This is a genomic window from Alistipes shahii WAL 8301 (assembly GCF_025145845.1).
Classification (GTDB): Bacteria; Bacteroidota; Bacteroidia; order Bacteroidales; family Rikenellaceae; genus Alistipes; species Alistipes shahii.
The window spans coordinates 2,300,141-2,415,483 of sequence record NZ_CP102253.1 but is presented as its reverse complement, the minus strand read 5'-3'; the positions used below and the strand labels follow the sequence as shown (position 1 = coordinate 2,415,483).

Sequence of the window (115,343 nt, the reverse complement as noted above, 5' to 3'; positions counted from 1 at the left end):
ATTGGTAATAGACAGTAAGATAACGCATAAGCATTACGTTTTGCAACGCTTCCCCGACGGCGGTTTATATTTGTCGCCGAACCTTAAATTTCGCATCATGTTTCGATACGCCCACTTTCTCTCCGGGCTTCTCCCGCCCGCGTCAGAACCGCCGCCGCACAAATGGTCTTTTACGGCATCCGCACCTCCCGACCTGTCCGACCGCCCGATCTTCGGCGCCCGTCGGAACGCTCCGGAGCGCACTCCTCATTCCCGCTTTTCACGCCCGGCATTGTTCTGCGGTTCGGAATCCGGTATTTACTCTCCCCAACCATAAAAAGGGTGTGGCGCCGCGTCTTTATCTTACCAGCAAAGGAAGAGCAAGGTTGTGTTTTCGTAGACGAAAACTGCGCCTTACCCGCTGGCCGGCGTAAAATCCCGCTGGTCTGAACAACCTATATAGCATGAATAATCTATCGAAACTACCTGTCATGGAAACACCGAAGAAAACATATAGCAAACAGGGCGGTCGGCCGAAAGTCGGCATCGGCCGCATCCGCAAATACGTCGTCAGCACACGGCTCAGCCCCGAACGGAAACTCCGCTTTTCAGCCCTCTGCCGCGAGGCAGGGCAACCGTCGGCCGAAGTCCTGCGCCAGTTGATCGACCGAGGAACGGTAAGGGCGCGGATCACCCGCGAACAACTGGATTTCATGGCCCAACTGAAAGGCGTCGCCCGGAATCTGAACCAGCTGACCCGGCTGGCCAATGCCAAAGGTCTGACGGCTGTCAGGGTACGACATGCGGCGATCGTCACGGCCATCGAAAAACTCCTGAAACAGATCTGCGATGATCGGTAAGGTAATATCGGGCTCGTCCTTTTCGGGAACGGTGGGCTACGTGATGAAAGAGGAATCTCGGATATTGGAAGCCGAGGGCGTCATGCCCCCGGAAGTAAAGGACATGGCGCAGGACTTCAAAGACCAGACCCTATTGAACCCGCGGCTGAAAAACAACGTCGGCCATATCTCCTTGTCTTTCTCATCCAAAGACGCCCCGCGGATGACCGACGCCCTGATGACGCAGATCGCAAAGGAGTACATGCAGAAGATGGGTATCACCGATACGCAGTATCTATTGGTGCGCCACCTCGACCAGCCCCATCCGCACTGCCATTTGGTCTACAATCGGGTCGGAAATAACGGGCAGACCATTTCGGACAAGAACATCAAAATCCGAAATGCCAAGGTCTGCCGGGAGCTGACCGAGAAGTACGGATTGTATCTCGCGTCGGGAAAGGACGACGTACGGCGGGAGCGGCTGCGCGAACCCGACAAGACCAAATACGAAATCTACGATGCAATCAAAGGCAGTCTTCCCAAGTGCAAGAACTGGAACGAGTTGGAAGGTAAATTAAAAGAACAGGGCATCAGCGTGCGATACAAGTATTGCGGTTCGACCGACCGCAAACAAGGGGTTTTGTTCTCGAAAAACGGCTTCGAGTTCTCCGGCTCGAAGATCGACCGGGCTTTCAACTTTACGAAACTCGACAACCGGTTCAACCATATTCAACAGCAGACCCAACACCGGGCCACGCTCTTCGGGAACCTCTCGGCGGCAGCAGGTAATTACCGTTCGGCATTTGCAGGGTTGTTCGGCGGTATGGATAGCGGCGGCACGCACGAAGAGCCATCATCGGTAAACCTCGGAAAAGCAGGCGGGATTCCGCTGCCGCCGGCCGGTTCGCCCGTCGGAGTGTCCGCCGCACAGTTGCAGCGCAAGCCGGGAGAAAGCCCCGAAGAGCATATAGCACGAATCACGGCGTTGCTCGATGCCGCGGCCGAAGCGATGGCGATAGCCGCGATGGAGCGCCGACGCAGGCTCGAAGAACAGAAAAGAAGAGCCAAAATAAAACTGTAACCGAATTAAAAAATCTCAAAAACCATGAACAACGAAAATAGGATCGACCTCTCGGTCGAGATGTACGAAGACCTCAAGGAAACGCTTGTTAAAGCCATTAAAAACGCCAAAGCAGGCGGCGCAGGAAACGCAGGTTTGGATAATGTCCAACTGGAACGGATCGAGCGGCTGATAGAGGCCGCGGAATGCTCGCAGGGGCAGGTAGCACAGATGCTCGAACAACTGCGTAAACAGATAACGTTGCCCGGAGTACAAAACGGATGGGAACAGGCGATGGCTGACAAATATAACACGCTGCTGGCACAGTTGACAGGGAGACTGGAGGTGATTGACAAGGAGAACAGGCAGACGCATACATTGATAGAGCAGGTTGGGAAAGCCGTTGAAGCAGCGGCAAAGCCTGAAAACCTGCCTGTGCAGGAACACCGACACACCTATACGCTCGATCTTAAATCCTCGAAAACATTTCTGACGATGTTCGTCATGCTGGGTGGTATTTTCCTGCAAGGCGCATTCATCTACCGAATCTCGGAAAATAATCAGCTGTTAGCCGTGAACGATCTGAAATACCGTTACGTGAAGATGTGCGGGAAAATCGGAGAAAAGGAGCTGACGGAGTTGGAAACCGTATTTTGGGACGAGCAATACACAGCCATACGTGATACTGTCCAAAACCAAGTCGAACGCTATGAAGAAGCCGTAAGGCGGCAGGCTGAACGGTTGGAGCAGGCGACTGTTAAAGAGCGGAAAGCGAAAAGACTGCTCGATGATGTGAAGAAATTGAGGGAGGAATAGGCGCTGACAATTCAGATGTATTAAATGATGGTGCAGAAGATTATCACTAATCCGGGCCTTTTCCTTTCCATCTGAAGCGAAAGATATGTTTTTTGCAGGGATAGGGCAAGGCTATACGAAGCGCCCATACGGGCGGCCTTGCCCCAATCCCCGAAAAAACAGGGGCCCGTCACTAACGATAGGAAAGAGCGATGTGTATGTGAAGCCCCCCCCCTCCGCACAAAAATCCGCCCTGATAGCGTAAAATTTCAATATTTTGAAATCCAGCATATGAAAAAACTGCGAAATTAACTCCTATTATGTTATTAAAATTGCACAAAAAGTATTTAGAATATGTGTAGAACGATGATTTCTATGCTGTCTTTTTGATAATTAGTTATAATTTTACATTCTAAATAGATCATGTATTTTTATTGGTTGATAATATTGTATCCATTATAAAATAGAATTAGAAACTTTGATAGCAGAATGTACCGCATATGATTTTAAATTGATACTTAACGAAAAACTAAAAAACTCAAGAGTATAAGTGCATTTGCCAATGGTTTGGGCGGTTTCCCTTTCTTTGGCATAGACAATAATGGCGCATGGGTAATTTTGATTGAGTGTACTTGTTGCATAGTAATAGTTATGTTTGAGAATTTTAAGAAGATAACGATAGAAGGAGGCTACTTTGAACAGCCAACAACACTTGATTTATTTAAAGACAGACAGAATCTGAGCATCGTATATGGTCGTAATGGTAGCGGGAAAACTACTATTGCTAAAGCTATCCGGCAGTTGGTCGGTAAGGACACCGAACAACCAACAGAGGAGGGGTATGTGTCATATTCGGTTTCTACTGATGCGATTATTCTTGATGACAAGAAAGACTCGGTATTCATTTTTGACGAGGAATTTGTGCGTGAAAATGTAAGAACCAAAGGAAAGGGGCTAGAAACCATCGTGATGATGGGTGAGCAGGTAGACCTAGATACGCAGATAACCAACAAAAACGAAGAAAAGATAGCGATAGAAAAGAAGGTGGCAGAACAGACGACTCGGAGAGTAAATTTTGAAAATGGAAGTGATGCTTCTTCACCTTTATATTTCTATAACAAAATAAGAGATAAGTTGCGTGAAGATGGCGGCTGGGCAGACATAGACCGTAACGTGAAGGGTAATTCGGTGAGGAGCCGTGTGACGGAGGACTTGCTGAAGAAACTTGTTTTGATGGAAGAGCCGAAAGAAACGGAAGAGGCATTAAGGACACAGTTGAATGCTGACCTGACACTATACACCCAAACGGAAGACGCACAAGCGATAGTATGGAATCCCGTAAAATTGAAACTACCTAAAAGTCTGGACGGGGTGAAAGCCCTGTTGGAGAAGAGGGTTGAGAAACCGACACTGAACGAACGTGAGCATAGACTCTTGACCTTCCTGCAAGAACATGCGGAGCATCATTTGCAGGAAACGACACAACGGCTGGCAGAAGAGAAGTGGCCATTTTGTCCACTGTGTCTAAGAAAGACGAGCGATGAGGACTATGAATACATCAGCGAAACACTAAAACGCATACTGAACAAAGAGTCGGAGATATATAGCAAGGCACTGGATGAGGCGATGGATGTATTTGTGGATGTGGAGATGGCTATACCTAAGTTTCCTGACAGGTTGAATGAGAAGGAGAGAGAAGCAGCCCAACGTGCGACGGTGCAATTGAACAAGGACGTGGCTGCTGTGCGCAATAGAATAATTCAGCGGAAAAGGGATATATACGGTGTGATGGAAGAGGCCTTCAATGCGGACAAGGTGGATGGTTATAGCACACATCTGACAAACTATATGGCCGCAATGCAGGAGCTGGAAGTTTGCGTGGCGACATTCAACCGCTCGGTGAATGAGCGAGAGAAACTGAAGAGGAAAGTACTGCATGAGAATGAGTTATTAGCAAAGAAGCGTCTGACTATATTGCTGGATAGCTATAAGCAAGCGAACAAAGCTTATGAAAACTGTCAGAAAGCACTATCGAAATTGGAGAAAGACAAAGAGCGGACGGAGGGTGAGATAAAGGCACTGAAAGCACGGATAGAGCGGACGGACATTGCACAGGACTACATCAATGAGGAACTGCAATACGTGTTCTATAGTGACACGAAAGTGAAGTTGGTAGCAGGAGATGGTTGTTACAAACTGAAGGTAAACGGGCGGAGTGTACCTCCTAAGAAAATCAGTGTAGGTGAGAGAAACGTACTTGGGTTATGCTATTTCTTTGCCAGATTGTTTAGTGACAAGAAAAAGGATGATAAATATAAGGACGAGATTCTAATCATAATTGATGACCCTGTGTCAAGTTTCGACTATGGTAACAGATTAGGTGTGATGTCACTTTTACGTCATCAGTTTGACAATATCAAAAAAGGAAACTCGAATAGCAGAATTTTACTCCTAACTCATGACTTGCGCTCGGCATTTGACATGGTTAAAGTACGTTCGGAACTTAATGGTGGCAAGGGCAATGGTAAGACGTTCTTGGAACTTGTAGACAAGCAGATGAAGGAACGAGTAGTTTCGAATGAGTATAAGAAACTGTTGGAGTATGTATACGATTATGCCAAAACACCAACTGACGATAAAGGTGATTATATGGAAACAAGTATCGGAAACGTGATGAGAAGGGTAGTAGAAGCGTTTTCAAGTTTCTGCTACAACATGAAATTTGAGGAGATGATGTGCCGTGACGGTGTGTTAAAAGCTGTACCTGATGAGAAACGAACGTACTACGAGAACTTTATGTGTCGACTGGCTCTGAACGGGGAGAGCCACATGGAAGAACGAGTGTATGACTTGAACACCATCACGCCGTATTTTACCAAACAAGAGAAGGTGCAGACGGCAAAGAGTCTGTTGCTGTTTTTGAGCTACATAAACGAAGAACATTTATCCTGCTATTTGGCAAAAAAGGAAGATGGAGATGAGGATAGAATGGCAGAGATAAAAAGTTGGGAAACGGAAGAGGCGGTTTGGATGAAGTAGTTTTTGCCCCTATGGAACTTGCAAAATCAAGTAATGTAATTCATTTGTCTGCCGTATCGACTGCAAATAACCGACAACCAATAATATATTACAGATTTTTTAGGAAAATTGGCAAATATTCTGGCTGATAAATATTGGGAATTTTATTATACGGATACAAATCAAATATATACATTCGATTATCCTATTACTATTGAACCTCATGTAAAGGATGCGCCAAACTATTACGAAGGGTTTGGAATGTATGGTGCGGAAATTTCTATGCCGATTAGTAAGAATATCGTTCTTGTAATTTGGGATTCTCAATATTTTCAAGAGGGACTGTCCAATATTTTGTGTCAATAATGGAGCAGAAATATTTATTAATGGTGAGCCTCAAATGAAAGTATATCACGGGTAAGGTATATAAACTCATATGTTTCTAACGTTCTATTTAAGAAACACGACCGCTGTTATTTGCTTAACTCAAAATTTATTACTATCTTTGTATCAGTTGTTTGAGGTTGGAAAGTCATTGCAACAGACTTAAAACAGAACCGTTGCCTTTTCGTTACCTTATCCCATCAAAAAAAATGTAACAGCCTAATTATTTAGACTGTTACATCCTTTCAAAGGAAATCCATCGCTGGTTCCCTCTTTTTCTATCGAATGGCTTACGACTATTTGTTGTTGTAAGCGGCCATCTTCTCGATCAGCATGAGGACCTTGTTCGAGTAGCCCCACTCGTTGTCGTACCACGAAACGACCTTCACGAAAGTGTCCGTCAGCGCGATACCGGCAGCCTTGTCGAAGATCGACGTGCGGGCGTCGCCCAGGAAGTCCGACGAAACGACAGCCTCCTCGGTGTAACCCAGGATGCCCTTCAGTTCGCCTTCCGAAGCCTCCTTCATGGCAGCGCAGATCTCGTCGTACTTGGCGGGCTTGGCCAGGTTTACGGTCAGGTCGACAACCGAAACGTCGAGGGTCGGAACACGCATCGACATACCGGTCAGCTTACCGTTCAGCTCGGGAATCACCTTGCCTACGGCCTTTGCAGCGCCGGTCGACGAGGGGATGATGTTGCCCGAAGCGGCACGGCCGCCGCGCCAGTCCTTCATCGAGGGACCGTCGACAGTCTTCTGCGTTGCGGTGGTCGAGTGAACGGTGGTCATCAGACCGTCGGTGATGCCGAACTTGTCGTGCAGAACCTTGGCGATGGGGGCAAGGCAGTTGGTGGTGCACGATGCGTTCGAAACGATCGTCTGGCCCTTGTAGGTATCGGTGTTCACGCCGCATACGAACATCGGGGTGTCGTCCTTCGAGGGAGCCGACATAACGACGTACTTGGCGCCGGCTGCGATATGAGCCTCGGCCTTCTCCTTGGTGAGGAACAGACCCGTCGACTCTACCACGTACTCGGCGTTAACCTCGTTCCACTTCAGGTTTGCGGGGTCCTTCTCGGCGGTTACGCGGATAGCCTTGCCGTTTACGATCAGCTGGCTCTTCTCCACGTTGAAATCCACCGTACCGTCGAAACGGCCGTGCATCGTGTCGTACTTCAGCATGTAAGCCATGTAGTCCACGGGAACCAGGTCGTTGATGCCCACCACTTCGATGTTGTCGTTCGTGCAAGCGGCACGGAACACCAGACGGCCGATACGACCGAAGCCGTTGATACCGATTTTAATAGTTGCCATAATAATTTGAATTATTTGTTAATAAAAAAATTGCGTTATTTTTTTAACAGCACAAAAGTACATACTTTATATAATTTACGCAAATAAAAAATTAAATTTTTTTACGAACCGCGGACGCATCCGTTTCCCGGCACGCACCCGTCCGCCGGAAACCTCCGCCGTCTTCAGGCGCACAACACCGCGGAAGCCTACTGCGCAGCCAGTTTGGCCCGTTTGGCCATGGCCGAGGCGAAGACGAAATCGTTCAGCTCGCGGTTGTCCGCATGCAGGATGTCGTCCTTCGTCCCCTCCCACCACTTACGGCCGTCGTGGATGTATACAATTTTCTCGCCGATCTCCATCACGGAGTTCATGTCGTGGGTGTTGATGATCGTCGTGATGCCGTACTCCTGGGTGATCTCGTGGATCAGGTTGTCGATGACGATCGAGGTCTGCGGGTCGAGTCCCGAGTTGGGTTCGTCGCAAAACAGGTAGCGGGGATTCATCACGATAGCCCGGGCGATGGCCACGCGCTTGATCATGCCGCCCGACAGTTCGGCCGGATAGAGTTCGTTGGCCCCGTCGAGCCGCACGCGCTGGAGGCAGAAATTCACGCGCTCCATCTTCTCCCGCTCGCTCTGCGAGGTGAAGAGGTCGAGCGGCAGCTTGACGTTCTCCACAACGGTCGAGGAGTCCAGCAGCGCCCCGCCCTGAAAGATCATGCCGATGTCCTTGCGGATACTTTTGCGTTCCCGGAAACCGAGTTTCGAAAAGTTCACCTCGTCGTACCACACGTCGCCCGAATCGGGTTCGTGCAGGCCCACCAGCGTCTTGAGCAGCACGGTCTTTCCCGAACCGCTGCGGCCGATGATGAGGTTCGTTTTTCCGGTCTCGAATTCGACCGAGATGTCGTCGAGCACCACCCGGCCGTCGAACGACTTGACGATATGTTCGGCGCGTATCATATAAGCAGGACTTGTGTCAGGATCAGGTCGAAAAGCAGAATCACCACGCAGCTGGCCACCACGGCGCGCGTCGAAGCCGTGCCGACCTCCAGCGAGTTGCCCCGGGCGTTGTAGCCGTAGAAGGCCGAAATCGAGGTGATGATGTAGGCGAAGAAGACGGTCTTGATCAGCGTGTAGGTGATCGAATAGGGCTTGAAATCCATCAGCAGGCCGTCGACATAGTCGGCGGGGATCATAATGCCCGTCGCGGCGGCGATGAGGTATCCGCCCAGAATGCCGATCAGGATCGAGAGGATCGTCAGAAAGGGGAAGAAGACCATCGCGGCGACGATCTTCGGGAGGATGAGGTACGAGGCGGAGTTGACGCCCATGATTTCGAGCGCGTCGATCTGTTCGGTGATGCGCATGGTTCCGATTTCCGAGGCGATCGACGACCCGACCTTTCCGGCGAGAATCAGCGCCACGACCGCCGACGAAAACTCCAGGATCATCGTCTCGCGCGTGGCGTAACCCACCAGCGAGCGGGGAATGAACGGCGAATCGAGGTTGATGCACATCTGCAACGTGATGACCGCGCCGATGAAGACCGAGATGATGGCCGTCAGGCCGATCGAGTTGACACCGAGCGACTCCATTTCGAAAATGATCCGCCGGCGGTAGATGGCGGCCTTCTCCGGACGGGAAAAGACCTTTCCCATCAGCATGAAATAGCGCCCTATGAGTTCGAAAATCTTCAACATGCTACTGCTTTTCCTCTTCGAAATCGACGTAGTCGCCCACATCCTTCGACACGCGCTTCTCGGGCGTTCCCGGGGTTTTGTGCACCTTCACCTCGCCTTCGCGCTCCTTGCGCGGCTGCTCTGCAAAGGGCGAGCCGAAACCGCCGAATCCCTTCGGTCCGGACTGCTGTCCGAAGCCTTCGCCGAACTGCTGCTCCATCTGCTTGCGGACCTTGTAGATCCGCCAGCGGAAAGCCAGCATCAGCACGACGACCAAAATAACAAGTCCCATAAGAAAATACAAGATAAACAGCGCGATGCCCTTGAGCAGCGCGGGGGCGCCGAGCGCCAGTATGACGATAAGGAGCGTCGTCAGCGGATTGCGCTGCACGAAGCCCGCCAGGGAGTCGATGATTGCCAATATGAAATTCATTCCGATTTCGGTTTACATCTCCACAAAGGTATGGAAAATTATGCGTATTTCAATTAAATGTCGTAAATTTGGCGTCTGGAAACGAAAAACAAATCACAATCCCATATGTTAACTCCCCTCACCGCCATCTCGCCCGTCGACGGGCGTTACCGTAATAAAACGGAGAAATTAGCCGATTATTTTTCGGAGCAGGCCCTCATCCGCTACCGCATCCGCGTCGAAGTGGAATACTTCATCGCCTTGTGCGAACTGCCGCTGCCGCAGCTGACCGGCATCGACCGCTCGAAATTCGCCGCCCTGCGCGCGCTCTACCTCGATTTCTCGGACGCCGACGCCCGGCGCGTGAAGGAGATCGAGTCGGTGACCAACCACGACGTAAAGGCCATCGAGTACATCATCAAGGAGAAAATGGACACCCTCGGGCTGGAGGCCTATAAGGAGTTCGTGCATTTCGGCCTCACGTCGCAGGACATCAACAACACGGCCATTCCGCTCTCGCTCCGGGAGGCGATGACAGGCGTCTACTACCCCGTCGTCGAGGAGGTCCGCGACGCTTTGGCGTCGTTCGCCGAGCAGTGGCGCGAGGTTCCGATGCTGGCGCGCACGCACGGGCAGCCCGCCTCGCCGACCTCGCTGGGCAAAGAGTTTTCGGTATTCGTCGAGCGGCTCGAAAAGCAGTTGTTCATGCTCCACGACATCGCCGTTCCGGCCAAGTTCGGCGGCGCCACGGGCAACTTCAACGCCCACCGCGCGGCCTACCCCGAAATCGACTGGGTGGCTTTCGCCAACCGGTTCGTGAACGAGACGCTGGGGCTGTGCCGCTCGCAGTACACCACGCAGATCGAGCACTACGACAACCTGGCGGCCATCTTCGACAACATGAAGCGCATCGACACCATCCTCATCGACCTCTCGCGGGACATGTGGACCTACATTTCGATGGAGTACTTCAAACAGCAGATCAAGGCCGGGGAGGTCGGATCGAGCGCCATGCCCCACAAGGTCAACCCCATCGACTTCGAGAACGCCGAGGGCAACTTCGGCATCGCCAACGCCGTTTTCGAGCACCTTTCGTCGAAGCTGCCCGTATCGCGTCTTCAGCGCGACCTGACCGACTCGACCGTGCTGCGCAACATCGGCGTGCCGATGGCCCACGCGGTGATCGCCCTGCAATCGCTGCTCAAGGGGCTGAACAAGGTGATCCTCAACCCCGAGGCGCTGGCGCGCGACCTGGAGAACAACTGGGCCGTGGTGGCCGAGGGCATCCAGACCATCCTGCGCCGCGAGGGTTTCCCGAAGCCCTACGAGGCGTTGAAGGCCCTGACGCGGACCAACGCCCACATCACCCGCGAGTCGATCGCGGCATTCATCGAAACGCTCGACGTCGCCGAATCAGTCAAGGAGGAGCTGCGCGCCCTCTCGCCCTCGACCTACACGGGCGTGTTCCGGTAGGCCGGAACCGGCATCGAAAACAAAGGCAGGACCCGAAAGCGTCCTGCCTTTATTCGTCCCGACGGACCGTCACTCCTTGCAGCAACGCACCGTATAGCCGTAAGACCGGTTCATGTCCAGTTCATTATTGATCGAACCGCTGCTCGACAGTTTGCTGCGGAAGAAGAGGTAATAGGATTTGACCGAAGAGGTTTCCGCCGACCAGTAAGCGCCCGAACCGCCGGTCGAGCTGCGCAGCCCCACGATGGCGCCCGAACTGTAATTGCGATAGCCCTGCGCCGGATACCAGGCCGTCTGTCCCCCGTGGGTATAGGTCATACCGTAGTTCGTTCCGTCCCATACCGAAACGCCGTCGATGTACTGACGTCCCGAAATCAAATCCTCCCATGCACCGGTTTCAGGAACCCTGTACCCCGGCGGGCAGGGGTCGTTGAGCGTTTTGGCCTCACCCCACAATGTCGCGTTCGGCGACGCAAGCCAGTTATAGCCGGTTCCGACCTTATCGTTGTAGAACGTCATGGGATTGGCGGCAGCCCCGTCGGTCGTCGTCGCACTCTTGCTGAAAGCCCAGTCCAGCGCCGGATAAGCGGGATTCACCACCGTGCCGTTCTTTGCTTCGAGGAACGCATTGGCCGAAGTTTCCGTTTTCTCGCCCCCGTAGAACGGGTCCTTGCGCCCCCACTGGTAATACATGCCGTAAGCGTCCGTACCGCCTGCGGTCGTACCTGCGGCGCCCAGGTTGCGGTCCATGAAGACCGTCCCGTTCCCGTAGGTCATCGTCTGCGGAGCGTCGGTCACCCAGACATGCCAGCTCCAGACGACCTTTCCGTCCTGCATCAGGGCGACCAGCGCGTTGCCCCTGCCTTCGCCGACCGTGAGGAAAATATCGCCGGAGGTCGTGTCGAGGGCGACTCCCGAAACGAGTCCTTCGGAGTCGGTCCACAGCCAGTCGGCCGTCATGCCGTCCGCCATCTCGATCGCCGGCTCGAATCCGACCCCTTCGCCGGCTCCGTTTCCGCGTACCCGGGCATTGAAAACATACGTTCCGGGCGCCGAAACCACATAGCAGTTGGCCGTCCCCGCAACGCTCAAGTCGTTGACCTGCGCCGCCGAAAGAGTCCCGCCGTCCGTCAGCGCGATTTCCACCCGGCCGTTTCCGGCCTTTACCGACCGAAACAACTCCACCTGCTCGTCGCCCGTGGCTTCGACCGGATTTCCGGAGCCGTCCCCGATCTGCCACGGCGTCACGGCGGCGTCCGTCGTCACGGTCCAGAAACCTTTATCATCGCGCCCCACGACGGGGACAGGCCCCGAAACAGGCATTTTCGCTCCGGCGGCATCTTTCAGCCAGGGAATATCCTTTTCCGCGGCGAGTGTCCAGTAATACGCATCCCCATCGACCGCAATGCCGATCAGCGGCGCTTCCGCCGCCGCATTGCAGGCTACCGTCACTTCGGTCCCGTCGCAGAACGTAAGGCGCACGCCGTCCTCCGTCTCGGCCAGCGACCGCACTTCCGACTGCGACACGGCTCCGGCCAGCGTCTTCAGCGAGACCAGGCCCGCATTCAGGTCTTCGATCTTTTGCAACAGTTCGGCCGAGGGGGGGGGAACAGGTTTGTCTCCATCCGGGTCCGAAGCCCCGGATTCGCTCTTGCAGCCGCCGAGAAGCAGCGCCCAGGAGCAGATCACAAATAATTTTTTCATCATACCTTGTTTTTTAGTTAATGGTTCCATCTGTTCCGTCCGTAAGGGACAGACTTCACGGAGAATACCGCGCAGGCAAAAACAGGCATGACGACCCGGCAAAGCATGGCGACGACTTCCTCATCCAACCGTAAAAAAGTCTGTCCGAAGAGGTTCGCAGCAACAGGAAAAAGAGGGCCGAAGCAAATAAGGACGCACGGAAAAACCGCCGGCGACGACTTCAGGCGCTCCCTTTCTCCGCAGGAGCAAACACCCTATCGCGCAAGGCAGGTCTTCTGACTTGTCCCCCGAGGCGGCGCCTTCCCGGTCCCGGAGGACCAGTGGCTCAAGAATGCCGCAACGAAAAAGCCCTTGCGGGCGGGACTCACAGCAGCGGGAACTGTTGCCGATTCACACGGCATTCCCTTTTAATTCCCCTCCACGGGGAAACCATTGCACGGCAAAGGTACACTTTTATCGGCAGGAAGCAAGCGATCCGGCGGAATATTTCCGCGAAACGCGCCCCGCCGCTCTGCGCAGCGGACCGTTCCGACCACGATGCGTCCCTTTTCCGGCAGACGGCGGCGCAACTTTGGCACGCGCTTTGTACTTATTTCAGTCAGCTGCGGCACAGCAACCGCAGTGAGGTTTCTTCATTTATTTAAGTTTGGGTTAGTAGTTTTAGGAGGGCAACCTCCTGGGGGCAGCAGGCAATCGTGAGATTCCCTGCTGTTTTTTTATCCCCGGAGGGCATCACTAACCGAACAGGTCGTTGAGCACGGCGGCCAGACGATACGACGCCAGGATCAGCTGGCGTTCGGGCAGCAGGTAGGTGTCCGTCACGAACTGCTTGCCGTAGGTCCCGTCGGCCCGCTGCCAGTCGTAGATCACCCGGCAGGCGACGGCCGTTTCGTGCAGCCATTCGCGGGGCGTAGCATCGGCTCCCGCAACGGCGAAGACCTTCCACACGCGAACCGTGTTTCGGGAAGATCGGCCGCAAGGCATCGCTGTCCCCGCCGCTCACCCGCCGCAAAATATCTTTTTCTCCTTCCACGTTACAACGCCGAGAATTTTCCTTTAAAGACACTATCATCAGGCATATGCCACAAATAAAACAACAAAAGGCATAAAACCAAAATTATTCCGGTAAAAATTCCACGACAAGACCCGATATTCCACCAAACGGTCCTCGGCGGACGGCGATTGCAGGTTCGGCACGCGCTTTGTACTTATTCCGGTCAGCTGCGGCACAGCAACCGCAGTGAGGTTTCTTCATTTATTTAAGTTTGGGTTAGTAGTTTTAGGAGGGCGACCTCCGAGGGCAGCAGGCAATCGCGAGATTCCCTGCTGTTTTTTTTGTCCCCGGAGGTCCTCCTACTAACCGAACAATTCGTTGAGCACCGCAGCCAGGCGGTACGAGGCCTTGATCAACTGGCTTTCGGGCAGCAGGTAGGTGTCCAGCACGAACTGCTTGTCGTAGGTCTCGTCGGCCCGCTGCCAGTCGTAGATCACCCGGCACGCGACGGCGGTTTCATGCAGCCATTCGCGGGGCGTACCCTTGGCCATGGCGGCTTTCTCGCGCTTGGAGAAGGTGTCCAGCAACTGTTGATACTCGCTGTAACTCCAGCCGTGGGCCCCGTCCAGCACACCCCAGTCCCACATCGCATGGTAGGACATCTTCCTGCCGTTGAGGTCCGCGCGGCCGCTCTTGCAACCGGCGTATTTGACATGCGAGGGACAGTGCATGTCACCCACGATGTGGATCACATACATCAGGTTCAGCCGCACGAGCGAATCGCTCATATTCCGGTAGTCTTTCAGCCGGTCGACGGCGCGCATCAGTTCGACGACGCAATTGGTCTTCCCCTTGCGCAGGGTGTCGACCAGTTGCATGCCGGCATCCACATAACTCACATGCTCGACGTTTCGAAATTCGGGCGTATCGCGGTACTTGTCCATCCACGATGCGTAGTAAACGATCGAATGGTCGAGGTAGCGGGCGATATTCCTCTTCGCCCGGGGCGTCAGGTTGCATTCGGCGATATACGCAATGGCGTCGTGGCGTGTGCGGTCCCATGCCTGCGACGGCAGCGCCGCGCAGAGCATAAGGCCCAACAAAAACAGTTTCAGGTTTTTCATTGTCTTTCAAATTAACGGGTTAACGATTCGGCGCGGAAGTTATCGAACTGCACGCGGTTCTTGCTTTTGACCGCCGGGGCGAACACCACGCGGGTCGTAGCATCGGCTCCCGTGATCGTGAAAGAGAAACCCTCCCACGCATTGCCGCGCGACAAGGTGAACGAAATGATTCCGCCCGAAGCGCCTTCGATGGTCCCGGCGCCCTTCAGGCTGGCCGTCAGGGTCTTGTTCGTATCGGCCGCACCGGAGAAATACTGGAAGAAATAGGTGGCGTCGAAGCTGACCTTCACGTCGTCCGTACCGGTAATGCCGGTGAATGCCGGGGTGATCAGGTTGCCCAACGCCGACGACGAATTGAGGTGAATATACCCCGGACGGGTGTAAACGCTCTTGTTGGTCGCATCGTAACCCCAGCCGTTGAGCGACACGGTTCCTTCCTTTTCCAGCAGGTCGAGGCGCACCATCGTATCCACCGTACAATAGGTGTTGATCCAGTCGGTGTTGGTCGCCAGCAGGGCACTGCCGCTCCAGGGATCGGCCCAGGAGAAATCGTCCTGGAAGTAGACCGTGGCCGTCGAAGGAAGGATATCGGCCCGGACCGCCGCCGAAGGCTCCGACGAGCGGAACGTCTGCGGAATCTCCACCTTCGAACTGTTGTAGTTCATGTGGTTGGCCACCACGCGGAAATTGAAATAGGGGTAATTGCCGAAATTCTTCCCGGCCAGCCCGCCGATATGTACGCGGGGTTCCCACGTTTTACCCGTAGCGACCACCTGTCCGTTCGGCAGTTCCACGAAATAGGTGTAATCCGTCGCATCGGACACCTCGGCCCAGGAAGCCTCGAAACCATAGGCGCTGTTGGCGGAAACGGTCACGCCGGAAGGCGTCGCGAGCTGGGGCAATCCGCCTCCGGACGACTTTACGTCGCCCTCGACGGGATCGCTCCAGGCGGATTCCTTATAGGTCTTGTCGCCTTCGGCGGGCAGGGCGCGGACCGTCAGGCGGGCCGAAGTCCCGGCGATCAGTCCGGTAAATTCGGCCGACAGCTCCGTCGTCTTGCCGCTGCGCGAGGCGACCACCTCGCCGCAGTTGAGACAGGTGTAGGAATACTCGTACTCCGCGGCCTGCGAGACCTCGGTCCAGGTGAACTTCACGGAACTTTCGGTAGCGGCATCCTGGTCGAACGTCACCGCAGGAACCGCCAGCGGTATCAGGTCTACCGAAGGTTTGTCGTCCGGGCCCGCCTTGACGATCCGCACGTCGTCCAGAAACCAGCGGTTGGCCTTGGTTTCCTCCACCGATTCGAAGACCAGTTGTGTGGCGTCGGTCGCGCCGTAGACGATCAGCGTCTTCTCCTCCCACTGCACCGGCGTTTCGGTCTGCATGACGAGCACCTTCTCCGTCGACACACCGTCGTTGACCGTACCCGGACCGATCACCCGCACCTGCATGGTCGAGGGGTCCCACGTGCCGTTGGCAGCGACGTAAATACAGCATTTAAAAGTCACCTTGAGATCCGCCGCACGGTTTTTCCGGATGTCCAGCGTCGGGCTTACCAGGCCTCCGCCGCAACCCGCCGCATTGGAACCGCGCCCCATCTTGACATAGCCGATACGCAGGTAAACGCGCTCCTTGAGTTTGTTGTCATCGGTCTTCCACCCCGATCCGACGAGGGCGTTATAGGCCTCCTGCCCGTGGCTTGCCGCCGTTATGCCGTTCCAGTAGGTTTCTGCCGTAAGCGGCGTAGGATACGTCCCGATGTAATCGGTTCCGCCGTATACGTCGGTCACCCACGAAAAATCGTCCTCGAAATAGACGTAACCTTCCGGCTTGCCGTCGTCGCCGCCGACCTGGAAAGCAACCTCCTGTCCCTCGCCGAAGTTGCCCTCGTAAAGGCGGAAGTCGTCGATGCGGTAACCGCCTGCGGGGGCTTCGACCTTAAAATCGAACGTGGGATTGTCCTCGCCGACCCAAAACCGCGCCAGGACCTCTTTCCAGTCGCCTGCGCCGTCGATCACTTCGTATTGCAGGGCGATCAGTTCGTCGCCGCCGTTCCCGACGAGCACCCGGAACCGGTCGGGCGTCAGTTCGCCGCCGGGAGCCAGCACGCCCATCTTCAGACGGAAATAGGAGTCGTCACGGGTCGCCACGTCGCGCACGGAAAACGAGGGCGTCACAGTTTCCGGGCCCTCTCCGGGAACCTCCAGCACGATATTGTTACCGCCCGAAGCCTCGTCGTAGCCCGACGAAGGCGTGTCGGCCGACACGAAAGCGTTTACGCCGGAGAATCCCACCGCCGAAGCACCGACGCCTTCCGGTTCCCACGCCGTATAGCCGCCCACGGCGACCGGCTCCGCAACGGCCGAAGCCCCGGCCCCGGTGCGGATGTAGTAGATAAGTTCATCGGAGGAACCCTGCGTCACCTCGATCTGTGCGGTCACGCCGTCCAGCGAATCGAACCGAAGCGTCGTCGAACGCCTGCCCCCGGGATTCACGGCCGCGGTGACCTTCACCGTCTGGTTGCCGTACGCCGCACGGGGCGCGACGGTCAGCCAGTCGGCATCTTCGTCGAGGTTGATCACCCAATAGACATTCGACAGGACATCGAACGTGACATCGCCGCCTTCGTAGGTCATTCCACGCTTGTTGGCGCTGACCGAAGAAGCGCTGAGTGCGAGCGTCTCATCCCCGGTCCGGTCCGTACTGCAGGCCCCGGCGACCAGCGCCGCGAATCCCAACAGCCATATACTGTACTTTTTCATGCTCTTCGTTTTTCAGGTTATTTCGAGGTCTTCACAAAGGCCTTCGGCCGCTTCATCCGTTCCGAATAGACATTGCCGAAACGGTCGGTGACCGTGATTTCGAGTTCCGACACGGGCGACGACGCCGTCACGCTGAACATGTGCGACGAGCAGCACGACGCCCAGTCGGCATTGGCTTCGTATTTGGCCTCCACGCGGGGAATGTCGAAGGTGATCGTGTGCAGCGGGTCGCGGTCGAAGACACGCTTCACCTCAAGCGGCGAGCCATCCTCCCGCACCTCGACCTTCCAGGCCGGATCGTAGTTCCAGACATTGATATAAACAACGTTATCGCCCACTTTTCCATAGTCGTCGCCCTTGTTGTCACGGCTCGCATACTGGGCCAGCAGCGCCTTGTAGGTGCTGTTGTCGAGGTGCTTTTTCACGGTGTTCATGTCGTACGTGCGGAACTGGTATCCGGCAGGTTCGCCGATGCCCTTGTAGCTCCACTTCACGTCGGTCGAATTGACCGTATAGATTCCGTAACCGGCAGGCGACCCGTCGACGCAGATGGCCCGGTCGGAAAAGAAAGTGCTCCACCACCATGTTTCGCAGACGGCGGCCGTGTTGTGTTCGATCACTTTGTCGTTGATGACCATCGTGGAGTTGTGGTGCGTATGCCCCGTTATGAAATGCACCTCGGAGAAATCCCGGACGGCATTCATCAGCGCCCCGGTTCCACCCGTGGCGCTCGGCATCTTGGCCGTGTTGGCGAACGAGGCGTTGTAATTTTCGTAGAGCTGGACATGCAGACAGACCACCAGCGGCGCCGTCTTATCCTCGACGGCAGCCAGGTCTTCGGCCAGCCAGGTCATCTGCGCCAGCGACACGACGCGGTTGTAGTCGCGGCTGCCCAGCACGCCGTCGCTGCCGCCCGTATTGATCCAGTCAATGTCGTCGAGTACCACGTAGTGCACCTTGCCGAGGTTGAACGAATAGTAGTTCGGCCCCAGCGTCCTGCAATAGGAAAGCTGCCCCGGGGCGTCGCCCTGCACATAGGGGTCGTTATCGTGGTTGCCCATCGCGTGGAATACGGGCACGGAATATCCGTTCCGGGAAAGCCACTGCCGGTAGTGCGGAAGCCGGAAATTACGGTCGTACCAATACCTGTCCCAGGTCATGTCGCCCGCCATGAGGCAGAAAACCGGCACGGAGCTGGCATCGGCAAAAGCCTGCGTTTCAGCGATAAACCCGTTTTTGAAATTGCGCAGGTCGTTCTGCTTGTCGGCCAGGTGCAGGTCGGCGCCCACCAGCATGACGTGGTTTTCGGTATCGGCCTCCACCAGCTCGAAGTTATGCTTCTCGCACACCCCGGCCTCGTCGGTCAGTCCGGCCCAGAAGCCCATCATCATATTGTTATCGAGCGCAGCGGGCAGGTAACCCTGGGGAATCGTGATAAAGACATACCCCAGCGTCTTGAGCGACGGAATCCAGTAGTAACCGTTCTCATCGGTGGTGACCGTCTGCAACCCGTCCGACACGCGGACACCCGGCACGCCTTTGTCGCCGCAGAAGACAATGCCCTTGATGTTCATGCCCTCCTTGTCGGGAACTTCCTGGTCGGTCGTAAGGTAGATTTTCACCGTGGCGACATACTGCTCCTGCGCACCGCGAACCACATAAACGTCGTAGCTCTCCCGGGCGATCGCCGCAGGTATCACCACACGGGCCGTCTTGGCCGTAACGCCGCTTACCGGCAGGTCGAACACAGCGGCGTCGGCCCGGAACGAAACCACGTCGCCCGCCTCGAAGCCTACTCCCTGCAGGGTCAGCGTCTGCCCGGCATACACGCTCATAACGGGCGCGAGGTAGAGATTGCGCACTAGCCTCCGGGACTGTTCGAACTCCGGGGAATCGCTCTCCGAGCACCCTGCCGCGAGCAGGAAGCCCGCGAACAGGACGAAGAGCATTTTCAATTTGAATTGACCTATTTTCATCGTTCGGATTTTTAACGGTTTATAAATCGAGGCACGACATGCGTACGACACCGATGCGGCTGGTTCCCGAAGCGGTGTTCTCCGTGTCGCTGGCATTGCGCTGGCGGGTAGCCCGCAGACGGATCGAGAAACTTTCGCGGTCTTTCAGCTCGTCGGGCAGCACGAAGAGGTATTCGGGCGCTGCGATGCTGTTGTGCCAGTTCGAAGCCACGTATTCGTTGCCGATCGGCGTCCAGGTTTTGGCATTGTCCGTATCGGCCCACTCCATCTGGAAGTACATCGGGCCTGCGGTGTTGCTCGAGGCCGTAAACTGGAGTGAAATCTGCCCCGTAAAGCCTTTCGTCGAGAGGTTCGAGAGAATCCAGCAGCAACCGTCCGTATCGGTATTGACCGCAGCGGTATTTTTCCACCACCCCTGCGCCATCACGGCGACATACTGCACCCCTTTGGTGTTGCCGTAGGCCGGGAGCCATGCATTCTTCACCGCATCCCATGTCGCCGCCGTACAACGGGCATGCGCCCACGCCAGGTACATCTGCTGCGTATTTCCCGAAGTCGATCCCAGCACGTCCTCGCCGACCGAATGTTTGAGCTGTCCCTGTCCGACGGACGCCGTCACCGACTGCATGGCGCCTGCATTGTCGGTCCACGGACCGATCTGCATGACGGTCTTCGAAAGGCGGCTTGCGGCCGGGGCCTTGAAGTTGGTGATGTCCGACTCGCGGCGGATGCGCACGCACCAACTCTCGACCGGACGGCGCATCTGGTCGCGGCCGTCGTAAACGTCGCATTTGTAACGCTTGTTGACGATACCCGTGATATCGCCGGCCCCTTCGGGAATCATCGAAAGCGCCCGCTCGGTGAACGACCACGTGGTGTAGAGTTTAGCCGTATTGCCCTTGGCGTCGCGCAGGTAATGGCCGTACTCGATCGTCAGGTCGTTGTAATCCGCCGAAGCCTGATAGGCGGCTCCCTGTTTGATACCGAGGTACGACACCCCTTCGTTGATGTTGACCAGCGTCCCGTAAGGCAATGCGAATTCAACGTTGCGCAGCGTCACCAGCCGGTTCTCATACGCCGGCAGCTTCGTCAGGTCATCAATCACGACCGGTTCGACGGGTGTTCCCGCCACGGCGCTCTGTACGGCCGTCGACGAAAGCCCGGCAATCTTCAATCCGTTGGTATAGGCGTCGCGTTCGATATGCTGTCCGTACATGTGGAGCGTAACGACCTGGTTCAGGTCGCAGGTATTGTCCGCCGCATCGTCGAATTCGATCCACAGGCCTCCGGTCTCGTCCTGGATGAACATCGTGTTGTTCACCTGCTCGCCGCCTCCGGTCGAATAGGCCACCGGATAGTTGCGCGTCGTGCGGTCGCTGATCACGCTGCCCGCGACATAGACGTTGCGCGCGATCTTACCCTCGCCCATCGCCAGCAGGTCGGCGACCGTGATCTTTTCGGCCTCCTCGAAGGCGCTCGACCGGTCGGCCTGCATGATGGCGAACACACACGACACCGAAGTGCCGTAAGCCCGGATACGCACCTGCGCTTCACGCGGCTCGGAGCCCGGATTCGCCGCACAGGTGAAAGTTTGGCTCACAGGCGTGAAGTCGCCGATCGTAACCCACGAGGCATCGGCCGGATCGACCAGTTCGGCCACCCAGTCGATATTCGACTCGACGCCCACGGTGAAGGTCTCGCCCTTGACCGAAACGGTCTTGCCCGACTCCTTGACGTTGACCTTCAGTTTGGGCTCGTCGCCCGCCTGGTTGAACCGGATCGTCGCCACCGAAAGGCCGTCGACCACGATATTCAATGTCCCGTGGCGCTGGTAGGCCGTCGTATTCTTCTCGACCATGGCCGAGAAACGGGCGTCGCCGACACCCTCCGTCGGCCAGTAGGACAGCCATTCGAGGTCCTCTTCGTAGGTGGGTACGAGTTTCCAGCTTCCGTAGTTGGAGTACATCAGAAAATCCTGTGTCCCGCCCGCCGTATTGAACGACACCTCCTGAATCCCGTTTTTGTCGTTATCGAGGATATAGACATATTTCTCCTGCGTCTCGTCCTTTTCGCACGACGTGGCCAGCGCCGCCGAAACCAAGGCGGCCGCCCCGGCGGCAAAGATGCAAAGACGTTTTATCATCGTTTTCATAGTCCAGTCTTTTTCGGTTATTTGATTCCTTTGTCGACGGCAGCCTTACTCCACCAGACGGGGGTCTTCATGTCGTCGGCGCCGCCGTAGTAGGTCCTCAGGCGTTCGACGGCCGCATTGTAATTCTCCTTGTTGGTCTCCATCGTATTGGTCGGATAGACCAGACGCGTCGGCAGGATGTGGTCGTTGAACGTACCGCTGCCGATCGTCAACACCGGATACCCCGTGCGGCGATAATCGGCCCACGCCTCGTAACCGACCCAGAACAGGGCCACGTATTTCTGGTTGATGATCGATTCGAGCGTTCCGTCGTAGGGGACATTCGCCAGGAAATTCTCGATCACCTTGTCGGTGATGTTCAGTCCCGTCGTATCCACCTCTTTCCAGTAATTGATCGAAGCCCGGATGGCGTTCTGGTAACAGGCGGCGGCGTCCCCCGCGATCCATCCGCGCTGGATGGCTTCGGCCTGGATGAACAGCACTTCGTCGTACTTCATCAGCGCGTAAGGTGAAGCATAATCGCCCAGATTGGCTTTGTTGAGGTTTGCGATACCCGTAAAATCGGCCTCCTGCGATTCGATACCGCTTTGGCCGCCTTTCCAACCCTCGGCGCCCGACGGTTGCTGGAACCAGATACCGATGCGCGGATCGCCCGAATGATTCATCATGTCGACGATCTGCTCCGCAGGGCGGCGTCCGGTCGAGGTGGTGAACTGCGTATTCAGCTTCGTGCCCCAGTAGTTGACGAAAGGCTCCACGCTTTCATAAGACATTTTGGCATTGTCGCCGTTGCTTGCAAAAACCGGATACCGGTCCGGATTATTGAAGATTTCGGCGATCTTCGCGGCAACGCCCATGGCCGCATTGCGGTTGCTCAACCGCATGAGCAGGCGCAGGTAGAGCGAATTGTTGAACTTGCGCCATTTCGAGATATCGCCTTTGTAGAGCAGGTCACGCTCGGCGCTGGGTAGTTTCAACGAACTGTCGTAAAGCGAATTGGCATGCTCCAGGTCGGCAAGCAGCGCCCGGTAGACCGCCTCCTGCGAGTCGAACACCGGCTGTTTGATACCCTCGGACGAACCTTTGAAAGCCTGCGAATAGGGAGCGTCGCCGAACAGGTCGGCAATGTTCTGCAGGAACAGCGTCCGCAACGTGAGTGCAATAGCCTCGTAATTGGGGTCTTCTTTCCGGACAGCCAATTGGCGCATGTGGTCGGCATTGGCCGCCTGCATGTAGAGATTGCTCCAGGCCGACGCACCCACCGAATTCTCGATCACATAACGGTGGTAGGTATTGTTGCCCGAGCCGGCGATCGTATACTGGATCAGCTCGCCGTTGAGCTGCCAGGTCCGGTAGAGGAATACCTCGGTCCCCGAATAGAGCAGTTCCTGGATCATGCCCGCAGGGGATATCTTCCACTGTTCCATTTCGTTGGGGTTGGTATTGTATTCTTCGAATTTGGTCATACAGGCGCTTGCCGCCGTGAGCAGCAGGGCCGGGATCAAGATATATTTCAGCATTTTCATAATCGCGTCAGTTTTAGAATCCGAGTTTGAGACTGAATCCGTAGGAACGGGTCATCGGGTAAGCGCCCGTCTCGACGCCGCGGTAGAGCGACGATCCCGAAAGCGAAGCCACCTCCGGATCGAACTGCGGGAAATTCGTGATGCAGAACAGGTTCGTGGCAAAGAACGACAGCGAGACGTTCTGGAACACCTTGGTCTTGGAGCAAAGTTTCTTCGGCAGCGAATATTCGACCCGCAGTTCCTTCATTTTCAAATACGAGGTGTCGAAAACATTGGATTCGGTGTTGCCGCGCGGATAAATGACCGTATTGTAGTAATCGACCGCATCGGTGGTGATGGTGTTGTTCGGCGAATAGACGCCGTCGGCGGAGACGTTGACGCCCGGATGAATCAGGCCGTCGTAACGTCCCTCGAGCGAATTGGTCAGCTTACCCATGTAGGAGAGGATCGAATTGGTCAGCGAGTAGGCTTTGCCGCCATACGAGGCAGCGAACGAAGCGGAAACGGTCAGGCTTTTATAACTCACCGTCGTCGTCAGGCCGGCCTTCCACTGGGGGTAAATACTGCCCAGGTCCTTGAGGTTGGTAGCGTCGAGGATGGGATTTCCGGTCGAGGCATCGACGATATGCTGTCCCGAACAGTCGATCTTATGCCCGTCGGCATCGTAGTAAAAAGCACCTTTGGGCGCTGTTTCGAGCCCGTATCCGTAGATACGCCCCAACTCTCCGCCCGGATAGGCGTAGATGAAGACTTTGCTGCCGATGGTATTGCTCGCATTGAGCTGCCAGACATTGACGCCCGGGGGCAACTCGACCAGTTCATTCCAGTTCTTCGACCAGTTGGCATCGATATTCCAACGCCAGTTTTTGGTTTTCACGAGCTGGAACCGCGCCGAAAGTTCGATACCCTCGTTACGCACGCAGCCGGCGTTGATGACCATCGACGAAGCGCCGGTCGCCCAGTCGGAGGGGACGTTGATGATCTGGTTCGTCGTCTCCGAACTGTAATAAGCAAAGTCGAAAGAGATGCGGTTTTGCAGGAAGTGGCCTTCGAAACCGACCTCCCAGCTCTCGACATTTTCGGGTTTGAGCCGGTAGTTTTTGGTCGATCCGGGCAGTTTGTAAGCCCCGGTGAAAACCGATGAATTGGAGTAGGAACCCAGGAGCTGGTAAGGCTCCGTATCGTTACCCACGTTGGCCCACGAACCGCGAATCTTGAGCATGTCGATCCACTTGGCCTTGTTGCGCAGTTTGAACACCTCGTCGAGCAGCACGCTGGCGCTCACCGAGGGGTAAAAGTAGGAGTTGTAACCGGGAGCCAGCGTACTCGACCAGTCGTTGCGGCCGGTAATATCAAAAAAGAGCATGTCGCGCCAACTGAGCGAAACCAACCCGTAGAACGAATTGATCGACTTGGTTTTACGCAGGTTGTCCACATCGAGTTTCCCGTTGACGTTCTGCAAAATGAACACGTTGGGTTCTTCGAGCATATTGGCCGTCAACCGCACGGAATGATACTTATAGAGCATGTTGTTACCGCCCAGCGACGCGTTGAGCGAAAAATCGCCGAACGTATCGCGGTAGCTCAGCAGAAAGTCGTTGTTGAGTTCGATGTTGCGGATCGTTTGTTCGCGGTACATTCCGTCGAGGTAGGCATGCGTGTACTGCGGTTTCTGCTGCGTACGGAAATCGTTGCTGAAGTCGATGCCCGAACGCACGGTCAGCGACAGTTTCTCGGGAATAATATGCCCCGTCACGCTGGCATTGCCGTAAACACGGTCTTTGGCCTGCGTATTCAGACATTCGTAAACAATGAAATAGGGATTGTCCATCAATCCGTTAATCAGCTTCACCGAAGAATCGCTGCCCGAATAGTAGTCGACCAGCCGGCCGCTGTTCCATTCGTTGTATGCATCGCGGGCCGAAGCGCTCACAGGTTGCCAGAGCAACGTTTTCAGGGGCGACGAATTGCTGTATCCCCCCACGGGCAGGTTGTCCGAATTTTTGCGGTAGTAGCTCAGTTTCAATCCGGCCTCGATGTATTTGTTCCGCTTGCTGATAGCCGAAAGCGTGAAGTTCTGGGTGCTGAAACCCGTATTGGGCACGATCCAGTCGTTGCGCGTATCCTTGACCGACACGCGCAGCGACGAGCCATGGCCGTCGCTGGCGTCCACCGCCAGACTGTTGGTGTAGGTAACGCCCGTCCGGAAGAATCCCTTGTACCAGTCGCATACTTCGTACGGAAGCCGCGTATAGGTCCCCGTCGCCGGATCGAACGAGGCATACATGTAACGCATCTGCCCCTGGATTTTCTCGCCGAACTGGTAACGCGAATGGAATGCATTTACTTTTTTGCCGGTATCCGAATGATCGGCGTCGACCGTGTAGAACGAATATTCGTCGGGATTCAGGCCGTTGGTCATATGCCCCGTATTGATGGTCGTTTTGCGGAAGTCGCCGGCGCCGTATACATTCTGGAAATCGGGCCAGTAACCCGCCTTGTCGAAGGTTACCGAGGTGGTAAAAGTAACCCCGATGCCCTTCTGCTTGCGGCCCGACTTGGTCGTAACGATGATGGCGCCGTTGGCGGCGCGCGATCCGTAAAGCGCCGTTGCAGCCGGGCCTTTCAGCACCGAGATCGACTCCACGTCGTCGGGATTGATGTCACCGGCGCCATTGCCGTAGTCGATCGGGGCGTCGTCCGATTCGTAAGAACCCGACGACGTATTGGAATCCATACCGCTGCCGATGGGCACACCGTCGACCACGAACAGAGCCGTATTGTTGTTATACGAGAGCGAGCCCTCGCCGCGCAGCGTGACACGGACCGATCCGCCGGGTCCTGCGGCCGACTGGTCGAGATTCAGACCGGCAACCTTACCGGCCATACCGCTCAGCCAACTGCCGCTGGCATTGTTGGTGATGTCGTCGGAGCCGATCTTCGAGACGGCATAGCCGAGGCTCTTCTCCTTACGGGTGATACCGAGGGCCGTCACCACCACGTCCTCGATGCTGTTGGCCGCCGCCCGGAGCTGGAAGTCGATACGCGTACGGGCGTTCACCGTCTCCGTCACCGAATCGTAACCCAGATAGGAACAGACAATTTTGCCGTTTGCCGGAACATTCAGCGTATATTCGCCGTTGGCGCCGGTGCTCATACCGAGGGTCGTACCCTCGACGATCAGCGTCGCACCGACGAGCGGCACGCCGTCGGCATCACGCACCGTACCGGTTATTTTCACATTGGGACGGGCCTTGTCGGCCGCCTTGCGCACGAGCACGACCTGTGTTCCCCGCACTGTAGCCGTCACCTCGGGGATCGCCTGCGCGATGACCGCCTCGACGGAGGCGTCGGTCACGCTGAGCGAGACCCGGCGGGCGGGATCGAGATCCGAAATGTTATACACGAAAGTGTAGCGGCTCTGCTTTTCGATGGTTTGCAGCAGCTCTTTTACCGTAATATTCTTGACGTTAAGCGTCAGTTTACCGTCGCGCGAAGAGGAAGGAGGCACTGCAACGGCAGCAGTAGCGACCACCAACGCCAGCAAAACCGGCAGGACACGCCGCAGACCGCAACGGGCACGGTACGCCCGTTTCTGAATGGAAGTTTGAAGTTTCAAGGCAATAAGGTTTTTGAATGCACGAAAAAAGGTTCACACGTTCCGGACAACCGTCGGTTGCGGCCGCCGGAGAAGGCCTAATAATCGAAAGCAGGAATGCGTAAAGGTCTTGTCATAGCGATGAAAGTTTTAGAGTTAGTTTTATATCATATTGATTACCAACATATTACATTTCAGCAACAAATAAGTTATCCCACGTTGTCCCAAAGAGGACATCGTACAAAACGGTCTATCTGCGTGTTATGAAAATTGTTCCCCCGGAGGATTCGTAACGGATCGGAACCACCAGTGCGATGGCATCCAGAATCTCCTCGAGCGGCTCGCTGCGCAGCGAAAGCGTAAGCCGCGCCTCGAGCCCGACATCGTCCGCGATGTCGAACTCGACGTTATAGCGGTGTTCGAGGTTGACGAAAACGGCGTCGAGACGCATCTCATCGAGTTTCTGCGTTTCGAACATCCACTTATTGTAATTATTGGCATCGACAGCCTGGTAGTCGATCTTTTTCGAATTGCGATAGGCGACCAGCCGCTCGTCGGGGCAGAGCGTGACGGGCAACTGCCCGGCACAGGTGGCTTTGACCGAGCCGGAGACAAGTACCAACTCGGCATAGTCCAGGTGCTCGTAACATTTCAGGTCGAAGACCGTCCCCAGCACCTCGACCTCCATCAGCGAAGTCCGGACACGGAACGGTTTCGAAGCATCGCGCACGACGTTGAAGAGCGCCTCGCCTTCGAGCCGTACGGAGCGCAAATTGCCGTCGAACGACTCGGGATAGTAGAGGCGGCTGTCGTAGTTGAGCCAGACCTGCGTACCGTCGGGCAGCACGAAGCGGCCCTTGCTGTCTTCGCCCGTAACCACAAACACCCCGTTTTCGGGTTTCAGGAACAGGCGGGCGCCGAGGGCGCCGAGTCCCAGCACCACCCCGCAGACGGCTGCAACGGCCGCCATACGCCGCCACGATGCAGCCAGACGGGCAATGCGGCCCTTTTTCGGAGCCGCGGCAGACGAAGCCGCCGGCATCGACTGCATCAGCCGCTCGAACGACTGCTCATAGGCAGCGCCGTTCACCGGGCCGAGCTTCGCCGCGTTCCACTCCTCGAGCAGTTGTTCCTCCGCAGCCTCGCCGCCCGCATGCTCGTCCAGCCAGCAGCGGAACTGCTCCTGCACCTCGGCGGGCATGTCGTTGTTCGCGAAATCGGAAACTATGTTCTTGGTCTTTTTAGTCATGGCTTTTTTCCGTGGGGAAGCATCGTGCGGCAAAATGCCGGGGCGCCGCAGTCCGCTGTCATCCTCTTACACATACTAGACGATCCAGCGGCGCAACACCCCTACGCCGAAATGAAAATAAAATTCAGGAAATTTCCTTTTTGATGCTGCCGAGCGCTTTCGTAATCTGGTTTTCAACGCTTTTGGGACTGATATTCAACTCCTCGGCAATTTCACGGTTGTTCTTGCCGCACTCGCGCGACAGGCGGTAGATTTCATACCTCCGGGCAGGCATCTTGCTGACGGCGGCTTCGATCTGGCGCGACAGTTCGGCCGTGTCGATCCGTTCCGTAACGTCGTCGCAAAGAATCTGTCCGTCGACCCGGGCGCTGTTTTCGAACTGCATCCGGATCCGGCTGTGCTTACAGATGTCCAGCACGGCATTGCGCGTCATGCGGAACAGGTAAGCGTTGAGCGACTGAACCTGGGCCAGTTCACGGCGCTGCATCCACAGTTTGGTGAAGATATTCTGCGACACGTCCTGCGCCTCGTGGATATTCTTCAGCATCTTCATGGCGAAGGCCTCCACACGCGGGGCGTATTTCAGGAAGACAAGCCGGAAGGCATCACTGTCCCCGCTGCTCATCCGCCGTAAAATATCTTTCTCATCTTCCATATCAGGATGCTATATATTTTCTTTTATAGCTATTATCATTGAATATCCGTCACAAATAAAACAATAAAAGAAATAAAAACAAAATTATTCCGATGAAAATTCCATTACAAGTCCCGATAATCGACCAAACGGTCTGCGGCGGACGGCGATTGCAGGTTCGGCACGCGCTTTGTACTTATTCCGGTCAGCTGCGGCACAGCAACCGCAGTGAGGTTTCTTCATTTATTTAAGTTTGGGTTAGTAGTTTTAGGAGGGCGACCTCCGGGGACAGCAGGCAATCGCGAGATTCCCTGCTGTTTTTGCATCCGCATGCCGGGCGCGCCGTTTCTGCGTGCGCAGGGTACGAAAAAGCCGCCCGGTGTTCCGATCGGTTCTTTGCAACGCTCCGGCTGCCGATTTCACGGGGCGGCAATGCGCTCCGGCACGAAAACTGTGCGGCGGACGACGAGGGAAAACAGCAAAATCCAACCTACCCACCATGGCAAAACGTAAAAATATCACCACGACGCAGCTGGCGCTGATGACCGCTGCGGCCGTCATCAGCCTGCGCGGGCTCCCGATGATGGCCCAGGAGGAACTGACGATGTTCTTCTACATTTTCTTCGCGACGTTCCTCTTCCTGATTCCCGCGGCCCTCGTGGGCGCCGAACTGGGCAGCGCCTTCGCCGACCGCGGCGGCGGCGTCTACACCTGGGTCAAGGAGGCTTTCAACCGCCACCTGGGCTTCTCGGCGATCTTCCTGCAATGGATTCAGAACGTCGTCTGGTATCCCACCGTACTGGGATTCGCCGCCGCGTCGATCGCCTACATGATCGGCGTTCCGGCACTGGCGCAGAACGGGCTGTACGTCGGGTTGTTCTCGATTGCGATGTACTGGTGCGCGACGCTGGTGACCCTGCGCGGCACGTCGGCCATCTCGGGCATCACCTCGAAGGGATTTCTGATCGGCACGGTGCTCCCGGGCGTCGTCGTGATCGTGATGGCGGTCATCTGGATGGCCGGCGGCAACGAAATCGCCCTGAAGGAGATTCCGGCCGGCGTCTCGCAGATCGTCAACGTCGACGCCGCGCAGCACGTCCACCCGCGTCTCTTCCCCCACATCACGGGCATGAGCGACATCGCGTTCCTGGCGGGCATCCTGCTGCTGTTCGCCGGCGTGGAGGTGCACGCCGTGCACGCTCCGGAACTGGCCAAACCCCAGACGCAGTTCCCGCGGGCGATGTTCCTCGCTGCGCTGATCTCGTTCGGACTGTTCACGCTGGGCGCGCTGGCCGTGGCCATCATCACCCCCTACGACCAGATCAACCTCCAGTCGGGGCTGTTCACCACCTTCCAGATCGCTTTCGAACGTTACCACGTGGGATGGCTCTCGAACGTCATGGGACTGCTCGTGGCCTTCGGTGCGCTGGCGGGCGTGATGTCGTGGATTTCGGGCCCCAGCCGCGGCCTGCTGTGGACGGCCAGGGACGGCGCTCTGCCCTGCTTCCTCCAGAAGACCAACAAGAACGGCGTGCAGCTCAACATACTGATTATCCAGGGCTGCATCGTGACGCTCCTCTCGTCGCTTTACATCGTGATGGACGACGTCAGCGTGGCGTTCTTCCTGTTGAGCGCCCTGACCGTAGGACTCTACCTCATTATGTATATGATGATGTACGCCGCAGGAATCCGCCTGCGCTACACGCAGCCCAAGCTTATCCGCAGCTACCGCGTACCGGGCGGAAACACGGGCATGTGGCTGATCGGAGGCGTGGGGTTCCTCGCCGTGCTGTTCTCGTTCATCGTCACCTTCTTCCCGCCTTCGCAGCTGCCCGTGGGCAGTCCGGCGACGTACACGTGGCTGGTGGTGACCGGCACGGCGGTCTTCCTCGCGATCCCTTTCATCATCAGTTTCGCAATGGACAAACGGAACGCCCGGCGGACGCCGGAGGCTTAAAACTCGACCGTTAGGCCCAGCGTCGGGAGCAGCGTGCCGCTCACCTGTTCGAGGTATTTCATGCGGTAACGCCGTTCCGAAGCCGGAGCCGAGGGGTTCTCGATCTCCCCCGTGGACATCAGCACGTCGGGCTGGCGCAAACGACCGCCCGCAACGTTTTGCAGGTCGATGTAGAGACCCAGCATGCAGCGGCGGAAGTAGAACACCTTGTCGACGCGCACGTCCAGCTGGGCGAAGGCGTCGAGCCGCCCGGCGTTGTATTTCGAATAGTCGTAGTAGGGCCGTCCCTGCGCATCCCACGCCTCGACGAGCGACGAACGCTCCACGTCGTAGGGCGTGTAGGGCGCACCGCCCACGGCGCTCAGCTTCGCACCGAAGCTCCAGTGGCGCGGCAGGTCGTAGGTTCCGCTGACGTTGACCACGAAACGGTTGTCCCACGCCGAGGCGATCCACGGGGCCTGCCGGTCGTTGCGGTACTCCGAGCGGAACACGGTCACCGACCCCACGACGTTCACTCGCCCCGGAATCTGCCAGCGGGCCATCGCCTCGACGCCGTAGGCGCGCCCCTGCGCCGAGGAGACCAGCTTCTCGTTGCCCACCACGCCGTAATCGTTGCCCTTGCACGAGAGCGGAATCCCGTCCGCCACCGACAGCGGCACATCGCCGTAGCGTCTGTAAAATCCCTCGACCGAGACGATCAGCCGGTCGCGCAGCCGCCAGTCGACGCCCGCGCTGAAGACCCCGACGCGCATGTAATCGAGCGATCGGTTGACCAGCGCGTCCTCCTCCTTGAATCCCAACGCCGTGTAGGGCGGCAGCTGGCAGTAAAGCCCCGCGCTGCCGCTCACCGACCAGCCGGGACCTACCGCATAGGAGACCGAAGCCCGGGGCGACAGCTGGCGCCACACCCGCGCCATACGTCCCGAGTAGTCGCACCCGTCGGCGCGCAGGCCCGCCGAGGCGGTGAACCGCTTGTCGGCCGAGGCGTATTCGGCCCCGGCGAACAGCCCCCAGCCGACGATTCCCAGCCGGGTCCGGTAGTCCGACAACTGCGTCCTGTCGGTATAGAGCCGTTGCAGCGTGCGGTTCGTGTAGTCGGAATAATTCACCTCGACGCCCTCGCGGACGGTCCAGCAGCCCAGATAGGTGCGGTTCTCGGCCCGGAGCGTGGTCTTCTGCTCCACGGAGCGCAGCCGGAGCGTCAGGTTGTCCTCCGACGAATCATCGTTGCGCAGGTATTTCAGGTTGCGGTTGTTCAGGTAGTTGTGGCTCAAGGTCACGGTCTGCACGTGGCGGCCCGCATAGTGACGCCACGAAGCCCCCACCGTGAAGGTCTCCTGCCGGATACGGGGCAGGTAGCTCAACAGGTATTCGGCGTCCTCGCCCTTCTCGTCGACGTTGAGACGCATGTTGTCGAATCCCGCAAGGGCCAGCACCGTCAGCTCGTCGCGCTCCGAAAGGCGTGTCTTGACTTTCGCCTGCCCGTCGATGTAGTTGGGCAGGAAGGGCAGCCCCAGCAGTTTGAACAGCAGTTGCAGGTAGGACTGGCGGATGGAAAACAGATAAGTCGTCTTGCCGCCGATGTGCCCGCTGCCGCTCAACCCCACTTCCGAGGCGCCCAACGTCGCTTTGAAGGTCTGCTTTTCGGCATTGCCGTCGCGGAGACTGAAGTCCAGCACGGAACTCAACGCCCCGGCCCGGTCGGCGGGAAAGGCTCCCGTATAAAAACTGATTTCGCGCACGAGGTCGGCGTTGACGATGCTCACCGGACCGCCCGTCGCCCCCTGCGTGGCGAAATGGTTGATGTTCGGGATTTCGATCCCGTCCATGTAGAACTTGTTCTCCGCAGGCCCGCCACCGCGCACGATCAAATCGTTGCGATACCCCACGGGCGAGAAGGCCACGCCGGGATACGAGCGCACGATGCGCGACACGTCGCGGTTCGAGCCGGGGCTTTTCTCGATCTCCCGCAGGCCGATCACCTTCAAACTTACGGGACTCTCCGCCGTGACGCGGAACGGCGACGGACGGACCGTCACGGCCTCCAGCTGCGCGGCATCCTCCTCCAGCTCGACTTCGATAAAGGGCGTGGCGGCCGAGACCATGTATTCGGGCGTCGTGAGGCTCTTGTAGCCCACCGACGAGACCGCCAGCCGCCAGATGCCCGGCTTCACGCGCTCGATGCGGAACCTCCCCAGCGAGTCGGTCGAGGCTCCCTTCTGCTCCTGCCCGGCCAGCACCACGGCGGCATAGGCCACGGGGCGGCGGCTCAAACGGTCGATCACCCGCCCGCTGACGGGATAGGTCCCGCCCTGCGCCCGCACGGCAAACGCCGCGGCCAGGCCGAAAAACAAAACAGCGACTTTCAGGAATTTCATACGGCAAAGATACTCGGTCAGGCGCCTTCCGACGCCGTTTCATCGGTACATTTCGGCAGCAGTTTCAGGTACGAGAGCAGAACCACGTTCATCACGAGGGCGTAGACGATGGCCGGGACGGCCATTTCACCGCTGTCGAAGATCAGCGGCGAGGTGGCGACGGCGATCGCCTGCGCAGCGTTCTGCATCCCGACCTCGATGACGATCGTGCGGCGCACCGCCCGCCGGAGCCGGAACAGGCGGGCCAGCAGCGATCCGCCCGCCATCGCCAGCAGGATCAGCGCACCCGCGGCCAGACCCAGCACGCCAAGATTCTCCAGAATCGTCGAGGCGTACTGCACGAAGAACACCGCCGCCAGCAGCATCAGGGCCGGGAAGGCCACACGTCCCAGCAGCTCGTGCACACGCCGTGCCGCCCGGGGCCGCCAATGCCTGAAAAGCGCCCCGCAGAGCATCGGCAGGAACAGCAGGACGATGTTCTGCACCAGCAGTTTCCCGACCGGAAGTTCGATGGCCGCACCGGCATGCACCGCGACGAAACGCGCGGCGAAACCCATCACCAGCGGAATCGTGAAGAGCGTGATGAGGCTGCTCAAAGCGGTCAGTGTCACCGAAAGGGCCACGTCGCCCTTGGCCAGCATCGAAAAGACGTTCGACGAACTGCCTCCCGGACAGCAGGCGACGAGCAGCAGCCCCAGAAAATAGACGGGCGGCAGGCGGAAGGCCAGCCCCACGCCGAAGGCGATGAGCGGCAGCAGCGCCAATTGGCCCAGCAGCCCCGCGACAACGGCCGCCGGACGGCGGGCCACACCGGCGAAGGCCTGCCGGTCGAGTTCGATGCCGAGCTGAAACATCAGCGCGATCAATACAGGCAGTACGATCCAGACGGTATTCATAAGCGATGTAAAACGGCGATCCCGGGGCGCGGACTTCCCGGCAGCCCGGTTCCATTTTACTGCAAAGGTGGCCCTTTTTTCGGGAATCCGGCCCGTTTTCCGGAAAAAATTGTAATTTTAACCTTTCAATTACGCGAGATACGACGGTTTATGTCCCTGAACACCAAATACGACATCCTCGACAACCGACTGGTCATCCGACGGCTCAACGCCGGGGACCGGCAGTGTTTCGAAGCATGCTACCGATTCTATTACAAGGGATTGTGCAGCTTCGCCTCGCGCTGGGTATCCCTCCCCGTGGCGGAGGACATCGTACAGGACACGATGCTGTACATTTGGGAAAACCGGGACCGCCTGATGGAGGAACTTTCGCTGAAAGGACTTCTGTTTATGATCGTCCGCAACAAGTCGCTGGACCGCATCACCAGCCAGAAGGTCCATTCACGCGTCCACCAGCAGTTGGAAAAGAGATTCGCCGACCAGTTCGACTCCCCGGACTTCTACCTCGGCACGGAACTCGCACGGCTCTACCGCGAGGCGCTCGCCCAACTCCCCGAGCAGACCCGGCGCATCTTCGAGATGAGCCGCTTCCAGGGCATGACCCACCAGCAGATCGCCGCCGAGATGGAGGTGTCGCCCCAGACCGTCAACTACCATATCGGCCAGGCGCTCAAAGTCCTCGGCGTCGCGCTGAAGGACTACCTGCCGCTGATCGCGCTGTTTTTCGAAATGCCCGGGAACAACTGAAACCCCTGCCCCCTGCAACCGACCATATGCAATAAAAACGAAAGCCCGAAAAAAAATCGGGTTTTCGTTTAGTAACTATTTCCCCAAAACCGTATTACTGTTAGAAACCGAACTTATGAAAGAGATCGACGACAACCTGCTGACCGAATTTCTCGAAGGAAAACTCGACGAACCCGCCAACCGCGAGATCGAAAACTGGTACGACGCCTCGGAGGAGAACCGCCGCCGGCTCGAAGCGCTCTACTTCGTGCTCTTCGCCGGAGACCGGCTCCGTGCCGCCGCGTCGGTCAACACCGACCAGGCCTTCAGATCGTTGCAGCGGCGCATCGAACTGCGCCGCACGAAAACAAGGCCCCAATGGCGGCAGATCGCGGCGCGCTACGCCGCCATCCTCGTCGCGGGCGTGATCGTCGCAGGCATGTATCTCTACCAGAACCGGCCGGACGACCGCATCTGCACGGTCAGCGCCGAGCGCAGCGACTGCTCGGTGACGCTGCCCGACGGCTCCGTCATCCGGCTCACCCGCAGTTCGCAGCTCAACTATCCGGCCTCGTTCGACGACGGGAACCGCACGGTGCACCTCACCGGCGAAGCCTTTTTCGAAGTCAGCAAGCGCAACGGCGCGCCGTTCACCGTCACCACGGTCCACGACGCCGAAGTCGTGGTCCGCGGAACCAAATTCAACCTGAAAGCCTACGACGACAGCTCCGACGTCGAAACCGTACTGGTCGAGGGAGCCGTCGATTTCCGCGCCGCGGACCACGTCGTGGCTCTGCACCCGGGGCAGAAAGTCTCCTACAACCCCACGGACAACGACCTGACGCTGCAAACGGTCAACGTGGAGGCGGAGCTGGCCGCGCGGCTGCGCACGTTCCGCCACGTCGACCTGGCGCAAATCGCCGGGGTGATCGAGGATTTCTACGGCATCGGCGTCGCCTTCCGCAGCGAGGCGCTCAAAAACATCCAGTTTACCGGAACGCTCGACTTCAACATGCCGATCGACCATATCCTCGAAGTGCTGACGCTTTCGACGAACACCCGTTTCAACCGCAACGGCGAAAAAATCACCATTCACAAATAATCCAATCTTAACCAAACCTCTATGAAACAAAAGTTACTCCGTATGCGGCATGCCTGGTATCTACTGGCAGCATGCCTGACACTCCTTATTCCGTGGGGGGGGGAAATGCAGGCGGCGCCGTCGCCCCAGCAGACTTCGGTCCGCGTTGAAAACGTAACCAGCCTGAAAGGACTGATTCAGGAGATCGAATCGCAGACCTCCTACCGGATCTCCTACCAGGGCAACCTGGCGGACAACGTCCCCGTAAAAATCGCCAAATCGACGAAATCGGTTTCCCAGCTGCTCGACGAAGCCCTGCGCGGAACCGGCATCACCTACATCATCCGTCAGAACAACATCATCCTGACCCGCGCGGCGGCACTTACGGATACGGTCACGTTTCTGCTGTTCAGTCCTATGTACGGCAGCATCGAGAATTGGAAAAATATAATCGCGATCATTTCCAAACGGACTGGCATACTTTTCTACGATTTTAGCTGAAATGTCATTCAGTGGGAAACTTATCGACTTGCCTGTCTTTTTCCTTACATAGCAAACCCTACCATCCTTCAAATTGCAGAAGCGGAGCAATGCAATATCCGAGAAATTTATTCCTGCACCAAAATAGCTGAACAGAAATAAATCCTTTGCAAGTCCCATATAAAAGCCAGAATCGGAAAGTTCGAGTGCGAGGATTCTTTGCACCTCCTCCTTGGAAATCGACCGTTTCTCTGTATGAATATCAAACTTGTTTATTTTGAATCTATTAAACGGGTATGCGTCCTGCTTGATAACGTCCTGCTCTATGGCTTTATTGAAGACGCTACGGAGCGTTCGAAACAGTTGGCTTATCGTGGTGTCTTTACATCCTCTGGCGTGCAACCACTCTTCATATCTTTTCAGCCACACACAATCAATCTCTCGAAAGGGAATATCGAGTTTATTACGCGTGTAACTCATCAACGAATTAAAGGAGTATTTATAGACCGCCAAATTACCCAGCCTCTCCATCTTCTTCATCTCCGCAAACAACCTGCCGTACATTTCCGCAACAGTTCGCCCTTGGGTCTTTTGTTCAACAGCCTGTGCCAACGATCGAGGGGTATACTCTTTGCGTTCAGCCATCATATCGACAACCAATACGTTGTACTCCGCCATTTTCGAAGCAATCAGTTTGTCAATCACTATTTTATTGGGACAGTTTCGTTTGGGCTTATTCTTCTCGAAATCCCAGAATTGAGGTAAAACCGCTACGCCAAGACTGACGTATTTCTTTTTTCCGTCTTTACAGAGACGAATCATCAACGGATGCGCTCCGTTTGCAAGCGTTTTCGACTTGTAGCATAGAATGCTGACACCTGTTGCCATGCGAGTTTGTGGTTTAACTCTCGGTTTAACTCAACAGCTAAAAACGGTGGTAAACCACGAAAACAGCGCATATAAAAAAAGACAGCTGCATTTCTGCAACTGTCTGATTTTCATTGGTGGGAACATGCGGATTTGAACCGCAGACCTCCTGCTTGTCGAGCAGGCGCTCTAAACCAACTGAGCTATGCTCCCGGCATAAAAAACCATCCTGTTTTGGATGGTCTCTGTCGTGGGAGCTGAGGGATTCGAACCCCCGACCCTCTGCTTGTAAGGCAGACGCTCTGAACCAGCTGAGCTAAGCTCCCCTTTTGCTGAATTGCGAGTGCAAATGTATGATAAATAAATCATTCCTGCAAGTCCTCGCTTCATTTTGGGAAATCTTTTTTCGCTGGCTGCTCGTTCGGTTTACACGCTGGTTTACACATTTGCATAAAGCCAATGCTGGTTAAACAATAGTGAATTAATTGACAATCTTATATTTGAGTGAAAGAGGACAAACATTGCAATAGGGGTATATTTAAGACCCCTTTGCAAAGTCTGTCCTCGTATCAGTTGAGAAAAACGCGCGGGAAATTTTCCCCTCCTCCCTGCTCTCTCCTTTTAAGAGAGTGTATGTTGCTTTGTTATTAGTTGAAAAAGTAAGGACAAACATTCTCAAACGGTCTAATTATAGACCCCTTGTCAAAGTCTGTCCTCGTATCTTTTATATGAACTGCTCTAAATATTTCTCGTTGAAACCCGTGAGTGGGAATTTGAATACGTTCTGTTTGCCCTCTTTTGTCGTATAGTCGAATACGACCGTATCGCTCTTAATATGGGCTTCAAAAAGATTGAGCATACAGTTGGACTTGGGAATATCTACCATGTTAGGTAATATAATGGCGAGACAACCCTCCTCTACGGCTTTTGGATTTAGCAGATAGGAGAATCCTGCCATATAACGACCTCGTTTCTGAAAACAGATGGTCATATCTTTCGTAGGGTCGATGTCGAGTTCAAAGATATAGTGAAACTCTCGTGGTGTGGGGTCATCAGTTCTACGTCCTACGAACAGGCAAACGCCGCTGTCATTATCATAAGATACCCCTTTGGCGATATACGATATTTGTACATCATCGATAGTCTCTGTGCCCGTTTTTCAATCAATACTTGGTGTTTTTCTTTTCATTTTAGCTAAAATTTATATTGTGATTAAATCTTTGATTATGATGTAAATATACGAAAAATTTATGAAATATACAAGTAATATAAAACAATATCTGCCATCGTTCTGATGGCAGATATTTTATACACAAACTTATAATTAGTTTTATAATCCTCTCAATCTATCTTCTTTGGCTTCTTGTTCATGTATGGAACTTGAATATTCGATTGCCAAATTTATTAAACTATCTCCACCTTTTAAGGAAATAATAATTCGAGAACGTATAGTTGTCCAATAAGTATAATAACTTAAACGTCCCATATATACCTCATAACCTTCTTCTTTACAAGTTTTCTCATACGATGGATCAGCCCATTCCCTTGATTGAGCAATAGGTTCTCCATATTTTTCAGAAAGTAAAGATACCAATTCTTTATAATCACTTATACAACCATCTGTCGAAACATTTGTGAAGTAATATTTTGACCGAGTTAGTTTGTCATTAGTTGTAAAAAAGTAAAGGACATCACATAATTTATTCGCTATACTTGAACTGAATGAGTAAACATTGGGATTTATCTCTTGTCCTGTCCATTCGTTTTTGCGTCCTTCCCTATCAATAATTTGCGACATTGAATCTCCCCATCTTGCAATCCTAAAGTCATTTGAACCGTCATCTGCGTTCACCAAAGTAATAAGATACACTAATGGCTTTTCTGGCTGGCTATTGTATCTGACCACCGTAGAAATAATGGCTGTAGTTTGGTCTGTCCAAAATCTCATTACTCCCCTGTCTCCGTCATCTGTTGTATAGTTTTCTTGTTTTTGGAAAGGCTCTCCCAACTTTGCATATAATAATGAATCAGTATATTGTATTAATTCTTTTTCGTCAGTATCAACTGTTTGAGTTGGATCAACAAATATGATAAACATGCGAGGTTTACCTGTATTTCCATCTGTCATATAACAAGTAAATCCATTATATTTCCCTAATTGGAATCCACTAAAAATATTATCGCCAAGAGTTATAAAATTGTTAGGGATTAATGTCTTAACTGAATCCGCAAGTTCAAATTTGTAGTTTTCATATTTAGCATCTATCTCGGATTTTGTTAAATCCCAAGGAGCATTTTTTATAAAATCTAAAACATCAATGCCTTGTTGAGCATAACCGATATAACCACTCAACACACAGATTAGGAGGATAAATTGTTTTTTCATAGTAGAAAGGAGTTATTAAGTAGTTATTTCAAAGATAGCGAAATTTTGCCAATTACTGATACTTATATAGCTTCTTTTAACCACTCAACCTAAAATATAGAAAGGACAAACTTGGACAGAGCGGTATAATATAGACCGTCTTTCCAAGTCTGTCCTTAATTATGCGAATACTTTACCCTTTTATAGGTGTTTGTTTCAACATATTCTGCATCTAAATTATTCTCATATAAAACGAGTTTTGCAAAGGATAGTTCTTTAATTTCAAAGGTCTGCGTATCGCCCGATGCAGTTATTGTTAACGTCTTTCCCGAAATAGAGTAGGTAATAGGGGTTGATTCTTCGGGAGTGGTGGAATTGGTATATGTTGCATAATACGTTCCCTTGCCATCTTCATTGAAAATGTACCCTGTGTAGTAACCATCGTCGGGAAATGTCTTGTCGAAATCATACTGTTCTCCTGCCTCAATTACGTAACCGACAGAATGGGTTAATTGCCATTCTCCGACAATGGACGCTTCATCCTTATCATCGGAACAAGCCGAGAAAGAAACAGCCACAAACATAGCGGCCACAATAATAAACAACTTTTTCATAGTTGTAATAAGTTTTATTTGTCGCTACGCACCACCGCGACGGTTAATTGCTTGATTTAATTAAACAGAAAGCGTGGTGCCGAAAACTTACTTTAGTTGATGAGGTCGTAGGAAACCTTGTAGATAAAATAAACTTTCAAGAGATTAGCAGGACAACGCAACGAATGGCTTAAGGTGCTGGTTTATAATCAATAGCGCATTGATTTGCGTTATACAGAAATTCGTTCGAAGCGGTTTTACGGCCTATTGCTGAATAAGAATCGTTACCAGATCATTACGCGGTACTTGCTTTGAATTTTGTTTGTAACGCATTCTTTTACTGCTACTTGCGTTATTCTTCATCTTGACAAACGGCCCGACAGACATTAATTTTGTAACCAAAAATCGGGTTTATTATGCGAAGCACGTTTCGGGTCTTATTTTACGTGAAGAAAGGCAGCGCCCGCCCCAACGGCGATCTGCCTTTGATGTGCCGTCTTACAGTAGATGGCGAGGTCAAACAATTCAGTTGCAAAATGGACGTTCCTCCGCGTTTATGGGATGTCAAGAACGGCCGGGCGACGGGCAAGAGCGTCGAGGCCATGCAAATCAATCTTGCCGTCGATAAAATCCGCGTCGAGGTGAACCGCCGCTATCAGGAGTTGATGCAGTCGGACGGCTATGTCACGGCCGCCAAACTGCGGGATGCCTACCTCGGTATCGGAGTAAAGCAGGAAACGCTGTTGAAACTCTTCGAACAGCACAATGTCGAATACCGGAAAAAGGTGGGTTTCAGTCGTGAGATCGCCACGTGGAAAAAGTACTGCTGCGTGTGTAAGCGTGTGCGGGAGTTCCTCGCCCATACCTACCACCGGGAGGACATCCCGCTGAAAGAACTGAACCTTACCTTTATCAACGATTTCGAGTATTTCCTGCGCACGGAGAAGAAATGCCGCACAAATACCGTGTGGGGCTACATGATCGTCTTGAAACATATCGTCGCCATTGCCCGCAACGACGGGCGCCTGCCGTTCAACCCGTTTTCGGGCTATATCAACTCTCCCGAAAGCGTGGACAGGGGTTATCTCTCGCAAGAGGAGATCAAGGCCGTGATGAACTATAAAACGGCCAACAAGGCGCATGCCCGCATCCGCGATCTGTTCGTCTTCTCCATCTTCACGGGGCTGGCTTATGCCGACGTGAAAGGGCTGACCACGGACAACCTTCAAACTATGTTCGACGGTAACCTGTGGATCATCACGCGACGTAAGAAAACCAATACCGAAAGCCGTATCCGCCTGCTGGATATTCCCAAACGCATCATCGAGAAATACGCGGATCAGCGGCTCGACAACCATGTCTTTTATATGCCGTGCAACTGCCATTGCAACGACATCCTGCGCGAGATCGGCAAGCAATGCGGCATTAAAAACAAACTCACCTTCCACCTCGCCCGCCATACCTTCGCCACGACTATCACGCTCTCGCAGGGTATGCCTATCGAAACCGTCAGCCGCCTGTTAGGTCATACGAATATCAAGACCACCCAAATTTACGCGAAGATCACCAATGAAAAGATCAGCCGCGACATGTCGGCGCTTACCGAGCGTTTGGGCGACAAATACCGACTGGCGGAGTAACAGCCCTTTGGCCCTTGTGCGCCCTTCGGGATTTATGGAGGATCCCGAAGGGCGCACAGGGGCACGGGCTTGCGGGCCGTCGGTTCTCTTTCATCGGCTCCCCTGCTGACGGACACCACGGCGGCACCGTCGCCCACAGATCGGCCGCTTCGCGCCCGCGCCTTTTTACAAAAGGCATAGCCTATTAGGGCATTTTTCTCTCCGCATTGCTCCGCAACGCTGAAAATGCCCCAATAGGCCAAAGGGGCTGTCGCCCCTCTGGACACCCCGGATGGCGGATATTCGTTCCTCGGTTCAACCGCCGGGACAATTCCGAATCCTTGTCTGACTACAACCGAATTATCAACTACCTAAAATTATACCGCTATGGGCTATGTCGTATTGCATATCGAAAAGGCGGCCGGAACGGATGCCGCCATGTCGGGACACGTCGAGCGGAGAATAACACCCGCCAACGTCATAACGACACTTACCTACCTGAACCAAGAGTTAATCGAATTTCCCAAAGATGTTACCAACCGCACCGAAGCGATCCAGCACCGGCTGGATAACGCCGGACTGGAACGCAAGATCGGAAAGAACCAAGTGAGGGCCCTGCGTGTCATGCTCTCCGGAAGCCCCGAAGATATGAAGCGCATCCGGCAGGCCGGACAGTTGGACGCATGGGCCAAGGATTCCTGCGGCTGGCTGCAAAAGACCTTCGGAAAAGAGAACGTCGTGTCGGCAGTCCTGCATCTGGACGAGAAGACGCCGCATATCCACGCGACCGTCGTGCCGATCACACGGGGCGAACGCAGAAAGGCTAAGCTGGAGCGGGAGAAGAACGCCCAAAGCGGAAAGAGAACCTACCGCACTAAGAAAGACCGCCCGCGCCTATGTGCCGACGATGTGATGGCACGGGACAAACTCAAAGCCTATCAGACCACCTATGCCGAAGCGATGGCCAAATACGGACTGCAACGCGGCATCGACGGTTCGGAAGCCAAACATATATCCACGCAGCAGTATTACCGCGAGGTGTTCGTCCGTAAAAATGAAATGGCCGAACAGATCGAAGCGATGATCGGACAAAAAGAAACGCTGACGGTAGACATTGCCGCACTCCAAGCACAGCAACGAGCCGCACAGACAGACTGCAACGCTATCGACGAACAGCGGCGGAAGAAGAAAGAAGAACTGGCAAAAGCCGAAACGGAGTTGGCGCAGACCCGATGGGAGATCAAGACCGACAAACTCAAAGGCGTGGCCGTGAATGCCACGACGAAAGCCGTAGAAAGGATCGGAGCGTTGTTCCACGACCCCAAGCCCGCGAGGTATGAAAAACAGATTGCAGATTTGCAAGGGGTAATTGCCGACAAGGATAAGTGCATCGGGCAACTGCAACAAGAGATCAAGACCATGCAGGCCGGACACGATAAAGAGGTGGCCAACCTTAAACAGGAAGCACAACAAGTCATAAAAGCCTTGATGCGTGTCGATGAGTTGTGTCCCTATGTAAAGGGGCTGTTGAAATGGGAAAATTACTGCAAGGATGTCGGGTTGGACAAGGAGCGGACCAAAGCGTTGTTTACGATGCAACCTTACAGATATACGGGCGAGCTGCATTCGATAAGGTATAATCATACGTTTCGGGCGAACGATGTCATTCTCCAATTCAAACCCGACAAGGACGGGCCGAGCGGGTTCCAGTTCACCATAAACGGAAAGGACTGCGACGAGTGGTTCAGACAGCAACGAAAGGAGTTTTACGAGCGGATAGGAATTGACATCGAACAAACGGAGCAAAGGCGCGGGATGAAGATGTAACCACGAGCGGGACGGAACCCAAAGGCCGTCCCGTTGTTGTTTTAGGACGGCGTATTCCGTTAAAGCCAGAACATGGGCTATTCGGGCGGCATAAACCCTACGGCACAAAAAGTGCCCGCAACATATTGCGGATTCGAATTTTTTGTGCTACCTTTGGGACAAGCGATCCGCTGTAAAGGCGTGAATCGCGTTGCTGTTTGCGTAAACGTAGGAAATTTACAGTCTGCGGCAACAAGAGAGTCCTTGTCGGGTCGTACCACGCCTTGACGGGGCAGTACATTTAAGGCAACTACACCTGACGGGCGTGGGCCTCTTGTGTTACGAAGTCAGACGGGTTTCCTACGACCTACGCAGCGTAAGTAACGCAAGCCGCATACCTTTCTTGTAAAGGACAGCGGGGTTCTTCAGAGCCGGGTTCACGTTTCGTCATTCTTTTATGGCATCAGTCGGGTCGCATAACTAAAATTGAAAAAGATATGTTACCTTTGCGGATGAAAACGGCGCCATAGCCGTAACATATTCATAAGGTTAGGACAACCTTTATACCAGCGGTAAACTTGCGACTATTATAGCGATATAATAGGTTTTAGGATTGGTGTAAAATTTGTCTGAAACCCTTGTCATGCCTGCGGCTTTGTGCCGTGGGCGGGCACGGGCGTAAGGGCAGTTACCAATCCAAGGCTCGCAAGGCCGACCGTTGGGGCTGTACCTGCGTTCCGTGCTTTTTTATGTGTTTAGGCCGGAACGAGGATTTTAATAACGAACCCTTAATAATACGATGTTACGGCCATATACTCCCAATCGGAAAGAATCACGTTCCGCCGACCCTCGGTCGGTGCGGGGTGGGGCGCCGTCATTCGCTGTAACGAGAACGCTCGCCGTCGATAATAATCCCGCTTTAAAGGCACCTAAATCTGGTAACGGCGGGCCGTTCTCCGAACTGGGTGCGGGACATTGGAATTCTTCATGTCGAAGTTGCGTCACTATTTTTTTCATCGACAGTCCCGCACCCGTTTTTCATCATGCAGGAACCGCTAAAAAAGAGAGTGACAAGGGAAGTGATGTAGCTATCATGTCAAGTAAGTCCGTTGCGGTTCCTGCTTCTTCTGTAACAATGCTTCCGAAATCTCCTGCCTCCATAGGCCCGCGTTTCGGAAGCCGAGGGGCGGACGGAAACGATAAGCCGAAGGATGCTCTTTTTCGTTTATCGTGGTGTGAGGCGTACCAGTCCGTTACCGCCCCTCTTTTTCGATACTTCAATTTTACGATAACGGGTGCGGGATACTCGAATCTTAGCTTCATATTTTCCCACTACTGACTTTACTGTTTCCGCACCTGTTTTTTTACGATATATTTTGTATTCTCACAATAATTTAAGATATTTGTTAAATGCAATGCCGAAACTCGATACGGACTTACATCATCACTGTCACACAACCATCGCCTAACGTATTTGGCATTGTCTTTTTAATAGAAAAAGGGATGACCAACCACGATTAGTTAACAGACAATCGTTATTTTATTGCAATTACAATTCGGTCGTCCCTTTATTTTGTATTCTCGAAGTGCCTATAACCTTTGCGTACGTTTAAGAATTGTTCTATAAACCCATAACTACTGAACCATGCCACAAAAATCCTATACGCTGGGGAATCTGCTTCAAGACTGTTTGGATTGCGACATCCGCAAAAGCGACATCCGGCAATTTTTCGATGATCTGAAAAAGAAGGCGCATTTTGTCTATGCAATCTTGTGCGGTGCTCCGAAATCGGTATTTTGGATTACGCTGGACGATGAAGAAAGCCATCCCGACGAAAAGACATTTTCAGTTGCGGAGTTTAACGACAATTACGAAAACTTCGACAGCCGCATCGATTCTTTCCGGGTTAATTTCAATGCCTATTTTTTTCGCGAGCAATGGGCCACGAAGTTTCCCGAATGGGAATTGATGGAGAACCCTTTCAACGGGGAGGAGCGTTTCTGCGCTACGAGCCGCAAGGAGCTGACGGTAGAAATTTTCGTAACGGAATATCCGCATTTGTTGGCTTACCTGTGCCGTCGGGCGGTTCTGGAAAACGCGCCCTTCGAACTGACGCGCGAAACGATTAAACATTACGGATTCAGCCGCGAAGATGTAAAACTCCTGCGCGATTGTATTGCAAGCAACAACCGACGGATCATCGACGAGTTGCGCGAGGAATACGAGCGGCTGAAAGCCATAGACTGCCTGCAGGTAGTGCCTCCAAAAAGGCGGGGGCGGAAGCCTAAAGCCGAAGTGTCTGCCGAAATCCAGCCCATAGCCAAAAAACCGAGGACGAGGATCAGTCGAAAGAAATTCGTGCCGACACGAAGCGTAAAAAGTTAGGCGTAAACCATCGGAAAACGCAGAGTACTCCTCACCAATTAGCGGAGATGGTTTTCAATATAACAACGAGAATAATTTGCAAATATGATTATCCGTATAACGTCCGTTAATATTTTTAACATAACACGAATAAATCATGCGTAAAATTTATACAAAGACATTTGTGTATTTTGCTGAAATTCAATATATTTATAATGAAATAAACAATCGAAATATCATTATGGACATACTGAACTTCACGTATTATTTTTTAATATATAATTTGATATTTAATTAAAATATATTTTAATAAATCAGTTGATAAATATATCAATCTGACAAACAGACTTTTAAGAAGATTTTACAGGGGTTTTAGTAACGATTTGGAGAATGTGCGAAATTCGCTACTTTGCGTAATCATCTTGTCAAATAACCCTTGTCAAAAACAAAGGTAGGAATTTTCTTTGAACTTGCAAAAATATTCGATTTAAGTGCTAAATACAAAACGAAGGCACGAGGTTATGAGCCTCGTACCTTCTTCCCTTTTATTTCTTGTTACCGTGTTAGATGGCTTTGATGACGAATGGGCAATAAGATTAAAATGGTTTTCTGCAAATTACGAAAAATAATTGATATATAGCCTATTTTCCGGTAATAAAAATGTAGCGACGGTGTTTCACAACTCTGTCGCTACCGCTACAACTAAAACAAGTTTTTAACCTTAATTTTTATCTTCATTACAAATGAATACAAAATAGTTGATATTTGCAAATCATCTGTCCGTTTCCGGTACGAGCCATTCGGGGGCATGAAAAAATGGTATGCCGCATGATAGTGGTCGGAAATGCGCCGGAGCCCGATTCGGATGTGTCGGATGGAAAAAAGGACTCCGTCGTTATACGACGGAGTCCCGGTTTATGAGTGAAACGGATCGGCGGGGTTAGAAATTGCCTTTGTCCTTGCGGTCCCACCACAGACGGGTGCCACCGGTGTCGCCGTCGCCTTTCACTTCGGAAGATTCAGCCTTCAGCAGCTGGATGGCATTGTTCACCTCGACGGTGTTGGAGCTCAGTTCCGTTTCGTTGTACAGCAGGCGGCGCGGGCCGAGCTGCGTGTCGATGATCGAGGGGGCCAGATTTTGCTTCGGACGGAAGAGTTTGGGGTAGCCCGTGCGGCGGTAATCGGCCCACGCTTCGGTCGAGAGCGGGAAGTTGGCGATCCATTTCTGGGTGATGATGCGTTCGAGCTTTTCTTCATTCGAAGCGCCTTCGTCCCACTTCACCGTGATACTGGTGGTCGGATCGGAGTTGTATTCCGGCTTCCACGGGTCCGTATAACCCTCAGGTGAGGAGGTATCGTCGTTGATGTAGCTGCTGATAGCCGCATCGTCGATAGCCGCCCAGTCGGGGGCCGTCAGTTTCTTCTCGGTCCATGCTGCCGCGGCGTCGGACTGTCGGTAGCTCTTCTGGTTGCGGATGGAAACCTCGATACCCTTTTCATAGAGTTCCTTTACGCTCTGCTGCCCGGCGTCGGTCCAGCGAAGTTTGGCTTCGGCGCGCAGGAACCAGCCTTCGGCGGCGAACATGATGGGCTGCGGCGTCGCATATCCGCCGGCCAGAAACGAGTAGTAGACGCGCTGGTTGTCGTTGCCGCCGTTCTTATTGCCCAATTCGCAGCCTACGGGAACTCCGATGTATTGCGCTCCCTTGCGGATCAGGATGTCGCTTTCGTTGTATATGTCCTCGTTGTTCTGGTCTTTCTCGCCTGTCGGTTCGGCGGTCTTCTTGACCAGATGGCGGACGTTGGTGGTGAAATAGAGCGGGCGGCGCGGGTCGTTGTAGCCGTTCATGAACGCTACGATCGACGAACCGATGCCCGAATCCAGCCAGTCCATCATGCGGCGCAGTTCGTTCGAGTAGGACTTGTTGATAAGGATGTCCTTGTCTTCGAGGACTCCGGCCTGAATGGCTTCCTTGGCGTATTTTTCAGCATCGACGGGGTTTACCTTGACGATGCGCAGCGCCATGCGCAGCTTGAGCTGGTTGGCGATCTTCTTCCAGAGCGTGCGGTCGCCGTTGCACCAGCTGTCGAACGATGCGAGACCTGCGGTCTCCGTATCCAGTCCTTCGAGCGCTTTGTCCAGCTGTGCGAATATCGCCTTGTAGATATCTTCCTGTTTGTCGTAGGCGTAGCTGCTGGGGCGTTCGGCCAGTTCGTCCGCTGCGAGGACCGACGAATAGGGAACCGGGCCGTAGGTGTCGGTATACTGGAGCAGGTTATACGCTTCGACGATGCGGGCTACGGCTGCGAAGTCATGCTGTCCGGCGGCGTCGCACTGTTTGATCAGCCGGCGGGTGTTGTTGAATATTTTCTGCATGAAGTTCTCGTGCATGCCGCCGCAGAACCCGCGGGCGAGGTCGTAACGCGCCATCGTCCAGTTGCTGTGCGGCACCTCGAAATAACCGCCGTAGTTGTCGATCGACAACGAGGTCCAGTACTGGAACAGGTTCTGGTGGGTGGGGTAACTGAACGAGAGGGGAGTGGAGAACTGCGCTTCGAACGGCAGTTCTTCGGGGTCGATCTCGTAGGGATTGGTGTTCAGCTCTTCGAAATCTCCCGTACAACTTCCCAACAGTGCGAGGGGAAGCGCCATTGCGGTAACGTTTCTAAGAATATTCTTGAGTTTCATAATGTGTAAACGCTTTTGATTAGAAATTCAGTTTCACGTTCAGACCGAAGCTGCGCGTGGTCGGCAGGTTGAAGACATCGAAGCCTTGCAGGCCGTTGCCCGTACCCATCGACACGTCGGGATCCATCGGGGCGTCTTTGTAGAAGAAGAAAAGGTTGCGGGCGATGAACGCAAGGGTCAGGTTTTTCGACTGGCCGAACAGGTTACGGAAAGTGTAGCCCAGCGAAATCTCGCGCATACGGACGTTGGTCGCGTCGTATACGTAATCCTCGACGTTGTAGACCGAGTTGAAGCTTGTCGCGCCCACCACGTCGTAGTAAGCCTTGACGTTCGAGAATTTGATGCCCTCGCGCATCACGTAGCCGCGGTCGCGCGCCCGGCCCGTGCGTTCCGATACGCCGTATCCGTCGAGTGTGGCCTCGGTCATCGAAACGACCTTGCCGCCGATGCGGAAGTCGATGAGCATGCTCAGTGTCAGATCCTTGTAGCGGAACGTGTTGTTCCAGCCCATGTTCCACTTCGAGTTCATGTTGCCCATGTATTTCAGGTCGGAATTCTGCTCGCCGCCGTTTACGGGGATCTGGTAGTCGGCGCCTTCGGGGGTTTCCGTCACCAGTTTGCCGCTCTCGTCGCGTTTGAGCGTGCGGACGTAGAGGTCGCCATACTGGCCGCCTTCATAGAGGATCACTTTGGCGCCGCCCAAGTTGGAGACCGTTACGCCGTCTTGGATACCGTCGAAAAGCTCGATGATTTTGTTGTCGTTGTACGAGAGATTCAGATCGGTGGACCATGTGAATTCATTGCCGAAGTCTTGGAACCAGCCGGCCGTCAGTTCGAAGCCTTGGTTCTGGACGTTGCCCGCATTGACGAACTGCGATTTGTAACCGCTCTCCCACGGCAGCGTCACCTCGAAGTACTGGTTCTTGGTGTTGGTCTTGTAATAGGTGGCGTTTACGTGCAGACGGTGCTGGAAGAACTCTCCGTCGAAACCGACCTCGAACGAGTGGGTCTTTTCGGGTTTCAGCGTGCGGAACGGCACCGATTCGGGCGGGTTGATGGCGCCTTGGTCGCCGTAGGTATAGCGCGGATTGGTCTTGTAGACGGGGACGTCGTTGCCGACGATGGAGTACGAACCGCGGAATTTGAACAGGTCGATATTCCGGCCCATGTCCACGAAACGGTTGAGCAGAAGGCTGGCGCCCACCGAAGGATAGAAGAACGAGTAGCCGTCGGTGTAAGCGAGGGCCGACGACCAGTCGTTACGGGCCGTCACGTCGAGGAAGAGCGCCTCTTTGAAGCCGAACGTGACAGCTCCGAAGACCGAGTTGAGCCGTTTGCGCTCCAGTCCCATGGTCGTGCCGTTCATGTAGAAATTCGACGGGTTGAAGATGTTGGGATAGTAGGCGCCGCCGTTGCCCGGAGCGACGAACTTGCTCTGCTCGTAGAGCAGGCTCACGTTGTTCGAACGTGTCTGCATCATGCTGGTGCCGAGGGTGGCGTTGAGCGAGAAATCGTCCCACGTATGGTTGTACTGGGCGAGCAGGTCCGCATAGAGCTGTTCGCTGAAGTAGCGGTTGTCGTCCATTTTGCCGTAGGTGTATTTATTGCCGTAGGACGACGCGTAGTGGTTGCGTACGTAGTGTTCGTCGGCGCGCTCGTAGCGCATGCGGCCCGTGAGCGAAAGTCCGTCGATGATCTGGTATTTGATCGATCCGCCGAATTCGTAGCGGTTGCGTTCGACGACGGGGCGTTCGCGGTTGAGCAGCCAGTAGGGGTTGCTGTTGGTCTCGTCGGTGGTAGTCACCCAGTTCTGGACGTTGGCGTTGAGCTCGCCGTTGTAGGTCTCGAAGTTGCTTTTGTAGCCGTTCCAGTCGCCGCCGCGCGGGAAGGTGTAGGTGCCGACGAGCGGGTTGAAGACGAAACCGCCGGCCGGCTGGTTCGAGATGTGCTGGTTCACGTATTTGGCGTTGAAATCGACCTTGATGTGGTCGTTGAAAAGGTCGAAACCGACTTTGGCGTTGAGCGTGTGTTGCGAGTAGTCGTTTTCAGGGGTGATGCCGCCGGATGTTACGTTGCCGTAGGAGAAGTAGGCTCGCAGGTCTTCGGCGCCGCCGTTGATCGAGATCGAGTTGTTGGTCGTCCAGCCCGTACGGAAGAACTTCTCGGCGTAATCGGGAGCCTTCGACGCGAGTTTGTCGCCCCAACTGTATTGGCCGTTCGCCCCGTATGTGTTCTGGAATTCGGGCAGCGAGAGCGGGGTGTCAATGGTCGTGTTGCTCGATACGTTCACCGCCAGACGCCCTGCCATGGCCGATTTGGTCGTGATCATGATGGCGCCGTTGGCGGCTACCGCACCGTAGAGGGCGGCGGCCGACGCGCCTTTCAGCAGGGAGATCGAGGCGATGTCGTCGGGGTTGATCGTAGACATGGCGTCGCCGCCGTCGCGCTGGGCGCCCCAGTTGCTGTTGACCTGTTCGGACGTGATGTTCATCATCAGGGGGACGCCGTCGACGACGACCAGCGGCTGGTTCGAGCCGTTGATCGACTTGTTACCGCGGAAGAGTATTTTCGACGATCCGCCCGCGCCCGTCGAGTTCGGGGTAATCTGCAGACCGGCGGCCTTGCCCTGCAGCGCGTTGATCATATTGACCGACTTGATGTCGGCCACGTCATCGCCGCCGACCGTTTCGGCAGCATAGGAGAGTGTTTTCGACTGACGTTCGATACCCATGGCAGTCACTACGACTGCGTTCAGCTGGTTGGCGGTCGTCGTCATCAGGATGTCCAGTGTCGTCTGACCTGTGTAGGTCACCTCGTAGGGGTCGTATCCTACGTAGGTTACTTGCAGTACGTCGCCGGGCTGCAACCCTTCCAGACGGAATTTGCCGTCCATGTCGGTTGTCGTTCCGCGCGTCGTGTTCTTCACAATCACCGTTGCTCCGAGAAGCGGCCCGGAGTCGTCTTTGATCAGGCCTTCAAGGGTGCTGCCCCCCCCCTCCTGCGCGTAGGAACGCAGAGCGGTAGCCGGCGCAATGAGGCAAAAGGACGTCATCAGAGCAAAGCAGATGAAAAGTGCTCGGTTGGTTAATTTCCTCATAAATAAGTGGGTTTTAGTTGAACAAGAGTAAAGATTCCGGAGTGACGCCGTATCTTTGGTTTGATAGAAAAAGCAGTGTTATAGCGGCATATTTTAATGTTAAAAAGTAGTGTTATGAAATCAAAGATAAATATATTTTAATTAAATGTCAAATTATATATTAAAAAATAAAATAAGCAACAGCCCCACGCCTATATCCCTTGTACAAGGATATGACGCGGTAAGATGTTTGCCCTTTCTCTCTACAGATTAGAATTTCCTACGTTCCATCAACGAGAATAAGCAACACTTTCCGTGTTTGTCGTATGTCCCACAAAGATAGACAAGACAAACTAAAAAGCAAAACATCTTTCCGATTTCTCGGAACTGTTGCAGATTAAAAATAGACTTTACGCCTGCATAACCTCTGTAATTATGAGTTGCAGATAATTCGTGTTTACAATTATCGACCTTATGCCAGCATAAAAACAGAAATTAGAGGTTGCAAAATCTTCTCGGAATTGCAAAGCCCCTAATCTCTGTAATTTGCAGTTTTGCTATGTCGATATGCAAGCCGAGTTTCATTCACCTGCAATCTTCTGTATCACGCCGTCCATGTAGATAGCTTGTCCGCTCGCTAACCTGCCCCACCAATAGCAACCGTATTCGTCGATGATTACTTCTCCCTCTCTTTTCAGTCGTTCAGCTAACCACGAATCAATTAACCACCATTCCATGACATCACCCAAGAACGGATAGATATATTCTTCTGGTAGCAAATTCTTATTCAGCATTTCATCCACGACTGCGGTTTGATTCGTCAGTACGCAGTTCTCCACCAATCGCCGTGCAGTCATAATAGGTGCTGTTGTGTAGCGATATTACGGAGCCATTGATTAGCGAATGTCGTGTGGTCTGCCTGTAAACGACGGTTCAGCAAAATGCCCTCGTTTGTCCATCTAACGCTGTACTGCTCCATACCCATATAATCGTTGCGGTAGTAGTAAGGAATGAACTGCTGTGATTCTTTGTGCAGGGCGATAATCATTTCAGGGTCACGCATGGCATCTCCATTCTGTTGGCCGTAATGAGCCAGCGAAATGTGGGTGTAGTTCTCGGTTCTGTCGATGATTTCGATATGAACAGGCATATACACTCCGTCTGTGTTGTCAATTTTTGTGGTTTGTAGGGCCAATAATCCTCGTAAGATTTCTGCTGCCTTTCTGTCCAATGTTTTCATGGCTTTTTTATTGATTTCACATTTGACAATGGGGAGGGGCTTTAGTTCATGTATCTGTTCGTGGGCAGTATATATCCTACCCAAGAGAAAAGGACAAACATTGTCGAGCGGTATAGAATATAGGCCACTCGAAAATGTCTGTCCTCTGTCTATTCATATATTGCCAGCCTACCCGAACAACGTATGCCTGTTCACCGCGGGCATGGCTTTATATGTTTTTCCTTGCAACTCGCTACCGTTGCGCTCTACGCTTCGATAAACACCATCCCTGCCGATGCTTCCCCATTGCTTGAAAAAGAACAATGCACCTTGTTTGTCTGCCTGCTCTTTTATCGACAATATCCATTCCTCTTTCATCGGTCGTGCGTTGATTGCATGCTCACCTCCCACGATTACCCAATCTATATTCGTCAAGTCGAGTGTACCTAAATCTTCCACTAATGGCTCACACGATAAAAACCGTATCGAAGCAGGCAGATTGCGCAAGCAGTCGATTCTATATTTTACACTCGGAACCTCTACCGACACGCCGAGCCAAGTATTTGTGGGTATCGCCCGTGTTGCGAAATACTCGGCCATCCGCTCGGCTCTTTTCGTAAGAATTTGATATGTGTGCCACGGTGTCGATCTGATAACATCCGTCACCTTATCTATAAATTCAAACGGCACGTCCTTGTGAAAAAGGTCGGCCATCGAGCATACGAAGATGAACGAGGGTTCATGTAATAGTCGTGGCATGTTCAGCGCGTATTCGTGCATCGTTACCGTAAATCCGTTCACATACTTTTTCACTCCATTCTTCTGCATCTGTAACGCAATCGCTTTTGCATAACAGTTGGCACACCCTGCCGATAGTTGCGTACATCCTGTAACGGGATTCCATGTTTCACCAGTCCATTCTATTTTTGTAGACATATTTTAAATATTTTTAGTTATTAATTTCTCTCTGTATAGCTTTTGAGAGGGAGGGGACAAACTTGGTCGAGGGGTATTAAATATAGACCCCTCATCCAAGTCTGTCCTCTGCCTACCTGCCTCTAAAATTCGTATTTCCTCTTGCCGAACTTAAAGGCTCTCGCTCCGCCTTGCTTGCAGTCCTCCAACTCGAAGAACAGACCGATGACCTTGCGATCTACTCGTCCCTCGAACGGGATGCCGTTGTCGGTTATCAGTTGGCGCATGTAAGCGTTCACCTCGTTGGCTGGTACGATGTCGTCCGAGTGGAAACGAGCATAGACGACCTGTTGCATCTTCTCGGAGGTCAGCAATCGGTTCTCCTCGATGCTACCCAATGCGGCCTCGATCTTACGGCGGTCGTAACCGAGGGCTTCGATGCGTTTTGCTCCCAGTATCGTGTGGGCTTTAACCATCGCCTCGAACTCGTCGCCTAACTCGTCGAGCATATAACTCGGCTCGGCATCGGGGTTGGCTGTCTGCAACCTGTCGAGCTGGCTTACCACCTCCCGCCACAATTCCTTGGTGCTTTTCAGCCCTGCCTGCTTACGGTGCAGGCGATCCTCGTCCGTAATAGCGACGTTATACTTGACGATCTTAGCGTGGAACGGTGCGTTCTTATAGGCAGCCTTTACCGTCGAGGGGTATTTGTAGTAGGCTTTTATCTTCTCGTCCTCCCACGCATTGTCCCACATAAACCAGTTACGTTTGCCGTCGCGGGTTACGAAGCGTTTATACTCCATCCCCTCTATGGCCTTCATCAATGCTCCTTTTTCGATTTCGTTGGCGGTAGGGATTGCGGCCACCTTGTTATATATGGCCTCCTTGCTCTCCAACTGCTGAATGAGCGTTTCACGGGATAGGCTCTCCAACTGGTTGCAAGTGTTCGTTACATGGTGGAGTTTTGCCACGCCGTTACGGAAGCGACCGATGGCCTGCACCACCTCGGTCTGCGGGTCGATCATCGAGTACGGTGCATGGAATACGTCCGTCAGTACGATGACGTTCGGCTGGTAGTCCAGCTTGATGTCCACGGCCGAGTAGAAGCGGCTGGTGAAGAAATTGACCTCGGCCAACTCGGTGAGGTTGTCGCTCACGGCTGTAAATCCCTCGCGCTTGAGTTTGCGCACACTCTTTTCCGAGCAGAATACCTTGCACCGTCCTTGTAGTTTGAGGGTCTGAATGAGGCTTAACGTCGTATCCGTCGAGTTGAAGAAGATGCAGACCTTTTCGCCTGCCTTACGATAGCGTTCCAGCAGTTTCCGCAGTACGCATACGGTGTTGTTGGTCACGACTACCGTCAAATCCTTGCAGTAGTCATAGGTGGGAACAATTCGTATCATCTCGAACCCCTGCACCTCGAAACGCGGGTCGGACGGAACGATAGGCGTTGCGGAAACCATCGCTTTGTTCTCGAATTTGAAAAAATCCTCGACAGGCAGGTAGATGTCCCCGCGATAGCCCACGTCTTGTACGGGCTTCTCGCATTCATCGAATAGGAGGAAATACTCCTCGTACACCTCAAGCCCCAACTCGTACATGGCGGGCAGGACTTTCTTGTCGAATCCCTCTGGCGTGGTGATGATTTTTCGATAGCCGTCCTCCTCACCTGCAAGGTAGGCTTTCACGTCCTCGCGTGTCGTACCCTCGTACACAGCAAAGAGGAATGGGTGTTGAGCCTTTTTCCCAATAATCACGGGCACGTTCGGCTCGATAACGATGGAATGTCGCTCTGAATGGATTTCCAGCCATGTAGCACCGCAACCCGTCATCACCTTATTAAGGATGGTATTGGTAGGGATCGCTGGCCTCTGGTTGACAAGGATTTTAGGCATTACGTCTTCAAGATATTGTCCTTCATTGATGTTAATCTCTTTGATTTTCATCTTTTTGTGTATTTATTCTGTTGTGCCTCCACTTGGCGTTCGGCTTACTCCGTAACCTTGTCTGCTGGCCAGCGTGATTTGATTACGAGGGCAAAAGTCTCTCTTTTTTTGGAGAAAACACAGCTAAAAAAGAGAAAGAATAGACAGCGAAAATGCCATCTATTCTTTCTAAAAAATAGTTTGTAAATCAAATTATTTCATCATATCCTCGAACGTATTTCGACCACTTTTACTCAACTCCTCAAGGGCTTCTTTCCCGCTCAATATACGCAATGTAAATCGAGGTTGTTTTCCTTGTTTTAACATATATTTAATGCGTCCAGCAATGAGTTGCTCGTTTTCTACCTCATACTTGGAGATCATGCCGAGATAGAACAGATAATTAGTGATAATACGACACAATCCTGTGCTGGTTGCCCGCGTGTCTTTGGCGGCATCCTTGAACATCGTATAAGTCCCGTATATGATGCGGTCGATTTTTTCATCAGCCTTACGCCCTTTTTCATGGTAAGCATCCAACGCCTTTTGTGCCTCCTCTACCGAGTGTATGTCTTCCAAATGGCTCTCGCAATATTGCAACAACGCACCGCGTAATACCCAATTCTCGAAGTTCGGCAGAGTAAGTGAACGACGATATTTGGGATAGCCCTTGTTAACCGTCAGTATGATTTCATTCGTCCTCTGCGGGCGGATGGGCGTTTGCTTACAGAACAGATAGGTTTTCAATAACTCCTCCCGCATGTGGTCTTGGTAATAATCATTGGGGTTGTCCGCATAATAATCGCCGAGCGTATAATCGCTGTCTTGGTCTTTCAGCCATTCGCACAACAATCCCCATTCGACTAACATCAACGCCCATATAATTGCAATCTCCTCTTGTGGTATCTGCTCCATATATTTGGAGGAGGATTTATCAGAGAATAGCAACCGTTTACAGAAATCCTCGAACATAAGACGATTGTAGATCGTGATAGGTTGGTCTTTACCTGCCAATTCTGCGTTGGCTGTTCGATAGAAATAGGGGGCATCCATGCCGTAATACTTTTTCGTATAGAGCAATGCTCTTTGGAATTGTTCCCATGTAAAAACATGAGGGTAGAAGTTGTTATCCTTATCCATAGTAATTTGTGGTTAGTAGTCCCTAATATACAAAAAATAAAGGACAAACTTGGAAAAGGGGCCTATAATTAACCCCTTTTACCAAGTCTGTCCTATCTCTACCAATAATAGCTAACCACAAGATCAGCAGAATTAGGAGGACAAACATTGACATAGGGGCTTAATCTATACCCCTTGTCGATGTCTGTCCTCTTTCCTGTCTATAATAGATGAACCATTGCAGCGTCTATCTGCGAGTTCTCGAATGAATCCAAATAGATTTGGGTAGTCGATAAATCAGAATGGCCGAGCGATTCGGAAATGATGGCAATATTCACTCCCGAACGCTTCAAAACCGTGGCGAACGTGTGACGGGCGACATAGGTAGTCAGATGTTCGATGCCGACCCGTTGTCCGATTTTGCGTAACCAGCGATTCGTATTCGTCAGCACCTTATGCGTTCGGTCATATCTCTGCTGCTCCGTCCTATGCACACGGCGGTCGAGTATCGGAAAAATATAATCTTCATCCGTCTGTCCTTGTTGCTGGTATTTGGCAATGATATTCCGCATTTCTTCCGTCAGCAGAAAATTGATAGGTTTGCCCGTTTTCTTGCGAACATATTGCACCCGACCGTCCCGTACATTTCCGTATTTCAGCAGGGCGATGTCTGCAAAGTTAATCCCTGCTCCAAAATAGCTGAACACGAAAATATCACGCGCCAATTGTTCGGAGGGATAGCCTTGCGACAAATCGAGTGCAATAACCTTGCGCACGTCCTCTTTCGTGATGGCCCGTTTCTTCGTCCGCGTATCGAATTTGCTGACTTTATAGGCATCGAACGGGTAATAGTCCCGTTTCACCAACTGCAATTCTACCGCCTTGTTGAACACGCTACGCAACGTTCGAAAGAGTTGGCTAATGGTCGTATCACCGCAACCGCTCGTCCGTAACCAATTCTCGTAACGACGCAACCACACGGCGTCAATGTCGCTGAACGGGATTTGCAACCGCTGCCCCGTGAATTTCAGCAACGATGTACGGGAGTATTTGTAAACGCCTGCATTGCCGAGTTTACCGCCGCGTTTCATGTCGTCAATCAGTTTATCGTACAATTCGACCACCGTAGCGCAACGGACTTGGTTATGAAAATGGGACACGAGCGTTTCCACCGTGTATTCACGTTGCTGGGCGGTCATTTCGACAATCAAATCGTTGTATTCCGCTGTTTTTGCGGCTATCAGCCGTTCGATTTGCTCCTTGTTGGGACAATTTCGTTTGGGCTTGCCTTTCTCGAAATCCCAAAACTTTTCTTGCAGGGAAAGGCCGAGCGAAACGTATTTGCGTTTGCGGTCTTTCGTAACTCGGAGCATTAAAGGAAGCGTTCCGTCTTTGAGAGGTTTGTACTTGTAACAAATGACCTCGATGTTTGCTTTCATGCGTCATTTCGGTTGACACATTGGTTAACACAAACGGGCAAAAAACGTGTAAACCGACCACGGAGGTATACAAAAGAAAAACGACCTACATTACTGTAAGTCGTTGATTTTCAGTTGTGGGAGCTGAGGGATTCGAACCCCCGACCCTCTGCTTGTAAGGCAGACGCTCTGAACCAGCTGAGCTAAGCTCCCCTAAAAATGGCTTGGGACTGCAAAGGCAATCTTCCGATCACCCTCCGGACCACCCTTTTACGGACGACCCCTTGCAGGCGTTTTTTGAAAGAACCTTTACGCAACCCTCGCGCATCTGCGCCTGAACAAGGACTTGAACCTAGGACCCCATGATTAACAGTCATGTGCTCTAACCAACTGAGCTATTCAGGCATTTCGAAACGGGTTATCCCGTCGTTTCGGAGTGCAAATATATAGCAATTTTTCATTCCCGCAAAATTATTGCACGATTTTTTCGCAAAAAAAGTATCTTTGCATGTCGCACAAATCATAAAGAAATGATCCCGAATCGCGTTATTTTCCTTATTCTCTTGACACTATGCGCCTTAACGGCCTCGGCGCAGGAACATCTGTCTTTTCGGCCCGATACGTGGGACTTCGGCACGATCCGCGAAACCGACGGCCGCGTCAGCCACACGTTCACGGGTGTCAACCGCGGCGACAGCCCTCTGGTGATCCTCGACGTGGTGACCACCTGCGGCTGCACGGTCCCCGATTTCTCGAAGAAACCGATCCTTCCGGGCGAAAAGACGCAGATCACCGTCACCTACGACCCCGCCAACCGCCCCGGCTCATTCACCAAGGAGCTGTGGGTCTACTCTTCGGAGAAGCGGAAGATCGCCACGCTCACCGTGCAGGGGAGCGTCATCCCGCGGCAGAAAACCGTCGAGGAGCTATACCCCGTCGATGCCGGCGGAGGGCTGCGGCTGGCCTCGACGCTCAACGCCTTCTCCTATATTTATCCGGGGCGGCAGGTGCAGGCGGCGATCGGCTACGCGAACACCTCGAAACGCCCGGTCCGCCTCGAACTGCGGCCCGAAACCACGAGCGGAGCGCTTCGGACCGACTATCCGAAACAGATCGCGCCGGGCGAACGGGGCGAAATCAACTTCGCCTACCTCATCCCCGCCGACAAACCCCGCTATGGGACCGTGCGCGACGCGCTGGAGGTCCTGATCAACGGACGGAGCAACGGCACGACGCTCGTCACCCACGGCATCGGCGTCGACCCGCAGCCCGCGGATGCAACACAAAACGCCCCGAAAGCCGATTTTTCGGAAAATATCCTTAAATTTGGACCGGTCAAACATGCGGGACCAGTCCGGAAAAAGCACTTTACGCTTTCGAACGCGGGCGGCGCGGAGCTGATCGTGCGGGCCGTCGAAGGCGAGGGACACGTGGCCACGACACTCGCCCCGGGGCAGAAAATCGCCCCCGGAGATTCGCTACGCTGCGAAATTCTGCTCGATCCCCGGACGCAGGACTACGGCATCGTGACCGAACACCTCGTGGTGGTGACCAACGACCCCGTGCGGCCCATGCGGCGCATCCGGGTGACGGCAATCATCGAAGAGTGACACACAAACACACAACGGATATAATGTACCCCATTCTTGAAAAAAGACTCCTCGCAGAGGGCATCTGGCTGATGAAGGTCCTCGCACCGCGCGTGGCCCGCTCGGCGCAGCCCGGACAATTCGTCATCGTGCGCGCCGACGAACACGGCGAGCGCATTCCGCTCACGATCTCCGATTTCGACGCTGCGGAGGGCAGCGTGACCATCGTCACGCAGGCCATCGGCGCCTCGACGCGCAAAATCTGCGCACTGAACGAGGGCGATGCCCTCGCCGACTTCGCAGGTCCGCTGGGCCACCCTTCGGAATTCGTCAAAATGCCCGTCGAAGAGCTGCGCAAACGCCGCTACCTCTTCGTGGCGGGCGGCGTGGGCACAGCCCCGGTCTACCCGCAGGTCAAATGGCTCCGGGAACACGGCGTGAAGGCCGACGTCATCATCGGCGCCAAGACACGCGACATGCTGATCTACACCGACGCCATGCGCGCCGTAGCCGAACACCTCCATATCGCCACCGACGACGGTTCGGAGGGTTTCAAGGGACTCGTGACGGCGCTGATCGGGGAACTGATCGAAAAAGAGGGCAGACACTACGACGAATGCGTGGCCATCGGCCCGATGATTATGATGAAGTTCGTGGCCCTCACCACGAAGAAGTACGCGCTGAAAACCACCGTGTCGCTCAATGCGCTGATGGTCGACGGCACGGGCATGTGCGGCGCCTGCCGCGTGACGGTCGGCGGCCGGACGCGCTTCACGTGCGTCGACGGCCCGGAGTTCGACGCCCACGAGGTCGATTTCGACGAGGCGATGCGCCGGCAGGGCATGTACCGCACCCAGGAGCAGCGCGCCGCGGCGATCGAGGCCGAGCGCGAGGCCGGACACGTATGTAAGATCGGATTGGACAAGTAGGAAGGTGAAAGGTATTTTAGCGACGGAGACCATGCAGAATATATAATTATCTCCCGCATAGAACTTCCCTCTTTTAACTTTTCACTTTTAACCTTTCACTTTTAACCTTTAACCTGCTATCACATGGCAAACAAAATACCCCGCGTGCCGGTGCGCGAACAGGACCCGGCGATCCGTGCGACCAATTTCGAGGAGGTCTGCTACGGCTACGACCTCGAAGAGGCCACACTCGAAGCTTCGCGCTGCCTGCGCTGCAAGAATCCCCGCTGCGTGGCGGCCTGCCCCGTAGGCATCCGCATCCCCGACTTCATCGCCGCCCTGCACGAAGGGCGGTTGCAGGAGGCAGCCGACATCATCTCCGAGGACAGTTCGCTGCCGTCGATCTGCGGCCGCGTCTGCCCGCAGGAGAGCCAGTGCGAAGGCTCGTGCATCCTGGGCATCAAGAGCGAACCGGTCGCCGTGGGCAAGCTCGAACGCTTCGTCGGCGACTGGAAACTCGAACACGGCGCCCCCGTGCAGCCCGCCGCCGTGCGCAACGGCCGCAAGGTCGCCGTCATCGGCAGCGGCCCGGCCGGGCTGGCCTGCGCCAGCGACCTGGCCCGCATGGGCTACGAAGTGAAGATTTTCGAGGCGCTGCACAAGGTGGGCGGCGTGCTGGTTTACGGCATTCCCGAATTCCGCCTCCCGAAGGAGCGGATCGTGGCGCGCGAGATCGCCCAGGTCGAACGGCTGGGCGTCGGGATCGAGACCGACGTGATCGTGGGCCGCACCGTGACGATCGACTCGCTGCTGGACGACGAAGGCTATGACGCCGTATTCATCGGCTCGGGCGCCGGGCTGCCCCGCTTCATGGGCATCCCGGGCGAGAACCTCAACGGCGTGGTTTCGGCCAACGAGTTCCTCACGCGGGCCAACCTGATGCATGCCTACGACAAGGCGTACGACACCCCGATCTACGTCGGACAGCGCGTCGTGGTCGTAGGCGGCGGCAACGTGGCGATGGACGCCGTGCGCACGGCCAAACGGCTGGGTGCAGAGGCCACGATCGTCTACCGCCGTTCGGAAAAAGAGCTTCCGGCGCGCGTCGAGGAGGTCCACCACGCCAAGGAGGAGGGCATCCGCTTCCGCATGCTGACCAACCCCACCGCAGTCCTCGGCGACGAAAAAGGCTGGGTGACGGGCCTGCGGTGCGTGGAGATGGAGCTGGGCGAACCCGACGAAAGCGGCCGCCGCTCGCCGGTGGTAAAGGAGGGCTCGGAGTTCGAAATCGAATGCGACGTGGTGATCATGGCGCTGGGAACCTCGCCCAATCCGCTGCTGGCCGCCACGACCGCCGGTCTGGAAACCACCCGCCGCGGCTGCATCACGGCCGACGAGCGCGGCGCGACGACCCGTCCGGGCGTCTTCGCAGGCGGCGACGCCGTGACGGGCGCCGCGACGGTCATCCTGGCCATGGGAGCGGGACGCACCGCGGCCAAAGCCATCGACGAATATGTAAAATCACGTGCAAACGGCACACATTAAGCGAGAGTTCCGTATATTAGCTGCAACATGCAAATCCGATAAATCCGACACCATGAACAACATCAAATCCCTGATCGCCGCACTGGCTTTCGCCGGCCTGACGGCCTGCGCCGACAACAGCCCCAAAACCTTCTCGGGATTCATCACCGACGCCTCGATGAACACCGTCACCGTCCGTGCACTGACCGACGAGAGCACCTGCACCTTCGCGACCACGGCCGTCGACAAGAGCGACGCCAACGGCCTGCTGCTCGGCGCCCCCGTCACCGTAGACTACACGGGCAAGCTGAAGGACGGCGCCGCCGCCACGAAGATTGCGACCGATCCCACCTACGCCGAAGCCGTCGGCAAATGGACGATGCCCGACCCGATTGCTCCCGAAGGCGTCATGGGCGTCGAGATCATGGTCGAAGGCGCAGCCAGGTCGATCAACATGGCGACGCTGGTCTACACCTCGTGGGAGCTTCAGGGCGAGGCGGACAAAATCCTGCTCAAGGGCCAGAGCCTCGGCAACGGCCAGACCATCGACTTCACCCAGACGGGCATGATCGCCAAAACGGCCGACGGGAACTACACCCTCACGATCGAGGGCACGGGCACGGTCTACACCAAGGCCAGGCAGTAAACAGCTTTTCCGCCCCGAAAAACCAGCGCCTCCGGACTTCCGGGGGCGCTTTCGTTTCCGGGAGGGTCCGGCGTCCGTTTTTCCCCGAAAATAGCGGCTCCGACGCTTGCTAAATCCGTGCTAAATGCGTAAATTTGTGGCTACTAACCCGTTTATCCGAACCATGAACAAAATTCTGACGGGAGCCTTGCTGCTCCTCTTTTCCTCCAGCGCCGCGGCGCAGACTCCCCGCGACTCGATTGCATTCGCCACCGCCCAATGGCGCACGGCCGATCTCGGCGGCGGCGCCGAATGCCGCTACGCCCAGATCGACATGTTCGGGTCGCGGCAGAGCATCTCCGTCGCCACCTACCCCGGACGCAGGTTCACCACCTCGATCGTCCACCTCGACCGCAGGGCCGAGTCCACGAGCGATCTGGGGAAGGCCGCCGGCGCGGAGATCGCCGTCAACGGCAGCTACTTCAACGTCAAAACCTTCGAACCGGTCACCTTCGTCCTGCTCGACAGGAAGATCGTGGGACGCACCACCCCCGAGGAGGCATTCCGCACCAACGGCGTCATCGCCTTCAAGGACCGCAAGGGCCGCCGGATGGAGATCTTCCCGTGCGACACGACGCAGTATGCCGACGTGGCGCGCCGCTACCGCTCAGCGCTGGCCGCAGGCCCGGTGCTGATCGACGGCGGCAAGGTGGTCGAATACACCTCCGGAAGCAGTTTCTACACGCGCCGCCATCCCCGGACGCTGATCGGCAAACGGGCCGACGGCACGGTGGTGATGGCCGTGATCGACGGGCGTTTCAAAGGCCAGGGCGACGGCGCGACCATCGCCGAAACAGCCTACATCGCACGCCAGTTAGGTCTTACCGAGGCGCTGAACCTCGACGGCGGCGGCTCCTCGACGCTCTGGACGGCGCAGGAAGGCGTCCTCAACCATCCCTACGACAACCGCCGCTTCGACCACGAGGGCGAGCGCGGGGTCCCCAACTGCATCGTGGTCCGCAGGTGACCGGCCAGCGGCCCTGAATCAAAGAACGCGGTTTGATGAAGTTGCATCAAACCGCGTTCTCATTTAACCCGACCGTCCTTATTGCTTCGACTGCACGTACTGTTCGTACAACCGGTCGTAACAAGCCTTCAACTGCGGGAACTCCGCCTTCTTCACCTCGTACATGAAGACGCCCCGGTAGTGCGCATCCTCGTACAGGGCCTTCAGGATCGCCGTCCAGTCGTTGTCGCCCCGGCCCTGGCCCGGCAGTTCGTGACACTCGTTGCGGCCGTCGCCGTCGCTGACGTGAATCGTCCTCACCCGGCGTCCGAGCGCACTGATCAGCAGTTCGGGATTGTCGATGTGGTTGGTGTCGACCGCAGCGTCCACCTCCCGGGGCACGAGCGACATGATGTGCAGCACCTCTTCGACCGTACGGCCCAGCGGGCGTTCGTAGTTCCCGTCCTTGACCAGTTCGTAGCCCAGCATGTTCTCGATCACCACCCGGGCGCCGATCTTCTTCGCATCGGGAAGCAGCTCCCCGACCGAGCGCACCAGCTGCGCGATCCGCGCGTCGCGCTCCCCGTGCCCGAGATACCAGCTCGGGTGGAACAGCACGATCCGCGGCGACAGGATCTTGCAGAAGCGCAGCACGCGGCGGTGCAGTTCGACACTCCGCTGCCGCACGGCCTCGTCCGTCTGCGAGAGGTCGATCTCGCGGCCGAAAGGCATGTGCACCGACCAGATTTCGATTCCGGCGCGCTTGAGGTCGCGCTTCAGCTGACGGCAGCGCGCCTCGATCTGCCGATCGTCGGTCATCTCCTTGTTCAGGAACAACGTCGACGCGCTGATCTCGATGGCGTCGATGCCTGCCCTCTTCGCCTCGGCGAAGGTTTCGTAGGTCCAGTTCGTCACCGGGCCGAAAATCCCGGACGAGGAACCCACCTTCAGCCGCGGCGGCTGCCCGGCAAACACCGGGATTGTGCATAGGACTGCAAGCAGCAGCAGTCCGGTTCTGTAAAGTTTCATAACTGTAAAGATCATAAAAAAGTCGGGCCGATGCAAAACCGCACCTCCTTGCGGGGGGGGGGCGGCCGGACGCCGCGACAGATAAAAGGGGCGTTACGACCCCAAAGATACAAAAAAAGGGGCGCACCGATGAAAGCACGCCCCCTGTGAACAGATTTATTTCACGACGGCTCCGATCACCGTCTTGCCCGTGCGCGAAGCGCCGGTCTGGTCGATGGCGCTGACCGCCTCGCCGAAGGCCGGATCGAGCGTCTCGCCCAGGATCTTCAGCTCCGAAGCGGACATGCCGTACTGGCGCGCCGGATTCGCGTCGCCGAGCAGCACGCAGGTCTTCGTCGCACCGCCATTGTCGCCCAGCGGGCTGAGCATCGAGGCAGGATCGAACGCCGCGCCTGCGACAGCCATACCGTCGGCATTGTAGACCGTGCCTCCGATAATGGAGTTGGCGACCTTGTAGCTGGCGTCCTTGAACCAGGCGACATCGTCGGCCGCGCCGTCCGTCGTATTGCCCGAGATCAGCGTATTGTAGACCTCGATGGCCCCTCCGACGGCAGCCTGCTGCAATCCCGCACCGTTTCCGGCCGTCACCGTCGTGTTGCCGGCAATCGTACAGCTGACGATCACCGCCTTGCTCGGCTTGTCCACCTTGCCGTAGACCGCGATACCGCCGCCCTTTCCGGAATGGTTGCCGCAGACCGTCGAATTGACGATCACCAGGTTGCCGTTTTCGCGGACGTAGATACCGCCGCCGTTTCGGGTCGCATGCTCGGGATTGACGCTGTTGCCCGAAATCGTGGTGTTGCTGATCAGCACATTGGTCTTGCCGCCCGTGTCGCCGAAGACGTAGATACAGGGAGCTACGCCCGACGCCTTGTTGTTGCTGAACGTACAGTTGTTGATCCGCAGCAGTTTGGCTCCGTCGGCCCACAGGCCGCCGCAGTTGTACGTCGTCGTCGACTTGGTCGCATTGTCGGCAACCACGCAGTTGTCGAACAACGCCTCGGCTCCGGCGTCGACACGGATGGCGCCCATGCGGATGTCCGTATTGTCGACGATCTTGCAGTTGAGGATGTCCACCGTCGCGTTGCCGATGAAAATGCCCGCGCCGTAACTCTGGTAGAACTTCACGCCGCCTATCGTCGTGCTGCCCACCGATCCGAACTGCGACGAACCGTTCTTGATCGTGAATCCGTCGAGCGAAGCCTTCATGCCGTTCATCTTGGCCGCCGTCACCGCAACCACGTGGCATACGGCGTGGTCGCCGTCCAGAATCGTCTCGTTCGCCACGGGATCAGCCACGGCGCCCTCGGCCGCATCGGCCGGATAGCCGCCGATCATCGAGAAGTTGCTGTGGATTTCGAACGTGTTGTCCAGCGCGGTCTTCATGCCCGTCAGCGGAACCGAAGGCACGTAGGAACCCGCAGCCACATGGATCACGTCGCCGTTCATCGCCTGGTCGATCGCGTTGGCCAGCGTGGTCGCCGTCTCCCATGTCAGGCCGTCCTTGTCGGCCGAGCCGTCGGTCTTGACATAGTAGTGCGTCGCCAGGTCCGAAGCGCTCGCAGCGGCCTGCGTCACGGGCAGCGTGACGTTCTCGCCCTTGATGACATAGGCCGAGATCGTCGCCGTGCGTTCGTCGAGCGTACGGTTTGCGGCCACGGTCACCGTGATCGTGGCGTCGCCCTGTCCGTACGACGGATCGAACGACACCCAGTCCTTGTCGCATTCGATGCGCCACGGAAGGTTCGATTTGATCGAAAGTTCGTAGTCCTTGGTGGCCTTCTCCGCGGTGATGCTCGTCTCCACGAACGACAGTTCGGGCGTCTCGGGAGTAAAGGCCGTATCGTCGCTAAAATCCTGGCAGGCTCCCAGCGCCGCGCATGCGGCCGTCAGGAGCAGGTATTGAAATATCGTTTTCATCGGTTCCGTCTTTTATTGTTCAACAATCGCCAATCCGGTCGCCACCTTGCGCATGACCCCGCCCTGGTCGGTCGGCCAGTTCAGCAGTTTGAGTTCGCCCTCCGCGCCGTCGCGAGCGATGAAGGTCGACGAGCCGCCGCCGTCGAGGTTGAGCGCGTCGCAGGCTCCGCAGGCCGACATCAGGTTCATCAGGTCCAGCAGGTCGGCGCCGTTCGAATAGTAGAAGTTACGGCCGTCGACCACCATCAGGTAGACCTCCTTGCCGTCCTGCGACACGCCGATCGCCGTACGCGGTTCCATGTTCGCCACCGGCATCGTGTTGCCGCTCTGGTCCAGCTGCTCGCCGTTCTTGAGCAGCAGCGTGCCGAGGCCGCAGACTGCTTCGCGGACGATGTCCTTGTGAAGAGCGTACTCCTCCTCCGTGAAGCAGCAGGCCTCGTTGTCCTTCGTGATCACGAAGACGTTGCAGTCCGTACGGCTGAACGAAGTCTTCACCGCCACGCCGTCGCGGTAACATACGCCGTAGGGGATGTAGGTCGTATTGAAGAAATCGGCGTTCGTGCCGCCCAAGACCTTCTTCCCGTTCTTCTGCATCGCTTCGAGCTGCTTCATAATCGTCTGGCCGGTGCCCACCTGGTTCTTGTCGTCGGCGAGCGTCGTGCGCAGGGTGATTTTGTCGCTCAGGGCGATCTTGAACAGGAACAGCTGCATGGCCAGTCCGTCGTCGGCCAGAAATGCCATCTCCAGCACGTCCACGCCGTCGGCCAGGTTGTAGGTCCTGTCGCTCTTCACGTGAGCCACATACCCGTTCGATCCGTCGACGATGCTCTGTCCCCAGGCCGTCTGGGCGGTCGTGTCGAACTTGGCGTATTCGTCGAAAGCATTCGAATTGTCGCACGCAGCAAGCAGCCACACGCACAACAGCATTCCGATCATATATCTGTATGTTTTCATCGTTTTATCGTTTTATGCATATTGGACAATCCCGCTAATAACCCGGATTATTCGGTTTGAGGTTCGGATTGTAAAGCAACTCCCGGCTCGGAAGCGGCATCAGGCACTGGTAGTCCTTCGTGCCGAGCGTCTGCGTAGCCTTTCCGGTCCGCACGAGGTCGTACCAGCGGAAACCCTCGGCGAGGAACTCCAGACGGCGCTCCTGAAGCACCGCGTCGAGAAAATCGGCTTCGTTCCCCGGACTCACCCTGTCGAGGCCGCGCTTTTCCCGCAGTTCGTTGAGACGATCCAGACCTCCGTTCAGCCCCTGCGCCTCGGCGCTGATCAGGTACATTTCGGCCAGACGCGAAATCACCACGGGGTCCGACCCGGTCTGCCCGCTGGGGTATTTGTTGACGAAGTTCAGGTTGTCGAGCGTGGTGATCGACACCTCCTTGCGCAGGTCGTTGTCGGCGTACATCGTCATCACGTCGCCCGCGGGACGGTAGTTGTAACTGCCCTTGTTGGGGTGGTTGTAGGAGTAGAACTGGTTGGAAATCTTGATCGACGAACCGTCCTCGGTCAGGCACGAGAAGGCGAAGATCACCTCCTTGTTGGCCTTCGAGCGGAAAATCTTGTCGAAGTCGTCGAGTGCGTAGTTCGGATTGGCGATCAGGCTCTCGGCCAGCTCCTTGGCCTCTCCCTTCTTGCCCAGATAGAGTTTCACGCGCGCTTTCAGGGCCGTCACGGCGGCGGGCGACACGTAGTAGAAACTGTCGGCGCTCAACCCGTTCAGGAAGCCCGAAGCCGCGTCGAGGTCCTCCTCGACCAGTTCCCAGGCCATCGAGGCCGGGTCGCGCGAAACCTTGGCCTGGGTGTTCTGCCGCAGGACGGGCACGTCGCCGAAGCGGGTCACCAGACAGAGGTAAATATACGCCCGGAAATAGCGGCACTCGCCCAGCACCCGGTTCCGCGTGGGGCTGTCGGCCAGCCCCTCGGCGATCGACATGACGTTGTTCACCTGCAAAAGCGCCTTGTAGTAGCCGTTCCACTGGCTGCTGACAAACGTATGCAGCGCATTGGAAAGCGAGTTGATCAGGTCGATCGGGCGGCCCGTGCTGGTCATCAGCTCACCGCCGAAGAGGTCGAACGCGATGTAGGAGTAGTAGGTAGGTCCCTCCTGAACCTTATTGTACATTCCGATGCGCAGCGCCTCGATGTCGTCGGAGCCGACCACCGTCGGGGAGACCGCCGAATGCGGCTCGATGTCGAGCATGCCGCTGCAAGCACCCATCAGGGGCAGCAGGGCAAACAAGATGATTTTATGCAACGATTTCATGATTGTCGGATTTAGAAAGTGATGTTTACGCCTAACTTGAAGATGCGCGGCTGGGGAACGCCGTCGTTATCCTCGCCGTAGAAGCGCGGATCGAGATTGACGCTCGTCTCGGGGTCCCAGCCGGGATAGCGCGAGCAGAGGAAGACGTTGTCGCCCTGGGCATAGACCCGGAGTCCCTTGAGGTGGATTTTCGAAACCAGCCGCTGCGGGAAGGTGTATCCCAGCGTCACCGAGCGCAGGCGGATGAACGAACCGTCGGTCAGGTACATCGTCGAGTTCTTGCCGTTCCAGCCGCTGTACGAGTAGATCGCGCGCGGGTATTTGTCCGACGTGCCGGGTCCCGTCCAGCGGTTGTCGGCATAGGCTTTCAGCAGCGAGCGGGTATGGCCGGGCTTGGAGCCGGGGATCATCCACGACGCATACACGTCGTTTCCGTAGCTGTACGTAAAGAAGAGGCTCAATTCCAGCCCTTTGTACTTGAAGGTGTTGTTCCAGCCGCCCGAGAATTTGGGGTTGGGGTTGCCCGTGACGATACGGTCGTCGTCCGTGATGTTCCCGTCGCCGTTGCGGTCCCAGTACTTGACGTCGCCGGCGCGCACGCCCTTGTCGTAGAGCGCCTGCGGCACCTCACCGTCGTACTGGTAGATGCCGTCCGTGCGGAAGATGTACCACGAACCCACCGTCCGGCCGAGTTTCAGCGCGCGGTTGGCGCCGATCGACAGCAGGTCGTCTTCGAGCAGCGACGTCAGCTTGTTGACATTGCGGGCGATGTTGAACGACGAACTCCACAGCACCTTGCCCAGATTGAGGTGGGTGTTGATCGTGAACTCGACACCCTTGTTGCGCATCGACCCGATGTTGCTCAGGATCGAGGTCTCGCCCGTCGTGGCGTGCACGGGCTTCGAGTAGAGCAGGTTGTTCGTGTTCTTCAGGTAAACGTCTGCGATCATGTTGATCTTGCCGCCCAGGAAGCTCAAGTCGAATCCGGCGTTGTACTGGTCGGCGGTCTCCCACGTCAGACGGTCGTTGCCGCTCGACGAAATGGCAATGCCGCTCTGGCCGCCGTAGTTGACGCCGCCGCTGATCAGGGCCTGCCAGCCGTAGTTGCTGATTCCGTCCTGGTTACCCGTGCGGCCGTAGCTGGCGCGGATCTTCAGGTCGGTCTTCTCGGCGTTCCAGAACGACTCGTTCGAGACGTTCCAGCCGACCGACACCGAGGGGAACCAGCCCCAGCGGCAGTCGGGCGCGAAGCGCGACGAACCGTCGGTACGGATCGTGGCATTGACCACGTAACGGTCCTTGTAGGCGAGGCTCAAACGGGCGAAATAGGATTCGATGGCATATTCCGACAGTCCGGCGCTGGCATCGACGATGTTGGCGGCCACGCTCGCCACGTCGAACGCCGGCGAGGGATAGTTCTGCGCATCAATGTACGACGTGCGGCTCTTGGTCTTGAGGAACGAGTGACCCACCATGGCCCCGAGTTCGAAATCTTCGCCGATCTTGCGGTTATAGTTGGCGTAGAGGTCGATCGTGTTGGTCATCACGAACCGGTTCCGGTCCAGGATGCGGCCCTTGTCGGCGGCATAGGGGTGGTTCTGATTGTAATAGATGTAGTCATAGGTGTAGGCCGAGTCGTTGTTGTACGACGCCCTGACCGTCAGGCCCTTGATGATCTGCGCCTCGGCCCAGAACGAACCGATGAAGCGGTAGTTGTCCGTATAGGAGGTCTCCTCGGAGAGAATCTGCACGGCATTGTGCAGCAGCAGTTCGTCGGTTCCGCCCGTGTAATAGCCGCCGTTGGGTTTGTAGGGACGGTCGAAGGGACGCTGCTGCACGGCGCGTCCGATGATCGTCGATCCGAGATTGGCTCCCGGGATACGGTTGTTGTGCAGGTAGTTGCCGCTGATGTTGGCGCCCACCTTCAGCCATTTGAACATTTCGTGGTTGATGTTCGACTTGAGGTTGACCTTCGAGATGTCGTTCGTCTTGATGACGCCCTCCTGGTAGTTGTAGCTGCCCGAAAGGTAGTATTTGGTCTTGGCGTTGCCGCCCGAAAACGACAGGTCGAGGTAGTGCGACTGCCCGAGCCGGGTGATCAGGTCGAGCCAGTCGGTGTCGGGCATGTCTCCGTAGGGATTGCGGATGGGCTTGACATATCCCGAGCTGTTGACCGTGAAGCCGTTCTGGCGGTTGTAGTTGTCGACGCCCTCGTTGAAGACCTCGACGTACTGCTTCGAACCGACGTATTCGCGGCGCCCGGTGTTGGGAAACTGCGTGATGCTGAAGCCGTAGTTGACCTTGACCTCCGATTTGCCCTCGCGGCCCTGCTTGGTGGTGATCAGCACGACGCCGTTGGTGGCGCGCGAGCCGTAGATCGCGGCCGAAGCGGCGTCCTTCAGCACCTCGATCGACTCGATGTCCGTGAGGTTGAGCGTCGCCAGCGAACTCATGTTCTCGCCGAACGAATAGAGCGACGCCGAGTTGTTCGACAGCGGAATGCCGTCGATCACGTAAAGCGGCTCGTTGCTGGCGCTGAGCGACGACGAACCGCGGATGCTCATCTTCTCGGCCGAGCCGAGGTTACCCGAACTGGTCGAGATCGACACGCCGGCGATGCGGCCCTGAAGGAGTTCCGAGGGCGACATCACGCTGCGCATGTTCTCCTCGGTGGGCTTGAACTGGCTGATGGCGTTGGTCACCAGGCTGCGGCGCTGCGTGCCGTAACCGACCACGACCACCTCGTCGAGGGCCATGTTGTCGTTTTCGAGCCGGACCTCATAGAACCGTGCCGGATCGTCCACCGCAACCTCCCTGGTCTTCAGGCCGAGGTAGGAGACGATCAGGCGGACATCCGTGCGCGCCCCGATCCGTACGGAGAACGAGCCGTCGAGGTCGGTGGTGGCGCCGATCGTCGTGCCGTCGACGATCACCGTGGCGCCGGTGATCGGATTCCCGGCGCTGTCTTTCACGACGCCCTTCACGACGGCATTGGCCGAAGCGCGGGCCGCGGCGTCCCGCTTCGCGGGGGCGGACATGATGGCGATCATCTTGCCCTCGACGCTGCTCACGACGTTCTGTCCGGCGAACATCTTCCCGACGACCGCGCCGATCTCCTCGTTTTTGACATCGAGGGTGATCTTCTTGTTCACATCGGCATCCTTCGTCTTGATGACGAACGAGTAGCCGTAATCCTTTTGCAGGCGTTCGATCGCCGCCTTGACGGTCGCATTGCGGACCGACAGGCTCACCTTCTGGGCCGAGGCCGCGGAGGCCTGGAACAGGAAGCACAGAAGTGCGGCAAGCGTGATCAAACTTTTGACGGAAGGTAAAAGTTTATTCATTACGTTAAGATTTGAAGTTTTGAGAAATAGGTCATTAAAGATTCCGTTCGTTCTGTGTACTACATGATATGGTTATTTTAGGGGTGGCGATATGTAATATACCTCGGCTTCCCTGCGCACCGAGAAAAGGCGGTCCTTGTTGAGCGCATCGAGGATTTCGTCGAGCGACTCCTCGTTGACGAACGAGGCGTAGTAGGTCTCGTCGCACAGCGATTTGTCCGTGACGACGATCTCGACGGCGAAGTGGCGGCGCAGGTCGGCGACGATGTCGCCCAGGGTCTGCTCCACGAAGAAGAAGTTGTCGTTGTCGATCCAGTTCGCATAGGAATCGGGATCGAAATTGAGGAAGTCGATGTGATTGTTGGTCTTGTTGAAACGGAGGATGTCTCCGGGCTCGAGGGTGAGTTTCCCGTTCATCTTCGACGCCTTGATGCCTACCGACACCTTGCCGCGCACCAGACTCACCTCCGACTTGGCGTCCTCCTGGTAGGATTTGAGGTTGAACTGCGTGCCGAGCACCTTCACCTCCAGCCGGTCGGCGGAGACGATGAACGGGCGGTCCTCGTCGCGGCGGACGTCGGCGAACATCTCGCCCGACAGGTAGACCTGCCTCATCGAGCGGTTGAACTGCTTGGGATAGATGAGTTTCGTACCGGCATTGAGCCACACGTGCGTGCTGTCGGGCAGCACGATCTCGCGGCGCTCGCCCATGCCGGCATAGACCTCCACCCACTCGCGCGGGGTGTTGGCCTGATGCCTGTAATGGAGCGCCAGAACGACGGCGGCAACGGCGGCGGCGTATTCGATTATACGGAGGGACCACCGCCACCGCCGGAGGTTACCGCTGCGGGGGGGGGAATTCGGGGCGGGGCATGCCGCGAGGATCGAGTCCAGCTTACGCCGCACGCGCTCCTTGCCCTCGGGATCGTACTCGGTCTCGGTAGCGTCCAGCAGGTCGCTGAACAGCTGGTCCAGCCCCGGGTCCTTCAGCCGCTCCCGCAGCCACATGCGCACCTGCTGCGCCTCGGCTTCCGTGCAGTTGTCCCGCATGTAGGCAAGCAGCTGTTCACGCGACATATTTTTCTTGGTATCCATAGGTTTCGTCTTGTTTTCAGAAGAACAGCACAAAAAAGAGCGTCACGACGGAGATCGTCTTGCGGATCTGCTTGATCGCCAGGTCGACGTGCTTTTCGACCGTGCGGATCGAGAGGTTCAGCGCCCGGGCGATCTCGGCATTGGTCATGTTGCGGTCGTAGCGCATGGCGAATATCTCGCGCCGCTTGTCGGGCATCGAACGCATCACCGAGTCGATGAACCCGACCCGTTCGCGCACGTCCACGTAGTCGTAAATGTCCGTATCGCCGTCGGCGACGTTGAGCATCGCATCGTTGATGTCGCTGCGCAGCATGTTGTACCGCAGCCGCATGTAGTCGAAAAGTTCGTTGCGCGTGGCGACCAGCAGGTAATTGCGCACCGACAGTTCGGGATTGACCTGCTCCTTGCGCATCCACATTTTGACGAAGACGTTCTGGATGATGTCCTCCGCCACGGAAGAGTCCTTGACGATATGCCTGGCGAAGGTGTGCAGCAGGTCGTAGTAGCGGTCGAAAAGCACTCCGAAGGCTGCCTTGTCGCCGCCGCGCATCATCACGACAAGCTCCGAATCCCGTAAACGATTCTGCATGCCCGTCAGTATTTGCTCATGTCCGTAACCGCATAGGGCGTCCGGCAGGCCTCCAGCGCCGCCCGGATCGCCACCGGGGCGTTGGCGTCGGTAACCGGCGTCGAATAACCCGTCGTCGAGGTGCTGGAGGTCGAATAGCGGTAGCCGTTTCCCTCGACGCTGACGCCCGTGCAGGGCGTGACGAGCGTCCGGAACACCGTCGCGGCGGCCGCGTAACGGCTGATTCCGTAGTCCATATGGTAGGAGTCGCGCGTGAGGTCCATCCCGTTGTCCCTGTTCAGCGACGAGGTCCGCAGGTTCTGGAGCGACGTTCCCGAGGGGATCACGATGTCGATGCAGGTCTGGGCGGTGATCTTCCGCACCTGGGCCACGATCGCCTCGAACATCGCCTGCTGGTTGGCGAAATACTTCGGATAATGGGAGTGGTAGGCTCCGTAGGCCTGGGCCATGATGTAGCCGATCGTGGGCCGGTCGAGGGGCTGCGCCTGCTGGATGTAGTCGCAAAGTCCGGAAATCGCGCCCCGCTCGGTCTCGTCCCACTCCCACGCATAGTACGAACCGGTGTGCTCCTGCAACGTCACGATGTCCCACGTATCCGACTCGACGATGCTCTTGAGCGAACGGTTCAGCGTCCCTTCGTTCTCCCACTTCGTCGCTCCCGGCTCGCAGTAATAATAGGTGCAGATGTCCGGCGCGGCATAGTTCTCGAAAAATTCGGGCAGCTTATAGCCGCCGTGATAGGCCCGCACCATCCGGACATGGGTGATTCCGGCGCTTTTCAACATGCCCGGCAGATGCTCCGTGGCATCGACCGTAAAACTGTTGCCGATAAAGAGTATCTTGAGGGATTTGCCTCCCGCCGGCAGCGGCGGGTTGAACGAGCCGTTGAGCTCGCTCCCGATCCGGATCACCTCGCCGTCGGCGAAGACGAAGCAGACGTATTTCCCCGTGTCGAGCACGCAGCGCAGCGCAACGGCTCCGTCCGCAGGAGCGGCCGTGCCCGTGTCGGCCCCGTCGAAAGCGATCGTTCCGCCGGCCGTCAGCGTCACCGCGGGCGACGCCCCGCCCCGCAGGGCCTCCGCGTCGGCTTTCACCGGCGTCGCAACGCCGTCGGCCGCCCAGTAACCGCCGCCGTTCACCGTAAAGAAGGGAATCGCCTCTTTCCGAACGCCCCGCGTCGCGGCGCCCTTGAAGCCGAACTTCAGCACCCCTCCGGCGGTCGTCGTCACCGACTCGGCGTAATTGCAGGCTTCAACGCGCGCTTTCAGGTAGGCTTTCATCTCGTCGGTCGAGCCGAACAGGTCGACCGACTCCTCCCCGGAGACCTTTTGGGTGACGGGCACGACGGCCGGTTCCGCACCGCCGTATGCGATCGTCAGCGACGAGGTGCGCTGCTGCGCCAAAGGATTCGCCTGCGCGGTGATTCCGACCTTCGCACTCCCCGTGCCTTCCGCCGGAACGGCTTCCAGCCACTCGTCGTCGCACACGATCGTCCAATGCCCCGTCGTCGAGATGCTCAACTGCAAGGTCGTTTTCCCGGCCTCGAAATTCAGCGAAGCCGGAACCGCATAGAATCTGACATCGGGATTTCCGTCGTCGTCCTTGCCGGAAGAGCAGCCGGCGGCGGCCGCAAACAAGGTGAAAATCAGCAGGTGAAAAAGAAGTTTCTTCATAAGTTCATCAGGTCGGTTATAATAAGTACGAATGAGGCGAACCCTCTACGTAACCGAAAATGCAATTTCACGGAAATGAAACACGGCCCCCGGAACCGGAGCGGTGAATAAGGCGAAATAAAACTCCGGACGGGAACCGGAGGCCTGCTTTCAGCCCCGGTTCCCGTCCGATCGCTCCGTAAGGTCACCCCTGAATCGGATTATGGATTCAATCGGTTTATCCGTTTCCGGGACATTCCGGCAAGCTGCCAGTGATTTCGGCCACCCGCCGGGCCGCCATTTCGGGCGTAACGGCTTTCAGGCAGCGGTAGTCGCCGTAGCGGCAGGGCTTGTTGCCGAAGACCGAGCAGGGACGGCACGCCATGTCGGCCTGCAAAACGTTCCCGGACGAAACCCCGTAGCCCAGAAAACCCAGCCCGGGATGCGTCGCGCCCCATACCGACACCACGGGCGTCGCGACGAGCGACGCCAGGTGCATCACCAGCGAATCCATCGTCACCACGCAGTCCAGGTTGGCGATGAGGTCCATCTCCCCGGCGAAACGGACCTTGCCGTACAAGGCCGTGACGTTGGGATACGTGCGTTCCATCTCCTCGGCGAACGCCTGTTCGGCGCCTCCGCCTCCGTGGATGAAAACCCGCCCGTAACGCTCCGAGAGCATCCGCACGAGTTCGCGGCTCTGCTCCTCGGGATAGGTCTTGCCCCGGTGTGCGGAGAAGGGTGCGAAGCCCACCCACACGCCGTGTTTCTCCCCGAAGGGATTGGGGCGGTCCCGGCGCACGGCGGGCGCAGGGTCGTCCAGCACGAATCCCAGCTTCCGGAAAACGTCGCAGTAGCGCAGCACCGTGTGGCGCAACGGCTCCATGCCGCGGCCGCCGCAGCGGATGAACGCCCGTTTCCCGGCGCGCCCCTTGTCGATATGCGCCGCCGGAACGCCGTGCAGACGCATCGCGAGGCGGAACGCCTTCGAGCGCAGCACGTCGTGCACGTCGGCCACGGCGTCCACGCCCAGCCTCCGGGCCTGGGCGGCCAGCCGCCACATTCCCGCCAGGGAGTGATGGGCGCCTTTTACATCGACGTCGAGAAACCCGACATCCAGCCCTGCGAAAAAGGGCCTGAACATGGCCTGCGTGGCCACCGTGACCCGCAGATCGGGATAAGCGGCCGTCAGCGCACGGAGCGCATGCGGCAGCATCGCCACGTCGCCCATCGCCGAGGTGCGCATCACCAGCAGGTGACACGGAACCGGCGCGCCGCTCCCGGCCGCCGCACCGCCCGCTCGTTCCCCGTTCGGGAGGCCGTTCGCCGTCCCCACGCTATTTTTTCTGCCCATAGAGCACCGGATTCAGTGCCGGGTCGTTGTACATTTTCATCTGTTTGTAGGTCTTCATGTACTTGCGGCCCGCCTCGATGTCCTCGATCAGCTCTTCGATGGCCTGCGAAAGGTCGACCTGCTGCGCGAGCAGCACGTCCAGCTTCTTCCGGCAGGCCGCGCGATGCGCGTCGTCCACGTCCGTACGCTCCGCCTCGCGCGCCATGTGGTAAATCTTCAGGGCGAGGATCGACAGGCGGTCGATGGCCCACGCCGGGGTCTCGGTGTTGAGCCGGGCGCCTTCGGCAGGCGTTACGTCCTTGTATTTGTCCAGCAGGTAGGAGTCCACGTACTCCACCATGTCCGTACGGTCCTGATTCGATTTGTCGATGCGGCGCTTGATGAGAAGCGCCTCCGCGGGGTCGATGGCCGGGTCGCGGATAATGTCCTCCAAGTGCCACTGCACCGTGTCGATCCAGTTCTTGTGGTAGAGCAAATGGTCGATCGTGCCCGGCGCGTAGGGATTGTCGATGGGATGGTCCACATCGTCCCAGCGGTGATACTCCTCGATGGACCGGTTGAAAATACGATTCGCGTTTTCGGTAAACATAGCTTGCGGTTTTATAGTATTATTGGATTTTTCACCGGAAAATCATACCTTTGTCGGTAACGATTAAACAAAGATAATGACTTTTTCCAAAAAAGCAATACTCCTCTCCGGAATCCTCCTCTGCATCTCCGTGCAGCTCGGGGCGCAGGTGCGCCAGACGCGCGAAGAGTACATCAGCCGCTACATGCCCATCGCCATCGCCCACATGGAGCGCTACGGAATCCCCGCGAGCATCACCATGGCGCAGGGAATCCTCGAATCGGACTGCGGCAACAGCCTGCTGTCGATGAAGTCGAACAACCACTTCGGCATCAAGTGCAAACGCAACTGGACGGGCGACAAGGTCTACCACGACGACGACGCCAAGGGCGAATGCTTCCGCTCCTACCCCTCGGTCGAGGCGTCGTACCGGGACCACGCCGAATTCCTCGACTCGCAGCCCCGCTACGACTCGCTGTTCGCCTACTCCTCCGACGATTACAAGAGCTGGGCGCGGGGTCTCAAGGCCGCGGGCTACGCCACGGCCCCCGACTACGCGCAGCGGCTCATCCGCATCATCGAGGAGAACCAGCTCTTCCTGCTCGACCGGCCCGACGGCGCACGGCTCTACGCCTCGCGCTACGGCCTGAAACGCGACCCCGAAGAGTGGTTCTCGTCGCAGAGCAGCGTGGAGGAACTGGCCCGGACCGAGGGGGCCGTCGACCCGGACAACTACCGCGTGACGATCAACGCCCACCAGGGTTACAACGTCTACGTCACCAACGGCGTGCACTACGTGCTGGCCAAGGAGAACGACACGTTCGAGAACATCGGGCGGAAGTTCCGCCTCTCGCCGCGCAACCTGCGCAAATTCAACGATCTGAAGGACAAGAAGGCCCAGCCGGTGCCGGGCGAGGCGGTCTACATCGAACGCAAGCGGAAACGCTGGGAGGGCAACTCCCGGCACCACATCTGCCGCCAGGGCGAAACGGCCTACTCCGTGGGCCAGTCCTACGCCATCCGCACGCGGTCGATCGAGAAACTCAACAAGCTCCGCAAGGACGAGGAGCTGGCCGCAGGACGCGAAATACGCATAAAATAAAACCTACATACCATGGAAACAACCCCGCTGAGAGCACAGATTCTCGACACCATCATCCGCAAGTCGACACTCAAACAACGGGTTTTCGACAACACCTTCAGAGCGTTCAACTCCCTGAAGGAGACGCTACTGGAGATGGCCTCGGAGATGGACGACGAACTGGACGGCAAACTCGACCGCCGCGTGAGGCTCGAATACCGCGACCGCGGCAAGTTCGAGGCCCAGTTGCAGGTAGCCAACGACATCCTGATCTTCCAGATGCACACCGACGTCTTCGAGTTCGGCTCCGACCACCTCATCTGGCAAAACCCCTACGTGCAGGCCGACCGCGACAACTCCTACTGCGGACTTATCAACATCTACAACTTCCTGTCCGACTCGTTCAAATTCAACCGCAACGCCGACGAAGGCTACCTGATCGGCCGCATCTTCATCAACCGCGAACGCCGCTACTTCGCCGAAGGCAAGCAGCAGAACTCGATGCGGGCGATGGATTTCGGCAAGTCGGAGATCGGCCAGGAGGCGCTGGTCGCGATTCTCGAATCGGCGATCGGCTTCGCGCTGAACTTCGACCTGCTGATGCCGCCCTACGAAGAGAACAAACGCGTGACGGTGGACCAGTTCAACACCAAGATGGACAACTCGAAGTTCGTGACGGGCAAACGCCTCGGCTACGACTTCGACGTAGAGGACATTTAACGGGCCGAACACGGGAGGGGCTTCCGATTTTCACCGGGTCCCGCGTGCCGCAACGGCCGTTGCGGCACATGATCGCCGCTTTAGCGGCACGCCGTAAATCCGGCCCTTCCCCGAACCCCTCCCCCGGAGGGAACTTGCCGTACCGCGCCCCACGCATCGAACACAACTTTCAACACGTCATTTTCTCTTGAAAACCATTCTTTTCCCGCTAATAACCGCAGCGGCGCTCCTGACGGGCAGCGTCCGCGCCCAGAACGAATACGCCGAAATCGCCCGGCTGCGGGGGCTGAACGAATCGGTGCGCGGCATCCGCTCGATGGCCGACGGCGAACACTACACCACGCTCGAATCGAACGACATCGTCCGTTACAGCTACGCCTCCGCGGCTCCCGGCGAGAGCATGCTCCCCGCGCCCGCGCCGAACCTCGTCATCACCGACTACGCCTTCTCGCCCGACGAGCGGTCGATCCTCATTGCCTCGGGCCGCAAGCCGATCTACCGCCATTCGTACACCACCAGCTATTCACTCGTGCGCGACAACGCCGTGCGCCCCGTCCTGCGCGACGCCGAAGCGCCGCGCGACGCCTCCTTCTCGCCCGACGGGCAGAAGATCGCCTACTCGGACCGCAACGATCTCTACGTCTACGACATCGCCTCCCAGACCACGCGCCGCATCACCGACGACGGGGCGTGGAACGAGGTGATCAACGGCACGACCGACTGGGTCTACGAGGAGGAGTTCGGCGCAACGCGGGCCTACGCCTTCTCGCCCGACAGCCGCCGCATCGCCTACCTGCGTTTCGACGAGAGCGAAGTGCCGCTGATGGAGATGATGCGCTTCGACGGCAAACTCTACAACAGGGCCTATTCATTCAAATACCCCAAGGCCGGGGAGCGCAACTCCGTGGTCCAGCTCTGGATCGCCGACCTCGAGACCGGCGCCAGGGAGCGCATCGACACGGGCGAGGAGACCGACCAGTACATTCCCCGCATCGGCTGGACGCCCGACGGACGGCCGTGGTACTACCGCCTCAACCGCCGCCAGAACACCTTCGAGATGATCGTCTGCGAACCCCACGGAGCGCAGCGCACGGTCTACGAGGAGCGGGCGCAGCAATATGTCGAGCGCGTGGACGACGGGACCGTGACCTTCGTCGACCGCGACCGTTTCCTCGTGCAGCAGGAGAGCCACACGGGCTTCATGCACCTCTACCTGTACAGCCTCCGCCGGGGCATCCTCGAACAGGTGACCAAAGGCCCGTGGGAGGTGACCCAGCTCGTGGGAACCGACGGCAGGCGCGTGTGGTTCCTCTCGACCGAGACCTCGCCGCTGCGCCGCAACCTGTACAGCGTGCGCCTCGACGGCAAGGACAAACAGCGTCTCACCACGGGCGAGGGCTACTACACCGCAGCCCCGAGCGCCGGGATGAAATACTTCATCACCACCTTTTCCAACGCCTCGACCCCCAACGTCACGGAGGTCTGCGACGCCGCCGGGAAACCCGTCCGCACGCTGGCCGACAGTCGCCGCCTGCGCGAAGAACTGGCCGCCGCCGACCGCCCCGTGAAGGAGTTCTTCACCTTCACGACCGAGCGCGGCGACACGCTCAACGCCTATATGGTCAAGCCCCGCGGCTTCGATCCCTCGCAGCGTTACCCCGTATTGCTGACCCAGTATTCGGGTCCCGGCTCGCAGTCCGTGCGCGACCGCTGGTCGCTGGACTGGGAGGACGCCCTCGCCGACAAAGGCTACATCGTGGTCTGCGCCGACGGCCGCGGCACGGGATTCCGGGGCGAAAAGTTCAAGAAACTCACCTACGGACGCCTGGGGGCGCTGGAGGTCGAGGACCAGCTTTCGACCGCCCGCCACATGGCGGCGCAGCCCTGGATCGACCCTGCGCGCATCGGCATCTACGGCTGGTCCTACGGCGGATTCATGGCCCTGAGCTGTGCGATGAAGGGCCTCGGGCTGTTCAAAATGGCCATCGCCGTGGCTCCCGTCACCTCGTGGCGTTATTACGACACGATCTACACCGAGATCTACAACAACCTTCCGCAGTACAACGCCGCAGGCTACGACGACAATTCGCCGATCAATTTCGCGCGGATGCTCGACGACCGGCGCACGCGGCTGCTGATCATCCACGGCACGGCCGACGATAACGTCCATTTCCAGAACACCGTCGAGATGACCCGGGCGCTCAACCGCGCCGGCAAACAGTACGACATGATGGTGTACCCCGACCAGAACCATTCGATGTTGCCCGACGCAACGGCACACATAAGACAAAAGATGATCGACTACACTCTGAAGAATTTATGACGTACACATTGCAACACGAAACGCCCGTCGGCCCCGTGACGATCACGGCTACGGGCGAGGCTGTGACGCAGATCCGTTTCGGCACGACAGTTCCGGAAGGCTCCGCGGCCGTCCCCGAAACCGCCGCCACACCCCTGCTGCTGAAGGCGGCGGCGCAGCTCCGGGAGTATTTCGCCGGCACGCGCCGCGACTTCTCGCTGCCGCTCGCACCCGCCGGAACGCCCTTCCAGCAATCTGTCTGGCAGGCGTTGCAAACCATCCCCTACGGCGAAACCCGCACCTACGGACATATCGCCATGCAGATCGGCCACAACAAATCGTTCCGCGCCGTCGGCATGGCCAACAACCGCAACCCCATCGTCATCGTCATTCCCTGCCACCGCGTCCTGGGTTACGACGGCAAGCTCACGGGCTACGCCGGAGGGCTCGACATCAAGGAACGGCTGCTCGCCCTGGAAAAGCGGCGATAACGCACCCCGGCGGCAGGCCCGCAAACCCCAATCGCACCCGCACGAAAAAATGCGGGGCACGGTCTCCCGCGCCCCGCATCTGCATATCCCGCCGGGTCAAAGCCCGAACGCAAAGGCGTTGATGCCGTCGTAAACCGCGCTGACGATGCCCAGCAGCAGGACGCCTGCCATGCAGAGCGCGAGGCTGACGCGCGTGTAACGGTCGCTGCGGAACGCCGCGATCGGCGCGTCGCCGGGCATAATGTACATCGCCTTGACGATCAACAGGTAGTAATAGAGCGACACGACCGTGTTGACCAGCGCGATGAAGACCAGCAGGTGGAATCCGCCACTGAAAGCCGCGGCGAAGACGAAGAATTTCGAGAAGAACCCGGCGAAGGGCGGGATTCCCGCCAGCGAGAACAACGCCAGGGTCATCAGCAGCGCCAGGCGGGGATTAGTGCGGGAAAACCCGTTGTAGTCCTCCAGCGAGACCCTGCCGCCGCTGTGCTGCTCGACGGCGGACAGCACGCCGAACACCGCGAGGTTGGCGGCCATGTAGACCAGCACGTAAAAGACCAGCGAGGTCATGCCGATGGCGCTGCCGCCGATGACGGCCAGCATGATGTATCCGGCCTGCGAGATGGACGAGAAGGCCATGAAACGCTTGAGGTCCTTCTGCCGGATGGCGAAGAGGTTCGCAACGGTGATGCTCGACACCGTCACGATCCAGAGCAGCGTCTGCCACTGTTCGGTCATCGGGGCGAACACCTTCACGAGCACCGTCAGCAGCACGAACGCCGCAGCGCCCTTCGAGACCACCGAAAGATAGGCGGTCACGTTCGTCGGCGCGCCCTGGTAGGCGTCCGCCGTCCAGAGGTGGAAGGGCACGAGCGAAATCTTGAAGCCGAGCCCCGAGAGGAAGAAGACCAGGGCCATCACCAGCAACGGCGAACCGTCGATGCGGGCGGCCATGTCGCCGAAATAGAGCGTCCCGGTCGTTCCGTAGAGGAACGAGATGCCGTAGAGCATCAGTCCGCTCGAGAACAGCGCGCAGAGGATGTATTTGGCCCCCGCCTCGGCCGAATAGCGTTTGTATTTGTCGAAGGCCACCAGACAGGCCATCGGGACCGAAGCCAGCTCCAGACCGATGAAGAACAGCAGGAAGTTGCCCGCGCCGATCATAAAATACATGCCCAGCAGCGTCGAGAGGGTCAGGATGTAGAATTCGCCCTGCTTGTGGCGCGTGTCCTCGCGGCGCAGCCACGTGTCGGACTGCATGAAGACGATCAGCGCCCCGACGGAGAGCATGCTTTTGACGATGCCGTCCATCGGCGTATGGCAGAACATGCCGCCGAAGAGTTCGCCCCCCGCAGCCGGAACAAGGTTCACAACCACCTGCACGACCATCAGGCAGCAGACCACGGCCGAAAAGCGGCGGCGTGCGCGCTCCCCGGCCATGAGGTCGTAGAGGAACACGAAGACGAGAATCGCCGTGAGGGTCACTTCGGCCCGCATCAGCGTAAATATCGAGGTGTAATCCATAGTCGCTTAACTCAAAATATGTGCAATGATCTCCGCGACGCTGCCGCGGATCATGTCGCTCACCCACAGCGGCGCCAGCCCCATGCCGGCGATGGCGACGACGAGGCAAACGACCGACAGCCGCTCGTCCCACGTGGCGTCCGAAAGCTTCAGGTGTTCGGGATTGTCGCACGTGTCGTAAAGGATTTTCCCGACGACGCGCAGGATGTAGACCGCCGTGATGACGATCGACGTGCAGGCGATGACGGTCACCACGCGGTGGAACGTGTCGGCGTTCATAAACGCGCCGTTGAAGATGGTCATTTCGGCCACGAAGCCGCTCAGGCCCGGCAGCCCGAGGTTGGCCAGACCCGCGATCACATACCCGACCGCGAGGAACGGCATCACCTTCATCAGCCCGCCCAGCTGGCGGATGTCCCGCGTGTGGGTGCGGCCGTAGATCATGCCGATCAGCGCGAAGAAGAGGGCCGTCATCAGGCCGTGGCTCAACATCTGGAGCACGGCGCCCGTACCGGCCGTGGTGTTCATCATCAAAACGGCGAACAACACCAGTCCGCAGTGCGACACCGAGGAGTAGGCGTTGATGTACTTGAGGTCGGTCTGCACGCAGGCCGAGAAGGCGCCGTAGACGACGGAAATCGTTGTCAGGATGATAAATACCCAGCTCAATTCATGCGCCGCTTCGGGTAAAAGATACATAGCAACCCGGAAACAGCCGTATCCGCCCAGCTTCATCAGCACCCCGGCGTGGAGCATCGACACGGCCGTCGGGGCCGAGGCGTGGCCGTCGGGGCTCCACGTATGGAACGGGAACAGCGCGCCCAGCACGCCGAAACCCACGAACACCAGCGGGAACCAGATGCGCTGCTGGGCAACGGGAATGTTGTTCAGCGCGGCGATCTCCTGAATGTTCATCGTCGTGGCGCCCGCACCGAAGTAGATGCCCAGAATGCCGATCAGCAGCAACGCCGAACCGCCCATGAGCATCAGCGTCAGTTTCATGGCGGCGTATTCCTTGCGCCCGCTGCCCCAGACGCCGATCAGCAGGTACATCGGGATCAGCGCCACCTCGTAGAACAGGAACATCGTGAAGAGGTCGACCGAAATGAAGAACCCGAACACCCCCACGCTCAACAGGCAGAACCAGAGGAAGTAGGCTTTGACGTCGGTCTTCATCTGCCACGAGGCGAACGTGCCCGTGAAGACGATGACGGCCGACAGCAGGAGCATTGCCACCGAAATGCCGTCGACGCCCACGGCGTAGTGGATGTTGAGCGGCGCATACCAGACGCGGCTTTCGGTGAAGAGCATCTGCGCCGTCTCGCCCGCGCCGCGCAGCCCGAGGTACTGCACCACGAGCACGACGGCCAGCGCCACGAGCAGCGAAGAGCCTGCGACCATCACCGTGTGAATCTGCCGCGTGGACTTCGAGAGCCACAGACCCAGCATCATCACGAGCGGAACGGCGGGAAACAGAGATAGTATATTCATAACTCGTTCGGATTAACAGATTAGAAGAATCAGGATCGTGAGGCCCAGCGCACCGCCGAGGAACCAGATGCAGTAACGCTGCACGCTGCCGCTCTGCATGTCGCGGATGAGCCAGGCGGCGCCGTTTGCACCCCAGGCGAGGAGATTCATAAAGCCGTCGACCACATGGCGGTCGAACCACGCAATGGGCGTCGAGATGCAGGCGAAAATCACCCGGTGGGTGATGAACTGGTAGACCTCGTCGATGTAGAACCGGCGATAGGCCGCGCGGTGCAGGCCGCTGAACGTCGCGGCCAGCCTGTCGGCCACGGGCTGCCGGTCGCGGGCGTACATCCACGTCGCCAGCGCGATGGCCGCAGCGGCGACGCAGAGGCTCACGGCGGCAACGCTCCGGTCGATATGGATGACATAGGGCGCGCCGTCGCTCGACACGAACTCCCCGAAGGGGATGAATCCCGCCACGCAGGTCACCGCCGCCAGAAACACCAGCGGCAGGGTCATCGTCAGCGGAGCCTCGTGCGGCTTGTGCGCCGCATGCAGTTCGCGGTTCTCCGCGCCCCAGAAAATACCGTAATAGAGCCGGAACATGTAGAAGGCCGTAAGTCCCGCGATGGCGGTCATCACCCACCCCATGACGGGTGAGAAGGCGAAACAGGCCGTCAGGATCTCGTCCTTCGAGAAGAAACCGCTCAAGGGCCAGATCCCCGCGATGGCGAGGCACGCCACGAGGAACGTCAAGTGGGTCAGCGGCATGTAGCGGCGCAGGCCGCCCATGGCCGACATCTCGTTGGAGTGCACGGCATGGATGATGCACCCCGCGCCGAGGAACAGCAGGGCCTTGAACATGGCGTGGGTGAAGAGGTGGAACATCGAGGCCATGTAACCCAGCCCTCCGGCGTGCGGGTCGGCCGAGGTCGAGACGCCCAGCGCCACGAGCATGAATCCGATCTGCGAAATGGTGCTGAACGCCAGCACACGCTTGATGTCGCTCTGCACGCAGGCCACGACGGCGGCGTACAGCGCCGTGAAGGCCCCGATATAGGCCGTCCAATGCAGCACCTCGGGCGCATAGCCGATAAACAGCGGGAACATTCGCGCTACGAGGTAGACGCCCGCCACGACCATCGTGGCGGCATGAATCAGCGCCGACACGGGCGTGGGGCCCTCCATGGCGTCGGGCAGCCAGATGTGCAGCGGGAACATGGCGCTCTTGCCCGCGCCGCCGACGAACATCAGTCCCAGCGCCAGCGGAATCATCGTCCCGGCGGCGGCCAGCGCATGCGCCTCGGGCGTGAAGGAGAAGGTTCCGGCGTAATAGCCGTAGACGAGGATACCGATGAGGAAACCCAGGTCGGCGAAGCGCGTGACGATGAAGGCCTTCTTCGAGGCAGCCACGGCCTCCTTCTTCGTATAGTAGAAGCCGATCAGCAGGTAGGAGCTGACGCCCACCAGCTCCCAGAAGAGGTACATCTGAAAGATGTTGGTCGCCACGACCAGCCCGATCATGCTCATCGTGAAGAGCGACAGAAAGGCATAGTAACGCTGGAAGCCCCGCTCACCCTTCATATAGCCCAGCGAGTAGATGTGGACCATCAGCGACACCGTGGAGATCACCACGAGCATCATCACCGAAATCGGGTCGAGCAGAATGCCCAGGTCGATGTGCAGCGCACCGCCGATGGGCAGCCACACGGCGTTCCAGGGGATCAGCGTCGGAAACACGCCCGCGGCATCGCGCCCGGCCGAGAAGTATTCGAAAGCCGTCCAATAGCTCAACAGCGCCACGACGGCCAGCACGGCCGTGCCCACGGCGCCCGCCGCCGCGGGACGCATCTTCATGCCCGCAAGCCCCAGCACGAGGAAACTCGCCAGCGGAAGCAACAGAATCAGAATCGTATATTCCATAGAAGATCGTTTTTTCGCACCGTTACCACTTCATTTCCCGCAGGCTCCGGGCGCCGATGTTGCGGATGTTGCGGTAGATATTGATGATGATGGCGATGGCCACGGCGGTCTCCGCGGCGCTGATTCCGATGGCGAACAGGGCGAAGAAGAACCCTTCGAGCTGCTCGGGGAAGAGGAAGCGGTTGAAGACCACGAAATTGATGTCCACCGAGTTGAGAATCAGCTCGACCGAAATCAGCATCGCCAGCAGGTTGCGGCGCGTGACGAATCCGTAAATGCCCACGAACATCATCACCGTGGAGACAATCAGGTAATATTCCATGTGTATCATAGTCGTGTTTTTTAGCGTTTGCGCGCGATGAGGATGCCGCCGACGATGCAGGCCAGCAGCAGCAGGCTGATCACCTCGAACGGCAGGATGTAACCGTATTTTCCGCTGCTCATCAGCGCGTGGCCGATGGTCCGCACGTGCAGTTCGCCGTGCTCGAAATGCGAGGGCAGGAAGTCGTGGCGGAGCGTTATCCAGAGGCAGATGCCCAGGCTGGCCAGCGCGGCGCCCAGCCCCACGAAGAGCTTGTAGCCCTTCAGGTCCTCGGCCTTGTCGCCCTGGCTCGACGTCAGGAGGATCGAGAAGACGTAGAGCACCGTGATGCCGCCGGCGTAGATCAGCAGCTGCACCGCCCCGAGGAACGAGTAGTTGAGCTGGAAGTAGATGCCCGCCGTACCGAAGAGCACGAACAGCAGGTAGGTCGCGGCGCGCAGGATGCGCCGGGTCGTCACGGCGAGAATCGCGCTGACGCCGATGAACAGCGCCAGGACCGTGAAAACGATCAATTCGAGTGTTATTTCCATGACTTACTGTTTATTGAGTTGTTTGACGAGCTTTTCGCGCGTGTAGACGGCGTGCTCGAAATCGGTCGAGAAGCGGATCGCGCCGGTCGGGCAGGCGTTGACGCACAGGTGGCAGAACATGCACGACCCCAGGTCGTACTCGTAGCGCACCAGCCGTTTTTTGGTCTTGCCCGTCCCGGGGTCGGCGACCGTCTCGGTCGTGAGGCGGATGGTCCCGTTGGGGCAGGCCGACTGGCACAGCCCGCAGGCGATGCACCTGTTGCGCCCCTCGGCGTCGTGGGGCATCGTCAGAGAGCCGCAGAAACGGTCGTACATCTTCAGCGTGGCCCGGTTTTCGGGATACTGCTCGGTGATCTTGGGCGTGAAGAACTCGCGCCCCGTCACTTTAAGTCCGGTCAAAAGGGTTCCCAGTCCGTGGAAAAGGCCTTTGATATAGCTACTCATAACTAAAAATGCAGTTTAAAGACGACGACAATGACCATCAGCAACAGGTTCGCCAGCCCGATGGGAACGAGGTATTTCCATTCGAGCGTCAGGATCTGGTCGATGCGCAGGCGCGGAAAGGTCCACTTGATCCACATGAGCAGCCACACCACGAAAAACGCCTTGGCGAAGAACCACACGAAACCCGGAATGCAGTCCATCACGGCGTTGAAGCCCTCCCAGCCCGCAATGTGCAGCGGCATCCAGCCTCCGAGGAAGATGGTGGCGGCGACGCCCGCGACGATGAACAGGTTGACGAACTCGGCAACGTAGAACAGCCCGAAGTGCATGCCCGAATACTCGGTGTGGTAGCCCGCCGTCAGCTCCGACTCGGCCTCCGGGAGGTCGAACGGGCCGCGGTTGACCTCGGCGTTGCCGGCGATGAGGTAGATCACGAAGGCGATCAGCGCCGGAATGTGGCCCTTGAAAAGGAACCACCCGTCGGCCTGCCGGGCCACGATCTCGGAGAACTGCATGGTGTCGGTCAGCACGATGATCGTGAGGATCGAGAGGCCGATGGAAAGCTCGTAGGAGATCATCTGCGCACCGCTGCGCATGGCGCCGATGAGCGAATACTTGTTGTTGGAACTCCACCCCGCCAGCAGAATGCCGACCACGCCGATCGACGAGGCGGCCATCATAAAGAAGACGCCCACGTTGAAATCCAGCACCTCCAGCCCCTTGTTGACCGGCAGACAGGCGAAGGCCAGCACCGAGGCGAGGATGACGATATAGGGCGCGAGGTTGTAGAGGAACTTGTCCGAACGGCGGATGGTGATGATCTCCTTGGTGAGCATCTTGAAGACATCGCAGATGACCTGCACCGTACCCCACGGACCCACGCGCATCGGCCCGAGGCGGCATTGGAAGGCCGCGCAGACCTTGCGTTCCATGAAGATCATCAGGATGGCGATCACGGTGTACATCAGCAGCAGACAGCCGCCGACGATCACGCATTCGATGAAAACGGCCAGCCCGAGGGGCATCAGCGAGGTCAGCAGCCCGTGGACCCAGCTCGTAATTATAGAAAAGTCGAACATAGCAATACAATTTTTCGCTATTACAGATTATGGCACAACCGTCCGAAACGCCGATTTTGCCGCGCAGCGGCACCAAGTCCCTCCCCAAGGGAGGGGTTTGGGGTGGGGTCGGACTTGCAAACGACGCCGCAGGCGGCGAAAACGCCATTCGACAGCGTGATATGATGCATCATGGTCATAGAGTCTCTTTATCTGTCAATATCCGGAACCACGTAATCCAGCGTGCCGCCGATGGCGATCAGGTCGGCGATCTTCGTCCCCCGGGCGATGGTCTCCAGGCACGAGACGAGCGGCAGACCCGTCGAGCGGAACTTCATGCGGTAGGGGAACTTGTCGCCCCGGCTCTCGATGAAGACCCCGAACTCGCCGCGGCTTCCCTCGACGGCGGCGTAGTAGCTGCCCTCGGGAATGCGGATCACGGGCTTCATCTTCAACTGGTATTCGCCTTCGGGAATGTTGTCGATCAACTGCTCGATGATGTGCATGCTCTGCTCGATCTCCCGCATGCGGACCATGTAGCGGGCCAGGCAGTCGCCTTCGGTGAAGAGCACCTCCTCGAAATCCACCTTGCCGTAAACGGCGTAGGGATGGCGCTTGCGCACGTCGCAGGCCCACCCTGCGGCGCGGCCCGTGCCGCCCGTGGCGCCGAACGAAATGGCATCCTCGCGCGTCAGCACGCCGGTGCCTTTCAGACGCTCCTGCGCGATGACGTTGCCCGTGAAAATCTCGTGGTACTCGCGCAGCACGGGACGCATGTAGGCGATGAACTCCTTGACCTTGCGCACGAAATCGGGATGGATGTCGGCCTGCACGCCGCCGATGGTGTTGTAAGTCTGGATCAGGCGGCCGCCGGTGGTCTGCTCCAGAATGTCGAGCACCTTCTCGCGGTCGCGGAAACCGTAGAAGAAGGCCGTCAGCGCGCCCATGTCCATGCACAGGCAGGCGAAGAAGAGCAGGTGCGAATCAATGCGCTGCAACTCGTCCATGATCGTGCGGATGTACTGCACGCGCTCCGGCACCTCGACGCCCAGCCCCTTTTCGATGCACATGCAGAGGGCGTGGCGGTTCTGCGACGCCCCGAGGTAGTCGAGACGGTCCGTCAGGGCGAGGGTCTGGGGATAGGTCAGCTCCTCGCACATCTTCTCGATGCCGCGGTGGATGTAGCCGCAGTGCACGTCGAGTTTTTTAATGATCTCGCCTTCGAGCGACACGCGGAAGCGCAGCACGCCGTGCGTGGCCGGGTGCTGGGGACCGACGTTGATGACGTACTCCTCCTCCTCGAAAAGCACGTTGCGCCCGCGTATGAAACTGCCGTCGGGCTGCAACTCGAAGGTCGGGGCGCTGTCCTTCGACACCTCGTTGCTCATGCGGAGCGGGTTCGACGCCGGATCGTAGTCCTTGCGCAGGGGATGTCCCACCCAATCGTCGCGCAGGTACAGCCGCCGCATGTCGGGATGGTTCAGGAAACGGATGCCGAAGTAGTCGAACGCCTCGCGCTCGTTCAACTCGGCGGCCTTCCACAGGTCGCACACCGAGGGCAGGACCGGGCGTTCGCGTTCCGGAGTCAGCGTCCGCACCACGACGTTCTCGCCCGTCGAGGTGGCTTCGAGGTGGTACACCACGCCGAAGCCCTCTTCGCCCCAGTCCATGCCCGTGAGGCTGCGCAGGAAATCGAAGCCTTCGGCCTTCAGGCGTTCGGCCACCCCGCGGAAAGCTTCCGCCGGCACGGTGAACATCCCCTCGCCGGCCTCCGACCACACGGCCGCAGGCTCCCAGGCCTTCATTTTATCTGTCAGGGTCATAATTCTCGTTTTTCTTCGTCCACATTCAAATCGTTCTTCTCCGCCGTCAGGTCGCTCCGCAGCAGCCGTTCGTACTCCTCGCGGCCGATCTGCCGGTTCACGCCTCCGAAGAAGCGTTGCAGTTTCACCTTGCGCTGAAGCTGCATCAGTCCGTAGAGCATCGCCTCGGGACGCGGCGGACATCCGGGGATGTAAACGTCGACGGGCAGAATCCGGTCCACGCCGTTGACCACGTGGTACGACTTCTTGAACGGACCGCCGCTGATGGCGCAGCCGCCCACGGCGATCACGTATTTGGGATCGGCCATCTGGTCGTAAAGACGCCTGAGCACCGGAGCCATCTTGTGCGTGATGGTTCCGGCGACCATGATGAAGTCGGCCTGGCGCGGGGAGGCGCGGGCCACTTCGAACCCGAACCGGGCGAAGTCGTAGCGCGCGGCGCCCACGGCCATGAATTCGATGCCGCAGCAGCTCGTGGCGAACGTCAGGGGCCAGAGGCTGTTGCTGCGCCCCCAGTTGATCACCTCGTCGAGACATCCCGCCACCACATGGGTTCCGTTCTCGCGCAGTTCGCGCACCATCTGTTCGAGGTATTCGTTGTCGTTGAAGTCTTCGTACTTCATCGACTTGATTTTCGGTCTCTTTATTTCCATTCCAAAGCTCCTTTCCGCCATGCGTAGGCAAGGCCCAGAATCAGTACCACCAAAAAGAAGAGAATGCTCACCAGTCCGTAGACGCCCAGTTCCTGCACGACGACGGCCCACGAAAAGAGGAACACCGTCTCGACGTCGAACATCAGGAAGAGGATGGCGAAGAGGTAGTAACCCACCTTGAACTGCATCCACGAACGTCCGCGCGTCGGGATGCCGCACTCGTAAGCCTCGCCCTTCTGGGGGTTGTACGAACGCGGCGACACGGCGCGGGCGATGCCCAGCGCGACTGCGACCAGCGCAATGGCCGTAAGGATGACGACCACCAATAGCGTGAAATACATAGATATGTTGTTTTACGATTTTTAATTCCGGCACGACGAACGCACGCACGCCCCGCGGACGGCAAAGCCCCGGAAACATGCGGCAGGTAAAACGGCGGAAAAGGCTAAATCAGAATGCGCCCCAGAGAGAAGACGTAGTAATCCACGGCGTCGGGGTGCAAAGCCGGGGAATAGGTCCGCATTGCGGTACGGAGGCCGAAAGCGGCATCACAGGCGACGCGCGCGCCGGCAAGCTGCCGCACGGCGGCCTTATGGTCCGAAGGAGCTGCGGGAGCCTCGATCGAGACGGCGCAGGGACAGATCGCGGCGGAGAAATAATTGCATGCCGCGGCGTGCGAACCGGCAACCGAGGATTGCGTCAGGGCAGGGCGCACGCTCTCCGCGCCGCTGCGGAACGACGTATCCTCCAGACTCCCCGCCAGGGCGAAGAGCAACAGGATCAATGCCAATTGAATTCTCTCCTGCATCCGGTCCGAATCATAAATTTCTACGCTGCGAAGATACACTCTTTTACGCAGAAAAACACATCGGCAAACCAAAATGATCACAAAATGACGAATTTTGATTACAAATCCATGAATCCGCGACCCGCAAAAAATGCCGTTTCCTATATAGGAAACGGCATTCGAACACCGGCGGAAACCGCCTATTTTTCAGCGTATCGGTCGCCCACGACCTTCCAGTCGACGACGCCCCAGAGGGCCTCGACGGCATCGGCGCGGCGGTTCCGGTAGTCGATGTAATACGCATGCTCCCAGACGTCGATCGCCAGCAGCGGCTTCATGCCGTGGCGCATGGGGTTGCCGGCGTTCTGCTCGCTGACAACGGCCAGACGCCCCGAGGGGTCCTCGGCCAGCCACACCCACCCCGAGCCGAAAAGGCCCGCGGCGGCGCGGCCGATCTGCACCTTCAGTTCGTCTAGCGAGCCGAAATTGCGGTTGATGGCCTCCAGCAGCTCGCCCGAAGGCTCCTTTTGGGGTTTCGGCGAGAGCTGTCCGAAGAAGAACGCGTGGTTCCACGCCTGCGCGGCGTTGTTGTAGACCGGCCCGTCGGCCGAAAGGATGATGTCTTCCAGCGGCTGCCCGGCAAAGGGCGTGTCGACGATCAGCTCGTTCAGTTTGTCGACATAACCAGCATAATGCTTGTCGTGGTGGTAGTGCATCGTCTCCTCGGAGATTGCGGGCGCAAGCGCGTCGTAGGCATAAGGCAGGTCCTGCGGGGTGAAACGCGGCGAGGACGCGGTATCGGTCGTTGCCATAATCAAAGATGTTAATAAGTTGAGATACAAAATCATATGTCGCTTGTTTTTTGTTCCTTCATCGCATCGAAAGCCCATTTCCCCCGGCCGCAGACGGGACATACCCAGTCGTCGGGCAGCGCGTCGAACGGCGTATACCGGCCCACGTTGTGTTCCGGATCGCCCGACACGGGATCATAGATGTATTCGCAATAGGTGCAGCGGTATTTTTGCATCGCATTCGGAAGGTTAAATTCAGCAGGACCCCGAACAAATAACGTACCCGAGTTCCGGTTTCGGAAAATTTTTCGTAATTTTGATCGGAATACCGACGAATTGCAACCTAAAACCAACTATATGATGACACTTCCTTATGCCGAACCCTACAAGATCAAGATGACCGAGGCCATTCGCACTTCCACGCGCGAAGAGCGCGAAGCGTGGATTCGCGAAGCCCGCTACAACCTTTTCAAACTGCGCTCGGACCAGGTGACGATCGACCTGCTGACCGATTCGGGCACGGGGTCGATGTCCGACCGCCAGTGGGCGGCGATGATGACCGGCGACGAAAGCTACGCCGGGGCCTCGTCCTATTTCCGGCTCAAAACGACGGTCGCGGAGCTGTTCGGCATGCCGTGGTTCCTGCCCACGCACCAGGGGCGCGCCGCGGAGAACGTGATCTTCTCGGCGCTGCTCAAGGAGGGCGACATCGTGCCGGGCAACTCGCACTTCGACACCACGAAGGGGCACATCGAATTCCGCCGCTGCCACGCCGTGGACTGCACGATCGACGCCGCGGCCGACACGCAGCTCGAACTGCCGTTCAAAGGCGAGATGGACCTTGCGAAACTCGAAAAGGTCCTCGCCGAAAACCCGCGCGAAAAGATTCCGTGCGTGGTGCTCACCGTCACCAACAACACGGCCGGAGGCCAACCCGTGTCGATGCGCAACATCCGCGAAACGGCCGAACTGTGCCGCCGCTACGGCGTACCCCTGCTGATGGACTCGGCGCGCTTCGCCGAGAACGCCTACTTCATCAAAACCCGCGAGGAGGGCTACGCCTCGAAGACGATCAAGGAGATCGTCCGCGAAATGTACGACTGGGCCGACATTATGACCATCTCGGCCAAGAAGGACGGCGTGGTGAACATGGGCGGCTTCGTGGCGATGCGCTCCGAGGAACTCTACAAAAAGGCGATGTCGTTCAGCATCATGTTCGAAGGCTACGTCACCTACGGCGGCATGTCGGGCCGCGACATGGACGCGCTGGCCGTGGGACTGGACGAGAACACGGAATTCGGACAGCTCGACACCCGCATCCGGCAGGTGCGGCTGCTGGGCGACCTGCTGGACCAGTACGGCGTCCCCTACCAGCGTCCGGCAGGCGGGCACGCGATCTTCGTGGATGCGAAGAAGGTGCTTCCGAACCTCCCGAAGGAGCAGTTCATCGCCCAGACGCTGGCCGTGGAACTCTACCTCGAAGCGGGCATCCGCGGCGTGGAGATCGGCTCGATCCTCGCCGACCGCGACCCCGAGACGCACGAGAACCGCTACCCCGCGCTCGAACTGCTGCGCCTGGCCATCCCGCGCCGCGTCTACACCGACAACCACATCCGGGTGATCGCCGCCGCATGCCGCAACATCTTCGAGCGCCGCGCGGAGATCACCACGGGTTACCGCATCACCTTCGAGGCGCCGATCCTGCGCCACTTCACCGTCGAACTCGATAAAATCCGTTAACGATGAAACGAATCCTTCTCACACTGGCCGCGCTCGGCACGGCCCTCACGATGCAGGCGAAAGTCGTCCTGCCCGGCATTTTCGGCGACAACATGGTGCTCCAGCAGCAGTCCGAAGCGCAGTTCTGGGGCAAGGCCGCGCCCGGCAAGAAGGTCACGATCCGCCCCTCGTGGAGCACGCAAGGCATTACGGCCAACGTCGGCAAAGACGGCCGCTGGCGGGCCGCCGTGCCCACCCCGGAGGCCGGAGGTCCCTACACGATCGAATTGAGCGACGGCGAGCGGCTGACGCTCCGCGACGTGCTGATCGGCGAGGTGTGGCTCTGCTCCGGACAATCGAACATGGAGATGCCGGTACACGGATTCCCCAACCAGCCCGTCGAAGGTTCGGCGGAGGCGATCATCCGGGCCAGGGCCGCAACGCCGATCCGCCTCTGCACCGTCAAACGCAGCACGGCACGCACGCCGCAGGAGGAGTGCGCGGCACAATGGCTGAAGCACACCCCCGAAGCGGTCGCCGGAACCAGCGCCACGGCCTACTACTTCGCCCGCTACTTGCAGAGCGTGCTGGACGTCCCCGTGGGTGTCATCGTCACCTGCTGGGGCGGCACCCCGGTCGAGGCGTGGATGGACCGCGAAACGATGTCCGGATTCAAGGAGTTCGACCTCTCGTTCCTTGACAACCCGGACCAAATCGACCGCCCCCAGTACAAACCCTGCGGACTTTACAACGGCATGATCGCACCGCTCGTACCCTACACCGTGAAGGGATTCCTCTGGTATCAGGGCGAGTCGAACAGGCCGAATCCCACCCAGTACCGGGCGCTGATGCCGGCCTTCGTGAAGATGCTCCGCGAGCGCTGGGCGCAGGGCGAGCTGCCGTTCTACTACGTGCAGATCGCACCCTACCGCTATGACGGACCCAACGCCATCAGCGGAGCCTTGCTGCGCGAAGCCCAGCTGCATAATCTGAAGGATATTCCATCGAGCGGCATGGCCGTAACACTCGACATCGGCGACGAGGGCTGCATCCATCCGGCCAAAAAAGAAGAGGTCGGAACACGTCTGGCCTGGCTGGCGCTGTCGAAAACCTACGGCATGAAAGGCATCGACGCCGATACGCCCGTCTGCGAAAAGATGGAGGTCGCCGACGGCAAGGCCTACCTGACCTTCGCGACAGGTCCCGACGGCCTGGCGCCCTACGGCCGCACGCTCACGGGCTTCGAAATGGCGGGCGCCGACCGCGTCTTCCACCCGGCCACAGCCCGGATCGAGAAGGGCAAAAGCCGCCTGATCGTCGCGTGCGACGCCGTTCCGGAACCGGTCGCCGTGCGCTACGCCTTCCGCAACGTTCCCGAAGCCACCCTTTTCAACACCTCCGGCATCCCCGCCTCCTCGTTCCGCACCGACGACTGGGAGGTGAAGTAAACGCATGTTCCAACCGACCGATCCGGCCGCGGGGACAGACCTCCGCGGCCGGATTTTTTCAGACCCGCATCTCCGGACACGTCAGCAGGAGACGCAGCGGTTCAGCGAAGCGAGGATTTTCCGGTTGGCGGAGTCGATGACCGAGGTTTCCAGCGCCGAGAGGTAAATCTGCGTCGTGCGCTCGGAGGTGTGCCCCATTCCGGCGCTGATCACCGGCAGCGGCACATTGTGGTTGCGGGCCGCCGTCGCCCAGCTGTGACGCGAGGTGTAGGACGAAAGCCCGGAGTCCAACCCCAGCAGCGACGCGAGCTTTTTCAGCAGACGGTTGTAGTAGTTCAGCGCGACCTGATACTGCGCATAGGCCCGGGCCGGGTCCTCGGCCGTCAGCACCGGGAAAAGATAGGGCGTATCGCGCGTGCGCGGAGCGTACCGGCCGATGATCTCGCGCATGCACGGCTCCAGATGCACGGTCATCCGCTGCCCCGTCTTGCGGCGCACGTAGTGGATCGCCCCGTCCCTCATGTCCTTTTTCCGGAGAAAAGCCATGTCGACGAACGCCATGCCACGCATGCAGTAGCTGAAAACGAACAGGTCGCGGGCCAGCGGCAACGCACCCGAAACCGGCAGGTCGAGGCTCTTCAGACGGGCGATGAGCCGCTCGTCGATGGCCCGTTTGCGCGTGCGGTCGACGCCCGTATAGACACCGCCGAACGGCGACGCCGGCTCGGCCAGCCGCCTGCGGACCGCCTTGTTGTAAACCGAGCGCAGGATGCGCATGTAGAACGACACGGTGTTCCGGACGACCCCGCGGCGCAGCAGGTAAGCGTTGTACTCCTCGACCAACCGCTCGGTGAACGCGGCGAAAGGCAGTTCGCCGCCGCCGAGAAAGCCCGAAAAACTGCGGAGCGTGCGCGTGTAGTTGCGGGCCGTGCCCAGCCGGTTGTCGGCTGTCAGCTGCGCGATCTGCTCGCGCATGAACGCCGTCACGCCCACGCCGCAGGACTGTGCGCAGAAGCGGTCGGCAACCTCGTCGACCGTATAGGGCCGCCCCTCGCGGCCCAGGTCGCGGATGATCCGGTGCAGCCGGTCCACGTCGCACTCTATGCGGCACTGCCAGACCGGAACGCGGCCCGGCTCCGGAGAGACGGCCCGCTGCGCCGAAGCGTCCCACTCGCCGGGCATCAAACGGATGCCGGTCGTAATGCAGCGGGTCCGGCGGAGATGGGTCAACTGATAGTAGATGGTTCCGGCCTTGCCGGATACGCGCGATGCGCGGAATTTTACCTTTACGGAAGTGATCATAACAGTATGGGATTTGTTCCGAAAGGTCGCAATTATCCTCTGTTTCGCACGCATACCCACCCCCGCTTAATCGGGTAAGCGACCTGCTTTATCCGGATTTCCCGATACAGAGCAGGCCCGGGATTTCGTCCCGGGCCTGTTCTTGCGACAAAACCGCCGCTCTACGCGCAAACCGCAATCAATGCGGTCATCGGCAGCGCAGGCCGTCAGTTCTTCAGTCGGCTTTCCGCCCGAAGCAACTCCCGGACAGCCGCCGGCCGAAAGCTAAATCAGCGTTTCGAGGATCTGCACGGCATTGAGCGCCGCACCCTTCTTGATCTGGTCGCTCACGCACCAGAACGCCAGGCCGTTGTCGCACGTCAGGTCCTTGCGGATACGCCCCACGTACACGGGGTCCTTGCCGGCTATGAAGAGCGGCATCGGGTAGACCTTGCCGGCGGGATCGTCCATCAGCACCACGCCTTCGGCCTTCGAGAAGGCTTCGCGGGCTTCGGACACGGAGACGGGACGCTCGGTTTCGAGCCACACGCTCTCCGAATGGGCGCGCATCACCGGAACGCGCACGCAGGTCGCCGACACGGCGATGTCCGAATGCATGATCTTGCGCGTCTCGTGGAACATCTTCATCTCCTCCTTCGTATAGTCGTTGTCGGTAAAAACGTCGATATGCGGAATCACGTTGTAGGCCAGCTGGAAGGCGAATTTCGCCACCGTCGGTTCCTTGCCCGCGCCCAGTTCGGCATACTGCGTCTCCAGTTCCGCCATGGCGGCCGCCCCGGCGCCGCTGGCCGACTGGTACGTCGACACGTGCACGCGGCGGATATGCGACACGTCCTCGATCGCCTTCAGCGCCACGACCATCTGGATCGTCGTACAGTTGGGATTGGCGATGATGCGGCGGGGCGCGTTCTTCGCATCCCCGGGGTTGACCTCCGGCACGACGAGGGGCACGTCGGCATCCATGCGGAAAGCGCTCGAATTATCAATCATAACGGTCCCGTGCCGGGTGATCGTCTCGGCGAACTCCTTCGACGTACCCGCTCCGGCCGACGTCAGGGCGAAGTCGATTTCCTTGAAATCGTCGTTGTGTTGCAGCAGTTTGACGGTAAGCTCCTCCCCGCGGAATTTATAGGTACGGCCCGCGCTGCGCTGCGAACCGAACAGCACCAGTTCGTCGATCGGGAGCCGGCGCTCCTCCAAAATCCGCAAAAACTCCTGGCCCACAGCGCCGCTGACGCCCACAATAGCAATTTTCATCTCGATAAAGTTATAAAGTGATCATCGTTTCCGCTCGGACGAACCGTACACGGAAGCTCCGGAGGCAAAAATAACGATTTTCCGGGAAAAATCCTCCTTCCGGCCTGGAAATCGGCAAAATCCGGAACGCAGACACACGATCCGGACACCGGAAAACGACTGCGTACGAACCGTTCCGCCCGCACCGCCGCAGCAGCAACCGCCCGAAAACATCCACAGAAACGGTCCCGGCAACGGCTGCCGCCCGCTTTCGCCCGCACCCGGCACCCACACCCGGCACCCGCGCCGCCGAGGGCTTCGCTTACGCCCGGTCCGATTCCTCCGCCCGGTCCGATTCCTCCGCCCGGGCGTCCTTTTCCCGCAGCGCCTCCTCAATCTTCCGCTCGCGATAGACCTTCGGCGTCGCCCCGAACCGGGCGATGAATCCCCGGAAAAAGGTACTGCGGTTGGCGAACCCCGACTTGTAGATAATCTCGTCGATCGAGAGCCGCGTGGTCACCAGCAACTGCTCGGCCAGGTTCAGCCGGTACTCCCGGATGATTCCCGCCGGGGTCTGGCCGGTGATCGTCCCCAGCCGCCGGTAGAAATTGCAGAGACTCATGCCGAGTTCCCGGGCGATGAACTGCGTCGAGAACCCCGGATCGAGAATGCTCCGGTTGATGATGTCGAGCATCCGCTCCAGAAACGCCTTGTCGTCCTTGTGCAGCAACCGCCCCTGCGTGAGGTCGAAGGCGCTGTAAACCGAGCGTCCGTAGCTTTTCAGCGATTCGTAACGGCGCAGCAGCTGGTCGACGACACTCTGCAAATGGGTAATGTCGAAGGGTATCTTCAGGCAGATGTCCACGCCCAGTTCCAGCCCCTCGACCTTCACGTCCGTACGGGAAACCGCCGTCAACAGGATAATCGGGACCTGCATCAGCTGCTTGGTTTCCCGGATGCTGCGGATCAGGCCGATCATCGCCGCATTGAGCGACACCGTCCCGCAGATGATGATCTGCGGCTGCGCTTCGGCCAGTTTCTCCTGCGGGCATTTCAGGTCGGAGACGATCCGCACGTTGTAGCCGCCGCTGAACAGACCGGCGATGAAATCGGCCATATCCCGGTCCTCGTTGATGACGAGCATCGTCGGGAGCATGTCGCCGAACGTCATCACGGAGGCTTCGGGAACCGGCACGGGCAGGCTGAACCGCTGTCCGGGAGCGATGTCGGGCTGTGCGGCGGACCGGGCCGCACGGGTGATCTCGAGCCGCGGCAGCGACAGCGTAAAGGTCGTCAGCCCGTCGCGGCTCTCCACCCGGAATTCGCCCTGGAGTTTGGTCACGAGGTTGTAGCAGATCGTCAGCTCCAGATCTTCCTTCAGCGACACGCCCTGGCGGCTCAATGCCCCCAGGTGGTTGAACAGTTTGTAGCGGTCGAAAATCAGCTCGATCTGCCCGGCGTCGAGTTCCACGCCCCGGTTCGAGACCTCGATCCGAAGCCGTTCCGCCGCGCCGGAAGTCTCCTCCCCGGCGCCGGAAGCCGCCCCGTCCGGACGCGGCACGGAGCAGGTCCCGACCGAAACGCTCACCTCACCGCCCGGCCCCGTCCGGCGGAACGCATTGGACAGCAGAATATTGAAGATCATCATCAGGATATTGCGCACCGAAGGGAACAGCACGCCGCTGCCTACGGCCGTCCGGTAGGCGATACGGTTCTCCCCGGCATAATCGGCGAATGTCTGCGCGATGCCGCCGGCCGTGCGCGAAACGTCCAACATCTCGATATCGTCCGAACCGTCGACGGGATCGGTCGACTGGAATTCGTTGAGCATATAGATTAGATCGTTGATCTTCTGCGCATTGTGCCGGATCAGCTCCGCCTGCCGGCGGACGAACGCGTCGGCCGACTTGCAGCCCATGATCTGCTGGCAGGGACCGTTTATCAGCGTCACGGGAATCGAGAGTTCGTTGGTCAGGTTGGAGAACGACCAGATGCACGACTCATAGACCAGTTCCCGCTGCCGCTGTTCGTAGAGCGACTGCCGGAGCCGCGTCCGAAGCCGGCGGCGACGGATCAGGTATCCCGACACGCCGATAACGACGCCCAGCGTTGCGGCGAGATACCCGATCCAGGCCCAGGTCGAGGCGTAGGGCGGAGCCAGCACGCGGATCGGCAGGCGGCTGACGGGACTCCACTCCCCGGTCGTATTGTTCCGGTAGCGCACCCCGAGCGTATAGCGGCCCGTGGGAAACGCAGCGAAGGCCAGCGTGTTGCTGTGGTAATTGTCATGCCAGTCGCCGTCCAGTCCCTCGATATTGTAAAAATAGGAATAATTGCTGCCGTTGACGTAATCCAGCGCCGCGATCGAAAGACTGAAAGCATTCTGATGATGCCGCAGCACCATCCGCCCCCGGCGCATCAGCGTCCCGACATCGTACGACTCGCCGTTGGCCCTCACCTCGCGGAACCGGATGGGCGGCATGTAGGAGGCCGCCTCGGAATCCCCGCTGTCGGAGATGACCACGAAGCCGTTGATCCCGCCGAAAAGCAGTTTCCCCCGCTCCCGGTCGTAAAAATAGGCTCCGTCGCTGAACTCGACCACGTCAAGTCCGTACGAAGCGCCGTAAACCACCGAACGGTTCGTCGCCGGGTCGTAGCGCACGATGCCGGCATTGGTCCCGACCCAGATGTTGTCGAGCGAATCGACCAGCAGGCCGTGGATCACCCCGCAGCGCAGCTGGTCGTTGCTGTAATCGGATTCCGCGCCGCCGCCCGCCGGATCGTAACGCACCAGGCCGCAGCCGGTCCCGAACCACGACGAGCCGTCCGAACGGCACACGCCCGCCGTCACGTCGTTCACGGCCAGCCCCCGGCGGGTGTCGAACCCGACGGTCCGGCCCTCCCGGGTGCGCCTGTCATAGTGTACGACGCCGATACCGTGGTTGCAGAACCAGAGGGTGGAATCGGACTCCTCGCAAACGGAGAAAAAGAAGTTCCGGCTCCGCGCCTTGAGTCCCAGCTCCACCGGTTCGACATTCGCGGCGACGGGCGCGTCGGCGCTCCCGGACAGTTCGATGCGCCAGACCCCGTAGCCCACGCTCGCAGCCCACAGCACCCCGTCCCGGTCCTCGTAAAGCCCGTGAATGCGCCGCAGCGCCCCGCTCCGCGGCAGTTCGAAAATCCGCCTGTGCCGGTACGAGTAGTAGCACACGCCGCCGTCGCCGCCGATCCACAGTACATTGCGGCGGCTTCCGGCAAACGTATAGACCGAATTTTTCCCCAGCGGCGAATCGGCGGCCGTATAGCTGTCGGTATTCTCCCGCGTAAAGGTCCGCCGGGAGTAGAAATCGCGGATGCGCAGGATGCCGTCGTTCTTGGTCCCGATCCAGAGGTCGCCATCCGGGTCGACATGGAGCGCCTTGATCGGTTTGGTCAGCAGGTAGGGCAGCGTTTCGTAGGTGACCGAACGGATCGCGACCTCCCCGACCGCCTGCCGCAGCAACCCGCTGCCGTCGGTTCCGATCCAGACAATATCCTGGTTACAGTCCTTCAGCAGCGCAAAAACGCCGCAGTTGACGTCGATCTCCTGCAACTCGTAACGCCCCTCGATCGGATCGGTCGAACGGAGCCGCAGCACGCCGCTCATCCCGAAGGCCAGCACGTAATCGTCCTTGTCGCTGATCACCGACGAAAGGGCGCCGCGCCGTCCGAGCTCCTCCCGCAGGTCGAAAATCGGGAAAGCCCGCCGCTGCCCGGTGTCGAAGCGGAACAACATGCCGTTCCGGTCGGTGAAAAAGATCGTCCGGTCGCCGTCGTAACGGGTGAACACCACCCCGTCCGGCAGCGGCATCCGCTCCCACTCCCCCACCGAAGCCCTGCCGCCGGCGTCATAGGCCACCTGCGCACAACGAATATCCTCCGAACGCACCAGCCACAATACGCCGTCGCCGTCGAGGCACATGCGCAGCACCCCGTTCAGCTCCGCCCCGCGGACATCGACCGGCTCGAACGCACCCTGCGACGCCACATATCCGTACAACTTGTTGCCATGCAGGAAAAACGCCTCGTCCCGGCTGCGGGCCGCGAATTTATAGACCCGCTGGAATCCGGCAAGCATTTCGATCCGCCGGTCGCGCGTGTCGAAGCGGTCGACACCGTAGTTGGTCCGCACCCAGAGGTAACCGTCGTCCGTGGCTACGATCTCCTGAATCAGGTTGCCCGAGAGCCGGAAATGCCGGGCGGAATTGCCGTCCCACAGATTCAGTCCGTCGCAACTGCCCGCCCAGATATACCCGTCCGCATCCTGCGCCAGCGACAGAATCGAACTGTTCGACAGCCCGTCGCGGTGGGTAATGCGGCGGATATTCTGCGGGAATGCACTCCGGACGACCGCGACCGCGAGGAGAAGGAATACGCATCTGAAATACATAGCAGGGCGAATTAGATAAAAACAGACCGGAATATCTATGTAAATATATACAAAAAAACCGGATTTCAAAACAAAATATCCCATTTAGCGACAACGCCGATTCCCCTTGGTACAAGGGCTTTTTCCCGGATACGCCGGATGGCTTTTCCGGCGGGCGGCAAAGAGCGATCTTGGGCGCTATGATATGAAATCATACTTCTTTTATAAGAAAATATACTCGCACAATGCCGTTTTCCGATATTTTTGTAAAAGCCCTGACGAAAGTTTACGCTTCCCGAAAGGCTTATTTGCGACACCTATATATAAAATTTGCATGCTATGAAGAAAACACATTTGTTTCGGCATCAGAGGTATTCGCATCCAAATCGGACGATAGCCGGAAAATCATTCCGGGCAGTCTCCGCATCGTTTTCCGTATTCCAGTTCCGCCGGTCGAAATACCGGAAGCAACGGCATCCGAACGACCCGCTCTTCGGCTGATCCGCCGTATCGCCCTCTCTCTTACGTTCGCATCCTCCCGCAGCATCCCTACCCACACCCGCTGCACGCTTATTCAAACGCACTGTTCCTTTTCCGATAGCCGACGGCCCATCGGAAAGGCAGCCGGCCCGAACCTCGTACCAAACCCATTTAAATTTTCGCCTATGATAAAAAAATTGCTCTTATCGCTATCGGCGGTTTTCTGTATGACGGCAGCTTCGGCCCAGACCCAGACGGTCAAAGGCCGCGTCGTCGATGAGAACAACGCACCGGTCATCGGTGCGACCGTTGTCGTCAAGAACCGCCCGACAATCGGCACTTCGACCGATGTCAAGGGAGAATTCGCACTTCAAGGAGTCCCGAAAGGAGGGGGGGGGAAACTCCAAATCTCTTATGTAGGCTACAAAACCCAGGATGTTGACATTGCACCCGACATCCGGGTAAAACTCGAACCCGACGCCCAGGCCGTAGAGGCCGTCGTGGTGACGGGTATGACCAAGATGGACAAGCGGCTGTTCACGGGAGCCGCAGACCAGCTGGTTGCCGACGACGTGAAACTGGCCGGTATGGCCGACATCAGCCGCGGCCTGGAAGGCCGGTCGGCCGGCGTATCCGTCCAGAACGTATCCGGTACGTTCGGAACCGCCCCGAAAATCCGCGTGCGCGGCGCCACATCAATTTACGGCAGTTCGAAGCCGCTGTGGGTCGTGGACGGCGTCATCATGGAGGACATCGTCGACATCGACGCCGACGACCTCTCCTCGGGCGACGCCACGACGCTCATCGCATCGGCCATCGCCGGACTCAATGCCGAAGACATCGAGAGCTTCAACATTCTGAAAGACGGCTCCGCCACCTCCATCTACGGAGCGCGCGCCATGGCGGGCGTCATCGTCATCACCACCAAACGCGGCCGCGCCGGCGTGAGCACCATCAACTACACCGGCGAATTCACCTACCGCATGATTCCGTCCTACCGGGATTTCAACATTATGAACTCGCAGGACCAGATGTCGGTGTACATGGACATGCAGAAAAAAGGCTGGCTCAACCTCGCCGAAACCATCACCGATTCGGAAAGCGGCGTATTCGGAAAGATGTACCAGATGATTGCGGCCGGACAATTGCAAAACGACGACGCGAGCATCGGGAATTACCTGCGCGCGGCGGAGTTCCGCAACACGAACTGGTTCAGCGAGCTGTTCAACAACAACGTCATGCACACCCACTCGGTGAGCCTCACGTCCGGAACCGACAAATCGTCCTACTATGCGTCGCTGAGCGCCATGAGCGACCCGGGCTGGACGAAGACCAGCAAGGTGGAACGCTACACGGCCAACATCAACGCCACCTACAACATCTTCAAAAACCTGTCGCTGAACCTGATTTCCAACGGCTCCTACCGGAAGCAGAAGGCGCCGGGAACCCTGTCGTCGGCAACCAACTACGTGACGGGCGAAGTGAAGCGCGAATTCGACATCAACCCCTATTCCTATGCGCTCAATACGTCGCGCACGCTCGACCCCGACGAATTCTACACGCGAAACTACGCGAGCTTCAACATTCTGCACGAACTGGACAACAACTACATCGACCTTTCGGTCGTCGAGACCAAATTCCAGGCCGAACTGAAGTGGTCGCCCGTCGAGGGCCTCGACCTGAGCGCCCTGGGCGCGGTAAAATACCAGGCCTCGATCCAGGAGCATAACATCACCGAGTCCTCAAACCAGTCCGTCGCTTACCGGACCGTCGAACCGACCACCGTCCGGGACAACAACCCGTTCCTTTACACCGATCCGGACAACCCCTACGCCGTTCCGGTGACCGTGCTGCCCAAGGGCGGTATCTACGAACGCACGGACAACAAAATGCTTTCGTACGACTTCCGCGCGTCGGCGACCTACAACAAAACGTTCAACAACACGCATATCATCAACCTCTACGGCGGTATGTCGGTGAACAAGATCGACCGGCACAACACCTGGTTCCGCGGCTGGGGACTCCAGTACGATATGGGTATGGAGCCTTACTACGATTACCTGGCCTTCAAGCAGGGCATGGAGAGCGGCAGCAAGTACTACACGATCGGCGACTCGTTCTATCGCGAAGTGGCCTTCTTCTTCAACGGAACCTATTCTTACAAGGGACGCTACACCATCAACGGAACCTACCGCTACGAAGGGACCAACAAGATGGGCAAGAGCCGCAAAGCCCGCTGGCTGCCGACGTGGAATATCTCCGGGGCATGGAACGTCCACGAGGAGAAGTTCTTCAGCCACGTACAGCCCGCCCTGTCGCACCTGTCGCTCAAAGCCTCTTACTCGCTGACCGCCGACCGCGGCCCGTCTTACGTCACCAACTCGCTGGCCGTCATCAAAGCCTCGACCCCGTGGCGCCCGACCAGCGGCGATACCGAAACCGGCCTCAAGGTTTCGAGCCTCGAAAATGCGCAGCTCACCTACGAGAAGAAGCACGAGCTGAACCTCGGACTCGACGTCGGGTTCGTCAACAACCGGATCAACCTGGCCTTCGACTGGTACAAACGCAACAACTTCGACCTGATCGGCACGGTCACGACCCAGGGTATCGGCGGCGAGATCTCCAAATACGGCAACGTCGCGGAGATGAAATCGAACGGCGTCGAAATCAGCCTTTCGACCAAGAACGTCCAGACCAAGAACTTCAGCTGGACCACCAACTTCATCTACTCGCACATCCACAACGAAGTGACCAAACTCGAAACCTCCACGCGCGCAATGACGCTGGTTTCGGGAACCGGATTCACGATGGAGGGGTATCCCGCCCGCTCGCTCTTCTCGTTCCAGTTCGCAGGATTGAACGAAGTCGGACTGCCGGTCGTGGTCAACACGGAAGGCAAACTCAGCTCCAGCTCCTTCAATTTCCAGGACAGCAACGAGAACAACCTGAAAACGAATCTGGTCTACTCCGGACCGGTCGACCCGACCGACCTGGGCAGTTTCGGCAATACGTTCCAGTACAAGGGATGGCGTCTGAACGTCTTTATGACCTACTCGTTCGGCAACGTCGTGCGGCTCAACCCGGTCTTCAGCAGCATTTACTCGGACCTCGACGCCATGCCGCGGGAATTCAAGAACCGCTGGATGGTCTCCGGCGACGAAGCCGTCACGAACATCCCGGCCATCGCCTCGAAGCGCCAGCGCCAGCTGAACTCCTCGATTTCGTACGGATACAGCGCCTACAACTACTCGACGGCACGCATCGCCAAGGGCGACTTCATCCGCATGAAGGAGATTTCGCTTTCGTACGACTTCCCGAAGAGACTCATTTCGAAACTGCGGTTCTCTTCGCTTTCGCTCAAACTGCAAGCCACGAACCTCTTCCTGATCTACGCCGACAAGAAGCTCAACGGCCAGGACCCCGAGTTCTACAACACCGGCGGCGTCGCAGCCCCCGTGCCGCGGCAGTTCACGCTCACAATCCGAATCGGACTGTAAAATCTGATTTATCTTAAAAAGATTCCTATGAAAAAAAGCATCATATATTTACTGGGCATAGCGATCGTCATTCCGGCATTCATGTCGTGCAGCGATTTTCTGGATCAGAATCCCGATCTGCGCACGACGCTGGATTCCGAAGAGAAGATCGCCAACATACTCGTCTCGGCCTACATCAGCGGAGCAGGCAGCTACCAGCTCGTTGCGGAACTCTCCTCGGACAACGTCTGCGACTACGGCATCACAAAGAATTACAACCAGTTCTATCAGGATGTCTACGAATGGGCCGAAGAGGTTACCAGCAACAACGACGCCCCGCGGAACATCTGGAGTTCGAACTACAACAACATCGCCAACGCCAACCAGGCGCTTTCGGCCATCGAGGAGCTGGGAGGGCCTACCACCACGAGGCTCAAGGCCAGCAAAGGCGAAGCGCTGATTTGCCGGGCTTATTCCCATTTCGTACTGGCAAACATGTTCTGCATGCCCTACAACCCGGCAACAGCCGGGAACTGCCTGGGCATACCCTATATGGACCACGCCGAAACCGACCTCAACCCCAGGTACGAACGCGGAACGCTCCAGAAGGTCTACGAGATGATCGGCAAAGACATCGAAGCGGGCATCCCCCTGATCGACGACACGGCCTATTCGGTTCCGAAATACCACTTCAACTACAAGGCCGCCTGCTGCTTCGCCTCGCGCTACTACCTGTTCATGCAGGACTGGGACAATGCCATCAAATACGCGACGATGGCCCTGACCTCCAACCCGTCGTCGCTGCTGCGCGATTACAGTGCGATCGCCGCTCTGCCGAACGGCACCAGCAGGCATCAGGAATATGTCAATTCGGCCAGCACGGCCAACTTCCTCCTCCAGGCCGCGACATCGAACAGCGGACTGCTTTTCGACTGGTACTCCACCGCCGGCCGCTATTCGCACGGCAAACTGCAAGGAATCTATGAAACCGTTCAGCCGAAAAAAGGCGGTCCGTGGGGCAGCAGCGTGACTTTCAAAGCGCCGCATGCAGTGCTTGCCTCATCGGGCAAATACGTTCTTCCCCGGACATGGCGCGTGTTCCAATACACCGACCCGGTCGCCGGAACCGGATTCAACAAAGCGATTTCCGTTCTCTTCACCTCCGAGGAGGCGTTGCTCAACCGCGCCGAAGCCTATATTATGAAGATGAACGAAGACCCGACGGCGCTCGACAAGGCCCTGGAGGATATAAACCTCTACGCCGCGAACCTCTTCTCGGCAGGGTTCAAATCCATGACGGAGGCTTCGATCATCAAATGGGCTACGGAAACCTACCCCGACTACTCCGAACTCTACGTCGGAAAGACCTCGGTCAGCAGCCCGCAGACGCTCAATCCCAAGAAAAAGCTCCATGCGGCCCCCTACAACACGCTCGAAGAGGACGGCCCGCAGGAGAGCATGCTTCAGGCGCTCATCTTCATGCGCCGCTACCAGTTCCTCCACGAAGGCATGCGGTGGTTCGACACCCGTCGCTTCGGCATCACGGTCTACCGCTACCTGCTCGATGAAGACGCCGAAACCGTCGTGCAAATCACCGATCAGATCAGCGACGAGAACGGTACGGCCGATCCGCGCCGCGCCCTGCAACTCCCGGCCGACGTTATTGCCGCCGGCCTGACCCCCAACCCGAGAAAATAACAAACCAAAGTGCGTATGAAAAAGAATCTGATATATCTGCTCTTTTCCGTCACGCTGCTCTGCGCAGCGCTGACAGCCTGTTCGGACAACGACGATCTGGATTCCACCAGCGTGGTCCGGCCGACGACCACCGAACAGAACGACCTCGACCGCTGGCTCAAGCGCAACTACGTCGAAACCTACAACATCCAGCTCAAATACCGGTTCGAGGACATCGAGTCGAGCATGGGCTACTACCTCACACCCGCCAGCTACAAGCAGTCGGTCGCCATGGCCAAACTGGTGCGCCACATGTGCCTGGAAGCCTACGACGAGATAACCGGCAGCACGGATTTCATCAAGGCCTATTTCCCGAAAATCCTCTTCCTGGTCGGCTCGTATGCCTACAAGACCAACGGAGCGATGGTGCTGGGAACGGCCGAAGCCGGGGCGAAGATCACGCTCTACAACCTCGACAACCTGAACCCCAAGACCGTCAATGCGAAGACGGCCTATTTCAAGACGATCCACCACGAATTCGGGCATATCCTCAATCAGACGAAACCTTACCCCACCGATTTCGCGGAGATTTCCGGCCCGGATTACGTACAGGACCAATGCTTCGAAATCTACAAGACCACCGAATCGGCACTGCAAAAAGGATTCATTTCCCCGTATGCATCGAAAGCCGACAGCGAGGATTTCGTGGAACTCATCGCCCTCTACGTCAACCGGAGCGCAGAAGAGTGGGAGGAGATGCTGACGACGGCCGGCGACACGGGACGGCCGAAAATCGAAGCCAAATTCGAAATCGTCTCCAACTACATGAAAAGCACCTGGAACATCGACCTGAACGAACTGCGGGAAATCGTACTGCGCCGTGCGGAAGAAGCGCCCAACCTCGACTTCGACTCGCTGGATGACGAAGATACGGACACGCCCGAAAATTCCGGTACAAACGAATAAGCGACACCGAATATGAAAAAAACAGCAATCATACTATTTCTGGTTCTGGCCATTCCTGCCCTGCTCACCTCATGCCTGTTCGACGAGGAGGATCTTTTCGACAAATCCGCCTCCGAACGCATCGAAGCCGCCAAGCAGGAAGCCAAGACCGTGCTCGAAAGCGCTGAAAACGGATGGCACGTGCGCTATTTCCCCTCCCCGACCCAGGAGTTCGGCGGATACAACCTGTTTTTCAAATTCTCCGAAGGCAGCGTCACCGTTGCCTCCGAGATCGAAAGCAACCCATCCACCACCGAGACGAGTCTCTATTCGTTCGGCGAGGATCTGGGCGTCACGCTCAATTTCGATACGAAAAACTCGCTCATCAATTACTTCGTACACCCGAAAAATCCCGACAACATCGGATCGACCTACAAGGGCATGGAGGGCGACTACAAATTCACGGTGATGGAGACATCCGCGGCAATGGTCGTCCTGCGCGGCATCATCACGGGGAATTACTACATCCTGACCCCCGTTTCCGCGGACACCGACTGGTCGGAAGACCTGGAGACCTACCGGAATAATGCGGAAGACATGTCATTCAACACCTATTCCTTCGTCGTGAAAGACAAGACGTATTCGGCAACGCTCACGAACCGTCGCTTTGCGGTCAAGATCGACAGTGAAACCACCGTGTACGCACCGTTCATCTACACCAAGGCCGGCATCAGTTTCTACATGCCGGTCGAGATCGACGGAGTGACCGCACAGAACTTCACCTTTGTCGACGACTACTATTTCGCCGAAGTCAACGGCGCCGATTTCAAGATTATGACGCCCGAGCCGGTCCGGTCGGACATCACGTTCGAAGTGACCGTTCCCGATGCCACGAAGACCTACAACAGCGTTACGGTGAATACAGTTCCCTCAACGGATACGGAGTACTACTACATGGGACTGATGCTGAAGTCCGAATTCGAGGCCCAGCGCGAGAAAAAGCTCCTGCAAAGCCTGGTCGGCACGCTCAACGGCAACATCGGCGCAGGCGACGATCCCGAAGCGATCGCAGCCAGCCTGCTCCACAAAGGTGCGGACACCTATACGCTCAACTATCCGAGTTTCTACGACGAGTACGTAGCCGTCGTATTCGGATGCGCCGTCTCCAACGGATTCATCGTCTCCACCACGCCCATCACGTCGCTTCCGGTTTCGATCGACGCCTCGCTCTTGCCGGACAATACCGATCCTCTCTACAAGAGATGGCTGGGCAAATGGAGAGTTACGAGCACCACCTCGCAGGTAAACGAAGCTCCCGTAACATTCGAGGTTATCGTAAAACCGGGCACCGTCAACTCGTCCTACATGATCCGGGGCTGGGGCATCACGATCTACGGAAACAGGTACGACCTGCGGGCATATTACCAGGCATCCTATAATGGCGCCTCCACTCCGGCTATCCCGATTCCGAAGTCGACCGGCATTCTCTACACGAAAACCGACAATGCGATTTACGGCTACGACGGAGTCTACCCGATCCGGACTCGCTACTCCCGTATAACCCACTCGACCGGAGCCTACTCGTCATTTACGACGACCCAGACCTCGCCCAAACTCGTCGGCATTTACGACGAGGCGCAGGCAGGCCAGGCAACGATGTACGGTTCCGGCTACAATACCGGCACCGATTACGTCGGCATAGAGTTCTTCAGATGGACGGAAAACCAGGCATCCTACTACACCTCGCCGGCTGTCCGTCCGGGCTATACGGCCAAAGACTTCCCGGTGGGTCCCTTCACGTGGGTTCAGCTGATAGACGCCGACGGGAACGACCTCACCACCGGCACCCCGGCCGAATAAGCGAAACCGGTTCGATCCTCAAATAAGTCCGGGCCGCCCATTGAGGGCGGCCCGGACTTTTATCGGATACAGAAAACCCGGTCCGTGTCAGTCGAAGAAATTGTCGTTCTCGGGGTTGTTCCGCCCCTCGGAGTCGACTTCGTCCTCGCAGTCGTAACGGGGCATCATCGCCGGACGCACGAACTGGTCCGTACGGCTGATGCCGAAACGACCGTCGTCGTAGATCTTTTTCATATATTCGCCCACGATCGGCAGCGCCATCACGCTGCCCTCGCCGCCGCGGATGAAGTGCACCGACTGGTCCTCGCCGCCGACCCAGGCGCCGGTCACCAGCTTCGGGGTCACGCACATGAACCACGCGTCGCGGTTCTTGTTCGAAGTTCCGGTCTTACCGCCGATCTCCATGTCGGTCAGCCCGAACTGCCACCGCAGACGGCCCGCCGTCCCCGAGTTGACCACGTCCTGAAGCATCGTGAGCATCGTGTAGGCCGTGCGTTCGCTGACGGCGTCCTGCGACTGGGGAATGAAACTGGCGATCAGGTTGCCCTGACGGTCCTCGATGCGCGTCACGAAGATCGGATCGGTGTGCACGCCCTGATTGGCAAAGGTCGAAAAGGCGCTCACCAACTCGTAAACGTTCGATTCCGAAGAGCCGAGAGCCAGCGCCGGAACGGGGTCTATGTAACTGCGGATGCCCATGTTGTGAATGAAATCGGCCACGGCAGCCGGCTGCTTGGCCTGCTTCATAATCCACGCCGAGTAGTTGTTGCGGCTGCGCGCAAGTCCCCACTTGAGGGGGTGCAGCACCCCGTCGTACTCGACATTGCCGGCCTCCTTGGGCGACCAGGCCGTACCGTTGGCCGTCTCAATGGTCGTCGGCAGGTTGGGAACCATCGTGCAGGGCGTCAGGCCCAGATGGTCGATGGCGAAGGTGTAAACGAAGGGCTTGATCGTCGAGCCGATCTGGCGTTTGCCCTGCTTGGCCATGTCGTACTTGAAGTAACGGAAGTTAGGCCCTCCGACATAGGCTTTTACGAAGCCCGTGGCAGGATCGAGCGACACCATCGCGGCACGCATGATACGCTTGTGGTGGAGGATCGAGTCGCGCGGCGTCATCAGCGTGTCGCGCTCGCCCTTATAGGTGAACACCCGCATGTTGCAGGGTTTGTCGAAAGCGGCGTTGATCTCCTTCTCGCCCGCCCCGGCGTGCTTCATCTCGCGGTAACGGTCCGAATAACGGACGGCATGGCGCACGATCCGGTCGCGCTCCTCCTTGTCGGCATCGACGAAAAGCGTCTTCGTCGCCCGGAACTGCGCGTCCATCTTGGGCTGAATCTCCTTCTCCATCTGCCGCTGCACGGCCTGCTCGGCATAGGTCTGCATCACGGAGTTGATCGTGGTATAGATTTTCAACCCGTCGCGGTAGATATTGTAGGGCGTGCCGTCGGCCTTGCGGTTCTTGTGACACCAGCCATAGAGCGGATTCTCGTTGTACTCCTCCACCGCCTGGTCATAGTCCCACTCGTTGTAGAACTGGCTGCGCTTGGGAGGCCGGGCGTTCATCACCAGCCGCAGCATCTCGCGGAAATAGGTCGCCGCACCCTCGTTGTGCGACACGGGCTTGTAGTTGGTCACGATCGGCAGCGCCGCCAGCGAATCGCGCTGCCTGCGGGTCAGCGCCCCGGCCTCCTCCATGCGTGAAAGCACGAGGTTGCGGCGCACGAGGGCGTTCTTGGGATTCAGGATGGGCGAATAGCGCGTCGGGGCGTTCACCACCCCCACCAGCACGGCCGCCTCCTGCACGTTGAGTTCGTCCGGCTCCTTGTTGAAGAAGGTGTGGGCCGCCGACTTGATGCCGAAGGCGTTCGAGCCGAACTCCACCGTATTGAGGTACATGGCGGCGATCTCCTCCTTGGTGTAGTTGTATTCGAGTTTGAGGGCCGTGATCCACTCCTTGAACTTCGAGGTCACGAGTTTGGCCTTGCGGACGACGGCGCCGCGGTTGCGGACCGTATCGCGCGGAAAGAGGTTCTTGGCCAGCTGCTGCGTGATGGTCGAGCCGCCGCCCTGCGAGGTGTTTTGCAACAGCAGGGTCTTCACGGCCACACGCGCCAGCGAAGGAATGTCGATGCCCGAGTGGGTGCGGAAACGGACGTCCTCGGTCGCAATGAGCGCCGCGACGATGGGCGGAACCTCATGCCCGGCCAGCCGGATGTGAAGCGTCGAATCCGACGGATAGAGGTCGGCGTACTGCACATAGGAGCGGTTCTGCACGAAGAAGGTTCCGATCACCTTGCCGTCCTCGGAGTAGATCTCCGTGGCGAGGTTGCTGCGGGGATTCTCCAGCTCCTCGAACGAGGGCATGCGGCCGAACACGCCGAAGACCGTGAGCACCAGCATCAACGCCACGAGCGCAAAGGGTGCGAAAGCCGCGTACCAGATCCATTTTATCGTTTTCGGGCTGACACCCGTCTTTTTTTTCTGTCCCATACGACGATATTTGCGACAAAGATACGAAATATATTACAAATCCCTCAAAACGGCAGTCCCACCGACGCTGCGACGTACACCCCGCCGCTCGACGGATGGTAGCACGACAGCTTGAAGGTCGAAGTGGCCGACGCCGGCTGCCGGAAGGCGTTGAAGTCGAAAACGATGTCTCCGCCCACCGACCAGATCCGCCGCCACGTCATTCCTCCGCGGCCCACGTCGCGGAACTGCGCGTAGTCGCCTCCGGCGTTGAGCCGGATGCGCTTGATGTAGATCACCGAGCCGATGCCGCCCTCGGGATACCACACCGGCAGCTGGTAGTTGGCCTGAAAAGCCGTGTAGTTGTTCGACACGATGTCCGCGGAGGTGAACCCGCGCGGAACCAGCCGCGTGGATTTGTAGCTCAACGGAGCATATCCCGACGGAAATTTGTAGCCGCCGATCGAGGTCTGGTAGGTCGCGGCCACCAGCACCGAGTTGTGGGGCGCGAATCCCGGCAGATAAGCCTGTCCGTAGAACGAAATCAGGTCGCTGAAATGGGTGTTCTCGGGGTTGAACGTGTAGTTCGCGCTGAAGGTGTAGCCCCAGCGGGGCGCGATGTCGCGGTGCGCCATACGCACCTGGTCGGAGAATCCGGCTCCGAACGAAACCTTGTGCAGCCCCTCGCGGAAACCGACCCGCTGAATGTTGGAGATGCTGCCGTTCTCCCATTCGATCTTGCCCAGATCGGCAACCATGCCGTTGGAGTAGTTCCAG

The 115,343-nt window shown here is 57.3% G+C and carries 83 protein-coding genes, 4 tRNA genes and 1 riboswitch (1 of these 88 cut by a window edge); of the genes, 27 read left to right on the top strand and 60 right to left on the bottom strand.

Annotation, left to right across the window (positions count from 1 at the left end):
- Positions 1 to 470: 470 nt before the first annotated feature.
- The 5 genes from NQ492_RS10210 (at position 471) to NQ492_RS10190 (ending at position 6,057) form a co-directional block, all read left to right on the top strand.
- Entirely contained in the window at positions 471 to 839 is a 369-nt protein-coding gene (locus tag NQ492_RS10210; protein WP_015547460.1) for a MobC family plasmid mobilization relaxosome protein, read from the top strand.
- Positions 829 to 1,899, top strand: a complete 1,071-nt coding sequence (locus NQ492_RS10205; protein ID WP_015547459.1) for a relaxase/mobilization nuclease domain-containing protein — start codon at positions 829 to 831, stop codon at positions 1,897 to 1,899. Before NQ492_RS10210 ends, NQ492_RS10205 begins: the two co-directional genes overlap by 11 nt.
- Before the next feature lie 24 nt (positions 1,900 to 1,923).
- Positions 1,924 to 2,694, top strand: coding sequence for a hypothetical protein (locus NQ492_RS10200; protein ID WP_015547458.1), 771 nt, complete (start codon positions 1,924 to 1,926; stop codon positions 2,692 to 2,694).
- A 630-nt stretch (positions 2,695 to 3,324) separates the two neighbouring features.
- Positions 3,325 to 5,712, top strand: a complete 2,388-nt coding sequence (locus tag NQ492_RS10195) for an AAA family ATPase (protein ID WP_015547456.1) — start codon at positions 3,325 to 3,327, stop codon at positions 5,710 to 5,712.
- 87 nt (positions 5,713 to 5,799) lie between these two features.
- Positions 5,800 to 6,057, top strand: coding sequence for a DUF4238 domain-containing protein (locus NQ492_RS10190; protein ID WP_326929418.1), 258 nt, complete (start codon positions 5,800 to 5,802; stop codon positions 6,055 to 6,057).
- Between the two features lie 314 nt (positions 6,058 to 6,371).
- Here the strand turns inward: NQ492_RS10190 and gap are convergent, their stop codons facing one another.
- The 4 genes from gap to NQ492_RS10170 all read right to left on the bottom strand — a co-directional run bounded on the left by gap (position 6,372) and on the right by NQ492_RS10170 (position 9,484).
- Entirely contained in the window at positions 6,372 to 7,388 is a 1,017-nt protein-coding gene (gene gap / locus NQ492_RS10185; RefSeq protein ID WP_015547455.1) for a type I glyceraldehyde-3-phosphate dehydrogenase, read from the bottom strand.
- A gap of 188 nt (positions 7,389 to 7,576) precedes the next feature.
- Positions 7,577 to 8,332: an ABC transporter ATP-binding protein gene (locus NQ492_RS10180; protein ID WP_015547454.1), complete on the bottom strand. Its 756-nt coding sequence runs from the start codon at positions 8,330 to 8,332 to the stop codon at positions 7,577 to 7,579.
- Positions 8,329 to 9,072: an MlaE family ABC transporter permease gene (locus NQ492_RS10175; RefSeq protein ID WP_015547453.1), complete on the bottom strand. Its 744-nt coding sequence runs from the start codon at positions 9,070 to 9,072 to the stop codon at positions 8,329 to 8,331. The genes NQ492_RS10180 and NQ492_RS10175 overlap by 4 nt, the downstream gene beginning before the upstream one ends.
- Position 9,073: 1 nt before the next feature.
- Positions 9,074 to 9,484 (bottom strand): DUF4834 family protein, encoded by a 411-nt coding sequence (locus NQ492_RS10170; protein ID WP_015547452.1) that lies wholly within the window; start codon positions 9,482 to 9,484, stop codon positions 9,074 to 9,076.
- 105 nt (positions 9,485 to 9,589) lie between these two features.
- Between NQ492_RS10170 and purB the strand changes: the two genes are divergently transcribed.
- Positions 9,590 to 10,936 (top strand): adenylosuccinate lyase, encoded by a 1,347-nt coding sequence (gene purB / locus NQ492_RS10165; RefSeq protein WP_015547451.1) that lies wholly within the window; start codon positions 9,590 to 9,592, stop codon positions 10,934 to 10,936.
- A 69-nt stretch (positions 10,937 to 11,005) separates the two neighbouring features.
- Here purB and NQ492_RS10160 read toward each other — a convergent pair whose 3' ends face one another.
- The 10 genes from NQ492_RS10160 to NQ492_RS10115 all read right to left on the bottom strand — a co-directional run bounded on the left by NQ492_RS10160 (position 11,006) and on the right by NQ492_RS10115 (position 28,676).
- Positions 11,006 to 12,640: a PL29 family lyase N-terminal domain-containing protein gene (locus NQ492_RS10160; RefSeq protein ID WP_231839916.1), complete on the bottom strand. Its 1,635-nt coding sequence runs from the start codon at positions 12,638 to 12,640 to the stop codon at positions 11,006 to 11,008.
- 248 nt (positions 12,641 to 12,888) lie between these two features.
- Positions 12,889 to 13,090: riboswitch (cobalamin riboswitch) on the bottom strand.
- 285 nt (positions 13,091 to 13,375) lie between these two features.
- Entirely contained in the window at positions 13,376 to 13,588 is a 213-nt protein-coding gene (locus NQ492_RS10155) for a phospholipase C/P1 nuclease family protein (RefSeq protein ID WP_044054488.1), read from the bottom strand.
- Positions 13,589 to 13,996: 408 nt separating this feature from the next.
- Positions 13,997 to 14,758: a S1/P1 nuclease gene (locus NQ492_RS10150; RefSeq protein WP_015547449.1), complete on the bottom strand. Its 762-nt coding sequence runs from the start codon at positions 14,756 to 14,758 to the stop codon at positions 13,997 to 13,999.
- Between the two features lie 11 nt (positions 14,759 to 14,769).
- Positions 14,770 to 17,520 (bottom strand): BACON domain-containing protein, encoded by a 2,751-nt coding sequence (locus tag NQ492_RS10145; protein WP_044054487.1) that lies wholly within the window; start codon positions 17,518 to 17,520, stop codon positions 14,770 to 14,772.
- Between the two features lie 17 nt (positions 17,521 to 17,537).
- Positions 17,538 to 19,496 carry a calcineurin-like phosphoesterase family protein gene (locus tag NQ492_RS10140; protein ID WP_044054486.1) on the bottom strand — a complete coding sequence of 653 codons (1,959 nt, stop codon included), beginning with the start codon at positions 19,494 to 19,496 and terminating at the stop codon, positions 17,538 to 17,540.
- Positions 19,497 to 19,515: 19 nt separating this feature from the next.
- On the bottom strand, positions 19,516 to 21,648 hold the full coding sequence (locus NQ492_RS10135; protein WP_015547447.1) for a BACON domain-containing protein: 2,133 nt from the start codon (positions 21,646 to 21,648) through the stop codon (positions 19,516 to 19,518).
- A 17-nt stretch (positions 21,649 to 21,665) separates the two neighbouring features.
- Positions 21,666 to 23,174, bottom strand: a complete 1,509-nt coding sequence (locus NQ492_RS10130; protein ID WP_015547446.1) for a SusD/RagB family nutrient-binding outer membrane lipoprotein — start codon at positions 23,172 to 23,174, stop codon at positions 21,666 to 21,668.
- A gap of 13 nt (positions 23,175 to 23,187) precedes the next feature.
- Positions 23,188 to 26,793: a SusC/RagA family TonB-linked outer membrane protein gene (locus NQ492_RS10125; RefSeq protein WP_231839915.1), complete on the bottom strand. Its 3,606-nt coding sequence runs from the start codon at positions 26,791 to 26,793 to the stop codon at positions 23,188 to 23,190.
- Positions 26,794 to 27,022: 229 nt separating this feature from the next.
- On the bottom strand, positions 27,023 to 28,021 hold the full coding sequence (locus NQ492_RS10120; RefSeq protein ID WP_015547445.1) for a FecR family protein: 999 nt from the start codon (positions 28,019 to 28,021) through the stop codon (positions 27,023 to 27,025).
- A gap of 124 nt (positions 28,022 to 28,145) precedes the next feature.
- Positions 28,146 to 28,676, bottom strand: a complete 531-nt coding sequence (locus NQ492_RS10115) for an RNA polymerase sigma-70 factor (RefSeq protein ID WP_044054485.1) — start codon at positions 28,674 to 28,676, stop codon at positions 28,146 to 28,148.
- A gap of 478 nt (positions 28,677 to 29,154) precedes the next feature.
- Here NQ492_RS10115 and NQ492_RS10110 point away from each other — a divergent pair, with 478 nt between their 5' ends.
- Positions 29,155 to 30,612, top strand: a complete 1,458-nt coding sequence (locus tag NQ492_RS10110; protein WP_015547443.1) for an amino acid permease — start codon at positions 29,155 to 29,157, stop codon at positions 30,610 to 30,612.
- On the opposite strand, the gene NQ492_RS10105 is transcribed toward NQ492_RS10110, so the two are convergent.
- Together NQ492_RS10105 and NQ492_RS10100 are read right to left on the bottom strand one after the other, a co-directional pair.
- Positions 30,609 to 32,990, bottom strand: coding sequence for a TonB-dependent receptor (locus NQ492_RS10105; RefSeq protein WP_015547442.1), 2,382 nt, complete (start codon positions 32,988 to 32,990; stop codon positions 30,609 to 30,611). The genes NQ492_RS10110 and NQ492_RS10105 overlap by 4 nt on opposite strands.
- 17 nt (positions 32,991 to 33,007) lie before the next feature.
- On the bottom strand, positions 33,008 to 33,886 hold the full coding sequence (locus tag NQ492_RS10100) for a bile acid:sodium symporter family protein (protein ID WP_015547441.1): 879 nt from the start codon (positions 33,884 to 33,886) through the stop codon (positions 33,008 to 33,010).
- 150 nt (positions 33,887 to 34,036) lie between these two features.
- On the opposite strand from NQ492_RS10100, the gene NQ492_RS10095 reads away from it, so the two are divergent.
- Together NQ492_RS10095 and NQ492_RS10090 are read left to right on the top strand one after the other, a co-directional pair.
- On the top strand, positions 34,037 to 34,633 hold the full coding sequence (locus tag NQ492_RS10095) for an RNA polymerase sigma-70 factor (protein WP_015547440.1): 597 nt from the start codon (positions 34,037 to 34,039) through the stop codon (positions 34,631 to 34,633).
- Between the two features lie 115 nt (positions 34,634 to 34,748).
- Positions 34,749 to 35,714 (top strand): FecR family protein, encoded by a 966-nt coding sequence (locus NQ492_RS10090; RefSeq protein ID WP_015547439.1) that lies wholly within the window; start codon positions 34,749 to 34,751, stop codon positions 35,712 to 35,714.
- Between the two features lie 60 nt (positions 35,715 to 35,774).
- Here NQ492_RS10090 and NQ492_RS10085 read toward each other — a convergent pair whose 3' ends face one another.
- The 6 genes from NQ492_RS10085 to NQ492_RS10060 form a co-directional block, all read right to left on the bottom strand.
- Entirely contained in the window at positions 35,775 to 37,061 is a 1,287-nt protein-coding gene (locus NQ492_RS10085; protein WP_015547438.1) for a site-specific integrase, read from the bottom strand.
- A 114-nt stretch (positions 37,062 to 37,175) separates the two neighbouring features.
- Positions 37,176 to 37,253, bottom strand: a tRNA-Val gene (locus NQ492_RS10080).
- Positions 37,254 to 37,291: 38 nt separating this feature from the next.
- A tRNA-Val gene (locus NQ492_RS10075) sits at positions 37,292 to 37,366 on the bottom strand.
- 398 nt (positions 37,367 to 37,764) lie between these two features.
- Positions 37,765 to 37,998 carry a hypothetical protein gene (locus NQ492_RS10070; RefSeq protein WP_044054482.1) on the bottom strand — a complete coding sequence of 78 codons (234 nt, stop codon included), beginning with the start codon at positions 37,996 to 37,998 and terminating at the stop codon, positions 37,765 to 37,767.
- Positions 37,999 to 38,370: 372 nt separating this feature from the next.
- Positions 38,371 to 39,426 carry a hypothetical protein gene (locus NQ492_RS10065; RefSeq protein ID WP_157359488.1) on the bottom strand — a complete coding sequence of 352 codons (1,056 nt, stop codon included), beginning with the start codon at positions 39,424 to 39,426 and terminating at the stop codon, positions 38,371 to 38,373.
- 155 nt (positions 39,427 to 39,581) lie between these two features.
- Entirely contained in the window at positions 39,582 to 40,019 is a 438-nt protein-coding gene (locus NQ492_RS10060; protein ID WP_015547436.1) for a lipocalin-like domain-containing protein, read from the bottom strand.
- 395 nt (positions 40,020 to 40,414) lie between these two features.
- Between NQ492_RS10060 and NQ492_RS10055 the strand changes: the two genes are divergently transcribed.
- The 3 genes from NQ492_RS10055 (at position 40,415) to NQ492_RS10045 (ending at position 45,809) form a co-directional block, all read left to right on the top strand.
- Positions 40,415 to 41,638, top strand: a complete 1,224-nt coding sequence (locus NQ492_RS10055) for a site-specific integrase (RefSeq protein ID WP_026318660.1) — start codon at positions 40,415 to 40,417, stop codon at positions 41,636 to 41,638.
- A 366-nt stretch (positions 41,639 to 42,004) separates the two neighbouring features.
- Positions 42,005 to 43,444: a MobV family relaxase gene (mobV, locus tag NQ492_RS10050; protein WP_015547434.1), complete on the top strand. Its 1,440-nt coding sequence runs from the start codon at positions 42,005 to 42,007 to the stop codon at positions 43,442 to 43,444.
- Positions 43,445 to 45,068: 1,624 nt separating this feature from the next.
- Positions 45,069 to 45,809: a hypothetical protein gene (locus NQ492_RS10045; RefSeq protein ID WP_009599008.1), complete on the top strand. Its 741-nt coding sequence runs from the start codon at positions 45,069 to 45,071 to the stop codon at positions 45,807 to 45,809.
- A 919-nt stretch (positions 45,810 to 46,728) separates the two neighbouring features.
- Here NQ492_RS10045 and NQ492_RS10040 read toward each other — a convergent pair.
- From NQ492_RS10040 to NQ492_RS09995, 10 genes are all read right to left on the bottom strand, one after another.
- Positions 46,729 to 48,477: a SusD/RagB family nutrient-binding outer membrane lipoprotein gene (locus tag NQ492_RS10040; protein WP_044054481.1), complete on the bottom strand. Its 1,749-nt coding sequence runs from the start codon at positions 48,475 to 48,477 to the stop codon at positions 46,729 to 46,731.
- A gap of 19 nt (positions 48,478 to 48,496) precedes the next feature.
- On the bottom strand, positions 48,497 to 51,529 hold the full coding sequence (locus NQ492_RS10035; protein WP_015547431.1) for a SusC/RagA family TonB-linked outer membrane protein: 3,033 nt from the start codon (positions 51,527 to 51,529) through the stop codon (positions 48,497 to 48,499).
- 605 nt (positions 51,530 to 52,134) lie between these two features.
- On the bottom strand, positions 52,135 to 52,410 hold the full coding sequence (locus NQ492_RS10030; protein ID WP_015547430.1) for a hypothetical protein: 276 nt from the start codon (positions 52,408 to 52,410) through the stop codon (positions 52,135 to 52,137).
- Positions 52,407 to 52,793, bottom strand: coding sequence for a DUF6908 domain-containing protein (locus NQ492_RS10025; RefSeq protein WP_044054480.1), 387 nt, complete (start codon positions 52,791 to 52,793; stop codon positions 52,407 to 52,409). Before NQ492_RS10025 ends, NQ492_RS10030 begins: the two co-directional genes overlap by 4 nt.
- A gap of 168 nt (positions 52,794 to 52,961) precedes the next feature.
- A complete protein-coding gene (locus NQ492_RS10020) occupies positions 52,962 to 53,708 on the bottom strand; it encodes a DUF5131 family protein (RefSeq protein WP_044054479.1) in 747 nt (248 codons plus the stop codon).
- Positions 53,709 to 53,830: 122 nt separating this feature from the next.
- Entirely contained in the window at positions 53,831 to 55,402 is a 1,572-nt protein-coding gene (locus NQ492_RS10015; RefSeq protein WP_231839914.1) for a hypothetical protein, read from the bottom strand.
- 423 nt (positions 55,403 to 55,825) lie between these two features.
- Complete coding sequence (locus tag NQ492_RS10010; RefSeq protein ID WP_015547427.1) at positions 55,826 to 56,752, bottom strand: hypothetical protein; 927 nt, start codon at positions 56,750 to 56,752, stop codon at positions 55,826 to 55,828.
- 200 nt (positions 56,753 to 56,952) lie between these two features.
- On the bottom strand, positions 56,953 to 58,170 hold the full coding sequence (locus NQ492_RS10005) for a site-specific integrase (RefSeq protein WP_015547426.1): 1,218 nt from the start codon (positions 58,168 to 58,170) through the stop codon (positions 56,953 to 56,955).
- Positions 58,171 to 58,287: 117 nt separating this feature from the next.
- A tRNA-Val gene (locus NQ492_RS10000) sits at positions 58,288 to 58,362 on the bottom strand.
- Between the two features lie 118 nt (positions 58,363 to 58,480).
- Positions 58,481 to 58,554 (bottom strand) — tRNA-Asn (locus NQ492_RS09995).
- Positions 58,555 to 58,679: 125 nt separating this feature from the next.
- Between NQ492_RS09995 and NQ492_RS09990 the strand changes: the two genes are divergently transcribed.
- The 5 genes from NQ492_RS09990 to NQ492_RS09970 all read left to right on the top strand — a co-directional run bounded on the left by NQ492_RS09990 (position 58,680) and on the right by NQ492_RS09970 (position 63,822).
- Positions 58,680 to 59,759 (top strand): DUF1573 domain-containing protein, encoded by a 1,080-nt coding sequence (locus tag NQ492_RS09990; RefSeq protein WP_044054478.1) that lies wholly within the window; start codon positions 58,680 to 58,682, stop codon positions 59,757 to 59,759.
- A gap of 23 nt (positions 59,760 to 59,782) precedes the next feature.
- Entirely contained in the window at positions 59,783 to 60,667 is an 885-nt protein-coding gene (locus NQ492_RS09985; protein WP_015547425.1) for a sulfide/dihydroorotate dehydrogenase-like FAD/NAD-binding protein, read from the top strand.
- A gap of 123 nt (positions 60,668 to 60,790) precedes the next feature.
- Positions 60,791 to 62,191, top strand: coding sequence for an NADPH-dependent glutamate synthase (gltA, locus tag NQ492_RS09980; RefSeq protein WP_118406175.1), 1,401 nt, complete (start codon positions 60,791 to 60,793; stop codon positions 62,189 to 62,191).
- Positions 62,192 to 62,243: 52 nt separating this feature from the next.
- Positions 62,244 to 62,816, top strand: a complete 573-nt coding sequence (locus NQ492_RS09975) for a lipocalin-like domain-containing protein (RefSeq protein WP_015547424.1) — start codon at positions 62,244 to 62,246, stop codon at positions 62,814 to 62,816.
- 163 nt (positions 62,817 to 62,979) lie between these two features.
- Positions 62,980 to 63,822, top strand: coding sequence for a phosphodiester glycosidase family protein (locus NQ492_RS09970; RefSeq protein ID WP_015547423.1), 843 nt, complete (start codon positions 62,980 to 62,982; stop codon positions 63,820 to 63,822).
- Positions 63,823 to 63,900: 78 nt separating this feature from the next.
- Here NQ492_RS09970 and NQ492_RS09965 read toward each other — a convergent pair whose 3' ends face one another.
- From NQ492_RS09965 to NQ492_RS09920, 10 genes are all read right to left on the bottom strand, one after another.
- The gene (locus tag NQ492_RS09965) at positions 63,901 to 64,830 is read right to left on the bottom strand and encodes a sugar phosphate isomerase/epimerase family protein (RefSeq protein ID WP_229104365.1); all 930 of its coding nucleotides are present in this window, start codon (positions 64,828 to 64,830) and stop codon (positions 63,901 to 63,903) included.
- A 156-nt stretch (positions 64,831 to 64,986) separates the two neighbouring features.
- A complete protein-coding gene (locus NQ492_RS09960) occupies positions 64,987 to 66,750 on the bottom strand; it encodes a BACON domain-containing protein (protein ID WP_015547422.1) in 1,764 nt (587 codons plus the stop codon).
- 12 nt (positions 66,751 to 66,762) lie between these two features.
- A complete protein-coding gene (locus tag NQ492_RS09955) occupies positions 66,763 to 67,704 on the bottom strand; it encodes a phosphodiester glycosidase family protein (protein WP_118406177.1) in 942 nt (313 codons plus the stop codon).
- Between the two features lie 34 nt (positions 67,705 to 67,738).
- On the bottom strand, positions 67,739 to 69,022 hold the full coding sequence (locus NQ492_RS09950) for a RagB/SusD family nutrient uptake outer membrane protein (protein ID WP_015547420.1): 1,284 nt from the start codon (positions 69,020 to 69,022) through the stop codon (positions 67,739 to 67,741).
- 11 nt (positions 69,023 to 69,033) lie between these two features.
- Positions 69,034 to 72,366, bottom strand: coding sequence for a TonB-dependent receptor (locus NQ492_RS09945; protein WP_083810232.1), 3,333 nt, complete (start codon positions 72,364 to 72,366; stop codon positions 69,034 to 69,036).
- A 72-nt stretch (positions 72,367 to 72,438) separates the two neighbouring features.
- Complete coding sequence (locus NQ492_RS09940; RefSeq protein WP_015547419.1) at positions 72,439 to 73,461, bottom strand: FecR family protein; 1,023 nt, start codon at positions 73,459 to 73,461, stop codon at positions 72,439 to 72,441.
- 16 nt (positions 73,462 to 73,477) lie between these two features.
- Positions 73,478 to 74,050 carry an RNA polymerase sigma-70 factor gene (locus tag NQ492_RS09935; protein WP_044054475.1) on the bottom strand — a complete coding sequence of 191 codons (573 nt, stop codon included), beginning with the start codon at positions 74,048 to 74,050 and terminating at the stop codon, positions 73,478 to 73,480.
- 5 nt (positions 74,051 to 74,055) lie between these two features.
- On the bottom strand, positions 74,056 to 75,723 hold the full coding sequence (locus tag NQ492_RS09930) for a DUF4886 domain-containing protein (protein ID WP_149887205.1): 1,668 nt from the start codon (positions 75,721 to 75,723) through the stop codon (positions 74,056 to 74,058).
- A gap of 217 nt (positions 75,724 to 75,940) precedes the next feature.
- A complete protein-coding gene (locus NQ492_RS09925) occupies positions 75,941 to 77,056 on the bottom strand; it encodes a glycosyltransferase family 9 protein (RefSeq protein ID WP_229094741.1) in 1,116 nt (371 codons plus the stop codon).
- Complete coding sequence (locus NQ492_RS09920; RefSeq protein WP_015547417.1) at positions 77,040 to 77,645, bottom strand: DUF4254 domain-containing protein; 606 nt, start codon at positions 77,643 to 77,645, stop codon at positions 77,040 to 77,042. Before NQ492_RS09920 ends, NQ492_RS09925 begins: the two co-directional genes overlap by 17 nt.
- A gap of 76 nt (positions 77,646 to 77,721) precedes the next feature.
- Here NQ492_RS09920 and NQ492_RS09915 point away from each other — a divergent pair, with 76 nt between their 5' ends.
- From NQ492_RS09915 to NQ492_RS09900, 4 genes are all read left to right on the top strand, one after another.
- On the top strand, positions 77,722 to 78,726 hold the full coding sequence (locus NQ492_RS09915) for a glucosaminidase domain-containing protein (RefSeq protein WP_015547416.1): 1,005 nt from the start codon (positions 77,722 to 77,724) through the stop codon (positions 78,724 to 78,726).
- Between the two features lie 12 nt (positions 78,727 to 78,738).
- Entirely contained in the window at positions 78,739 to 79,425 is a 687-nt protein-coding gene (locus NQ492_RS09910; RefSeq protein ID WP_015547415.1) for a hypothetical protein, read from the top strand.
- 187 nt (positions 79,426 to 79,612) lie between these two features.
- Entirely contained in the window at positions 79,613 to 81,748 is a 2,136-nt protein-coding gene (locus tag NQ492_RS09905; protein WP_044054472.1) for a S9 family peptidase, read from the top strand.
- Positions 81,745 to 82,218, top strand: coding sequence for a methylated-DNA--[protein]-cysteine S-methyltransferase (locus NQ492_RS09900; protein ID WP_015547414.1), 474 nt, complete (start codon positions 81,745 to 81,747; stop codon positions 82,216 to 82,218). The genes NQ492_RS09905 and NQ492_RS09900 overlap by 4 nt, the downstream gene beginning before the upstream one ends.
- Positions 82,219 to 82,314: 96 nt before the next feature.
- On the opposite strand, the gene NQ492_RS09895 is transcribed toward NQ492_RS09900, so the two are convergent.
- The 13 genes from NQ492_RS09895 to NQ492_RS09835 form a co-directional block, all read right to left on the bottom strand.
- Entirely contained in the window at positions 82,315 to 83,742 is a 1,428-nt protein-coding gene (locus tag NQ492_RS09895) for an NADH-quinone oxidoreductase subunit N (RefSeq protein ID WP_259872900.1), read from the bottom strand.
- A gap of 6 nt (positions 83,743 to 83,748) precedes the next feature.
- Positions 83,749 to 85,233, bottom strand: a complete 1,485-nt coding sequence (locus NQ492_RS09890; RefSeq protein ID WP_050794776.1) for a complex I subunit 4 family protein — start codon at positions 85,231 to 85,233, stop codon at positions 83,749 to 83,751.
- A 12-nt stretch (positions 85,234 to 85,245) separates the two neighbouring features.
- Complete coding sequence (gene nuoL / locus NQ492_RS09885) at positions 85,246 to 87,138, bottom strand: NADH-quinone oxidoreductase subunit L (RefSeq protein ID WP_015547412.1); 1,893 nt, start codon at positions 87,136 to 87,138, stop codon at positions 85,246 to 85,248.
- A 22-nt stretch (positions 87,139 to 87,160) separates the two neighbouring features.
- Entirely contained in the window at positions 87,161 to 87,469 is a 309-nt protein-coding gene (nuoK, locus tag NQ492_RS09880) for an NADH-quinone oxidoreductase subunit NuoK (RefSeq protein WP_022061764.1), read from the bottom strand.
- 11 nt (positions 87,470 to 87,480) lie between these two features.
- On the bottom strand, positions 87,481 to 87,990 hold the full coding sequence (locus NQ492_RS09875) for an NADH-quinone oxidoreductase subunit J family protein (RefSeq protein WP_015547410.1): 510 nt from the start codon (positions 87,988 to 87,990) through the stop codon (positions 87,481 to 87,483).
- Positions 87,991 to 87,993: 3 nt separating this feature from the next.
- Positions 87,994 to 88,434: a NuoI/complex I 23 kDa subunit family protein gene (locus NQ492_RS09870; RefSeq protein WP_022061763.1), complete on the bottom strand. Its 441-nt coding sequence runs from the start codon at positions 88,432 to 88,434 to the stop codon at positions 87,994 to 87,996.
- 2 nt (positions 88,435 to 88,436) lie between these two features.
- Positions 88,437 to 89,513 carry an NADH-quinone oxidoreductase subunit NuoH gene (gene nuoH, locus NQ492_RS09865; RefSeq protein ID WP_015547409.1) on the bottom strand — a complete coding sequence of 359 codons (1,077 nt, stop codon included), beginning with the start codon at positions 89,511 to 89,513 and terminating at the stop codon, positions 88,437 to 88,439.
- A 188-nt stretch (positions 89,514 to 89,701) separates the two neighbouring features.
- Positions 89,702 to 91,249, bottom strand: a complete 1,548-nt coding sequence (locus NQ492_RS09860; RefSeq protein ID WP_171024684.1) for an NADH-quinone oxidoreductase subunit D-related protein — start codon at positions 91,247 to 91,249, stop codon at positions 89,702 to 89,704.
- A 62-nt stretch (positions 91,250 to 91,311) separates the two neighbouring features.
- Positions 91,312 to 91,968 carry an NADH-quinone oxidoreductase subunit B gene (locus NQ492_RS09855; protein WP_015547407.1) on the bottom strand — a complete coding sequence of 219 codons (657 nt, stop codon included), beginning with the start codon at positions 91,966 to 91,968 and terminating at the stop codon, positions 91,312 to 91,314.
- Positions 91,959 to 92,309, bottom strand: coding sequence for an NADH-quinone oxidoreductase subunit A (locus tag NQ492_RS09850; protein WP_009599057.1), 351 nt, complete (start codon positions 92,307 to 92,309; stop codon positions 91,959 to 91,961). Before NQ492_RS09850 ends, NQ492_RS09855 begins: the two co-directional genes overlap by 10 nt.
- 104 nt (positions 92,310 to 92,413) lie before the next feature.
- Positions 92,414 to 92,776, bottom strand: a complete 363-nt coding sequence (locus NQ492_RS09845; protein WP_022061758.1) for a hypothetical protein — start codon at positions 92,774 to 92,776, stop codon at positions 92,414 to 92,416.
- Between the two features lie 179 nt (positions 92,777 to 92,955).
- A complete protein-coding gene (locus NQ492_RS09840; protein WP_015547406.1) occupies positions 92,956 to 93,567 on the bottom strand; it encodes a superoxide dismutase in 612 nt (203 codons plus the stop codon).
- A 32-nt stretch (positions 93,568 to 93,599) separates the two neighbouring features.
- Complete coding sequence (locus tag NQ492_RS09835) at positions 93,600 to 93,782, bottom strand: rubredoxin (RefSeq protein ID WP_015547405.1); 183 nt, start codon at positions 93,780 to 93,782, stop codon at positions 93,600 to 93,602.
- A gap of 124 nt (positions 93,783 to 93,906) precedes the next feature.
- Here NQ492_RS09835 and NQ492_RS09830 point away from each other — a divergent pair, with 124 nt between their 5' ends.
- Both NQ492_RS09830 and NQ492_RS09825 read left to right on the top strand, forming a co-directional pair.
- On the top strand, positions 93,907 to 95,286 hold the full coding sequence (locus NQ492_RS09830) for a tryptophanase (RefSeq protein ID WP_044054813.1): 1,380 nt from the start codon (positions 93,907 to 93,909) through the stop codon (positions 95,284 to 95,286).
- Between the two features lie 2 nt (positions 95,287 to 95,288).
- Positions 95,289 to 96,713, top strand: coding sequence for a sialate O-acetylesterase (locus tag NQ492_RS09825; protein ID WP_015547403.1), 1,425 nt, complete (start codon positions 95,289 to 95,291; stop codon positions 96,711 to 96,713).
- Positions 96,714 to 96,794: 81 nt separating this feature from the next.
- Here the strand turns inward: NQ492_RS09825 and NQ492_RS09820 are convergent, their stop codons facing one another.
- From NQ492_RS09820 to NQ492_RS09810, 3 genes are all read right to left on the bottom strand, one after another.
- The gene (locus NQ492_RS09820) at positions 96,795 to 98,015 is read right to left on the bottom strand and encodes a site-specific integrase (RefSeq protein ID WP_015547402.1); all 1,221 of its coding nucleotides are present in this window, start codon (positions 98,013 to 98,015) and stop codon (positions 96,795 to 96,797) included.
- Positions 98,016 to 98,279: 264 nt separating this feature from the next.
- A complete protein-coding gene (locus tag NQ492_RS09815) occupies positions 98,280 to 99,272 on the bottom strand; it encodes an aspartate-semialdehyde dehydrogenase (RefSeq protein WP_015547401.1) in 993 nt (330 codons plus the stop codon).
- Positions 99,273 to 99,573: 301 nt separating this feature from the next.
- Positions 99,574 to 103,680 carry a two-component regulator propeller domain-containing protein gene (locus tag NQ492_RS09810; protein ID WP_015547400.1) on the bottom strand — a complete coding sequence of 1,369 codons (4,107 nt, stop codon included), beginning with the start codon at positions 103,678 to 103,680 and terminating at the stop codon, positions 99,574 to 99,576.
- A gap of 644 nt (positions 103,681 to 104,324) precedes the next feature.
- Between NQ492_RS09810 and NQ492_RS09805 the strand changes: the two genes are divergently transcribed.
- The 4 genes from NQ492_RS09805 to NQ492_RS09790 are packed head-to-tail and all read left to right on the top strand — an operon-like array spanning position 104,325 to position 112,097.
- Positions 104,325 to 107,636, top strand: coding sequence for a SusC/RagA family TonB-linked outer membrane protein (locus NQ492_RS09805; protein ID WP_044054469.1), 3,312 nt, complete (start codon positions 104,325 to 104,327; stop codon positions 107,634 to 107,636).
- A 27-nt stretch (positions 107,637 to 107,663) separates the two neighbouring features.
- Positions 107,664 to 109,313, top strand: a complete 1,650-nt coding sequence (locus tag NQ492_RS09800; RefSeq protein ID WP_015547398.1) for a RagB/SusD family nutrient uptake outer membrane protein — start codon at positions 107,664 to 107,666, stop codon at positions 109,311 to 109,313.
- Between the two features lie 15 nt (positions 109,314 to 109,328).
- Positions 109,329 to 110,258, top strand: coding sequence for a zinc-binding metallopeptidase (locus tag NQ492_RS09795; protein ID WP_015547397.1), 930 nt, complete (start codon positions 109,329 to 109,331; stop codon positions 110,256 to 110,258).
- A 12-nt stretch (positions 110,259 to 110,270) separates the two neighbouring features.
- Entirely contained in the window at positions 110,271 to 112,097 is a 1,827-nt protein-coding gene (locus NQ492_RS09790) for a DUF4302 domain-containing protein (RefSeq protein ID WP_015547396.1), read from the top strand.
- 87 nt (positions 112,098 to 112,184) lie between these two features.
- Here the strand turns inward: NQ492_RS09790 and NQ492_RS09785 are convergent, their stop codons facing one another.
- Positions 112,185 to 114,587, bottom strand: a complete 2,403-nt coding sequence (locus tag NQ492_RS09785; protein WP_015547395.1) for a transglycosylase domain-containing protein — start codon at positions 114,585 to 114,587, stop codon at positions 112,185 to 112,187.
- A 44-nt stretch (positions 114,588 to 114,631) separates the two neighbouring features.
- Positions 114,632 to 115,343, bottom strand: the final stretch of a protein-coding gene (locus NQ492_RS09780; RefSeq protein ID WP_044054468.1) for a hypothetical protein. Its footprint extends 2,228 nt past the window's final position; 712 of the gene's 2,940 nt are visible here — the last part of the coding sequence; its start codon lies off the right edge, out of view; it ends in the stop codon at positions 114,632 to 114,634.

Excerpts from the sequence above, each read along its gene's own strand:
- NQ492_RS10175 (WP_015547453.1), bottom strand. The coding sequence starts at position 9,072 with ATGTTGAAGATTTTCGAACTCATAGGGCGCTATTTCATGCTGATGGGA.
- NQ492_RS09900 (WP_015547414.1), top strand. The coding sequence starts at position 81,745 with ATGACGTACACATTGCAACACGAAACGCCCGTCGGCCCCGTGACGATC.
- NQ492_RS09810 (WP_015547400.1), bottom strand. The coding sequence starts at position 103,680 with ATGTATTTCAGATGCGTATTCCTTCTCCTCGCGGTCGCGGTCGTCCGG.
- gltA (WP_118406175.1), top strand. The coding sequence starts at position 60,791 with ATGGCAAACAAAATACCCCGCGTGCCGGTGCGCGAACAGGACCCGGCG.
- nuoK (WP_022061764.1), bottom strand. The coding sequence starts at position 87,469 with ATGATACACATGGAATATTACCTGATTGTCTCCACGGTGATGATGTTC.
- NQ492_RS10010 (WP_015547427.1), bottom strand. The coding sequence starts at position 56,752 with ATGGATAAGGATAACAACTTCTACCCTCATGTTTTTACATGGGAACAA.
- NQ492_RS09915 (WP_015547416.1), top strand. The coding sequence starts at position 77,722 with ATGACTTTTTCCAAAAAAGCAATACTCCTCTCCGGAATCCTCCTCTGC.
- NQ492_RS10170 (WP_015547452.1), bottom strand. The coding sequence starts at position 9,484 with ATGAATTTCATATTGGCAATCATCGACTCCCTGGCGGGCTTCGTGCAG.
- NQ492_RS09890 (WP_050794776.1), bottom strand. The coding sequence starts at position 85,233 with ATGAATATACTATCTCTGTTTCCCGCCGTTCCGCTCGTGATGATGCTG.
- NQ492_RS09970 (WP_015547423.1), top strand. The coding sequence starts at position 62,980 with ATGAACAAAATTCTGACGGGAGCCTTGCTGCTCCTCTTTTCCTCCAGC.
- NQ492_RS10150 (WP_015547449.1), bottom strand. The coding sequence starts at position 14,758 with ATGAAAAACCTGAAACTGTTTTTGTTGGGCCTTATGCTCTGCGCGGCG.
- NQ492_RS09805 (WP_044054469.1), top strand. The coding sequence starts at position 104,325 with ATGATAAAAAAATTGCTCTTATCGCTATCGGCGGTTTTCTGTATGACG.
- NQ492_RS09910 (WP_015547415.1), top strand. The coding sequence starts at position 78,739 with ATGGAAACAACCCCGCTGAGAGCACAGATTCTCGACACCATCATCCGC.
- NQ492_RS09840 (WP_015547406.1), bottom strand. The coding sequence starts at position 93,567 with ATGGCAACGACCGATACCGCGTCCTCGCCGCGTTTCACCCCGCAGGAC.
- NQ492_RS10040 (WP_044054481.1), bottom strand. The coding sequence starts at position 48,477 with ATGAAACTCAAGAATATTCTTAGAAACGTTACCGCAATGGCGCTTCCC.
- NQ492_RS10035 (WP_015547431.1), bottom strand. The coding sequence starts at position 51,529 with ATGACGTCCTTTTGCCTCATTGCGCCGGCTACCGCTCTGCGTTCCTAC.
- NQ492_RS09800 (WP_015547398.1), top strand. The coding sequence starts at position 107,664 with ATGAAAAAAAGCATCATATATTTACTGGGCATAGCGATCGTCATTCCG.
- NQ492_RS10020 (WP_044054479.1), bottom strand. The coding sequence starts at position 53,708 with ATGTCTACAAAAATAGAATGGACTGGTGAAACATGGAATCCCGTTACA.
- NQ492_RS10065 (WP_157359488.1), bottom strand. The coding sequence starts at position 39,426 with ATGAAAAAACAATTTATCCTCCTAATCTGTGTGTTGAGTGGTTATATC.
- nuoH (WP_015547409.1), bottom strand. The coding sequence starts at position 89,513 with ATGTTCGACTTTTCTATAATTACGAGCTGGGTCCACGGGCTGCTGACC.
- NQ492_RS09870 (WP_022061763.1), bottom strand. The coding sequence starts at position 88,434 with ATGAGTAGCTATATCAAAGGCCTTTTCCACGGACTGGGAACCCTTTTG.
- NQ492_RS09875 (WP_015547410.1), bottom strand. The coding sequence starts at position 87,990 with ATGGAAATAACACTCGAATTGATCGTTTTCACGGTCCTGGCGCTGTTC.
- NQ492_RS09790 (WP_015547396.1), top strand. The coding sequence starts at position 110,271 with ATGAAAAAAACAGCAATCATACTATTTCTGGTTCTGGCCATTCCTGCC.
- NQ492_RS10030 (WP_015547430.1), bottom strand. The coding sequence starts at position 52,410 with ATGACTGCACGGCGATTGGTGGAGAACTGCGTACTGACGAATCAAACC.
- gap (WP_015547455.1), bottom strand. The coding sequence starts at position 7,388 with ATGGCAACTATTAAAATCGGTATCAACGGCTTCGGTCGTATCGGCCGT.
- NQ492_RS09850 (WP_009599057.1), bottom strand. The coding sequence starts at position 92,309 with ATGTATTTCACGCTATTGGTGGTCGTCATCCTTACGGCCATTGCGCTG.
- NQ492_RS10115 (WP_044054485.1), bottom strand. The coding sequence starts at position 28,676 with ATGGAAGATGAGAAAGATATTTTACGGCGGATGAGCAGCGGGGACAGT.
- NQ492_RS10200 (WP_015547458.1), top strand. The coding sequence starts at position 1,924 with ATGAACAACGAAAATAGGATCGACCTCTCGGTCGAGATGTACGAAGAC.
- NQ492_RS09990 (WP_044054478.1), top strand. The coding sequence starts at position 58,680 with ATGATCCCGAATCGCGTTATTTTCCTTATTCTCTTGACACTATGCGCC.
- NQ492_RS10090 (WP_015547439.1), top strand. The coding sequence starts at position 34,749 with ATGAAAGAGATCGACGACAACCTGCTGACCGAATTTCTCGAAGGAAAA.
- NQ492_RS09950 (WP_015547420.1), bottom strand. The coding sequence starts at position 69,022 with ATGAAATCGTTGCATAAAATCATCTTGTTTGCCCTGCTGCCCCTGATG.
- NQ492_RS10095 (WP_015547440.1), top strand. The coding sequence starts at position 34,037 with ATGTCCCTGAACACCAAATACGACATCCTCGACAACCGACTGGTCATC.
- NQ492_RS09855 (WP_015547407.1), bottom strand. The coding sequence starts at position 91,968 with ATGGAAATAAAGAGACCGAAAATCAAGTCGATGAAGTACGAAGACTTC.
- NQ492_RS09820 (WP_015547402.1), bottom strand. The coding sequence starts at position 98,015 with ATGATCACTTCCGTAAAGGTAAAATTCCGCGCATCGCGCGTATCCGGC.
- NQ492_RS10045 (WP_009599008.1), top strand. The coding sequence starts at position 45,069 with ATGCCACAAAAATCCTATACGCTGGGGAATCTGCTTCAAGACTGTTTG.
- NQ492_RS10060 (WP_015547436.1), bottom strand. The coding sequence starts at position 40,019 with ATGAAAAAGTTGTTTATTATTGTGGCCGCTATGTTTGTGGCTGTTTCT.
- NQ492_RS09845 (WP_022061758.1), bottom strand. The coding sequence starts at position 92,776 with ATGCAGGAGAGAATTCAATTGGCATTGATCCTGTTGCTCTTCGCCCTG.
- NQ492_RS09825 (WP_015547403.1), top strand. The coding sequence starts at position 95,289 with ATGAAACGAATCCTTCTCACACTGGCCGCGCTCGGCACGGCCCTCACG.
- NQ492_RS09920 (WP_015547417.1), bottom strand. The coding sequence starts at position 77,645 with ATGTTTACCGAAAACGCGAATCGTATTTTCAACCGGTCCATCGAGGAG.
- NQ492_RS10055 (WP_026318660.1), top strand. The coding sequence starts at position 40,415 with ATGCGAAGCACGTTTCGGGTCTTATTTTACGTGAAGAAAGGCAGCGCC.
- nuoL (WP_015547412.1), bottom strand. The coding sequence starts at position 87,138 with ATGGAATATACGATTCTGATTCTGTTGCTTCCGCTGGCGAGTTTCCTC.
- NQ492_RS10130 (WP_015547446.1), bottom strand. The coding sequence starts at position 23,174 with ATGAAAATGCTGAAATATATCTTGATCCCGGCCCTGCTGCTCACGGCG.
- NQ492_RS09935 (WP_044054475.1), bottom strand. The coding sequence starts at position 74,050 with ATGCAGAATCGTTTACGGGATTCGGAGCTTGTCGTGATGATGCGCGGC.
- NQ492_RS10210 (WP_015547460.1), top strand. The coding sequence starts at position 471 with ATGGAAACACCGAAGAAAACATATAGCAAACAGGGCGGTCGGCCGAAA.
- NQ492_RS09985 (WP_015547425.1), top strand. The coding sequence starts at position 59,783 with ATGTACCCCATTCTTGAAAAAAGACTCCTCGCAGAGGGCATCTGGCTG.
- mobV (WP_015547434.1), top strand. The coding sequence starts at position 42,005 with ATGGGCTATGTCGTATTGCATATCGAAAAGGCGGCCGGAACGGATGCC.
- NQ492_RS10145 (WP_044054487.1), bottom strand. The coding sequence starts at position 17,520 with ATGAAAAAGTACAGTATATGGCTGTTGGGATTCGCGGCGCTGGTCGCC.
- NQ492_RS09975 (WP_015547424.1), top strand. The coding sequence starts at position 62,244 with ATGAACAACATCAAATCCCTGATCGCCGCACTGGCTTTCGCCGGCCTG.
- NQ492_RS09785 (WP_015547395.1), bottom strand. The coding sequence starts at position 114,587 with ATGGGACAGAAAAAAAAGACGGGTGTCAGCCCGAAAACGATAAAATGG.
- NQ492_RS09945 (WP_083810232.1), bottom strand. The coding sequence starts at position 72,366 with ATGAATAAACTTTTACCTTCCGTCAAAAGTTTGATCACGCTTGCCGCA.
- NQ492_RS10070 (WP_044054482.1), bottom strand. The coding sequence starts at position 37,998 with ATGGCAGGATTCTCCTATCTGCTAAATCCAAAAGCCGTAGAGGAGGGT.
- NQ492_RS09965 (WP_229104365.1), bottom strand. The coding sequence starts at position 64,830 with ATGAAACTTTACAGAACCGGACTGCTGCTGCTTGCAGTCCTATGCACA.
- NQ492_RS10025 (WP_044054480.1), bottom strand. The coding sequence starts at position 52,793 with ATGAAAACATTGGACAGAAAGGCAGCAGAAATCTTACGAGGATTATTG.
- NQ492_RS09955 (WP_118406177.1), bottom strand. The coding sequence starts at position 67,704 with ATGAAAACATACAGATATATGATCGGAATGCTGTTGTGCGTGTGGCTG.
- NQ492_RS10085 (WP_015547438.1), bottom strand. The coding sequence starts at position 37,061 with ATGGCAACAGGTGTCAGCATTCTATGCTACAAGTCGAAAACGCTTGCA.
- NQ492_RS09895 (WP_259872900.1), bottom strand. The coding sequence starts at position 83,742 with ATGGATTACACCTCGATATTTACGCTGATGCGGGCCGAAGTGACCCTC.
- NQ492_RS10180 (WP_015547454.1), bottom strand. The coding sequence starts at position 8,332 with ATGATACGCGCCGAACATATCGTCAAGTCGTTCGACGGCCGGGTGGTG.
- NQ492_RS09930 (WP_149887205.1), bottom strand. The coding sequence starts at position 75,723 with ATGAAGAAACTTCTTTTTCACCTGCTGATTTTCACCTTGTTTGCGGCC.
- NQ492_RS10195 (WP_015547456.1), top strand. The coding sequence starts at position 3,325 with ATGTTTGAGAATTTTAAGAAGATAACGATAGAAGGAGGCTACTTTGAA.
- NQ492_RS09940 (WP_015547419.1), bottom strand. The coding sequence starts at position 73,461 with ATGGATACCAAGAAAAATATGTCGCGTGAACAGCTGCTTGCCTACATG.
- NQ492_RS09960 (WP_015547422.1), bottom strand. The coding sequence starts at position 66,750 with ATGAAAACGATATTTCAATACCTGCTCCTGACGGCCGCATGCGCGGCG.
- NQ492_RS10100 (WP_015547441.1), bottom strand. The coding sequence starts at position 33,886 with ATGAATACCGTCTGGATCGTACTGCCTGTATTGATCGCGCTGATGTTT.
- NQ492_RS09860 (WP_171024684.1), bottom strand. The coding sequence starts at position 91,249 with ATGTTCACCGTGCCGGCGGAAGCTTTCCGCGGGGTGGCCGAACGCCTG.
- NQ492_RS09830 (WP_044054813.1), top strand. The coding sequence starts at position 93,907 with ATGACACTTCCTTATGCCGAACCCTACAAGATCAAGATGACCGAGGCC.
- NQ492_RS10105 (WP_015547442.1), bottom strand. The coding sequence starts at position 32,990 with ATGAAATTCCTGAAAGTCGCTGTTTTGTTTTTCGGCCTGGCCGCGGCG.
- NQ492_RS10160 (WP_231839916.1), bottom strand. The coding sequence starts at position 12,640 with ATGAAAAAATTATTTGTGATCTGCTCCTGGGCGCTGCTTCTCGGCGGC.
- NQ492_RS10005 (WP_015547426.1), bottom strand. The coding sequence starts at position 58,170 with ATGAAAGCAAACATCGAGGTCATTTGTTACAAGTACAAACCTCTCAAA.
- NQ492_RS10110 (WP_015547443.1), top strand. The coding sequence starts at position 29,155 with ATGGCAAAACGTAAAAATATCACCACGACGCAGCTGGCGCTGATGACC.
- NQ492_RS10205 (WP_015547459.1), top strand. The coding sequence starts at position 829 with ATGATCGGTAAGGTAATATCGGGCTCGTCCTTTTCGGGAACGGTGGGC.
- NQ492_RS10135 (WP_015547447.1), bottom strand. The coding sequence starts at position 21,648 with ATGAAAACGATGATAAAACGTCTTTGCATCTTTGCCGCCGGGGCGGCC.
- purB (WP_015547451.1), top strand. The coding sequence starts at position 9,590 with ATGTTAACTCCCCTCACCGCCATCTCGCCCGTCGACGGGCGTTACCGT.
- NQ492_RS09835 (WP_015547405.1), bottom strand. The coding sequence starts at position 93,782 with ATGCAAAAATACCGCTGCACCTATTGCGAATACATCTATGATCCCGTG.
- NQ492_RS10140 (WP_044054486.1), bottom strand. The coding sequence starts at position 19,496 with ATGAAAATAGGTCAATTCAAATTGAAAATGCTCTTCGTCCTGTTCGCG.
- NQ492_RS09815 (WP_015547401.1), bottom strand. The coding sequence starts at position 99,272 with ATGAAAATTGCTATTGTGGGCGTCAGCGGCGCTGTGGGCCAGGAGTTT.
- NQ492_RS09925 (WP_229094741.1), bottom strand. The coding sequence starts at position 77,056 with ATGGGCAGAAAAAATAGCGTGGGGACGGCGAACGGCCTCCCGAACGGG.
- NQ492_RS10120 (WP_015547445.1), bottom strand. The coding sequence starts at position 28,021 with ATGACTAAAAAGACCAAGAACATAGTTTCCGATTTCGCGAACAACGAC.
- NQ492_RS09795 (WP_015547397.1), top strand. The coding sequence starts at position 109,329 with ATGAAAAAGAATCTGATATATCTGCTCTTTTCCGTCACGCTGCTCTGC.